Annotated in this window: 101 protein-coding genes and 3 pseudogenes (2 of these 104 cut by a window edge); 68 read left to right on the top strand and 36 right to left on the bottom strand. The window is 72.4% G+C overall.

Features of this window, described 5'->3' with window-relative positions:
- Positions 1–1,101, top strand: the 3' portion of a protein-coding gene (locus ACIPPS_RS10960) for a winged helix DNA-binding domain-containing protein (protein WP_401429465.1). 15 nt of this gene lie to the left of the window's left edge; only the last 1,101 of its 1,116 coding nucleotides appear in the window; its start codon lies beyond the left edge, outside the window; the stop codon is at positions 1,099–1,101.
- A 96-nt stretch (positions 1,102–1,197) separates the two neighbouring features.
- Here ACIPPS_RS10960 and ACIPPS_RS10955 read toward each other — a convergent pair whose 3' ends face one another.
- Entirely contained in the window at positions 1,198–2,013 is an 816-nt protein-coding gene (locus tag ACIPPS_RS10955; RefSeq protein ID WP_401429596.1) for a response regulator transcription factor, read from the bottom strand.
- A 118-nt stretch (positions 2,014–2,131) separates the two neighbouring features.
- Between ACIPPS_RS10955 and ACIPPS_RS10950 the strand changes: the two genes are divergently transcribed.
- Both ACIPPS_RS10950 and ACIPPS_RS10945 read left to right on the top strand, forming a co-directional pair.
- Positions 2,132–3,817 carry an AMP-binding protein gene (locus ACIPPS_RS10950; protein ID WP_401429463.1) on the top strand — a complete coding sequence of 562 codons (1,686 nt, stop codon included), beginning with the start codon at positions 2,132–2,134 and terminating at the stop codon, positions 3,815–3,817.
- Positions 3,814–5,445 carry an AMP-binding protein gene (locus ACIPPS_RS10945; RefSeq protein ID WP_401429461.1) on the top strand — a complete coding sequence of 544 codons (1,632 nt, stop codon included), beginning with the start codon at positions 3,814–3,816 and terminating at the stop codon, positions 5,443–5,445. Before ACIPPS_RS10950 ends, ACIPPS_RS10945 begins: the two co-directional genes overlap by 4 nt.
- Here the strand turns inward: ACIPPS_RS10945 and ACIPPS_RS10940 are convergent, their stop codons facing one another.
- The 4 genes and pseudogenes from ACIPPS_RS10940 to ACIPPS_RS10925 all read right to left on the bottom strand — a co-directional run.
- The gene (locus tag ACIPPS_RS10940; RefSeq protein WP_401429459.1) at positions 5,446–6,003 is read right to left on the bottom strand and encodes a GNAT family N-acetyltransferase; all 558 of its coding nucleotides are present in this window, start codon (positions 6,001–6,003) and stop codon (positions 5,446–5,448) included. It lies immediately after the preceding gene.
- A 198-nt stretch (positions 6,004–6,201) separates the two neighbouring features.
- Complete coding sequence (locus tag ACIPPS_RS10935; protein ID WP_401429457.1) at positions 6,202–6,948, bottom strand: TIGR04222 domain-containing membrane protein; 747 nt, start codon at positions 6,946–6,948, stop codon at positions 6,202–6,204.
- A gap of 103 nt (positions 6,949–7,051) precedes the next feature.
- Positions 7,052–7,642 carry a hypothetical protein gene (locus tag ACIPPS_RS10930; protein ID WP_401429455.1) on the bottom strand — a complete coding sequence of 197 codons (591 nt, stop codon included), beginning with the start codon at positions 7,640–7,642 and terminating at the stop codon, positions 7,052–7,054.
- A 74-nt stretch (positions 7,643–7,716) separates the two neighbouring features.
- Positions 7,717–8,220, bottom strand: a pseudogene (locus ACIPPS_RS10925) (hypothetical protein); the annotation flags it as partial.
- 959 nt (positions 8,221–9,179) lie between these two features.
- Here ACIPPS_RS10925 and gcl point away from each other — a divergent pair.
- On the top strand, positions 9,180–10,967 hold the full coding sequence (gene gcl / locus ACIPPS_RS10920; RefSeq protein WP_401429452.1) for a glyoxylate carboligase: 1,788 nt from the start codon (positions 9,180–9,182) through the stop codon (positions 10,965–10,967).
- Positions 10,968–11,000: 33 nt separating this feature from the next.
- Here the strand turns inward: gcl and ACIPPS_RS10915 are convergent, their stop codons facing one another.
- Complete coding sequence (locus ACIPPS_RS10915; RefSeq protein WP_401429450.1) at positions 11,001–12,029, bottom strand: transcriptional regulator; 1,029 nt, start codon at positions 12,027–12,029, stop codon at positions 11,001–11,003.
- Between the two features lie 58 nt (positions 12,030–12,087).
- On the opposite strand from ACIPPS_RS10915, the gene ACIPPS_RS10910 reads away from it, so the two are divergent.
- Entirely contained in the window at positions 12,088–13,290 is a 1,203-nt protein-coding gene (locus tag ACIPPS_RS10910) for an MFS transporter (protein ID WP_401429448.1), read from the top strand.
- Here the strand turns inward: ACIPPS_RS10910 and ACIPPS_RS10905 are convergent.
- The 4 genes from ACIPPS_RS10905 to ACIPPS_RS10890 form a co-directional block, all read right to left on the bottom strand.
- The gene (locus ACIPPS_RS10905) at positions 13,226–13,891 is read right to left on the bottom strand and encodes a DUF1524 domain-containing protein (RefSeq protein WP_401429446.1); all 666 of its coding nucleotides are present in this window, start codon (positions 13,889–13,891) and stop codon (positions 13,226–13,228) included. The genes ACIPPS_RS10910 and ACIPPS_RS10905 overlap by 65 nt on opposite strands.
- Positions 13,892–14,365: 474 nt before the next feature.
- Positions 14,366–15,823: a catalase gene (locus tag ACIPPS_RS10900; RefSeq protein ID WP_401429444.1), complete on the bottom strand. Its 1,458-nt coding sequence runs from the start codon at positions 15,821–15,823 to the stop codon at positions 14,366–14,368.
- Positions 15,824–16,010: 187 nt separating this feature from the next.
- A complete protein-coding gene (locus tag ACIPPS_RS10895) occupies positions 16,011–16,901 on the bottom strand; it encodes a 2-hydroxy-3-oxopropionate reductase (RefSeq protein WP_401429442.1) in 891 nt (296 codons plus the stop codon).
- Positions 16,902–16,965: 64 nt separating this feature from the next.
- A complete protein-coding gene (locus ACIPPS_RS10890; RefSeq protein WP_401429440.1) occupies positions 16,966–17,799 on the bottom strand; it encodes a TIM barrel protein in 834 nt (277 codons plus the stop codon).
- A gap of 141 nt (positions 17,800–17,940) precedes the next feature.
- Here ACIPPS_RS10890 and ACIPPS_RS10885 point away from each other — a divergent pair, with 141 nt between their 5' ends.
- The 9 genes from ACIPPS_RS10885 (at position 17,941) to ACIPPS_RS10845 (ending at position 26,408) form a co-directional block, all read left to right on the top strand.
- Entirely contained in the window at positions 17,941–18,189 is a 249-nt protein-coding gene (locus ACIPPS_RS10885) for a hypothetical protein (RefSeq protein ID WP_401429594.1), read from the top strand.
- A gap of 44 nt (positions 18,190–18,233) precedes the next feature.
- Positions 18,234–18,572: a helix-turn-helix domain-containing protein gene (locus ACIPPS_RS10880; RefSeq protein WP_401429592.1), complete on the top strand. Its 339-nt coding sequence runs from the start codon at positions 18,234–18,236 to the stop codon at positions 18,570–18,572.
- Between the two features lie 156 nt (positions 18,573–18,728).
- Positions 18,729–19,250 carry a 2-oxo-4-hydroxy-4-carboxy-5-ureidoimidazoline decarboxylase gene (uraD, locus tag ACIPPS_RS10875; RefSeq protein ID WP_401429437.1) on the top strand — a complete coding sequence of 174 codons (522 nt, stop codon included), beginning with the start codon at positions 18,729–18,731 and terminating at the stop codon, positions 19,248–19,250.
- Complete coding sequence (uraH, locus tag ACIPPS_RS10870; protein WP_401429435.1) at positions 19,247–19,636, top strand: hydroxyisourate hydrolase; 390 nt, start codon at positions 19,247–19,249, stop codon at positions 19,634–19,636. The genes uraD and uraH overlap by 4 nt, the downstream gene beginning before the upstream one ends.
- A 5-nt stretch (positions 19,637–19,641) precedes the next feature.
- The gene (gene pucL / locus ACIPPS_RS10865) at positions 19,642–20,565 is read left to right on the top strand and encodes a factor-independent urate hydroxylase (protein WP_401429433.1); all 924 of its coding nucleotides are present in this window, start codon (positions 19,642–19,644) and stop codon (positions 20,563–20,565) included.
- Between the two features lie 69 nt (positions 20,566–20,634).
- Positions 20,635–22,203 (top strand): nucleobase:cation symporter-2 family protein, encoded by a 1,569-nt coding sequence (locus ACIPPS_RS10860; protein ID WP_401429431.1) that lies wholly within the window; start codon positions 20,635–20,637, stop codon positions 22,201–22,203.
- Between the two features lie 48 nt (positions 22,204–22,251).
- Positions 22,252–23,640 (top strand): 8-oxoguanine deaminase, encoded by a 1,389-nt coding sequence (locus ACIPPS_RS10855; RefSeq protein WP_401429428.1) that lies wholly within the window; start codon positions 22,252–22,254, stop codon positions 23,638–23,640.
- A 324-nt stretch (positions 23,641–23,964) separates the two neighbouring features.
- Complete coding sequence (locus ACIPPS_RS10850) at positions 23,965–25,413, top strand: nucleobase:cation symporter-2 family protein (RefSeq protein ID WP_401429426.1); 1,449 nt, start codon at positions 23,965–23,967, stop codon at positions 25,411–25,413.
- 68 nt (positions 25,414–25,481) lie between these two features.
- Positions 25,482–26,408 (top strand): aspartate/glutamate racemase family protein, encoded by a 927-nt coding sequence (locus tag ACIPPS_RS10845; protein WP_401429423.1) that lies wholly within the window; start codon positions 25,482–25,484, stop codon positions 26,406–26,408.
- A gap of 27 nt (positions 26,409–26,435) precedes the next feature.
- Here ACIPPS_RS10845 and ACIPPS_RS10840 read toward each other — a convergent pair whose 3' ends face one another.
- Together ACIPPS_RS10840 and ACIPPS_RS10835 are read right to left on the bottom strand one after the other, a co-directional pair.
- Positions 26,436–27,032, bottom strand: a complete 597-nt coding sequence (locus tag ACIPPS_RS10840; RefSeq protein WP_401429420.1) for a TIGR03086 family metal-binding protein — start codon at positions 27,030–27,032, stop codon at positions 26,436–26,438.
- Between the two features lie 60 nt (positions 27,033–27,092).
- Entirely contained in the window at positions 27,093–27,680 is a 588-nt protein-coding gene (locus ACIPPS_RS10835; protein ID WP_401429417.1) for a hypothetical protein, read from the bottom strand.
- A gap of 133 nt (positions 27,681–27,813) precedes the next feature.
- On the opposite strand from ACIPPS_RS10835, the gene ACIPPS_RS10830 reads away from it, so the two are divergent.
- Both ACIPPS_RS10830 and ACIPPS_RS10825 read left to right on the top strand, forming a co-directional pair.
- On the top strand, positions 27,814–28,767 hold the full coding sequence (locus ACIPPS_RS10830) for a fibronectin type III domain-containing protein (RefSeq protein ID WP_401429414.1): 954 nt from the start codon (positions 27,814–27,816) through the stop codon (positions 28,765–28,767).
- 54 nt (positions 28,768–28,821) lie between these two features.
- Positions 28,822–30,699 (top strand): hypothetical protein, encoded by a 1,878-nt coding sequence (locus tag ACIPPS_RS10825; protein WP_401429411.1) that lies wholly within the window; start codon positions 28,822–28,824, stop codon positions 30,697–30,699.
- A gap of 153 nt (positions 30,700–30,852) precedes the next feature.
- Here the strand turns inward: ACIPPS_RS10825 and aceB are convergent, their stop codons facing one another.
- Together aceB and ACIPPS_RS10815 are read right to left on the bottom strand one after the other, a co-directional pair.
- Positions 30,853–32,475, bottom strand: coding sequence for a malate synthase A (aceB, locus tag ACIPPS_RS10820; RefSeq protein ID WP_401429408.1), 1,623 nt, complete (start codon positions 32,473–32,475; stop codon positions 30,853–30,855).
- 227 nt (positions 32,476–32,702) lie between these two features.
- Complete coding sequence (locus ACIPPS_RS10815; RefSeq protein WP_401429406.1) at positions 32,703–33,335, bottom strand: NTP transferase domain-containing protein; 633 nt, start codon at positions 33,333–33,335, stop codon at positions 32,703–32,705.
- A 166-nt stretch (positions 33,336–33,501) separates the two neighbouring features.
- Here ACIPPS_RS10815 and ACIPPS_RS10810 point away from each other — a divergent pair, with 166 nt between their 5' ends.
- Positions 33,502–33,822 carry a DUF5955 family protein gene (locus ACIPPS_RS10810; protein WP_401429404.1) on the top strand — a complete coding sequence of 107 codons (321 nt, stop codon included), beginning with the start codon at positions 33,502–33,504 and terminating at the stop codon, positions 33,820–33,822.
- A gap of 151 nt (positions 33,823–33,973) precedes the next feature.
- On the opposite strand, the gene ACIPPS_RS10805 is transcribed toward ACIPPS_RS10810, so the two are convergent.
- Together ACIPPS_RS10805 and ACIPPS_RS10800 are read right to left on the bottom strand one after the other, a co-directional pair.
- Positions 33,974–34,606 carry a response regulator gene (locus ACIPPS_RS10805; protein ID WP_401429402.1) on the bottom strand — a complete coding sequence of 211 codons (633 nt, stop codon included), beginning with the start codon at positions 34,604–34,606 and terminating at the stop codon, positions 33,974–33,976.
- Positions 34,603–35,799 (bottom strand): sensor histidine kinase, encoded by a 1,197-nt coding sequence (locus tag ACIPPS_RS10800; RefSeq protein WP_401429400.1) that lies wholly within the window; start codon positions 35,797–35,799, stop codon positions 34,603–34,605. The genes ACIPPS_RS10805 and ACIPPS_RS10800 overlap by 4 nt, the downstream gene beginning before the upstream one ends.
- A gap of 112 nt (positions 35,800–35,911) precedes the next feature.
- On the opposite strand from ACIPPS_RS10800, the gene ACIPPS_RS10795 reads away from it, so the two are divergent.
- A complete protein-coding gene (locus ACIPPS_RS10795) occupies positions 35,912–36,997 on the top strand; it encodes an ABC transporter permease (RefSeq protein WP_401429398.1) in 1,086 nt (361 codons plus the stop codon).
- Positions 36,994–37,674: an ABC transporter ATP-binding protein gene (locus ACIPPS_RS10790; protein ID WP_401429396.1), complete on the top strand. Its 681-nt coding sequence runs from the start codon at positions 36,994–36,996 to the stop codon at positions 37,672–37,674. Before ACIPPS_RS10795 ends, ACIPPS_RS10790 begins: the two co-directional genes overlap by 4 nt.
- A 196-nt stretch (positions 37,675–37,870) precedes the next feature.
- Here the strand turns inward: ACIPPS_RS10790 and ACIPPS_RS10785 are convergent, their stop codons facing one another.
- A complete protein-coding gene (locus ACIPPS_RS10785; RefSeq protein ID WP_401429395.1) occupies positions 37,871–38,680 on the bottom strand; it encodes an IclR family transcriptional regulator in 810 nt (269 codons plus the stop codon).
- Positions 38,681–39,017: 337 nt separating this feature from the next.
- Here ACIPPS_RS10785 and allB point away from each other — a divergent pair, with 337 nt between their 5' ends.
- Together allB and alc are read left to right on the top strand one after the other, a co-directional pair.
- Positions 39,018–40,352 carry an allantoinase AllB gene (gene allB, locus ACIPPS_RS10780; protein ID WP_401429392.1) on the top strand — a complete coding sequence of 445 codons (1,335 nt, stop codon included), beginning with the start codon at positions 39,018–39,020 and terminating at the stop codon, positions 40,350–40,352.
- A gap of 3 nt (positions 40,353–40,355) precedes the next feature.
- On the top strand, positions 40,356–41,471 hold the full coding sequence (gene alc, locus ACIPPS_RS10775; RefSeq protein WP_401429390.1) for an allantoicase: 1,116 nt from the start codon (positions 40,356–40,358) through the stop codon (positions 41,469–41,471).
- A gap of 162 nt (positions 41,472–41,633) precedes the next feature.
- Here alc and ACIPPS_RS10770 read toward each other — a convergent pair.
- Positions 41,634–42,056, bottom strand: a pseudogene (locus tag ACIPPS_RS10770) (SDR family oxidoreductase); the annotation flags it as partial.
- 206 nt (positions 42,057–42,262) lie between these two features.
- Between ACIPPS_RS10770 and ACIPPS_RS10765 the strand changes: the two are divergent.
- The 3 genes from ACIPPS_RS10765 to ACIPPS_RS10755 all read left to right on the top strand — a co-directional run bounded on the left by ACIPPS_RS10765 (position 42,263) and on the right by ACIPPS_RS10755 (position 44,312).
- Complete coding sequence (locus tag ACIPPS_RS10765) at positions 42,263–42,874, top strand: dihydrofolate reductase family protein (protein WP_401429387.1); 612 nt, start codon at positions 42,263–42,265, stop codon at positions 42,872–42,874.
- 134 nt (positions 42,875–43,008) lie between these two features.
- Positions 43,009–43,935, top strand: a complete 927-nt coding sequence (locus ACIPPS_RS10760; RefSeq protein ID WP_401429385.1) for a DMT family transporter — start codon at positions 43,009–43,011, stop codon at positions 43,933–43,935.
- Between the two features lie 11 nt (positions 43,936–43,946).
- Positions 43,947–44,312 (top strand): hypothetical protein, encoded by a 366-nt coding sequence (locus ACIPPS_RS10755; protein ID WP_401429383.1) that lies wholly within the window; start codon positions 43,947–43,949, stop codon positions 44,310–44,312.
- A 73-nt stretch (positions 44,313–44,385) separates the two neighbouring features.
- On the opposite strand, the gene ACIPPS_RS10750 is transcribed toward ACIPPS_RS10755, so the two are convergent.
- Positions 44,386–44,604 carry a hypothetical protein gene (locus ACIPPS_RS10750; protein WP_401429381.1) on the bottom strand — a complete coding sequence of 73 codons (219 nt, stop codon included), beginning with the start codon at positions 44,602–44,604 and terminating at the stop codon, positions 44,386–44,388.
- Between the two features lie 146 nt (positions 44,605–44,750).
- Between ACIPPS_RS10750 and ACIPPS_RS10745 the strand changes: the two genes are divergently transcribed.
- Both ACIPPS_RS10745 and ACIPPS_RS10740 read left to right on the top strand, forming a co-directional pair.
- Positions 44,751–45,968, top strand: a complete 1,218-nt coding sequence (locus ACIPPS_RS10745) for a sensor histidine kinase (protein WP_401429379.1) — start codon at positions 44,751–44,753, stop codon at positions 45,966–45,968.
- Positions 45,965–46,633, top strand: a complete 669-nt coding sequence (locus tag ACIPPS_RS10740; protein WP_401429377.1) for a response regulator — start codon at positions 45,965–45,967, stop codon at positions 46,631–46,633. Before ACIPPS_RS10745 ends, ACIPPS_RS10740 begins: the two co-directional genes overlap by 4 nt.
- Positions 46,634–46,750: 117 nt before the next feature.
- Here the strand turns inward: ACIPPS_RS10740 and ACIPPS_RS10735 are convergent, their stop codons facing one another.
- Positions 46,751–47,755 (bottom strand): Gfo/Idh/MocA family oxidoreductase, encoded by a 1,005-nt coding sequence (locus tag ACIPPS_RS10735; RefSeq protein WP_401429374.1) that lies wholly within the window; start codon positions 47,753–47,755, stop codon positions 46,751–46,753.
- 155 nt (positions 47,756–47,910) lie between these two features.
- On the opposite strand from ACIPPS_RS10735, the gene ACIPPS_RS10730 reads away from it, so the two are divergent.
- From ACIPPS_RS10730 to ACIPPS_RS10690, 9 genes are all read left to right on the top strand, one after another.
- Positions 47,911–48,630 (top strand): GntR family transcriptional regulator, encoded by a 720-nt coding sequence (locus ACIPPS_RS10730; RefSeq protein ID WP_401429590.1) that lies wholly within the window; start codon positions 47,911–47,913, stop codon positions 48,628–48,630.
- Between the two features lie 108 nt (positions 48,631–48,738).
- Positions 48,739–49,755 (top strand): sugar ABC transporter substrate-binding protein, encoded by a 1,017-nt coding sequence (locus ACIPPS_RS10725; RefSeq protein WP_401429372.1) that lies wholly within the window; start codon positions 48,739–48,741, stop codon positions 49,753–49,755.
- Positions 49,752–50,807, top strand: coding sequence for an ABC transporter permease (locus ACIPPS_RS10720; protein WP_401429370.1), 1,056 nt, complete (start codon positions 49,752–49,754; stop codon positions 50,805–50,807). The genes ACIPPS_RS10725 and ACIPPS_RS10720 overlap by 4 nt, the downstream gene beginning before the upstream one ends.
- The gene (locus ACIPPS_RS10715) at positions 50,804–51,619 is read left to right on the top strand and encodes an ATP-binding cassette domain-containing protein (RefSeq protein ID WP_401429368.1); all 816 of its coding nucleotides are present in this window, start codon (positions 50,804–50,806) and stop codon (positions 51,617–51,619) included. Before ACIPPS_RS10720 ends, ACIPPS_RS10715 begins: the two co-directional genes overlap by 4 nt.
- Before the next feature lie 55 nt (positions 51,620–51,674).
- Positions 51,675–52,853, top strand: a complete 1,179-nt coding sequence (locus tag ACIPPS_RS10710) for an ROK family glucokinase (protein ID WP_401429366.1) — start codon at positions 51,675–51,677, stop codon at positions 52,851–52,853.
- Complete coding sequence (locus ACIPPS_RS10705; protein ID WP_401429364.1) at positions 52,850–53,425, top strand: hypothetical protein; 576 nt, start codon at positions 52,850–52,852, stop codon at positions 53,423–53,425. The genes ACIPPS_RS10710 and ACIPPS_RS10705 overlap by 4 nt, the downstream gene beginning before the upstream one ends.
- A gap of 135 nt (positions 53,426–53,560) precedes the next feature.
- On the top strand, positions 53,561–54,829 hold the full coding sequence (locus ACIPPS_RS10700; RefSeq protein ID WP_401429362.1) for an alpha/beta fold hydrolase: 1,269 nt from the start codon (positions 53,561–53,563) through the stop codon (positions 54,827–54,829).
- Between the two features lie 39 nt (positions 54,830–54,868).
- Complete coding sequence (locus ACIPPS_RS10695; RefSeq protein ID WP_401429360.1) at positions 54,869–55,501, top strand: MBL fold metallo-hydrolase; 633 nt, start codon at positions 54,869–54,871, stop codon at positions 55,499–55,501.
- Positions 55,502–55,566: 65 nt separating this feature from the next.
- Complete coding sequence (locus tag ACIPPS_RS10690; protein WP_401429358.1) at positions 55,567–56,346, top strand: exodeoxyribonuclease III; 780 nt, start codon at positions 55,567–55,569, stop codon at positions 56,344–56,346.
- Positions 56,347–56,395: 49 nt separating this feature from the next.
- Here ACIPPS_RS10690 and ACIPPS_RS10685 read toward each other — a convergent pair whose 3' ends face one another.
- On the bottom strand, positions 56,396–58,723 hold the full coding sequence (locus tag ACIPPS_RS10685) for an FG-GAP repeat domain-containing protein (RefSeq protein WP_401429356.1): 2,328 nt from the start codon (positions 58,721–58,723) through the stop codon (positions 56,396–56,398).
- 154 nt (positions 58,724–58,877) lie between these two features.
- Here ACIPPS_RS10685 and ACIPPS_RS10680 point away from each other — a divergent pair, with 154 nt between their 5' ends.
- The 5 genes from ACIPPS_RS10680 to ACIPPS_RS10660 all read left to right on the top strand — a co-directional run bounded on the left by ACIPPS_RS10680 (position 58,878) and on the right by ACIPPS_RS10660 (position 62,685).
- Complete coding sequence (locus tag ACIPPS_RS10680) at positions 58,878–59,315, top strand: DUF6278 family protein (protein WP_401429354.1); 438 nt, start codon at positions 58,878–58,880, stop codon at positions 59,313–59,315.
- Positions 59,316–59,473: 158 nt separating this feature from the next.
- Entirely contained in the window at positions 59,474–60,220 is a 747-nt protein-coding gene (locus tag ACIPPS_RS10675; protein ID WP_401429351.1) for an amino acid ABC transporter ATP-binding protein, read from the top strand.
- A gap of 26 nt (positions 60,221–60,246) precedes the next feature.
- Positions 60,247–61,155: a glutamate ABC transporter substrate-binding protein gene (locus tag ACIPPS_RS10670; protein ID WP_401429349.1), complete on the top strand. Its 909-nt coding sequence runs from the start codon at positions 60,247–60,249 to the stop codon at positions 61,153–61,155.
- A gap of 16 nt (positions 61,156–61,171) precedes the next feature.
- Positions 61,172–61,816: an amino acid ABC transporter permease gene (locus tag ACIPPS_RS10665; protein WP_401429347.1), complete on the top strand. Its 645-nt coding sequence runs from the start codon at positions 61,172–61,174 to the stop codon at positions 61,814–61,816.
- Entirely contained in the window at positions 61,813–62,685 is an 873-nt protein-coding gene (locus tag ACIPPS_RS10660; protein ID WP_401429345.1) for an amino acid ABC transporter permease, read from the top strand. The genes ACIPPS_RS10665 and ACIPPS_RS10660 overlap by 4 nt, the downstream gene beginning before the upstream one ends.
- Positions 62,686–62,737: 52 nt before the next feature.
- Here the strand turns inward: ACIPPS_RS10660 and ACIPPS_RS10655 are convergent, their stop codons facing one another.
- Positions 62,738–64,291 carry a CocE/NonD family hydrolase gene (locus tag ACIPPS_RS10655; RefSeq protein ID WP_401429343.1) on the bottom strand — a complete coding sequence of 518 codons (1,554 nt, stop codon included), beginning with the start codon at positions 64,289–64,291 and terminating at the stop codon, positions 62,738–62,740.
- A gap of 123 nt (positions 64,292–64,414) precedes the next feature.
- On the bottom strand, positions 64,415–65,587 hold the full coding sequence (locus ACIPPS_RS10650; RefSeq protein ID WP_401429341.1) for an Ig-like domain-containing protein: 1,173 nt from the start codon (positions 65,585–65,587) through the stop codon (positions 64,415–64,417).
- A gap of 173 nt (positions 65,588–65,760) precedes the next feature.
- On the opposite strand from ACIPPS_RS10650, the gene ACIPPS_RS10645 reads away from it, so the two are divergent.
- Entirely contained in the window at positions 65,761–67,017 is a 1,257-nt protein-coding gene (locus ACIPPS_RS10645; RefSeq protein ID WP_401429338.1) for a cytochrome P450, read from the top strand.
- Here ACIPPS_RS10645 and ACIPPS_RS10640 read toward each other — a convergent pair.
- Complete coding sequence (locus tag ACIPPS_RS10640) at positions 66,968–67,699, bottom strand: hypothetical protein (RefSeq protein ID WP_401429336.1); 732 nt, start codon at positions 67,697–67,699, stop codon at positions 66,968–66,970. The genes ACIPPS_RS10645 and ACIPPS_RS10640 overlap by 50 nt on opposite strands.
- A gap of 104 nt (positions 67,700–67,803) precedes the next feature.
- Here ACIPPS_RS10640 and ggt point away from each other — a divergent pair, with 104 nt between their 5' ends.
- From ggt to ACIPPS_RS10595, 9 genes are all read left to right on the top strand, one after another.
- The gene (gene ggt, locus ACIPPS_RS10635; protein ID WP_401429333.1) at positions 67,804–69,609 is read left to right on the top strand and encodes a gamma-glutamyltransferase; all 1,806 of its coding nucleotides are present in this window, start codon (positions 67,804–67,806) and stop codon (positions 69,607–69,609) included.
- Positions 69,610–69,695: 86 nt separating this feature from the next.
- Positions 69,696–69,947, top strand: a complete 252-nt coding sequence (locus tag ACIPPS_RS10630) for a helix-turn-helix domain-containing protein (RefSeq protein ID WP_401429330.1) — start codon at positions 69,696–69,698, stop codon at positions 69,945–69,947.
- Between the two features lie 45 nt (positions 69,948–69,992).
- Complete coding sequence (locus ACIPPS_RS10625) at positions 69,993–70,373, top strand: PPOX class F420-dependent oxidoreductase (protein ID WP_401429327.1); 381 nt, start codon at positions 69,993–69,995, stop codon at positions 70,371–70,373.
- A gap of 120 nt (positions 70,374–70,493) precedes the next feature.
- Positions 70,494–71,762 (top strand): UL36 very large tegument protein, encoded by a 1,269-nt coding sequence (locus tag ACIPPS_RS10620; protein ID WP_401429324.1) that lies wholly within the window; start codon positions 70,494–70,496, stop codon positions 71,760–71,762.
- A gap of 220 nt (positions 71,763–71,982) precedes the next feature.
- Entirely contained in the window at positions 71,983–72,825 is an 843-nt protein-coding gene (locus ACIPPS_RS10615; RefSeq protein ID WP_401429322.1) for a nitrilase-related carbon-nitrogen hydrolase, read from the top strand.
- On the top strand, positions 72,822–74,102 hold the full coding sequence (locus tag ACIPPS_RS10610; protein WP_401429319.1) for an aspartate aminotransferase family protein: 1,281 nt from the start codon (positions 72,822–72,824) through the stop codon (positions 74,100–74,102). Before ACIPPS_RS10615 ends, ACIPPS_RS10610 begins: the two co-directional genes overlap by 4 nt.
- A 28-nt stretch (positions 74,103–74,130) precedes the next feature.
- Positions 74,131–75,534, top strand: a complete 1,404-nt coding sequence (gene hydA / locus ACIPPS_RS10605) for a dihydropyrimidinase (protein WP_401429316.1) — start codon at positions 74,131–74,133, stop codon at positions 75,532–75,534.
- 12 nt (positions 75,535–75,546) lie between these two features.
- Positions 75,547–76,557: a TIGR03842 family LLM class F420-dependent oxidoreductase gene (locus tag ACIPPS_RS10600; RefSeq protein ID WP_401429313.1), complete on the top strand. Its 1,011-nt coding sequence runs from the start codon at positions 75,547–75,549 to the stop codon at positions 76,555–76,557.
- Positions 76,558–76,644: 87 nt separating this feature from the next.
- Entirely contained in the window at positions 76,645–78,057 is a 1,413-nt protein-coding gene (locus tag ACIPPS_RS10595) for an amidase (protein ID WP_401429310.1), read from the top strand.
- A gap of 205 nt (positions 78,058–78,262) precedes the next feature.
- On the opposite strand, the gene ACIPPS_RS10590 is transcribed toward ACIPPS_RS10595, so the two are convergent.
- Positions 78,263–79,318, bottom strand: coding sequence for a biotin/lipoate A/B protein ligase family protein (locus ACIPPS_RS10590; protein ID WP_401429307.1), 1,056 nt, complete (start codon positions 79,316–79,318; stop codon positions 78,263–78,265).
- 123 nt (positions 79,319–79,441) lie between these two features.
- On the opposite strand from ACIPPS_RS10590, the gene ACIPPS_RS10585 reads away from it, so the two are divergent.
- The 4 genes from ACIPPS_RS10585 (at position 79,442) to ACIPPS_RS10570 (ending at position 82,655) form a co-directional block, all read left to right on the top strand.
- The gene (locus ACIPPS_RS10585; protein ID WP_401429305.1) at positions 79,442–80,278 is read left to right on the top strand and encodes an inositol monophosphatase family protein; all 837 of its coding nucleotides are present in this window, start codon (positions 79,442–79,444) and stop codon (positions 80,276–80,278) included.
- Between the two features lie 63 nt (positions 80,279–80,341).
- Entirely contained in the window at positions 80,342–81,763 is a 1,422-nt protein-coding gene (locus ACIPPS_RS10580; RefSeq protein WP_401429302.1) for a phytoene desaturase family protein, read from the top strand.
- A gap of 7 nt (positions 81,764–81,770) precedes the next feature.
- Entirely contained in the window at positions 81,771–81,935 is a 165-nt protein-coding gene (locus tag ACIPPS_RS10575; RefSeq protein ID WP_401429299.1) for a hypothetical protein, read from the top strand.
- Between the two features lie 96 nt (positions 81,936–82,031).
- Positions 82,032–82,655, top strand: a complete 624-nt coding sequence (locus ACIPPS_RS10570) for a tellurite resistance TerB family protein (protein WP_401429296.1) — start codon at positions 82,032–82,034, stop codon at positions 82,653–82,655.
- 18 nt (positions 82,656–82,673) lie between these two features.
- On the opposite strand, the gene ACIPPS_RS10565 is transcribed toward ACIPPS_RS10570, so the two are convergent.
- Positions 82,674–83,156, bottom strand: a complete 483-nt coding sequence (locus tag ACIPPS_RS10565) for an Lrp/AsnC family transcriptional regulator (RefSeq protein ID WP_401429293.1) — start codon at positions 83,154–83,156, stop codon at positions 82,674–82,676.
- A 305-nt stretch (positions 83,157–83,461) separates the two neighbouring features.
- Here ACIPPS_RS10565 and ACIPPS_RS10560 point away from each other — a divergent pair, with 305 nt between their 5' ends.
- From ACIPPS_RS10560 to ACIPPS_RS10550, 3 genes are all read left to right on the top strand, one after another.
- Entirely contained in the window at positions 83,462–84,343 is an 882-nt protein-coding gene (locus tag ACIPPS_RS10560; protein WP_401429291.1) for an EamA family transporter, read from the top strand.
- Positions 84,336–85,550: an aromatic amino acid transaminase gene (locus tag ACIPPS_RS10555; RefSeq protein ID WP_401429289.1), complete on the top strand. Its 1,215-nt coding sequence runs from the start codon at positions 84,336–84,338 to the stop codon at positions 85,548–85,550. The genes ACIPPS_RS10560 and ACIPPS_RS10555 overlap by 8 nt, the downstream gene beginning before the upstream one ends.
- Before the next feature lie 103 nt (positions 85,551–85,653).
- Positions 85,654–87,711, top strand: a complete 2,058-nt coding sequence (locus tag ACIPPS_RS10550; RefSeq protein WP_401429286.1) for a SpoIIE family protein phosphatase — start codon at positions 85,654–85,656, stop codon at positions 87,709–87,711.
- 31 nt (positions 87,712–87,742) lie between these two features.
- Here the strand turns inward: ACIPPS_RS10550 and ACIPPS_RS10545 are convergent, their stop codons facing one another.
- Positions 87,743–90,562, bottom strand: a complete 2,820-nt coding sequence (locus ACIPPS_RS10545) for a SpoIIE family protein phosphatase (RefSeq protein WP_401429284.1) — start codon at positions 90,560–90,562, stop codon at positions 87,743–87,745.
- A gap of 312 nt (positions 90,563–90,874) precedes the next feature.
- Between ACIPPS_RS10545 and ACIPPS_RS10540 the strand changes: the two genes are divergently transcribed.
- The 5 genes and pseudogenes from ACIPPS_RS10540 (at position 90,875) to ACIPPS_RS10520 (ending at position 96,668) form a co-directional block, all read left to right on the top strand.
- Positions 90,875–92,425, top strand: a complete 1,551-nt coding sequence (locus ACIPPS_RS10540) for an AlkA N-terminal domain-containing protein (RefSeq protein WP_401429282.1) — start codon at positions 90,875–90,877, stop codon at positions 92,423–92,425.
- A 15-nt stretch (positions 92,426–92,440) separates the two neighbouring features.
- Positions 92,441–92,923 (top strand): annotated as a pseudogene (locus ACIPPS_RS10535) (methylated-DNA--[protein]-cysteine S-methyltransferase); the annotation flags it as partial.
- Between the two features lie 276 nt (positions 92,924–93,199).
- Entirely contained in the window at positions 93,200–94,420 is a 1,221-nt protein-coding gene (locus tag ACIPPS_RS10530) for a saccharopine dehydrogenase family protein (protein WP_401429279.1), read from the top strand.
- A gap of 123 nt (positions 94,421–94,543) precedes the next feature.
- Positions 94,544–96,250, top strand: a complete 1,707-nt coding sequence (locus tag ACIPPS_RS10525) for an APC family permease (protein ID WP_401429277.1) — start codon at positions 94,544–94,546, stop codon at positions 96,248–96,250.
- 1 nt (position 96,251) lies between these two features.
- Positions 96,252–96,668 (top strand): universal stress protein, encoded by a 417-nt coding sequence (locus tag ACIPPS_RS10520; protein WP_401429275.1) that lies wholly within the window; start codon positions 96,252–96,254, stop codon positions 96,666–96,668.
- 7 nt (positions 96,669–96,675) lie between these two features.
- On the opposite strand, the gene ACIPPS_RS10515 is transcribed toward ACIPPS_RS10520, so the two are convergent.
- A complete protein-coding gene (locus tag ACIPPS_RS10515) occupies positions 96,676–97,167 on the bottom strand; it encodes an NUDIX domain-containing protein (protein WP_401429272.1) in 492 nt (163 codons plus the stop codon).
- A gap of 185 nt (positions 97,168–97,352) precedes the next feature.
- On the opposite strand from ACIPPS_RS10515, the gene ACIPPS_RS10510 reads away from it, so the two are divergent.
- The gene (locus ACIPPS_RS10510) at positions 97,353–98,507 is read left to right on the top strand and encodes a glycerate kinase (protein WP_401429269.1); all 1,155 of its coding nucleotides are present in this window, start codon (positions 97,353–97,355) and stop codon (positions 98,505–98,507) included.
- An 891-nt stretch (positions 98,508–99,398) separates the two neighbouring features.
- Here ACIPPS_RS10510 and ACIPPS_RS10505 read toward each other — a convergent pair.
- Positions 99,399–100,604 (bottom strand): PucR family transcriptional regulator, encoded by a 1,206-nt coding sequence (locus ACIPPS_RS10505; protein ID WP_401429267.1) that lies wholly within the window; start codon positions 100,602–100,604, stop codon positions 99,399–99,401.
- Positions 100,605–100,783: 179 nt separating this feature from the next.
- Here ACIPPS_RS10505 and ACIPPS_RS10500 point away from each other — a divergent pair, with 179 nt between their 5' ends.
- The 5 genes from ACIPPS_RS10500 to ACIPPS_RS10480 are packed head-to-tail and all read left to right on the top strand — an operon-like array spanning position 100,784 to position 105,701.
- Positions 100,784–101,605: an ABC transporter ATP-binding protein gene (locus ACIPPS_RS10500; RefSeq protein ID WP_401429264.1), complete on the top strand. Its 822-nt coding sequence runs from the start codon at positions 100,784–100,786 to the stop codon at positions 101,603–101,605.
- The gene (locus ACIPPS_RS10495; RefSeq protein WP_401429262.1) at positions 101,602–102,435 is read left to right on the top strand and encodes an ABC transporter ATP-binding protein; all 834 of its coding nucleotides are present in this window, start codon (positions 101,602–101,604) and stop codon (positions 102,433–102,435) included. Before ACIPPS_RS10500 ends, ACIPPS_RS10495 begins: the two co-directional genes overlap by 4 nt.
- The gene (locus tag ACIPPS_RS10490; RefSeq protein ID WP_401429260.1) at positions 102,432–103,322 is read left to right on the top strand and encodes a branched-chain amino acid ABC transporter permease; all 891 of its coding nucleotides are present in this window, start codon (positions 102,432–102,434) and stop codon (positions 103,320–103,322) included. Before ACIPPS_RS10495 ends, ACIPPS_RS10490 begins: the two co-directional genes overlap by 4 nt.
- Positions 103,315–104,430 carry a branched-chain amino acid ABC transporter permease gene (locus ACIPPS_RS10485; protein ID WP_401429257.1) on the top strand — a complete coding sequence of 372 codons (1,116 nt, stop codon included), beginning with the start codon at positions 103,315–103,317 and terminating at the stop codon, positions 104,428–104,430. Before ACIPPS_RS10490 ends, ACIPPS_RS10485 begins: the two co-directional genes overlap by 8 nt.
- Entirely contained in the window at positions 104,427–105,701 is a 1,275-nt protein-coding gene (locus ACIPPS_RS10480) for an ABC transporter substrate-binding protein (RefSeq protein WP_401429255.1), read from the top strand. The genes ACIPPS_RS10485 and ACIPPS_RS10480 overlap by 4 nt, the downstream gene beginning before the upstream one ends.
- Positions 105,702–106,159: 458 nt before the next feature.
- Here the strand turns inward: ACIPPS_RS10480 and pssA are convergent, their stop codons facing one another.
- The 7 genes from pssA to ccrA all read right to left on the bottom strand — a co-directional run.
- Positions 106,160–107,035 carry a CDP-diacylglycerol--serine O-phosphatidyltransferase gene (gene pssA / locus ACIPPS_RS10475; protein ID WP_401429588.1) on the bottom strand — a complete coding sequence of 292 codons (876 nt, stop codon included), beginning with the start codon at positions 107,033–107,035 and terminating at the stop codon, positions 106,160–106,162.
- Positions 107,028–107,684: a phosphatidylserine decarboxylase gene (locus tag ACIPPS_RS10470; RefSeq protein WP_329114007.1), complete on the bottom strand. Its 657-nt coding sequence runs from the start codon at positions 107,682–107,684 to the stop codon at positions 107,028–107,030. The genes pssA and ACIPPS_RS10470 overlap by 8 nt, the downstream gene beginning before the upstream one ends.
- Before the next feature lie 169 nt (positions 107,685–107,853).
- Positions 107,854–109,059, bottom strand: coding sequence for an acyl-CoA dehydrogenase family protein (locus ACIPPS_RS10465; RefSeq protein ID WP_401429252.1), 1,206 nt, complete (start codon positions 109,057–109,059; stop codon positions 107,854–107,856).
- 2 nt (positions 109,060–109,061) lie between these two features.
- A complete protein-coding gene (locus ACIPPS_RS10460) occupies positions 109,062–109,586 on the bottom strand; it encodes a MaoC family dehydratase (RefSeq protein ID WP_401429249.1) in 525 nt (174 codons plus the stop codon).
- Between the two features lie 5 nt (positions 109,587–109,591).
- Positions 109,592–110,557 (bottom strand): HpcH/HpaI aldolase/citrate lyase family protein, encoded by a 966-nt coding sequence (locus tag ACIPPS_RS10455; RefSeq protein WP_401429247.1) that lies wholly within the window; start codon positions 110,555–110,557, stop codon positions 109,592–109,594.
- Positions 110,554–112,566, bottom strand: a complete 2,013-nt coding sequence (locus tag ACIPPS_RS10450) for a protein meaA (protein WP_401429245.1) — start codon at positions 112,564–112,566, stop codon at positions 110,554–110,556. The genes ACIPPS_RS10455 and ACIPPS_RS10450 overlap by 4 nt, the downstream gene beginning before the upstream one ends.
- A 13-nt stretch (positions 112,567–112,579) precedes the next feature.
- On the bottom strand, positions 112,580–113,537 hold the 3' portion of the coding sequence (ccrA, locus tag ACIPPS_RS10445; protein WP_401429242.1) for a crotonyl-CoA carboxylase/reductase. 380 nt of this gene lie beyond the right edge of the window; the window shows 958 of its 1,338 coding nt (coding positions 381–1,338); the start codon falls outside the window, past its right edge; it ends in the stop codon at positions 112,580–112,582.

The raw sequence follows: 113,537 nt of genomic DNA, 5'->3' as shown, positions 1-113,537 counted from the left end.
ACGAATCCGGTCCTCTCCACCCGCGCCCTGGGCCGCGCCACGCTGGCCCGCCAGCTCCTCCTGGAGCCCGCCGCGATGTCCGCCAAGGACGCCGTCTCCCACCTCATCGGACTCCAGGCGCAGAACACCAAGCCGCCGTACTACGCCCTCGCCGCCCGGCTCGCCGACTTCCGCCCGGAGCACCTCTCCGACCTCATGGAGTCCCGCGAGGTCGCCCGGATCGTCACCCTGCGCTCCACCATCCACACCCACACCGCCGACGACGTCCGCACCGTCCGGCCGCTCGTCCAGGCCGCCCGCGACCGCGAGCTCACGATCTTCCGCGCCGGCCTGGAAGGCGTCGACCTCGACCGCATCGCCGCGCTCTCCCGCACGCTCGTCGAGGAGGAGCCCCGGACCCCCAAGGAGATCCGCGAGGCCCTGCTCGTCCACTGGCCCGACGCCGACCCGCAGTCCCTCTCGGTCGCCGCCCGCTGCCTCCTGCCCCTCGTCCAGGTCACCCCGCGCGGCCTCTGGCGGCGCAGCGGCGCGGTCCGCCTCACCACCGCCGAGGCATGGCTCCGCGCCCCCGCCGAGCCCACGCCCACCCCCGACGCCACCGTCCTGCGCTACCTGGCCGCGTTCGGGCCCGCTTCTGTCAAGGACATGCAGACCTGGAGCGGCCTCACCCGCCTCCGCGAGGCCTTCGAACGCCTCCGGCCCCGTCTCCTCGCCTTCCAGGACGAGCACGGCGTCGAGCTCTTCGACCTTCCCGACGCGCCCCGACCCGACCCCGACACCCCGGCCCCGCCGCGCTTCCTCCCCGAGTTCGACAACCTCCTTCTCTCCCACGCCGACCGCACCCGCTTCGTCTCCGCCGAGACGAAGAACCGCACCTGGAAGGGGAACCAGGCCTTCTCCGTCTTCCTCCTCGACGGCCTCCTCGCCGGCCTCTGGCGCCAGGAGGAGACCAAGGAGCGCACGACGCTCACCATCCAGCCCTTCGGCCGCCCGACCAAGGCCCAGCGCGCCGAGCTGACGGCCGAGGCGGAGCGGCTGCTGCGGGTGATGGGGCCGGAGGGCGTTCCCCACGACGTCGTGTTCGGGGTCGTCGACGCGTAGGCGATGGGGGTCGTCAGGTGGAGGGCGATGGAGGGCCCGGAGGGCGATCGAGGGGCGTCGGCGTGTGAGGGCGGAGGGAGCAGGAAGGCCGCGGTCCTACGGCAGCATCCCCGCCCGTCGTGCCGCCACCACCGCCTCCAGGCGCGTGTGCGCCTCCAGCTTGCGCATCGTCGAGCGCAGATAGCCCTTCACCGTCTCCGGGCGCAGCCCGAGCCGCTCCGCCGCCGACGCGTTCGTCGCCCCCGACGCCACGGCCGCCAGGACGTCCAGCTCGCGCGGCGTCAGCGCCACGCCCCGCGGGCGCGCCGGGCCCGCCGAGGCGTTCTCCAGGCGCCCGCACACCTCCAGGAGCCGTGCCCGCAGCTCCGGATCCTCGACCCGGGGCGCCAGTGCGCGCAGCTCGCCGTGGGCCTGCCGGACCTCCTCCCAGGACCGGCCCGACGGCCCCGGGCCCGCCGCCGGCGCCGACGAGCCGCCGGCCGGCTGCTCCCGCGCCTCGTCCCGTACCGCCAGCGCCTGTTCCACGTCCCTCGCCGCCGCCACCGCCGCGTCGAAGACCCGGTCGCCCAGCGGCAGCGCGTCCCGCAGCGCCCCGTACAGCACCCCCCGTACCTTCCGGCGTACGACGACGGGCACCGCGACCACCGAGCGCAGCCCTTCCGCCGACACCGGACCGTCGTACTCGTGCGTGATGTGCCGCGCCGACGGGTAGTCCGTCACCGCGCAGGGCCGCGACAGGGCCAGGCACCTGCCGCCCAGGCCGCTGCCCGTGGAGATCGCCAGGCCGCGCAGGGCCGGGGTCAGGGCGCCGCTCAGCTCCGCGATCCGCAGTCGGCGGCCGTCGTGCAGCAGGCCGCCGAAGACGACCGCCAGACCGGTGGACCGGCGCAGCCGCAGCAGCGCCGCACGCATCTCCACCGATTCCGTCAGCTCGGGCACGCGACCACTCCTTCACCCCCGAACGGGGGTAGTGAGACCTCGGTCACTGATTACACGATGTCCGTGACCGGTCCCGCAACGAGGAGGACACATGACGGCTACCACGGCGACGGAGAGGTTCCGGGCCGCCCGCGACTTCCTGCTCCAGCATCGCGAGGACTACGAGTCGGCGTACGAGGGGTTCGCCTGGCCCCGCCCCGACCGGTTCAACTGGGCCCTGGAATGGTTCGACGTCATCGCGGCCGGCAACGACAGGACCGCGCTGCACATCGTCGAGGAGGACGGCACCGAGACGCGCCTCACCTTCGCCGAGATGGCCGCCCGCTCCGACCGCGCCGCCAACTGGCTGCGCGCCCAGGGCGTCCGGGCCGGCGACCGGATCATCGTCATGCTGGGCAACCAGGCCGAGTTGTGGGAGACCGCGCTCGCCGCGATGAAGCTGCGCGCCGTCGTCATCCCGGCCACCCCGCTCCTCGGCCCCGCCGACCTGCGCGACCGCGTCGAGCGCGGCCGGGCCCGGCATGTGATCGTGCGCGCCGAGGACACCGCCAAGTTCGGCGACGTGCCGGGGGAGTACACCCGGATCGTCGTCGGGGGAGAGCGCGACGGATGGCTTCCCTACGAGGAGGCCAGGAGCGCCTCCGACACCTTCGAGCCCGACGGCGTCACCCGCGCGGACGACCCGCTGATGCTGTACTTCACCTCCGGCACCACCGCCCGCCCCAAGCTCGTCGAGCACACCCACACCTCGTACCCCGTCGGCCACCTCGCCACCATGTACTGGATCGGCCTCCGCCCCGGCGACGTGCACCTCAACATCTCCTCGCCCGGCTGGGCCAAGCACGCCTGGTCCAATCTGTTCGCCCCCTGGAACGCCGAGGCGACCGTCTTCCTCCACAACTACACGCGCTTCGACCCGGTCCGGCTGATGGCCGAGATGGAGCGCAACGGCGTCACCAGCTTCTGCGCGCCGCCCACCGTCTGGCGCATGCTGATCCAGGCCGACCTCACCCAGCTCGGGCAGCCGCCGCGCGAGGTCGTGGCGGCCGGCGAGCCGCTCAACCCCGAGGTCATCGAGGCCGTGCGGCGCGCGTGGGGTGTCACCGTCCGCGACGGGTTCGGGCAGACCGAGACGGCCGTCCAGGTCTCCAACAGCCCCGGTCAGCCCCTCAAGGAAGGCTCGATGGGCCGGCCGAGCCCCGGCTTCCGGGTCACCCTGGTCGACCCGGTCAGCGGCGCGGCGGATGTGGACGAGGGGGAGATCTGTCTCGACCTCTCCTCCGACCCGGTGGGCCTGATGACCGGCTACCACGGCGACCCGGAGCGTACGGCCGAGGCGATGGCGGGCGGCTACTACCGCACCGGCGACATCGGCTCCCGCGACAGCGAGGGCTACATCACCTACATCGGGCGCGCCGACGACGTCTTCAAGGCCTCCGACTACAAGATCTCGCCGTTCGAGCTGGAGAGCGCGCTCCTGGAGCACGAGGCGGTGGCCGAGGCGGCCGTCGTCCCGGCCCCCGACCCGCTGCGGCTCGCCGTCCCGAAGGCGTACGTCGTCCTCGCGGCGGGCTGGCAGCCGAACGAGGAGACGGCGAAGGCGCTCTTCGCCCACTCGCGCGCCGTCCTCGCCCCGTACAAGCGGCTGCGCCGCATCGAGTTCGCCGAACTCCCCAAGACGGTCTCGGGGAAGATCCGCCGGATCGAGCTCCGCGAGCGGACGGCGAAGGGCGAGGGTACGGAGTACACGGAGTACGCGGAAGGAGACCGCGCATGAGCCTCTCCTACGCACACGGCGCGAGCTCCACCGAGCTGCTCGGCGTCACGATCGGAGCCGACCTCGACCGGGCCGTCGCGGCCTGGCCCGAGCGCGAGGCGCTCGTCGACGTACCGTCCGGGCGCCGCTGGACGTACGCCCAGTTCGGCGCCGACGTCGCGAAGTTGGCCGACTCCCTGCTCGGCAGCGGGGTCGTCAAGGGCGACCGGGTGGGGATCTGGGCGGTCAACTGCGCCGAGTGGGTCCTCGTCCAGTACGCCACCGCCCGCATCGGCGCCGTCATGGTCACCGTCAACCCGGCCTACCGGGCGCACGAGGTGGAGTACGTGCTCCGCCAGGCCGGGATCTCGCTGCTCTTCGCCTCCCGTACGCACAGGACGAGCGACTACCGGGCGATCGTCGAGCACGTGGCGCCGAACTGCCCGGAGTTGCGGGAGGCGGTCTACTTCGACGACCCGACCTGGGACGAACTGCTCGCGCGCACGGCGGGGGACGCGCGCCCCGCCGCGCTCTCCTGCGACGAGCCGGTCAACATCCAGTACACCTCGGGCACCACGGGCTTCCCCAAGGGGGCGACCCTCTCCCACCACAACATCCTCAACAACGGCTACTTCGTGGGCGAGATGGTCGGCTACACCGAGCAGGACCGGATCTGTGTCCCGGTGCCCTTCTACCACTGCTTCGGCATGGTGATGGGCAATCTCGCCGCGACGTCCCACGGCGCCTGCGTGGTCATTCCCGCACCCTCCTTCGACCCCGCGGCCACCCTCCGCGCGGTCCAGGAGGAGCGCTGCACCTCGCTGTACGGCGTCCCGACCATGTTCATCGCCGAGCTGAACCTCCCCGACTTCACCGCGTACGACCTCTCCTCCCTCCGCACCGGCATCATGGCGGGCTCGCCCTGCCCCGCGGAGGTGATGAAGCGGGTCGTCGCCGAGATGAACATGGCCGAGGTGTCGATCTGCTACGGGATGACGGAGACCTCGCCCGTCTCCACCCAGACCCGGCGCGACGACGACCTGGAGCGCCGCACGGGCACGGTCGGCCGGGTCATGCCGCACGTCGAGGTGAAGGTCGTCGACCCGGTCACCGGCCTCACCGTGGAGCGCGGGACCCCGGGCGAGCTGCGCACCCGCGGCTACAGCGTGATGCTCGGCTACTGGGACGAGCCCGGGAAGACCGCCGAGGTCGTCGACGAGGGCCGCTGGATGCACACCGGCGACCTCGCGGTGATGCGCGAGGACGGCTACGTCCAGATCGTCGGGCGGATCAAGGACATGATCATCCGGGGCGGCGAGAACGTGTACCCGCGCGAGATCGAGGAGTTCCTGCACGGGTACGAGAAGATCGCGGACGTCCAGGTCGTGGGCGTCCCCGACCCCCGCTACGGCGAGGAGATCCTCGCCTGCGTGATCCCGCGCGATCCGGCCGACCCGCCGAGCCTCGACGACATCACCGCGTACTGCCGCGACCGTCTCGCGCACTACAAGGTCCCCCGCCGGGTGGAGATCCTCGCCGACTTCCCCATGACGGTGAGCGGGAAGGTCCGCAAGGTGGAGCTGCGCCGACGCTTCGGGGAGGACGGGGGCGCGGAGGGCGGCGGCGCGGAGGGCGGCGCGGAGGCGTGACTACGGCACGGGGCGGACGGCGCGCACGGCGTGCGCCTCCGCCCCCACCAGCTCGCGGCGCATGCACACCCGGGGCCAGGTCGCCAGACCATGGGCGGCCTCGGCCCGCTGGATCGCGCGCAGGCCGAGGGTGAGCTCCGGGTCGGCCTCGGCGAGCGGGCGGAAACCCAACCGCGCGTAGTACGGCGCGTTCCAGGGCACCTCGGCGAAGGTCGTCAGGGTCAGTGCCGTCAGCCCGAGACCGGCCGCCTCGGCGGCGAGGTGCTCGATCAGCGCGCGGCCGATGCCCCGGCGGGCGGCGTCCGGGTGCACCGAGACCTGCTCGATGTGGGCGGCACCGTCGACGGTGTCCATCAGCAGGTACGCGACCGGGCGGTCGGTCTCGTCGGCGGCCACCCAGGCGTGGCCGGCCCGCCGGTAGGCGTCCAGGACGTCCAGCGGAAGGGGCTCGTCGTCGGCGATGACCGCCATGCCGAGAGAGCGGAAGGGTTCGCCCGCCGCCCGTTCGATGTCCTGGAGCAGCGGGAGTTCGGCCGGTGCGGCCGCTCTGATGTGCATACGACGAGTATGGCGCGCCTCCACCCCTGAGCCCGATTCCGGCCGGCGTCTTCCGCACCCCTGAGCCCGAGCCCCGGCCGAGGTCTCCCGCGCCCCCGAGTCCGAGCCCCGGGCGGTGTCTCCCGCACCCCTGAGCCCCATCCCGGCCGGCGTCTCCTCTGCCGCTCGGCCTGGTCCCCGCCGGCGTCGCCGCACCCCTCAGCCCGAGCCCCGGCCCGCTTCTCCCGCGCCTCCGCCCAGCAACCCGCCGTCGCGGGAGAAGCGGGGGAGGAAGAGCGCCAGGGCGGGGTCCCCGTAGAGGGCGACGTACAGCAGGACCAGGTTGCCGTCCGTCACCTCGTGCCGGTGTGTGGGCAGCGGGTGCCGTTGGCGGAGACCGGCCAGCAGCCGGTGGGCGGCCCGCGTCGTCGACGGCAGGGCGAGCAGGGCGAGCGCGGCCGCCGTCGGTACGGCCCCGAGGACGAGCGCGAGGGCGAGCTCCGCCCCGGACGGCCTGAGGATCAGCGGGCCCGCCATCGCCGTCGCCACCGCGCCGGCGAGCAGCCCGCGCGCCACGCGCAGCCTGCCGTACGGGCGGATCAGACCGGCCCGCGCCAGCTCGCCGCCCAGCGCTTCCACCGCGCGCCGTGCCCCGGGCTGCGCGGCGAGCACCCTGAGTCCCAGGGCGCGCCGGAGCGCGCCGTGCACCCCCAGCTGGAGCGGGTCACGCGTCCGGCCGGGCCCGCCGTTGGCCCGAATCGTGCCCTTCCGGCCGGCCGCCACGGCGCCGCGCTGGTGCAGCGCGACCAGGGCCACCACGACGGCGGCCCGAGGCCCGCCCCGGAGCAACGCCAGTGCCGGTGGAGCCAGTTCGGCCTGCTGCGGGCTGGGCGTTCGCAACAGGGCGAGCGCGAGCAGCAGTTGGCCGCAGGACGCACCGATGAACCACCACGTGTCCGCCCCCATGACGTTCCACCCCCCGAAGGTGTTGTGCCCGGGGGAGGGTGATCGTCACGCGTGAATGGCCGAATTCTGAGGTTCTTTTGAGCGACAGACACCTCCCGGCGGCCTAGAGCTTCCCCCACACCCGTACGACGCGATGGCCGCCGAGGGCCTCGGAGAACGTGGCGAGGAAACGCGGGTCGAACTCGGGCCAGTTCCAGAACTCGAAACCGAGATGGGCGAAGGCGTAGGCGTCGTCGGACCAGCCCCAGGAGGGCAGGTCGCCGGGGGTCCCGCAGTGGCGGCACGTGACGGTGGCCGCGCCCGTGGCGTGCCAGGCCGACATCGCCGCGCGGAACGGCATCCAGCCGCGGTCGTCGATCGCCTCACCGTCGTCCTGCGCGCCCCCCGCCGAGAAGCGCGTACGGGTCGCGCAGTGCGGGCACACCGCGTACTCCGCGCCGTCCTGCCCGCTGTGGAACACCGTCCGCCCGACCTCGATCCTCAGCCCCTCGCTCGGCTCCCAGTCCTCGTACGTGACGGCCGACGCCCAGCGCGGGCCCGGCGGATGCCCGAGCGGCGCGCCGACCACGCAGTCGGTGCGCTCGGCGCGCACGATGCCCAGGGCGACGAGCCGGTCGAGCGCGACCACGGCCAGCGTGGGCGCTTCCCCGGGCGTGGCGTCGAGGTCGACGACGGTCTGGTAGGTGGTTCCCATGCCCCCGACGGTAGTGGGCGCCACTGACACCGGGGGCCGGTTCCGCCGGGCCCCAGGTCGAGTCCGGACACTGCCTAGGCCCCGGTGGTGACGAGTTCGTCGGCCGGGGTGTTGACCGGCTGCGGGGTCCCGGTGAGGTCGAGGACGAAGAGGGGGATGCCCAGTTCGTCGGCGCGGGACCGGGCTTCCGGGGTGTAGCCGGCGAGGGAGAAGAAGACGCTCACGGCCGTGCTGCTGAGGCCGTTGAGCCAGAGGCACTCGACGGCCCGCAGGCCGGCCGGGCGGGTGCTCGGGTCGACCTGGGCGACGAGCCCGGGCGCCCGCAGGTCGACCTCGGAGGTGGACCGCTCCTCGGGCTGGACGACGTCCCGGAACCCCAGCCAGCGCAGATACCCGGCGGACGCGGCCACGGCGTCCCGCGCCGTACGGATGGTCACGGGCCGGAACGAGGGCCGCGGCGGCGCCCCGGGGTGCGGGGCCGTGGGTGGCAGCGGTATGTGCGCGGGGTAGCGCTCGGCGAAGGCCCGGTGCCCGCTGTTCCGGGGAGCCGCATGGGCGCGGCTCTCGGCCGGGTCGACGCCGGGGTGCGGCGCGTCCGCGTCCTCCTCGGGGCCGAGGCCGCCGTTCCCGCCGTCCGTGCCGCCCGCGCCGCCCGCGCCGTTCCCGGGTGTGAACCACCCGCGCGGCCCGGCGACAGGACCGTCACCGGGCCCGCCCTCGCCCCGGGCGCCCGAGGACCCCGGGCCCGGAGCGGTGCCGGAACCCGGAGCGGTGCCGGAACCCGGGGCGGTGCCCCGGCCCGGAGTGGACCCCGGGCGGGGGTCGAGGGGGCCGCCGGGGCGTGGGTCGGCCGGGGTGCGCGGGTCCACGACGCGCCAGGGTCCGGCGCCCGACCCGGTGCCCGCACCCCGCCCCGTACCGTCGCCCGCTCCTGCTCCCGTATCCGCTCCCGCCGCCGAACCCGTACCCGCGCCTCCCGCGCCCGTGCCGCCCGCCGTCCCCGAACCCGTCCCCGCGCCTCCCGCAGCCGGTCCCGTGCCCGATCCGGCGCCCGGGGCGCGGACCGGGACGCGCAGGACCGTGCCGCAGGCGCAGCCCAGCTCAGGGTGGGGCCACTCGTCCTCGCGGCCGCAGGCGCCGCAGCGGACCGTGACCCACTCGTCCGTCCAGTTGCGGTGCGTGACCGGCTCGCCCGTGGCCCCGGGGACCACCGGTGGCACGACCGGGGTGCCGCACGCGCACGGGAAGACCGGCGCCGCGTACGGCTGCGTACGGAGGCATTCCGGGCAGCGCACCGGAACCGAGTCACCCACACCGAACCCCACGCCGAACCCCCTGTCTTCCCGGACCCATCGTCCACCAATCCGCCACGCGAGGGGAGGGAGTTCGGCCAACGGCCGGGCCCGCTCCCTTGACGTCTCTCACCACCCCGACCTACATTGCTTCCGTATAGCAGAACATTACTTCCGCAATACGGAAACGGCCCGCCGAGACGGTGGCGGACCCGCTTCCGCCTGGCCGAAGCAGGAGCCCTCCCATGCCCCGTATGACCGCCGCCGCAGCGGCCGTTGAGATCCTCAAGCGCGAAGGCGTCACCAACGCGTTCGGCGTGCCCGGCGCGGCGATCAACCCCTTCTACCGCGAGCTCAAGAACGTGGGCGGCGTCGCCCACACCCTCGCCCGCCACGTCGAGGGCGCGTCCCACATGGCCGAGGGCTACACCCGGGCCAAGGCCGGCAACATCGGTGTCTGCATCGGTACCTCCGGCCCCGCCGGAACCGACATGATCACCGGCCTGTACTCCGCGATCGCGGACTCGATCCCGATCCTGTGCATCACCGGTCAGGCCCCGGTCTCGAAGCTCCACAAGGAGGACTTCCAGGCCGTCGACATCGCCTCGATCGCCAAGCCCGTCACCAAGGCCGCCACCACGGTCCTGGAGGCCGCGCAGGTCCCCGGCGTCTTCCAGCAGGCCTTCCACCTGATGCGCTCCGGCCGTCCCGGCCCGGTCCTCATCGACCTGCCGATCGACGTCCAGCTCACCGAGATCGAGTTCGACCCGGAGACGTACGAGCCGCTGCCGGTCTACAAGCCGCAGGCGACCCGCGCCCAGGCCGAGAAGGCGCTGACGTTCCTGCTGGAGTCCGAGCGCCCGCTGATCGTCGCCGGTGGCGGCATCATCAACGCCGACGCCACCGACCTGCTGGTCGAGTTCGCCGAGCTGACGAACATCCCGGTCATCTCCACCCTGATGGGCTGGGGCACCATCCCGGACGACCACGAGCTGGCCGCCGGCATGGTCGGCGTCCAGACCGCGCACCGCTACGGCAACGCGACCTTCCTGGAGTCGGACTTCGTCCTGGGCATCGGCAACCGCTGGGCCAACCGCCACACCGGTTACAACATGGAGGCCTACACCAAGGGCCGGAAGTTCGTCCACGTCGACGTCGAGCCCACCCAGATCGGCAAGATCTTCGCCCCGGACTACGGCATCGCCTCCGACGCCAAGGCCGCCCTGGAGCTCTTCGTCGCGATCGCCAAGGAGTGGAAGGCCGCGGGCAAGCTCCCCGACTTCTCCGCCTGGGCCGCCTCCGCGCAGGAGCGCAAGGCCACCCTCCAGCGCCGCACGCACTTCGACAACGTCCCGATCAAGCCGCAGCGCGTCTACGAGGAGATGAACAAGGCCTTCGGCCCGGAGACGCGCTACGTCACCACCATCGGCCTCTCCCAGATCGCGGCCGCGCAGTTCCTGCACGTCTACAAGCCGCGCCACTGGATCAACTGCGGCCAGGCCGGCCCGCTCGGCTGGACCATCCCGGCCGCCATCGGTGCCGCCACCGCGGACCCGGAGACCCCGGTCGTCGCGCTCTCCGGCGACTACGACTTCCAGTTCATGATCGAGGAGCTGGCGGTCGCCGCCCAGCACAAGGTCCCCTACGTCCACGTCCTCGTGAACAACGCCTACCTGGGCCTGATCCGTCAGGCGCAGGGCGGTCTGGGGATCAACTTCGAGGTCAACCTCGAGTTCGAGAACATCAACACCCCGGAGATCGGCGTCTACGGCGTCGACCACGTCAAGGTCGCCGAGGGCCTGGGCGTCAAGGCGATCCGCGTCACCGACCCGGAGAAGCTGGGTGAGGCGCTGGAGCAGGCCAAGAAGCTGGCCGTCGAGTTCCAGGTCCCGGTCGTCGTCGAGGCGATCCTGGAGCGGATCACCAACATCGCGATGAGCAAGACGGTCGACATGAGCGACGTCACCGAGTTCGAGGAGCTCGCGACCGAGGCCGGCCACGCGCCGACCGCGATCAAGGCCCTCAAGGTCTGACGTCCCGCAGGGCCGAAGGGCCCTCAGGGCCGATCATTCCGTAGAGGTACGGGCCCCCGCTCCGAGAGCACCGGAGCGGGGGCCCTTCCGCGCGCCCTGGGCCCCCACCAGCGCCGCGCCCGCCTCCGTCCAGTCGTACAGCACCGACCGGCCCGCTCGCCTGCGCCGGACGAGCCGGGCGTCGAGCAACACCTTCAGGTGCCGCCCCACCGAGCCGAGTCCCTGCCCCGTCAGCGCCACCAACTGGCTGGTGGAGAGCGGTGATTCGAGCCGTACGAGCACCCCGGCCCGGGCGCTCCCCAGCAGCGCGGCCAGGGCCGACGGGACGGCCGGGCCCGTCACGTCGGCCAGCGCCCCCGCGCACGGGTAGACGATCGCGTACCGCTCCGTCCCCTCCCACGACACCCACCCCCGGCTCGGCGTCACCGGCACGAAGAACAGGTGACCGCCCGCCACCGAACGCGGCGGGTATGCGCGGGTGTTGACCTGGAGCCTGCCGTCACCGAGCCAGCGCGTCCGGCCCGGATTCAGCTCGTCCAGGGCGGCCGCCCACCCTCCCAGGGCCACCATCGCCGTGCGCGCCAGGACGTCGGCCTCCAGGATCCGGCGGCGCCGCGACCAGGTCGGCAGGACGGCCTCCCGCCACACCCAGGTGAGCAACTCGGCCGTGCGGCGCGGAAGATCGGGTGCCGAGGCCAGCGCCTCGGGCACCGGACCGCCCAGCGACACCGCCAGATCCGCCACCGCCGCGGCCGTCGGGGTCGCGCGGACCCGTGCCAGCTCCTCCTCGAAGCCGCGCTCGCCCTCGCCCAGCGGGGTGGGGGTCACGAAGTCGGCGTTCCACCTGGTTCCGAGCGCGCTGCGCACCAGCAGGGCGTCGACCGGGTCGGCGGCCAACCGGGCCCGGTAGGCGGGCAGATGACGGTCCAGCCAGGCCCGCTCGCCCGGGTGGGCGGACGTGTCCAGGTGCAGCGTCTGGAGCGCGGCGGTGACCTCGGCCAGCGGCGAGAGCACGAACCGGCTCCCCGCGAGCGCGTCCGCGTCCATCTGCCACCAGCCCATGTTTCGCCTCCCCGCGAAACAGTACCGGCGGCCCCGGGGCCCACGGAGACTCCGCCGCATGCGCAGCTACCGCGAGCTCTTCCGTACGCCCGAGTTCACCCCGCTCTTCCTCACCTCCTCCGCCCAGGTCGCCGCCCAGACGGTGGCCGGCCTCGGCCTCGCCACGCTCGTCTTCCGGCAGACCGGTTCCCCGCTCCTCTCCTCCCTCGCGCTCTTCGGGCCCTCGCTCGCCCAGCTCCTCGGCGCCGCCACGCTCCTCTCGGCCGCCGACCGGCTCCCGCCGCGCGCCGCGCTCGCCGGTATGGCGCTGTCCTTCGCCGGGTGCAGCGCCGCGACCGCCGTGCCCGGCCTGCCGATCGGGGCGGTCTTCGCGATCCTGCTCGTCCACGGGCTCATCGGCTCGGTCGGCGGCGGGGTGCGCTACGGGCTGCTCGGGGAGATCCTGCCCCGCGACGGCTACCTACTGGGCCGCTCGGTGCTGAACATGGCCGTCGGGGCCTGTCAGATCGCCGGATTCGCGGTCGGTGGCCTGCTCGTCGCGCTGCTCTCGCCCCGCGGCACGCTGCTGACCGGCGCCGCCCTCCACCTCCTGGCGGCCCTGGTGGCCCGCCTCGGCCTCTCCCCGCGCACCCCGCGCGCCACCGACCGGGCCTCGGCGGCCGAGACCTGGCGGACGAACCGGCGCCTGTGGTCCTCCCGGGCCCGCCGCCGGGTGTACGTGGCGCTGTGGGTGCCCAACGGCCTGATCGTGGGCTGCGAGTCGCTCTTCGTGCCGTACGACCCCGAGCGCGCCGGGCTGCTCTTCGCCTGCGGCGCGCTCGGGATGCTGGCGGGGGACACGCTCGTGGGCCGGTTCCTGCCGCACGCTCTCCGCGGCCGGCTCGCCGCCTCCCTGCAGGCCCTGCTGGCAGCCCCGTTCCTGCTCTTCGCGGGAGACCCGGGGCTGCCCCTCGCCCTCGTCGCCGTGACCGTCTCCGCGGTCGGCTACGGCGCGAGCCTGCTGTACCAGGAGCGGCTGATGGCCCTCGTACCGGACGAGCTGAGCGGTCACGCCCTCGGGCTGCACACCTCCGGCATGCTCGCCCTGCAGGGGCTGAGCGCGGCGCTCGCGGGCGCCGTCGCCCAGGCCACCTCACCGCGCGCGGCGATGGTGCTGCTCGCCCTCGGCTCGCTCGCCGTCACGGTGACGCTCGCCCTCACTGCGGGGCCTTCGAGCGGACCACGACGGTCTCCTCGCACGGACCGTCGGCGAACAGCTTGAGCGCCTCCACCTCGTCCTTGTCGGCGCTCAGACCCCAGCGCAGCTTGGTGCCCACCCACTCGGCGACGTAGCGGCAGTACTGGGTGGAGGACGACGGCACCCAGTCGGCGGGGTCGCGGCCGGCCTTGTCCTTCTGGCTGCGGGCGGTGACGGCGACGAGCGTGCCGGCCGAGCCCTGGTCGTTGGCGTACTTCTCGCGCCGTGCCGCCGTCCAGCCGGAGGCACCCGACTCCCAGGCCTCGTTGAGGGAGACGACGTGGTCGACACGGAGCGCCGCCGGGTCGGTGACGGTCTGGCCGTCGTAGTAGGAGGTCCACCTGCCGCCCGTCAGGGCGCAGCCGGGGCCGGTCTTCGGGGCGTCGACGGCCTCCTCCAGGAGGACCTCGGAACGGGTGTCGCAGCCGTCGGTGGCATCGAGGCCGGCGTTCCAGTGCGTGAAGGCCGTGACCTGGTAGCCGGTCGGATCCTCGGTCGCCTCGGTGAGGTCGGCGAGGGCGTCGGGGAAGAGGACGACGTTCGCCGACATGGCCGGGGAGGGCACGGCGAGCGGGGACAGGATGAGGGCCAGCGGGGTCAGGCCCCGCAGCAGGTTCTTGATCACGTAGGAGTGGATAGCCGTGCGGGAGGGGCGCATACGCGGTGAATCGCGGTGCGCTCGCCCGTGCGGGTGTGGATCTTCACCGCAGAAACGATGCGCTGGGCGCGTCGCCGGCGCGGGCGCGTCCAGGGAACGCGAAAGAGCGCGGAACCAGGGACCGTAAACCTGGTTCCGCGCTCTCGTTGTGCCCGCCCGACGGTGCGAGGCTGGCGCGACAGGACGTTCGCGCCGCCGGGCGGAGTCTTGGGGGAGGTGGGGCGTTGGGACCGCGGCGGCGCCGACGGGTGGGCCCGGGATCCCTTCTTTCAGGTCAAGAAGGGGCCTGGTCCGCCCTTACCACCGCACTGGCTCGCGCGTCGCCGCGGTCCTCACGCTGTCCGTCCCGCCGGCCACCCCTCATCCGGGCCGTCGGTCCGGACGGCGTACGACATCTGACCTCCCGTCATATGCCGTACGCGGTCTGGATACCGCCGTGGATCAGTCCTCGCGCAGGGCGCGGACCGCCTCGGCCACGCGCTTGCCGTAGTCCGCGTCGGCGGCGGCGAAGTGCGCGATGTTCTTCTCGATGACGTCCTCGCGGGACACCTGGGACAGGCCACCGGCGATGTTGGCGACCAGACGACCCTTCTCGTCCTCGGACATCAGGCGGAAGAGCTCACCGGCCTGGAAGAAGTGGTCGTCCTTGGCGTGCTCGGGCGCCGCGTGGGTGCCGGTCCAGCCGTGGATCGCCAGCGGCGCGGCGAGCACCTCGTCGGTCTGCGCGGGCCCGGAGTACGAGTTGGGCTCGTAGTTCTTGTCGTGGCGCGAGCCCTGGCGGGTGGCCATGAGGCCGTCGCGGCCGTAGTTGTCGGCGAGGGTCGCCTTCGGGGCGTTCACCGGCAGCTGGGTGTGGTTGACACCGAGGCGGTAGCGGTGGGCGTCCGCGTAGGCGAAGAGACGGCCCTGGAGCATCTTGTCCGGCGAGGGACCGATGCCCGGGACGAAGTTGTTCGGGGAGAACGCGGCCTGCTCGACCTCGGCGAAGACGTTGTCCGGGTTCCGGTCGAGGACCAGCCGGCCGACGCGCTGCAGCGGGTAGTCGGCGTGCGGCCACACCTTGGTGAGGTCGAACGGGTTGAAGCGGTACTCCGCGGCTTCGGCGGCCGGCATGACCTGGACGTACAGGGTCCAGGAGGGGTTCACGCCGCGCTCGATGGCCTGGAGCAGGTCGGTCTGGTGCGAGTTCGCGTCCTTGCCGACGAGCTCGGCGGCCTGGTCGGCGGAGAGGGAGCGGACGCCCTGGTTCGTCTTGAAGTGGTACTTGACGAAGAAGGCCTCACCCTTCTCGTTCGTCCACTGGTACGTGTGGGAGCCGTAGCCGTTCATGTGACGGTACGAGGCCGGGATGCCGCGGTCGCCCATGAGCCAGGTGACCTGGTGCGTCGCCTCGGGGGAGTGCGCCCAGAAGTCCCAGACGTTGTCCGGCTCCTGCTTGCCCGTGAAGGGGTCGCGCTTCTGGGAGTGGATGAAGTCGGGGAACTTGATCGGGTCCTTGATGAAGAACACCGGGGTGTTGTTGCCGACGAGGTCGTAGTTGCCCTCTTCGGTGTAGAACTTCAGCGCGAAGCCGCGCGGGTCACGGACCGCGTCCGCGCCACCGAGCGAGTCGGCGACGGTGGAGAAGCGGATGAACGTCTCGGTCCGCTTGCCGACCTCCGAGAGGAAGTCGGCCTTGGTGAAGCCGGTGACGTCGTCGGTCACCTCGAAGTAGCCGTACGCGCCGGAGCCGCGGGCGTGGACCACGCGCTCCGGGATCCGCTCACGGTTGAAGCGCGCGAGCTTCTCCAGGAGGTGCTGGTCCTGGAGCAGGATGGGGCCACCGACGCCGGCGGTGGCGGAGTTCTGGTTGTCGGCGACGGGGGCGCCGGACTCGGTCGTAAGCACGCGCTTCGACATGGTGACCTTCCGTACGGGAGCTGCACTGCTGACTGTGCGGTGCTCAGGAGCGTAAATTCGCTTCGAACTCAGCGTCAACAGTTTGTTGAAAGTGAAGTGTGGTGTTCCGGGCGGCGGCGGCGCCTGGGCGCGACAGGACAGGTTGTCAGCGCCGCCGCCGACCGGAAGTCATGGGGCGGGACCCGCGTCAGACCTGCTGGCCGGAGAGGCGCTCGACGGCACGCAGCAGGGCCGAGTGGTCCAGGCCGCCGTCGCCCTGCGCACGCAGGGAGGCGACCAGCTGGGCGACGACGGCACCGACCGGGAGGGCCGCGCCGACGTTGCGGGCGGCGTCGGTGACGATGCCCATGTCCTTGTGGTGCAGGTCGATCCGGAAGCCGGGCTTGAAGTCCCGGTTGAGGAAGTTGTCCTTCTTGCGGGTCAGGACCGTGGAGCCGGCCAGACCGCCGTTGAGGACGTCCAGGGCGGCCTGGAGGTTCACGCCGGACTTCTCGAGGAAGACCACGGCCTCGGCGCACGCCTGGATGTTCACGGCGACGATGAGCTGGTTGGCGGCCTTGACCGTCTGGCCGGAGCCGTGCGGGCCGCAGAGGACGATGGTCTTGCCGAGGGCCTCCAGGATCGGCAGGGCCTCGTCGAAGTCGGCCTGCTCGCCACCCACCATGATCGACAGGACGGCCTCGATGGCGCCGGCCTCGCCGCCGGAGACGGGCGCGTCGATGACGCGGATGCCCTTCTCCTTGGCGTTCTTCGCCAGGTCGACCGAGGTCTGCGGGGTGATCGACGACATGTCGATGATCAGCGCGCCGGACTTCGCGTTCTCCAGGATGCCCTCGGGGCCGTAGGAGATCGCCTCGACCTGCGGGGAGGCGGGCACCATCGTGATGACGACGTCGGCGTCCTTGACGGCCTCGGCGATCGAGCCGGCGACGGTGCCGCCGGCCGCGGCGAGGCGGTCCAGCTTGTCCTGCTCCAGCGTGAAGCCGGTGACGGAGTAGCCCGCCTTGATGAGGTTCTCGGACATGGGCGAGCCCATGATGCCGAGACCGATCCACGCGATCTTGGGGAGATTGCTCATGGTGAGGGTGCCTCTCGAAAACTGGTGGTACGGGGAGGAAGCCGGCGGATCGCCGGGTCGCCGGTCAGCGGGCCGCGCGGGCCTCGGCCGGGAGCCACTCGAAGGACGCGGCTGCGTCGGCGGCCTTGTACTCCAGGCCGACCCAACCGTCGTAACCGGCCTTCTTGAGCTCGTCCAGCAGCTGCTCCAGCGGGAGCTCGCCGGTGCCCGGCGCGCCACGGCCCGGGTTGTCCGCGATCTGCACGTGGCCGGTCTTGTCCGCGTACGCGGCGATGACCTGGCTGACGTCCTCGCCGTTCATCGACAGGTGGTAGATGTCGAGGAGGAACTTGGCGTTGCCGAGTCCGGTGGCGGCGTTGACCTTGTCGACGACCTCGATCGCCGAGGGGGCGCTCACCAGCGGGTAGAGCGGCGACTCCGGCTTGTTCAGGGTCTCGACCAGCAGGATCGCGCCGATCCGGTCGGCCGCGCGGGCCGCCAGGACCAGGTTCTCCAGGGCGAGGGTGTCCTGGACCTGCGGGTCGACGCCGTCGACGCGGTTGCCGTAGAGCGCGTTGAGCGCCTTGCAGCCGACCGAGGCGGCGAAGTCGGCCGCCACCTCGATGTTGGCGCGGAAGCGGTCCGACTCCTCACCGGGCACGGAGAGCGCGCCGCGGTCGGGGCCCGGCAGCTGCCCGGCGTAGAAGTTCAGGCCCACCAGCTGGGTGCCGGCGTCGTCCAGAGCCTTCTTGAGAGCGTCGAGCTCACTCTGGGCGGGGGTGGCGGTGTCGATCCAGGGCCACCACAGCTCGACCGCCGTGAAGCCCGCCGCGGCGGCGGCCGCGGGGCGCTCCAGGAGCGGGAGTTCCGTGAAGAGGATCGACAGGTTCACATCGAAGCGCTGGTCCGTGTATCCCATGAGGGGCGGCGCTCCTTCCGTATTGCGGAAGTAAGTTTCTGTCTGACGGAATGTTGCAAGGGGAGTCGCGCACTTGTCAAGGGGGCCTGCCGGCTCAGGGGCTGCCGTCGGTGGTCTCTCGGCCAGTAGCGTGGGCCCATGGTGCGTTTGAGAGTGGAGTTCACGACCGAGCCCTTCGACCTGGACGAGGCGCCGGAGCACGCGGTCGTGGCCCGTGAGGTCATCCAGTCGGCCGAACTGGACGCGGTGGACGTCGGCCCCTTCGGCAATACGGCGGAAGGCGGCGCGGACGAGGTGCTGACGGCCGTGGACGCGCTGCTGCGCAGGTCGCTCGCGGCCGGCGCGACCCGTGTCTCCCTCCAGGTCAACGTGCTCGGGGAGGAGTCGTGACCGAACACCCGCTGGTCACCGCCGTGAAGCCGCTGGTCGACGCGATGGGCGCCGAGATACTGGGCCCCGAGCAGGCCAGGGCCGACGACGTGGTGCTCGCCTGGGAGGGTGAGGACGTGCTCGCCGTACGGCTGCCGCAGCTCTCGGACTCGCTGGATCACATTCTGGCCGCGATGGAGCGACGGCACGGGATGCCGCTCTCCCAGCTCGACCGCAAGGCCAAGCAGGAGGCGGTCCGGATGCTGGAGGCGCGCGGAGCCTTCTCCGTACGACACGGAGTGGAGACGGTGGCCGGGGCACTGGGTGTCAGCCGCTTCACCGTGTACAACTACCTGAACCGTGAGACCGCCCTGAGCAGGGAAAAGGCCGCCGAGAACGGCTAGTTGATCATGTGTGGCCAGGAGCCGTCGTCCGGATGTCGGGGCGACGGCTTTTGTGTCCCCGAGTTTTCAACAAAGTGTTGACGTGGTGTCGGCAAAGGGCGTTAGCTATCCGCAGCCCGTCCGACGCACAGCGAAAAACAGCCACGGAGGCTTCCCGTGACTTCAGGTACGACACCGGGCCTCACCCGGTTCAACACCTCCGCGGACAGCGACGCCGTCGCCGCCCTCCACGAGGTGTGCTCCAGTTCGGCGTGGGGGAGCAAGATCCTCGCCCAGCGCCCGTTCACCACCGTCGAAGCCCTCTTCCTCGCCAGCGACGCCGCCATGGCCGAGCTGACCGCGGAGGATCTGGCCGAGGCGATGGCGGGCCACCCGCCGATCGGTCGTCCGAAGGCAGGGGACCCGACCTCCTCCCGCGAGCAGAGCGGGATGGCCGGTGCCTCCGAGGAGCTCAAGGCCGAGATGCTCGAACTGAACCTGGCCTACCAGGACACGTTCGGTCATGTCTTTCTGATCTGCGCCACCGGCAAGACCGGTGAGCAGATGCGTGACGCGGTCCGCGAGCGGATCGAGAACGCGCCCGACAAGGAGCGGGAGATCGTCCGCACCGAGCTGGGCAAGATCAACCGCATCCGTCTGACCCGTCTCGTAGAGAGTGCTGAGGAAGAGAGCGCATGAGCACCGACACCACCGCTTCGGTGTCCACCCACATCCTGGACACCAGCATCGGCCGCCCCGCCGAGGGCGTGGCCATCACGCTCGCGGCCCGCAGCGGCTCCGACGCGCAGTGGGTCGCGCTCGGTGGCTCCGCCACCGACGCGGACGGGCGCTGCAAGGACCTGCCGGCCCTGCCGGAGGGCACCACCCACGTACGTCTCGACTTCGAGACCGAGACGTACTTCTCCAAGAAGCAAGCCGAGGCGCAGCAGGACGCCCCCCGCGTAAGGGACAGCGGTGCGTTCTTCCCGGAGGTGGCGATCACGTTCGCCGTCAAGCCGGGCGAGCACTATCACGTACCGCTGCTGCTCAACCCGTTCGGCTACTCCGTTTACCGAGGGAGCTAGCAGACATGCCCACGATTCTCGGCCAGAACCAGTACGGCAAAGCAGAGAACCGCGTCGTCAAGATCACGCGGGACGGCGACACCCACCACATCAAGGACCTGAACGTCTCCGTCGCCCTCTCCGGCGACCTCGACGACGTCCACCTCTCGGGCTCCAACGCCCACTGCCTGCCCACCGACACGACCAAGAACACCGTCTTCGCCTTCGCGAAGGAGTACGGGATCGAGTCGGCCGAGCAGTTCGGCATCCACCTCGCGCGTCACTTCGTGACGAGCCAGGAGCCGATCCACCGGGCCCGGATCCGGATCGAGGAGTACTCCTGGGAGCGCATCGCGACCTCGGACGCCAGCTCCAAGTTCATCGGCTCCGACGAGGTGAACCACTCCTTCGCCCGCAAGGGCCAGGAGACCCGCGTCACCCAGATCACGTACGACGGTGAGAAGTGGGAGGTCATCTCCGGCCTCAAGGACCTCGTCGTGATGAACTCCACCAACTCGGAGTTCTGGGGCTACATCAAGGACAAGTACACGACGCTCCAGGAGGCGTACGACCGCATCCTGGCCACGCAGGTCTCCGGTCGCTGGCGCTTCAACTGGACCGACGACGACCAGCGGATGCCCAACTGGGAGCGGTCGTACGCCGAGACGAAGAAGCACATGCTGCAGGCCTTCGCCGAGACGTACTCCCTCTCGCTGCAGCAGACGCTGTACCAGATGGCCTCGCGCATCATCAACCACCGTTCGGAGATCGACGAGGTCCGCTTCTCGCTCCCGAACAAGCACCACTTCCTGGTGGACCTCGAGCCCTTCGGGCTGAAGAACGACAACGAGGTCTACTACGCCGCCGACCGCATGTACGGCCTCATCGAGGCCACCGTGCTGCGTGACGGAGCCACGGCGCAGATCCCGGTCGACATGACCAACCTCTAGCGGCACCACGTGGCCGCCCCCGCCCGCCCGCAGTCGGGCGGGGGCCGCCACCACCGGAGGGACACACCCATGGCACAGCCCGCAACGGGGCCGGCATCCGCAGAAGGCCCGTGTTCCACCCCGCCGGTCACCTCGCACGAGGCCTCCTCGACCGAGGCCACCCCCGGGGTCGTCACCTCCCACGAGGTCGCCTCGGTGGAGACCACCTCGGTGAAGGTCGGCGCGACGGAGTCCGCCTCGGTGGAGATCTCCGCGCAGACGATCGTCTCCCAGGTCACCACGGTCGAGGTCCACCCGGCGGCCGTCCACCCCGTGGACGAGAAGCTCCCCGCCTCGCGGCTCGTTCCCGCCGCGCTCCAGCACATCGCCGCGATGTACGCGGGTGTCGTCACCCCTCCGCTGATCATCGGCCAGGCGGTCGGCCTGGACGCCGCCGGAATGACCCGGCTCATCGCCGCCGGCCTGCTCATCGCCGGCTGTGCCACCATCCTCCAGACGATCGGTGCCGGCCGCTTCGCCGGAAACCGGCTCCCGTTCGTCAACGCCGCCTCGTCCGCCGGCATCGCCCCGATGCTCGCGATCGCCGAGACCAGCGCCCCTGGCCACCAACTCCCCGCCATCTACGGCGCGGTGATGGTCGCCGGAGTCTTCTGCCTCGCCGTCGGCCCCTTCTTCGGCCGACTGCTCCGCTTCTTCCCGCCGCTCGTCACCGGTGTCGTGATCACGCTGATCGGCGTCACCCTGATGCCGGTGCCGGTGAGCTGGGCCCAGGGCGGGAACAAGGAAGCCGCCGACTTCGGCGCGATGAAGTACCTCGCGCTCGCCGCCTTCACGCTCGTCGTGATCCTGCTCTTCCAGCGCTTCGCCAAGGGCTTCGTCAAGCAGATCGCCCTGCTCCTCGGTCTGTTCATCGGAACGCTCGCCGCGATCCCGTTCGGGATGGCCGACTTCGGCGCGTTGCGGGAGGCCCCCGTCGCCGCGCTGCCCGCGCCCTTCGCCTTCGGCGCCCCCGAGTTCCAGCCCGCCGCGATCCTCTCCCTGTGCATCGTGATGCTGGTCCTGATGACCGAGTCCAGCGCCGGCATGCTCGCCCTCGGCGAGATCTGCGAACGCCGCAGCGACGGCCGTACGATCACCCGCGGGCTGCGCACCGACGGCATCGCCACCCTGATCGGCCCCGTCTTCGGCGGCTTCCCCACCTCCGCGTTCGCCCAGAACGTCGGCGTGGTCTCGCTGACCCGGGTCCGCTCCCGCTACGTCGTCGCCGTCGCCGGTGGCGCCCTGCTGGTCCTCGGCGTCTTCCCGGTCCTCGGCGCGGTCGTCTCGATGGTCCCGATGCCCGTCCTCGGCGGCGCCGGCATCGTGCTCTTCGGCTCGATCGCCGTCTCCGGCATCCGTACGCTCTCCGAAGCCGGACTCGACGACAGCTCCAACATCATCCTGGTCGCCGTCGCGCTCGGCGCGGGCATCATCCCGCTCGCCGCGCCCACCTTCTACGCGGGCTTCCCCGCCTGGGCGCAGACCGTGCTCGGCTCGGGCATCAGCGCCGGCGCGCTCGTCGCGGTGACGCTCAACCTGTTCTTCCACCATCTCGGCACCCGGAGCCGTCACACGGCTCCGGCACTCAAATCCTCCTAGGGTCCTGCCGTGCCCACACCACCCAAGAGGAATGAAGGAACCACCGCCATGGCAGCACCTTCGGCAGCCCAGCGCATTGTCATCGAGAACTGTGCGATCGCGACCGTGGACGCCAACGACACCGAGTACGCCACCGGTTACCTCGTCGTCGCCGACAACAAGATCGAGTCCATCGGCGCCGGCAAGGCGCCCGAGGGCCTGGAGAACGTGGTCCGCCGGATCGACGCCACCGGTCATCTGGTGACGCCCGGTCTGGTCAACACCCATCACCACTTCTACCAGTGGATCACCCGGGGCCTGGCCACCGACCACAACCTCTTCAACTGGCTGGTCGCGCTCTACCCGACCTGGTCGCGCATCGACGAGTCGATGGTCCGCGTCGCGGCCCAGGGCTCGCTCGCGATGATGGCCCGCGGTGGTGTGACCACCGCGATGGACCACCACTACGTCTACCCGCAGGGCTCCGGCGACCTGTCCGGCGCCATCATCGGCGCCGCCCGCGACATGGGCGTCCGTTTCACCCTCGCCCGCGGCTCGATGGACCGCAGCGAGAAGGACGGCGGCCTGCCGCCGGACTTCGCCGTCGAGACGACCGAGGGTGCGCTCCTCGCGACCGAGGAGACCGTCAGGAAGTACCACGACGCCTCCTTCGACGCGATGACCCAGGTCGCCGTCGCCCCCTGCTCGCCCTTCTCCATCTCCACCGACCTGCTGCGCGAGGGCGCCGCGCTCGGCCGCCGCCTCGGTGTGCGCATGCACACCCACGGCTCGGAGACCGTGGAGGAGGAGAAGTTCTGCCACGAGCTCTTCGGCATGGGCCCGACCGACTACTTCGAGTCGACCGGCTTCCTCGGCGAGGACGTGTGGATGGCGCACTGCGTCCACATGAACGACTCCGACATCGAGGCCTTCGCCCGGACCAAGACCGGCGTCGCCCACTGCCCGTCCTCCAACGCGCGGCTCGCCGCCGGCATCGCCCGTGTCCCGGACATGCTGCGCGCCGGCGTCCCCGTGGGCCTGGGCGTCGACGGCACCGCCTCCAACGAGTCGGGCGAGCTCCACACCGAGCTGCGCAACGCGCTCCTCATCAACCGCCTCGGTGCCCACCGCGAATCCGCGCTCAACGCCCGCCAGGCCCTGCGCCTCGGTACGTACGGTGGCGCCCAGGTCCTCGGCCGCGCCGACAGCATCGGTTCTCTGGAGGCCGGCAAGCTCGCCGACTTCGTCCTCTGGAAGATCGACGGCCTCGGCCACTCCTCGATCGCCGACCCGGTCACCGCGATCGTGTTCGGCGCTGCAGCCCCGGTGACGGCCTCGTTCGTCAACGGCAAGCAGATCGTGGAGAACAACCGCCTGCTGTTCGCGGACGAAGAGGCGATCGCCCGCGACGCGCGCGCGGAGGCGCAGCGCCTGGCCCGGATCACGGCCCAGGGCTGACCTCCCCAAGGAGTCCGACCGAGGGGGACGGCCCTTGGTCGGTCGCCGCGGACCCGAGCGGGGTCCGTGGCCGGCTGGACGGGGGGTGACCGTACGACAAGAGGTACGGCACCCCCCGGACGGTCGATGCGCGCCCTCCTCCCTGGGCGCGCGACGAGCGGTGTCCCCCACGCCGCCCGATGTCTTCGCAGTACCCGAAGTCCCCCGTGGCGACCGCCACTTCCTCATGAGCCGCACACCGTGAGGCGCACGATCCGCACCCCCTTGCACCACCTCCCTGACATCCGCGTCACCGCCGACGTGTAACCGACCGGAGGAACCGCCGTGGCCGCAAAGCCCAGGTTTCGCAATGATGCACACGATTCCAGCGCCGATACCGGAGACGAGAGGCATCCGGTCGACGAGACGCTGCCGCCCCTGAGAATGTTCACCAGCGGTCTCCAGCACGTGGCCGCGATGTACGCGGGCGTGGTGGCCCCGCCCCTGATCGTCGGCGCGGCCGTCGGACTCTCCGGCACCGAACTGACCTTCCTCACCGGAGCAAGCCTCTTCACCGCGGGGCTCGCCACCTTCCTCCAGACGCTCGGTGTCTGGAAGATCGGCGCCCGCCTGCCGTTCGTCAACGGCGTCACCTTCGCCGGCGTCGCGCCGATGCTCGCGATCATCGACACCACGGACGACAAGGCCGACGCGCTGCCGATCATCTTCGGCGCGATCATCGTCGCCGGAGTGCTCGGCTTCATAGCCGCCCCGTACTTCTCCAAGCTCGTCCGCTTCTTCCCGCCCGTCGTCACCGGCACGGTGATCACCCTCATCGGCATCTCGCTCCTGCCGGTCGCCTTCGGCTGGGCCCAAGGGCCCAATCCGGCGGCCGACGACTACGGTTCGACCACCTACCTCACCCTCGCCGCGATCACGCTCGTCGTGGTGCTGGTCCTGCGCCGCTTCACCCGCGGCTTCCTGAAGCAGATCGCGGTCCTGGTCGGCCTCGTCATCGGCACGCTCATCGCGATCCCGTTCGGGGTCACCGACTTCAGCCCGGTGACGGAGGCGGACATCGTCGGCTTCCCGACGCCGTTCCACTTCGGAGCCCCGCAGTTCGCCGTCGCCGCGATCATCTCGATGTGCGTCGTCATGCTGGTGTCGATGACCGAGTCGACCGCCGACATGCTGGCGCTCGGCGAGATCGTCGACCGGCCGGCCGACGAGAAGACCATCGCCGCCGGTCTGCGCGCCGACACCCTCGGCTCCGCCCTGAGCCCGTTCTTCAACGGCTTCATGTGCAGCGCCTTCGCCCAGAACATCGGTCTGGTCGCGATGACGAAGATCCGCAGCCGGTTCGTGGTCGCCTGCGGCGGCGGCTTCCTGGTCCTGATGGGCCTCTCACCGGTCGCCGCGTCGCTGATCTCGGTCGTTCCGCGACCGGTGCTGGGCGGAGCGGGCGTGGTCCTCTTCGGCTCGGTCGCGGCGAGCGGCATCCAGACGCTGGTCAAGGCCGGTCTGGAGAAGGACAACAACGTCCTGATCGTGGCGGTCTCGCTGGCCGTCGGCATCATCCCGATCACGGCCCCGGAGTTCTACCACGCCTTCCCGGAGACCGCGAAGATCATCCTGGACTCGGGCATCTCGACCGGCTGCGTCGCGGCGGTCCTGCTGAACCTGGTCTTCAACCACCTGGGCAAGCGCGGGGACGAGGACACGGTCACCGCGCCGATGGAACCGGGCGAGGAGATCTCCGAGACCCGCGGGGCCAAGGCGGCGCACGTCCACTGAGCGCCCTTCCGCCCTCCGCCGAGCCGGTCCCCGCGTACGCCGCGGGGGCCGGCCGCGGGCGTTCGGTGATGCTGATCAATCCGAACACCTCCGCCGCCACCACGGCCATGATGACGGCGATCGCCCGGCGGACCCTGGGGCCCGCCGTCACCGTCCGGGGTGTCACCGTGGCGCGTGGCCCCCGCATGCTCACCGACCCGGCGGCGCTGCGCGCGGCAGCCCCGGAGGTCCTCGCGGCCGGCCGCCACGCCTTGACCGAGGGCACCTGCCACGCGCTCCTGGTAGCCGCCTTCGGCGACCCGGGCGTGCCGGACCTGCGAGCACTCGCCTCGGCCCGAACCCAGGCAGATGCGAACGCCGCAGCCGGTGCCGGTGTCGTGGCCGGTGCCGTGGCCGGAGTCGGAGTCGGAGACGGTGCCGGTGCCGGAGCCGGGGTCGGTGTCGTGGCCGGTGCCGGAGCCGTGGCCGCAGCCGGTCTCGTGGCCGGTGTCGGAGGCGGAGCCCATGCCCCGGCGCCTGCCGAGCCTCGTGTCCGCGTGCGGACCGAGCCCCACGACCGGGCCCCGGACCCGCTGCCGGTCCCCGTCGTCGGTATCGGTGAGGCGGCGATCCTGGAGGCAGCCGCGCTCGGCCGGCGGTTCGGCATCGCGACGACCACGCCCGAGTTGGCGGGGCACATCACCGAACGCGTCGCCGCACTCGGCCTCTCCGGCCTCTTCACCGGCCTGCGGCTGACCGGGGGAGACCCCGAAGCCCTCTCCGCCCGGCCCGACGCGCTCCGCGAGAGCCTGGCGCGGGCGGTCCGTGCCTGTGTGGTCCGGGACGGCGCCCAGGCCGTCGTCATCGGCGGAGGCCCGCTCGGCGAGGCGGCCGCGTCACTGCACGCCCGCTTCGAGACCCCCGTGATCTCCCCGATCGCGGCCGCCTGCCGTAGGATCACGTCGCTCCTGGGCGAGGCCCCCGGCAGCCCTCCCTTCGACCGCGCGGCTCCATGAGCCGGTCAACGGGAGCGCACGGCGCCGTCAGGACGCCGCGGGGCGCCAGTCCGGGCGTCGGCCGCTCAACCCGATCACACGGTCGAGCGCGGGCCCGTCGGCCGGGACGGTGACGATCGGGCCGAAGAAACCCTCGTCGCCCGGGGCGTCCTCCTCGGGCGTCAAGAGCTCCTCCGAGGACGCGAGGTCCGCCGCGTCCACCTCGTAGCTCTGGTGCGTGGCCCGCGCCAGGTCCCAGCCGTGGATCACGAGCTCGTTGAGCGCGACCCTGCCCATGACGGCGGCCGGCATCTCCACCCCGCCGGCCTGGGTGTCCCCTTCCCAGGCTCCCGGTTCGCGCCAGGCCGCCGCGAGCGCGTCCAGGGCCTTCGGCAGCTCCGTACGCCACTCGTCCCCGAGGACCGGCCGTTCCGCGCCGGGCGGGGTGCCGGTCGTCGGCCCGAAGTCCTTGCGGGCGGCGTCGCGGAAGGCCACGCTCAGTTCGGCGACGTGCGCGAGCAGGTCTCCCACCGTGTACTCCGGACAGGGAGTGGGGTCCCCGAGCCGCTCGTCGCCGATGCCCGCCGCGACACGCGCCATCCGCGCGGTGGCCGCACCCAGATCGTTGCCCTGTGTCTTCTCCATGCAGGGCAGACCGCGGGGCCGCCCCGAACTCATCGCTCGACATCGGCCGCTTCCGGCCGCTCACCCCGCCGCCTCCCCCCGCCGCCGGCACTCAGCGGCCAGATGGGGGTAGGCCGCGCCGATCGCCTCGTACAGCCGCGCGCTCAGCAGCCGCTCCGCCTCCGCCCGTCCCGTCGACGCGAACAGGCCGTCGAGCAGGGTCTCGTACCGCGACAGGACGTACCGCAGATAGCTGACCTGCCAGCGCACCAGCGCCCCTGCCGCCACCCCGCCCGACCCTCCCGGCCCGCGTGCCCCGAGCAGCTGGCGGTGTCGTACCGCGCGCCGTTCCAGCTCGGCCGCCGGGAGGCGGGGCACCTGGATCGGCTCCGCCAGGATCGCGGCGAGCACCGCGCTCCGCCGCCGCTCCGCCCCCGCCTCGACGGCCGCGGAGCGGCGCCCGCAGGCGGCCGCGCACCGGACGAATTCGGGAGTCCGCTCCACCGCCTCCACCCGCGCGAGCCGGTACAGCCGCACGGGCGCGAGCGACCAGCGCCTCGGATCCCGCCCCTGGATGTCGGGCGCGCCCAGCAGCTCGCGCACCATCGGATCGCTCCAGCCGCGCTCGCGCAGTCCGGCAAGCGTCAGAAAAGTCGTACGGTCCGTCACGACAGCCCCCTCGGTCGATCACAGTGAGTGACGAATTCAGTGAAGCGCACGCCACTGACACCCGCCCCCTTGCCGAGATCACCGCACCCGTGCCATACAGGTCTGGACCAAGTCGACGGACGGAGGCATTCCTGTGCAACGCCCGCTCGCCGCATGTGTGTTGACGGCCGTCGCGCTCACCCTCGCGGCCTGCTCCCAGGGCCCCGCCAAGGACACCAGCGGCCCCACCGCGCCCACCGGCGTCACCGCCGCCTCCGGCAGCTCCCAGACCGTCCACGTGATGTGGAACGCGGCCACCGACGACCGCGCGGTCACCGGCTACGAGGTCTACCAGCAGGGCCGCAAGGTCAAGGACCTCCCCGCCACGACGCTCATGGTCGACATCGTGGACCTCACGCCCGCGACCCCGTACGCCTTCACCGTCCGCGCCCGTGACGCCGCCGGAAACCGTTCCCCGCACAGCCCGACCGTCCCCGCCACCACCCTCGCGGCGACGGCCCAGGACCGCACCCCGCCCACGGCCCCACGCGCTCTGCGCGTCACCGCCGAGGGGAGCCACGCGGCCACCCTGACCTGGCAGGCGGCCCGCGACGACACCAAGGTCACCGCGTACGACGTCTACCAGGCCGACGCCCGGATCCACACCGTCCCCGGCACGGCCACCACCGCCCGCCTCACCGGCCTGCGCGCCGGCACGGTCTACTCCTTCACGGTGCGCGCCCGCGACGCCGCCGAGAACTCCTCACCGGACAGCGCCCCCGCCGACCTCACCACCACCCCGGCCCCCGGCGCCGCCCCCCTCACGGCCCCCACCGACCTGACGGCCAAGGTCACCAAGGGCGGCGAGGTCACCCTCACCTGGACCCCGCCGCGCACCGGATCCCCGGTGACGGAACACCAGCTCTTCCTCAACGGCGCGTTCACCACCACCGTCATCTGGGGCGCCCAGCCCCCGCCCGGCGAGGCGACCTACACCTTCACGGTCCCCACCACCGAACCCACCCGCTACAGCGTCAAGCTCCGTGCCCGCCTCCCCGACGGCACCTGGGGTGACTTCTCGGCCCAGCGCACCGTTGTCGTCCCATGACGGTGCCGCCCCGGGCCTCGTCGTCCGGCCCACGCCGGAACTACCCTGGGAAAGGTGGCAGGGACCGTGCTCACCAACACCGGGCTCGACGTGTTCCTCGACGGAACTCCGGAGCTCCGCCGTGACCCCTCGTCCGTACGGGCCGCGGACGCCGTGCTCGCGCTGCTCTCGCTGCGCGGGGCGGACCGCCGGAGCGGTCTGCCCGAGCCGAGCGTGGAGCTGGTGCGACGGCTGCTCGTCGAGGACGCGCCGGCGTTCGTGTACGCGACCGCGGCGGAGCTGCCGGCCTATCCCGCCGTGCTCGTGGCGCTGACCGCACGCGTGCGGGAGGCGGGACGGCTGAACGCCAAGCGGCAGGCGCGGATCGTGGCGGCGGTCGAGGACATCGTGCCCGACTTCGAACGGGCCATGGGCGACCCCGCCAACTACACCTGGCAGCGCTGGTACGCCTCCCTGCTGCGCGCCGACGGGACCGACCCGGCCGACGCGGGCGCCGTACGGGCCTGGCTCGCCGGTCATGACGGGGTGCGGCCGCCCGACGGGCTCCACCGGGCCGACCTGATGAACCGCAGCGACGTCGCCGACGCCCTCCTCGCCGACGCCCTCGCCGGCGCGTACGTCCACGAGGCCGAGCGTCCCTCGCCCGCCGGGCCGCTGCTGGCCGCCGTGGACGTCTCGCACGGAGTGGGGAAGATCGGGGGCCTGCTGGTCGACCGGTGGACCGCCGAAGGGCTCTCCGCCGCGCTCGCCGGGCCGTACGCCCATCTCGCCCCCGGCTCCGAGGCCTTCCCGCACCTCGCCCTCGCGGACACGCTCCTCGACGAGCACCTCAACTACTACGGGGACTCCTGGATCCCGCTGCCGCCCCCGCCCATGGAGGCCCACGAGCCCCAGCGCTCCGTCGAGGCGGGCGCCGACCTGCTCGCCGAGGCCGTCGAGGAGATGAAGGACGAGACCGGCGGCCTGTACGACGGCGAGGCCGCGCACCTGCTGTACGCGCTCTACCAGCGGGGCGCCTGCGCCGAGTCGGTCGCGCGCCGGGCCGCCGAGTTCGAGGACTGGCCGGTCGACCCCCGCCTGGAGGACGCCCCCGTCCTCGTCCCGGCGAACGCGCCCGAGACCTACGCGCTCCCGGACCTCGACGAGCTGTCCCGGCTGACCGGGACCGTGGCCACGGAGGACGCGCGGACCGCGCTGGAACCGGGCGCCCTGGCCATGGCCGCCACCGTCGACCGGCTGGCCCGTACCGGCATGGTCTTCCGCACCGGCGACGCCTTCGGCCTCACCCCCTGGGGCGTCGAGGTCCTGCACTACCTGCTGCGGGTGCGCTGGGTCGCGGCGCCGGACGCCAAGGAGGTCGCCGGCTGGGACGCGCCCACCGTCATCGCCGCCGCCGAGGGCTGGTCCGCCTCCGCCGCGACCCGCGTCCTCGCCGAATGGCTGCACGCCCACGGCGACTCGGCGGAGGCCTGGTCCGCGCTGCTCGGCGCCCTCGGCACGGTCCACGCCGGAACCTTCGAGGCCGCCGGAACGCGCGCGCTCTTCGGCTTCCTCGACCCCGCCGCCGTCCCCGTCGAGGCGCTCCGCGGCGCCCTCGACGACCCGGTGATGGGCGCGTACGCCTACGGGGTGCTGCGGGCCAGGGGCGAGCCCGCCGACGAGACGCTGGTGCCGACGTCCGCCCGCGCCGTCCTGATCCTCGACCGGCTCTCCCGCCACGGCGACGACGGCCGGACGGTCCTCGACGCCTCGGCGGCGGGCTGGCCGGGCGGCGTCGACGCCCTGGTCCGGGAGATGGCGGCGGTCGATCCGTACCGTGCCGAGCGGACCCTGGGAGCGCTGCGCATCCCGATGCCGGACGTGCGGTCGTCGCACGGGCGGGTCTCCGCCGGTCGGCCGAAGAGGCGTGCGGCGCGCCGCCGCGCCCGCTGACCCCGGCGCGTGAAAAGGGCTCCGCCCCCGGTGCTGTGCGTTCACCGGGGGCGGAGCCGTTCTCCGCGGGGTCACCGCGCTCGCGAAGTCACCGCGCTCACGGGTTCACCGCGGGTTGTTCGGCCGCTGTGCGGGTCAGCCGAAGCAGGGGGCTCAGCCGACGAGCTGGTCGTACGCGGGGAGGGTCAGGAAGTCCGCGTAGTCGGCGTCGAGCGAGACGTGCAGCAGCAGGTCGTGCGCCTGCTGCCACCGGCCCGCCGCGAAGGCCTCCTCGCCGATCTCCGCGCGGATCGCGGCGAGCTCCTCGGCCGCGACCTCGCGGGCCAGCTCCGGGGTGGCCTTCTCGCCGTTCTCGAAGACGACGCCCGCGTTGATCCACTGCCAGATCTGCGAGCGCGAGATCTCGGCGGTGGCCGCGTCCTCCATCAGGTTGAAGATGGCGACCGCGCCGAGGCCGCGGAGCCAGGCCTCGATGTAGCGGGTGCCGACCTGGACGGCGTTGCGCAGGCCGTCGTACGTGGGCTTCGCGTCGAGCGAGTCGATGGCGATCAGGTCGCCGGGCGCCACCGAGACGTCCTCGCGCAGCCGGTCCTTCTGGTTCGGCCGGTCGCCGAGGACCGCGTCGAAGGAGGCCATCGCGATCGGGACCAGGTCCGGGTGGGCGACCCAGGAGCCGTCGAAGCCGTCGCCGGCCTCGCGGTCCTTGTCCGCCTTGACCTTCTCGAAGGCGACCTTGTTGACCTCTGCGTCCTTGCGGGACGGGATGAAGGCCGCCATGCCGCCGATCGCGTGCGCGCCACGCTTGTGGCAGGTGCGGACGAGGAGTTCGGTGTACGCGCGCATGAACGGCGCCGTCATCGTGACCGCGTTGCGGTCCGGCAGGACGAACTTGGCGCCGCCGTCACGGAAGTTCTTGACGATGGAGAAGAGGTAGTCCCAGCGGCCGGCGTTGAGGCCCGCGGCGTGGTCGCGGAGCTCGTAGAGGATCTCCTCCATCTCGTACGCGGCCGTGATCGTCTCGATGAGGACGGTGGCGCGGACGGTGCCCTGCGGGATGCCGACGTACTCCTGAGCGAAGACGAAGATGTCGTTCCAGAGGCGGGCCTCCAGGTGCGACTCCGTCTTCGGGAGGTAGAAGTAGGGGCCCTTGCCGAGCTCGATCAGCCGCTTGGCGTTGTGGAAGAAGTACAGCCCGAAGTCGACGAGCGCGCCGGGGACCGGGCGGCCGTCGAAGGTCAGGTGACGCTCCTCCAGGTGCCAGCCGCGCGGCCGCATGACGACCGTGGCCAGCTCGTCCGCCGGCTTCAGCGCGTAGGACTTGCCCGACCGCGGGTCCGTGAAGTCGATGTTCCGGGCGTACGCGTCGATCAGGTTGACCTGACCGAGGACCACGTTCTCCCAGGTCGGGGCCGAGGCGTCCTCGAAGTCCGCGAGCCAGACCCGGGCGCCCGAGTTCAGGGCGTTGATGGTCATCTTCCGGTCGGTCGGGCCCGTGATCTCGACGCGGCGGTCGTTCAGGGCCGCCGGGGCCGGCGCGACCCGCCAGGAGTCGTCCGCGCGCACGGCGGCGGTCTCCGGCAGGAAGTCCAGGGTCGAGGTACGGGCGATCTCGGCGCGTCGCTCCGCCCGGCGGGCGAGGAGCTCGTCCCGGCGCGGGGTGAACCGCCGGTGCAGCTCCGCCACGAAGGCGAGGGCCGCGTCGGTCAGCACCTCCTCCTGCCTCGGCAGGGGCTCGGCTTCGACGACGGCCAGGGGGGACGGCGCTGGTGCGGACATGAACTGTCACTTCCTTCAGCGGACTTCGCGTGCGGTGCGTTGCGGCCGCCGGGCGTCACGGGTTCGGCACGGAGTGCCGCAGGCGCCGAGATACGGCCGCGGAGCGCCGTCAGGGGATCAGGCGCTTCTGAACAGTGGATACTAGTTTCCTCATGGTGGAAGTTCAATCGTTTGTTGATATCGAGATTCTCTGGATCGACAGAACATGGCGCTCAGTGCCACGCCCTTCACTCAAGGTGGACCAGATCCGCCTCCGTGTCGATGTCGTAGGGCTCGGCCACATCCGAACAGTCCACCAGCGTGATCGCATCCCGGTGATCCTTCAGATAGTCCCGCGCGCCCTGGTCGCCCACCGCCCCCGCCGCGATCCCCGCCCAGCGGTCCGCGCCGAACAGCACGGGATGGCCGCGCTTCCCCTCGTACGAGGCGGCCGCGAGCGAGTCCCGCGCGCGGTACGCCGACCGGACCCGCGCCACCGCCTCCGCCCCGATCCCCGGCTGGTCCACCAGCGACACGAGCGCCGCGTCCACCGGCAGAGCCTCGGCGGCCAGCGAGGCGAGCCCCACCCGCAGCGAGGAGCCCATGCCCTGCGCCCACTCCGGGTTGTCGACCAGGACGCACCCCGGCAGCTCCGCCCGCTCCCGTACGAGCTCGGCCGAGGCGCCCAGGACGACATGGACCACCTCGCAGCCCCCCTCGCGCAGCACGCGCACCGCGTGCTCGACGAGGGGCCGGCCGCGGTGGGTCAGGAGCGCCTTGGGGCGGCCGCCGAGCCGCCGCCCGCCGCCCGCGGCGAGCAGGAGACCGGCCACCAGGGGCGAAGCGGGCGGGACCGCCGCCGTATCCGTCGTATTCGTCATACCGACTGCATACCGCATGACACGGACGCCTGAATTGTGTCCACGATGTGGCGCGCCGGGCGCGCGATGGCGTTAACTTGCTCGCGACTCCGGGCGCCCGACCGTCGTTCGCCGGCCGGATCGTGGTGGGGAGTTCGGCGCACAGTGTCGTGCGAGGGGGAGAACTTTGTTGCGAAGCGTTGGGCAGAGGCGTGTGACAACCGACGGCGGCGAGGACCCGAGGGTGGCGGAGCTGCGTGCCGCCGTCTCCCGGCTCCGCCGTGAACTCGCGGGCCACCGGGCCGAGTTCACCGACCGGGGCATCGCCGAGGACGAGCTCGCCGCGCTGGACGCGATGGTCGTCAGCGGCATCCCCGAGGTACGCCGGCTGCGCCGCTCCCTGCTCCTGATCGCCGGGTCGATCGGCTCGGTCAGCGCCCTCGCGAACGGCCTTGCGAACGTCCGCCAGGCGGTCGAACTCTTCGGAGAACCACCGCGCCAACTCTGACGCGCGGTCAGGGCGGGCGTTCGGTCGGTTCGGGCGTCCGATCCAGTCGGTCGGTTCGGACGTGTGATCAAGCCGGGCGTCCGATCAACCTGGGCGGCCGGTCAGGTCGTGCGTCCGAACAAGCCGGGCGTTCGGCCAGGTCGTGCATCGATCAAGCCGGGCGTCTGATCAGGCGTCTGGAGGTCGCCGTGGCCACCGCCGCCGTGCGGGAGTCCACACCGAGCTTGGCGAAGATGTGCACCAGGTGCGACTTCACCGTCGCCTGGCTCAGGAACAGCACCTTGCTGATCTGCTGGTTCGACAGCCCCTCGCCCACCAGCTGGAGCACCTCCAGCTCCCGCTTCGTCAGCGCCTCCGCCGGGGTCCGCATCCGGTCCATCAGCCGGTGCGCCACCGCCGGCGCCAGGGCCGACTGGCCCGCCGCCGCCGTGCGGACCGCGGCCGCCAGCTCCTCCGGCGGGGCGTCCTTCAGCAGATAGCCCGAGGCGCCCGCCTCGACCGCCGCCAGGATGTCCGCGTCCGTGTCGTACGTGGTCAGGACCAGCACCCTCGGGCCACCCGGACCGGCCGTGATCGCCGCCGTCGCCTCCGAGCCGTGCATCCCCGCGCCGAACTGGAGGTCCATCAGGACCACGTCCACCCCTCCCGCTCCGGCCAGCTCCACCGCCCGCTCGGCCGTGGCGGCCTCGCCGACCACGGCGAAGTCCGGTTCGGTGTCCAGGACCGCGCGCAGCCCGGCCCGTACCACCGGGTGGTCGTCGGCGAGAAGGAGACGGATCGTCATGTCGACACTCCAGCGGGGCCTGCGGGCAGGGGAGGGGAGAGGGGCAGAGGGAGGGAGACGGCGACCGCCGCGCCCTGGCCGGGCGCGGACTCCACCGTGAACGTGCCGCCCAGCGACTCCGCCCGCGCGCGCATCGCCGGCAGCCCGAAGCCGCCGTCGTCCGACGACGGCGCGAGCAGCCCCGGGTCGAAGCCCGTGCCGTCGTCGACCACGTCCAGCGTCACCGACGCGCCCATGAACGACAGCGTGATCTCCGCGCGCGACGCCGAGGCGTGCCGCACCGTGTTCGCGAACGCCGACTGCGCGATCCGCAGCAGCGCCACCTCGTACGGCGTCGGCAGCTCCACCGGCGTCCCGCTCACCGTGAGGCGCGCCCGCGGGGCGGCCTCGGGGCCCGGCTCGCACAGCCGCTCCAGGGCCGCCGCGAGCGAGCCGTGCTCCAGGTCGGGCGGGGAGAGCGCCCGTACGAACCGCCGCGCCTCGGCCAGGTTGTCCTGCGCCGCGCGGCGCGCCCCCTCGATGTGCCCGGCGGCCGGCGAGCCCGCCGGCAGCACCCGCTCGGCGGCCCGCAGCAGCAGCTGGATCGAGGAGAGTCCCTGCGCGAGCGTGTCGTGGATCTCCCGCGCCAGCCGCTCGCGCTCCGCGAGCGTGCCCGCGTGCCGCTCGGCCGCCGCCAGCTCCGCCCGCGTCGCGATCAGCTCCTCCACCATCCGCCGGCGCCGCTCGCTCTCCCTGTACAGCGCCTGGTAGCCGAGGACCGTCGCGACCGCGACCGCGCCACCGAGCAGCGGTCCGATGAAGACCCCGGGATTGAGCGGCGCGCCGTGGCGGACGTACGACAGGATCGCCGCGCACGCCGTCAGGGCCACCGACGGCAGCGCCCAGCGGACCGGCAGCAGGTGCAGCTGGAGGAAGTACAGCGGGAACGCCACCCACAGCCCGTCGGGGGTGGCCGCGAGCAGCGCCAGCCAGGACGCGCACAGCGCGGCCAGCCAGAGCGCGGCGGCCCGCTGCGAGTCCCGTACGGAGGGCAGCGCCGAGCCGGCCGCGTAGACCCCGGCCGTCACCGCCGCGAGCGCGATCCCGGCGGCGGAGTCCGCCCGGAGCGCCGCGAGCGCCAGCAGCCCCGCCATCAGCAGGTGCAGACAGAGACGCAGCGCGCGCAGGGCGGGGGTGAGGGAACGCGGATCCATGGTCCGTCCAGCGTAGGCGGGGGCAGACAATCCGGACTCAACCGAAAGTTTGATCGCGGAGCCATCCGTGGCGCGATGCCGGGGGCCGCCGGGGCCGGGAAAGCTGGTCGACATGTTCGTGGCATGGAGAGACCTGCGCTTCGCCAAAGGGCGATTCACGCTGATGGGAGCGGTGATCGTGCTGATCACCCTGCTCGTGGGACTGCTGTCCGGGCTGACCGCCGGACTCGCCCGCGAGAACATCTCGGCGATCACCGGACTGCCGGCGGACCGGCTGGCCTTCGCCACCCCGCCGTCCGGCCGGTCGGTCTCCTTCACCAACTCGACGGTGACCGAGAGCCAGTGGCGGCGGTGGGCCGAGCGGCCCGGTGTGACGAGCGCGCAGCCGCTGGCCATCCGTACGCTCAACGGCGTCGCCGGGGACCGCACGGTCGCCGTCTCCGCCTTCGGTACGGAGCCGTCGGCGGCCCTCGCGCCCGCGAGCGGGAAGCTGGGGCCGGGGCGGGTCGTCCTCTCCGAGTCGGCGGCCGAGGAGCTGGGTCTCGGCGTGGGCGGGGCCGTACGCCTCGGTCCGCTGGAGGCCCGCGTCGCGGCCGTCGCGGGCGACGCCTCGTACAGCCACACGCCCGTGGTCTGGACCTCCCTCGACGACTGGCAGCGGCTCGGGCACAACGGCACGACGCCCGAGGAGCAGGCGACGGTCGTCGCCCTGCGCGTCGTCGGCGACGCGGACCTGGGCGCCGGGGACGCGGCTCTGGGAACGGAGTCGCGGACGATCGAAGAGGCGCTCACCGCCCTGGGGTCCTACCAGGCCGAGAACGGCTCGCTGCAGCTGATGCGGGGCTTCCTCTTCGCGATCTCCGCGCTGGTCATAGGGGCCTTCTTCACGGTGTGGACGATCCAGCGGAGCGGTGACGTGGCGGTGCTGAAGGCGCTGGGCGCGTCGACTCCCTACCTGCTGAAGGACGCGCTCGGGCAGGCGGTGCTGATGCTCGGGGCCGGGACGCTGTCCGGCACGGCGCTCGCGGTCGGTGCCGGGGCGCTGATCAGCGGGGGCGACGTGCCGTTCGTCCTGGAGCCGTTGACCGTGCTCGGCCCGGCCGCCGTGATGATCGTCCTCGGTGTCCTCGGCGCCGCCCTGTCCATCCGGCGGATCACCGCCGTCGACCCCCTGACCGCGCTCGGGAGCGCCCGATGACTCTGCTGCTGGACGACGTGACCCTGACGTATCCCGACGGTGACGGGCGTCTGACCGCGCTCGACGCCGTCTCCCTGGAGGTGCCGGCCGGTCATCTGACGGCGGTCGTGGGGCCTTCGGGCTCCGGCAAGTCCAGCCTGCTGGCGGTGGCGGCGACGCTGGTGACGCCGGACCGGGGGCGGGTGGTCGTGGCCGGTACGGAGACCGGCCCGCTGGACCGGGCGGGGCGGGCGGCGCTGCGGCGGGAGCGGATCGGGATCGTGTTCCAGCAGCCGAACCTGCTGGCCTCGCTGACGGCGGTGGAGCAGCTGCAGGTGATGGCGCACCTGTCCGGCGGGAAGCCGAAGGCGGTACGGGGGAGGGCGCTGGCCCTGCTCGACGCGGTCGGTCTCGCGGACCAGGCGGCGCGCCGCCCGCACCAGCTGTCGGGCGGCCAGCGCCAGCGGGTCACCCTCGCGCGGGCCCTGATGAACGAGCCGTCCGTCCTCCTGGTCGACGAGCCCACGAGCGCGCTCGACCACGAGCGGGGGGCGGCGATCGTGGAGCTCCTGACGACCCTGACGCGGGAGCGCGGCACGGCGACGGTCCTGGTCACCCACGACCGCGCCCACGCGTCGCGCGCGGACACGCTGATCGAGGTGGAGGACGGCCGGGTGAGGTCGGGGACGCGGGCCTGAGGGGCCCGCAGGGCGAGGCGCGGCCGGCGGGGCGGGGCGCGGCCGGCAGGGCGGGCGCGGGCTCTGCCCGCGAGGTGGGGCGCGGACCTGAACGCGGCCGGCGGGGCGGGGCGCAGGTGCTGCCCGCACAACGGGGCGCGGGGCCGAACGGGCCCGCAGGGCGGGCGCGCCCGGGGGCGCGCCCCGTCCGGTTCCGCTAGCTCTGGCCGTTGGCGGCGGTGTTGGCCAGGGCCGTGGAGAGTTCCTGGGCCACTTCCTGGAGGATCGGGACGATCTTCTCCGTGGCCGACTCGGTGACGCGGCCCGCCGGACCGGAGATCGAGATCGCCGCCGCCGTCGGGGAGTTGGGGACCGAGACCGCGAGGCAGCGGACTCCTATCTCCTGCTCGTTGTCGTCGACCGCGTACCCGGCGTTCCGCACGGCCACCAGCGCTTCCAGGAAGCCGTCCGGCGTCGTGATGGTCTTCTCCGTCGCCGCCGGCATGCCCGTCCGGGCGAGCAGCGCGCGCACCTCGTCGGCCGGGGTGTAGGCGAGCAGCGCCTTGCCCACGCCCGTGGAGTGCGGCAGCACCCGCCGGCCGACCTCGGTGAACATGCGCATCGAGTGCTTGGACGGCACCTGCGCGACGTACACGATCTCGTCGCCGTCCAGCAGCGCCATGTTCGCGGTCTCGCCGGTCTCCTCGACGAGCCGCGCCAGGTACGGCCGCGCCCACGTGCCGAGCAGCCGGGAGGCGGACTCGCCGAGCCGGATCAGGCGGGGGCCGAGCGCGTACCGGCGGTTGGGCTGCTGGCGTACGTAGCCGCAGGCCACCAGCGTGCGCATCAGGCGGTGGATGGTGGGCAGCGGCAGCCCGCTGCTGGCGGAGAGCTCACTCAGCCCGACCTCGCCCCCGGCGTCGGCCATCCGCTCCAGAAGGTCGAAGGCACGCTCGAGGGACTGGACGCCACCGCTCGCGGCGGCGGGCTTGGCGGCGTCGGTGGTGCTGGCGCTGGACGTCGGCACGTCAAGGTCCTTTCGGGGCAGGCGGGCAAGGCAGCAGCCTACCGGGCGGTCCGGTCGGACACACGGCCGAGGCCCTGGCGTACGGGCCGGTCAGGGGGGTGTTTGTCCGGTGTCGGCAGCCGCCCGGCGGCGTCCGTCTCCGCCCCGCATGTGCGGAGCTACGTTCTACTGTACGAAATTTCCATTCCACTTCATGGAAACATCCAAGTCGCCGCCGGAGGGCGGCGCCCGACGGGGTCATGCCGAGGTCGCGCGGAAAGTGCACCCTTGACGACATGTCGTCCTGAGTGAAGACTCCTTCAACAGTTCGTTGAAATTCTTGCTGGAAGGGGTACGGGTGGACGTCAACCTGGTACTGCGCTCGACTCGCGTCATCACCCCCGAGGGGACGCGGGCCGCGTCGATCGCCGTCTCCGGCGGGACCATCGCCGCTGTGCTGCCCTACGACGCCGAGGTACCGGCCGGTGCCCGGCTGGAGGACGTCGGCGACGACGTCGTGCTCCCCGGGCTCGTCGACACCCACGTCCACGTGAACGATCCCGGCCGCACGGAGTGGGAGGGCTTCTGGACCGCCACCCGCGCCGCCGCCGCCGGCGGCATCACCACGCTGCTCGACATGCCGCTGAACTCGCTCCCGCCCACCACGACGGTCGAGCACCTGCGGATCAAGCAGGACGTCGCCCGCGCCAAGGCGCACATCGACGTCGGCTTCTGGGGCGGCGCGCTGCCGGACAACGTCAAGGACCTGCGTCCGCTCTTCGACGCCGGTGTCTACGGCTTCAAGTGCTTCCTGTCGCCGTCCGGCGTGGACGAGTTCCCCCAGCTCGACCAGGAGCAGCTGGCCGCCTCCCTCGCCGAGATCGCCGGCTTCGACGGCCTGATGATCGTGCACGCCGAGGACCCGCACCACCTGGCCGCCGCCCCGCAGAAGGCGGGCGGGAAGTACGCCGACTTCCTCGCCTCCCGGCCGCGCGACGCCGAGAACACGGCGATCGAGAACCTGATCAACCAGGCCCGTCGCCTCAACGCCCGCGTCCACGTGCTGCACCTCTCCTCCTCCGACGCGCTCCCCCTGATCCGCGCCGCCAAGGCCGAGGGCGTCAAGATCACCGTCGAGTCCTGCCCGCACTTCCTCACCCTCACGGCCGAAGAGGTCCCGGACGGCGCGACCGAGTTCAAGTGCTGCCCGCCGATCCGTGAGGCCTCGAACCAGGACGCGCTGTGGGAGGGGCTCGCCGACGGGACGATCGACTGCGTCGTCTCCGACCACTCGCCCTCCACCGCCGACCTGAAGACCCCGGACTTCGCCTCCGCCTGGGGCGGCATCTCCTCCCTCCAGCTCGGCCTCCCGGCCATCTGGACCGAGGCCCGCCGCCGCGGCTACGACCTGACGGACGTCGTCCGTTGGATGTCCGCCGCCCCCGCCCGCCTCGCCGGCCTGGACAGCAAGGGCGCGATCGAGGCCGGCCGCGACGCCGACTTCGCCGTGATCGACCCGGAGGCGACCTTCACCGTCGATCCCGCCGAGCTGGAGCACCGCAACCGCGTCACCGCCTACGCCGGCAAGACGCTGCACGGCGTCGTGACCTCCACCTGGCTGCGCGGAGAGCGCATCGCCGACCGCGGCACCCTGGCCGAGCCCTCCGGCCGCCTCCTCGAAAGGACCCACTGACCCGTGACCGGCATACCCTCCTTCACCGGCGACGCCAGCCCCTTCGGCGGCGGTGACCCGTACGCCGACTACCGCACGGCGGACTTCCCCTTCACGCAGTACGCGGACCTGGCCGACCGGCGCCTCGGCGCGGGCGTGATCGCCGCCAACGACGAGTTCTTCGCCGAGCGCGAGAACATGCTGAAGCCCGCGGCCGCCGAGTTCGACCCCGAGCACTTCGGCCACAAGGGCAAGATCATGGACGGCTGGGAGACCCGCCGCCGCCGTGGTGTCTCCGCCCAGCAGCCGCACCCGACCGACGACGACCACGACTGGGCGCTCGTCCGCCTCGGCGCCCCCGGCGTCGTACGCGGCATCGTCGTCGACACCGCGCACTTCCGCGGCAACTACCCGCAGGCCGTCTCCGTGCAGGCCACCTCCGTCGCCGGCTCCCCCTCGCCCGAGGAGCTCCTCGCGGACGACGTGAAGTGGACGACGCTCGTCCCGCGCACCGCGATCGGCGGCCACGCGGCCAACGGCTTCGCCGTCGATGTCGAGCAGCGCTTCACGCACCTGCGCGTCAACCAGCACCCCGACGGCGGCATCGCCCGCCTGCGCGTCTACGGCGAGGTCGCCCCGGACCCGCGCTGGCTGGCCGTCCTCGGCACCTTCGACCTCGCGGCCCTGGAGAACGGCGGCCAGGTCGAGGACGCCTCCGACCGCTTCTACTCCCCGGCGACCAACACCATCCAGCCGGGCCGCTCCCACAAGATGGACGACGGCTGGGAGACGCGGCGCCGCCGCGACAAGGGCAACGACTGGATCCGCTACAGCCTGGCCGCCGAGTCCGAGATCCGCGCCGTCGAGATCGACACCGCGTACCTCAAGGGCAACAGCGCGGGCTGGGCGGCGCTCTCCGTGGCCGCCGAGGGCTCCGAGGACTGGACCGAGATCCTGCCCCGGACCCGCCTCCAGCCGGACACCAACCACCGCTTCGTGCTCGACACCCCGGCGGTCGGCTCCCGCGTCCGGATCGACATCTACCCCGACGGCGGCATCTCCCGCCTCCGCCTCTTCGGCTCGCTCACCGAGGAGGGCGCGGCGCGCCTGACCGCGCGCCACCAGGAACTGGGCGGGTAACGACACCCCGCCCGGCCCGCGAGGGCGCACCGGCCGACAGCACCGGTGCGCTCTCGCGCCTTTTCCGCGTCCCGCCGCGTCCCGCCGCGTCACGCGTCCCGCCGCGTCCCGCCGCGTCACGCGTCCCGATGCCTCACGCGGCGTGGCCGCCGTTCCTCCCTGTCACGCGGCGTGGCCGCCGTCGACCGAGAACTCCGCGCCCGTCACGTACGCCGCGCCCGGTCCGGCCAGGAACGCCACCAGTGCGGCGACCTCCTCCGCCGTGCCGAAGCGGCCCAGCGCCGTCATCTCCGCCTGACCCCGCGCGTACGGGCCGTCCGCCGGGTTCATCTCGGTGTCGATCGGGCCGGGGTGGACGATGTTCGCGGTGATGCCGCGACCGCCCAGCTCCCGCGCGAGGGACCTGGTGAGGCCGATCAGCGCCGACTTGCTCGTCGCGTAGAGCGTGCCGCCGGGGCCCGGGACCCGGGCCGTCATGCACGAGCCGACGGTGATGATCCGCCCGCCCCGGTCCATCCGCCCGGCCGCCGCCTGGGCGGCGAGGAAGGCCCCCCGGACGTTCACCGCGAGGACCCGGTCCACATCCCGAAACCTCCGCAAGAAGTACCGATGGGTCGTTGCGGGTTCAATGAAAGTCGGCCGGGGCGCCGGACACCGGCGGCAATCGGACACCGTGACCAGCGGTCGCTCCGGCGGCCGATGACTTTCGCCGAGGGGTGCGGTCAGAGCTTGTGAGACACGATGGACCGGGGGGCGGCGCACCCGGCACCCACCAAGGAAGGGGCACCACCATGGGCAAGCTCTCCCTCACCCAGTTCGTGACGCTCGACGGCGTCTACCAGGCGCCCGGCGGGCCCGACGAGGACCGCAGGGGCGGATTCGAACACGGCGGCTGGTCCGTCCCGTACGGGGACGACGACTTCGGCGCCTTCATGAACGAGGTCTTCACCCGGCCCGCCGCCTTCCTGCTCGGCCGCCGGACGTACGAGATCTTCTCCGGGTACTGGCCGAAGCAGACCGACCCCGACGACCCGGTGGCCTCGAAGCTCAACGCCCTCCCCAAGTACGTCGTCTCGACCACCCTCGACTCGGCCGACTGGGCCGGCACCACGATCCTCGGCGGCGGCGCCGTCATGGAGGTCGCCGCCCTGAAGGACCGCGTCGACGGCGAGATCCAGATGCACGGCAGCGGAAAGCTCGCGCAGTCCCTGATGGCGGCCGACCTCGTCGACACCCTCCACCTGCTGGTCTTCCCCGTCGTCCTCGGCACCGGCTTCCGGCTCTTCGCCGACGCCGTCCAGCCCACCGCTTTCCGCACCACCGGGTCCAGGACCACGAGCACGGGCGTCTCCATCGCGACGTACGAGCTGGCGGGCCGCCCCGAGTACGGCACCTACGAGTAGCCGTACGGGCCCGAGCGCGCCCCTGCCGGCGGGGGAAAGATGTAGCCACCACCGGCACCTCCCGGTACGGTGATCGTTCCGCGTGCGAGCCGCCGAAGTCTCCACCTCGTCCCACGTGTTGGAGCAGGCCCACGATGTCCACGATCGCCGCCTCCGTCCCCGTGCGCGCCCCGCGTCGCGCCTGGCTCACCGACCTTCCGGTGCTCCTCGTCGCCGTCGTCTGGGGCGCCAGCTATCTCGCCGCCAAGGGCATCACCACCACCCACACCGTCGTCGCGGTCCTGGTCCTGCGGTTCGCCGTCGTCCTGCCCGCGCTCGCCGTCGCCGGATGGCGCGGGCTGCGCGCGCTGACGGCGGCCCAGTGGCGCGGCGCCGGCGTCCTCGGCCTGATCCTGAGCGGGATCTTCCTCCTGGAGACGTACGGCGTCGTCCACACCTCCGCGACCAACGCGGGCCTGATCATCAGCCTCACCATGGTCCTCACCCCGCTCGCCGAGGCGACCGTCACCGGCACCAGGCCACCCCGTGCCTTCCTCGCCGCCGCCGGGCTCTCGGTGGCGGGCGTGGTGCTGCTGACCCAGGGCGGCGGTTTCTCCACCCCGTCCCTCGGCGACCTGCTCATGCTGCTCGCCGCCCTCGCCCGTACCGTCCACGTCCTGGCCATGGCCCGGATCAAGGCGGTGCGGGACGCCGACGCCCTCTCCCTCACGACCGTCCAACTCGGCTCGGCCGTCGCCGTCTTCGCCGTGCTGGCCACGGTCCCCGGCACCGGCGCGTCGCCCTGGTCGGTGGCGCTCGACTTCGGCCCGCGCGAATGGGCCGGACTGCTCTTCCTCTCCGTCTTCTGCACGCTCTTCGCCTTCTTCGTGCAGATGTGGGCCGTCCGCCGCACCTCGCCGTCCCGGGTCAGCCTGCTGCTCGGCACGGAACCGCTGTGGGCCGCCGCGGCCGGCATCGCCCTGGCCGGCGACCGACCCGGAGCGCTCGGCGTCGCGGGCGCGATCCTGGTGCTCGCGGGCACGAGTTGGGGGCGCCGCGCCGCCGACGCGAGCGCCCGATAGGTTCTTGCCCCATGCGTTCACTGCCGTACGACATAGCTTTCCGCGCCCGCGCGCGACGTACCCAGGCCTGGGGACTCGGACTGCTCACCGTCGCCGGGCTGTTGTGGATCTGGTGCGCGGTGGGGATCTTCCTCCCGTACACGGTCGCCGACGGCCGCGACGACGACGAGTGCGAGGCCCGCTTCGGCTCCGAGTACCTCCACAACGACCGCAGCGACTGCGTCGCCGAACGCGACTGGCCCGAGATGGTCGCCCTGCTCGGCGGCTCGATCCCCTTCGCGGTGGTCGGCGGCGTCCTCTACACCAGCGGCTCCGTCTCCCACCGGATGGCCGAGCACCTCGCCGAGGTCACCCGCCTCGACGGCGCGCGGCCCTGACCGGCGGCGCCCTCGCCAGGTGCGCGGCGACCGGCGGCGCCGCGTCAGGTGCGCGGCGACCGGCGGCGCCGCGTCAGGTGCGCCGGCTGGTGTCCGCGATCATCAGGATCACGAACCCGAGCACCGCGACCACGATGTTCGCGAACAGCACCCGGTCCTCCAGGAACCAGACGTTCTCCGTGAGGGCCCGGGTGAACCCCATGAAGGGGAACCAGCCGGTCAACTCGCGCACCACCCCGGCGAGGCCGCCGATCAACACCACACCGCCCACGAACTCCAGCACCTTCTTCATGGGGCGATCATGACGCCCCGGCCCGCGCGCCCGCGTCGGTCATGAGGCCACACCCGGTGCTACCGAAGTCGCCACCCGCGCGACTTTGGTAGCTTCCGGAGCCGCCGACCCGGCTCCGGGACCCTGACCTGCGTACGTTGGTGGGTATGACACGTACGGACCCCTACGCCTGGCTGCTGCCCTCGGCCATGGCCGACCCCGCGGCCGGCGGCGAGCCCGGCCGCGGTCCGCGGCGGACCGTACGGGACTGGGTCGTCGACACCGCGCTCTTCCTCTGCGCGGTCTTCGTCGGTCTCCTCGCCGCCGAGGCGAGCGACCAGTACAACAGCGAGCTCGTCTCCTTCGTCGACCAGCTCGTCGGAGCCGCCGCCTGCTGCGCCCTCTGGCTCCGCCGCCGTTGGCCCGTCGGCCTCGCCGTCGCGCTCTCCCTCGTCAGCGTCGTCGCGCCGGTCGCCGGGGGCGCCTTCCTGGTGAGCCTGTTCAGCGTCGCCGTCCGGCGGCCCTTCCACGAGATCGCCTGGATCGGGGCGCTGTCCGCCGCCTGCTCCGTCGCCCAGGTCTTCGTCCGCCCCGACCCCGCCACCGGAGCGCCCCTCGGGATCGCCATCGGCCTGATCCTGATCCTGCTCATGACCGCCTGGGGCATGCTCGTCCGCTCCCGGCGCCAGCTCGTGGAGGCCCTGCGGGAACGGGCCCGGCGCGCCGAGGCGGAGGCCGAACTCCGCGCCGCGCAGGCCCAGCGGCTGGCCCGGGAGGCGATCGCCCGCGAGATGCACGACGTCCTCGCCCACCGCCTCACCCTGCTCAGCGTGCACGCCGGAGCCCTGGAGTTCCGCCCCGACGCCCCGCCCGAGCAGGTCGCCCGCGCCGCCGGCGTCATCCGCGACAGCGCCCACGAGGCGCTCCAGGACCTCCGCGAGATCATCGGAGTCCTGCGCGCGCCCGGCGAGGGCGGCGAGGGCGACCGCCCCCAGCCCACCCTGGCCACCCTCGACGAGCTGGTCGCCGAGTCCCGCGCCGCCGGCGCGAAGGTCGTCCTGGACACCACCGTCGACGACCCGGCCGCCGTCCCCGCCGCCACCGGCCGCACCGTCTACCGGATCGCGCAGGAGGGCCTCACCAACGCCCGCAAGCACGCCCCCGGCACCGACGTCACCGTCACCGTGCGCGGCAGACCCGGCGACGGGCTGACCGTCGACATCCACAACCCCGCCCCCACCGGCCCGGTCCCGCCCGTCCCCGGCTCCGGCCAGGGCCTCATCGGGCTCACCGAGCGCGCCACCCTCGCCGGTGGGCGCCTCGACCACGGAACGGCCCCCGACGGCGGCTTCACCGTCCACGCCTGGCTACCGTGGCCCTCATGACCATCCGGCTGCTCATCGTCGACGACGACCCCCTGGTCCGCGCGGGACTCACCCTGATGCTCGGCGGCGCCGACGACATCGACATCGTCGGCGAGGGCACCGACGGCCGGGACGTCCCCGACCTCGTCGCCCGGCTCGCCCCCGACGTGATCCTCATGGACATCCGGATGCCGTACGTCGACGGCCTCACCGCCACCGAACGGCTGCGCGCCCGCCCCGACGCGCCCCAGGTCGTCGTGCTCACCACCTTCCACGCCGACGAACAGGTCCTGCGGGCCCTGCGCGCCGGGGCCGCCGGTTTCGTCCTCAAGGACACCCCGCCGGCCGAGATCGTCGCCTCCGTGCGCCGGGTCGCGTCCGGCGACCCCGTCCTCTCCCCGGCCGTCACCCGTCAGCTGATGACCCACGTCGTCGGCCGGCAGGAGCAGCCGCGGCGCACCACCGCCACCGGCCGCCTCGCCGAACTCGCCGAGCGGGAACGCGCGGTGGCGGTCGCCATCGGCCGCGGGCAGTCCAACGCGGAGATCGCCGCCGCCCTGTATCTGAGCGTGCCGACGGTCAAGACCCACGTCTCACGGATCCTGGCCAAACTCGGCCTCAACAACCGCGTCCAGATCGCGCTCCTGGTCCACGACGCCGGCCTCCTGGACGAGGACGGCTCATGACCGTGACCCGGACCCGGTGACCGGGACCCGGTGACCGTGACCCGGCCCCGGTGACCCGGTGACCGCGCCCCGGCCGTCCACGTCGGGGCGCGGCGCCGCAGACCGCCGGCGCGGGGGCTACCGGGGAATCTCGTCCAGCCGGACCGGGCGGCCCTCGCGGCGCGAGAGCTCGCACGCCTCGGCGATCCGGAGTGCCTCCAGGGCCTCCCGGCCGTCGCAGGGGTTCGGCGCCTCACCCCGTACCAGCCGTACGAACGCGTCGAGTTCGGCCTCGTACGCCGGAGCGAACCGCTCCAGGAACCCGGTCCACGGCTTGACCGGGGCCGCGGGACCCGACGGCTCCACCGAGGTGAGCGGGGTCCGGTCGTCCAGGCCGACGGCGATCTGGTCCCGGTCGCCCGCCAGCTCCATCCGTACGTCGTAGCCGGCCCCGTTGCACCGGGTCGCCGTCGCCGTCGCCAGCGTGCCGTCGTCCAGGGTGAGCACCGCCGCCGCCGTGTCCACGTCGCCCGCGGCGCGGAACATCGCCGGACCGGCGTCCGAACCCGTCGCGTACACCGAGACGACCTCGCGCCCCGTCACCCAGCGCAGTATGTCGACGTCGTGCACCAGGCAGTCCCGGAAGAGCCCGCCGGAGAGCGGCAGGTACGCGGCGGGCGGCGGGGCCGGGTCCGAGGTCACCGCCCGTACGGTGTGCAGCCGGCCGAGCCGCCCCGACCGCACCGCCTCGCGGGCCGCCACGTACCCGGCGTCGAAGCGGCGCATGAACCCGAGTTGGAGCTCCGTGCCCGCGGCCTCGACCGCCCGCAGCGCGCCGAGCGTGCCCGGCACGTCCAGGGCGATGGGCTTCTCGCAGAAGGCGGGGAGCCCGGCGCCCGCCGCCCGGGCGATCAGGTCGGCGTGGGCGGCGGTGGCGGAGGCGATGACGACGGCGTCGAGCGCGTGATGGTCCAGGAGGGCGTCGACGGTCGGCGCCACGTCCGCGCCGAGCGCCCCGCCGACCCGCGCCGCCCGGTCGGCGTCCGCGTCCGCCACGACCAGCGACGCGACCTCCGGGTGGCGGGCGAGCGCGCCCGCGTGGAAGGCGCCGATACGGCCCGTTCCGATCAGTCCGATACGCATGGCCCCAAGGTGGTGCCGGACCGGGACCCTGTCAAGGATTTGTCAGGACAATCGGACTTCACCACTTCCTGTCATCATCTCCTCGGGCTACGCTCCCGTCCGTGTCCAAGCAGCCGTCCGCGCAGCCGTCGCCCGCCCAGCCGCTGCCGCTCACCGTGGACCGCACCAGCCCGGTCCCGCTCTACTACCAGCTCGCCCGGCAGCTGGAAGCGGCCATCGAGAACGGGGCCCTGGCCCCCGGCAGCCTGCTCGGCAACGAGATCGACCTCGCCACCCGTCTGGGCCTGTCCCGGCCCACCGTCCGGCAGGCCATCCAGTCCCTGGTCGACAAGGGCCTCCTGGTCCGCAGGCGGGGCGTCGGCACCCAGGTCGTGCACAGCCAGGTCCGGCGCCCGCTGGAGCTCAGCAGCCTCTACGACGACCTGGAGGCGGCCGGTCAGCGCCCCGCCACCCGGATCCTGGTCGACCGGGTCGAGCCCGCCGCCGCCCCGGTCGCCGCCGCCCTCGGCATACCGGAGGGCAGCGACGTGCGGTACGTGGAGCGGCTGCGCACGGCGCACGACGAGCCCATGGCGTACCTGCGCAACCACCTCCCGACCGGCCTGCTCGACCTGGACCCGGGCCGGCTGGCGACGACCGGCCTCTACCGGTTGATGCGCGGCGCCGGTATCACTCTGCACAGCGCCCGGCAGACCGTCGGCGCCCGGGCGGCGACGGCGGCGGAGGCCGAGCTGCTCGCCGAGAGCGAGGGGGCGCCGCTGCTCACGATGGAGCGCACGACCTTCGACGACACGGGCCGGGCCGTCGAGTTCGGCTCCCACCTCTACCGGGCCTCGCGGTACGCGTTCGACTTCCAGTTGCTGGTCCGCCCGTGACCTGCCGACAACCTCCGGATGACCCACACACGACCCACTGACGTCCGCGCGACCCCCATGACCGATACTGCAATGCACGCAGAAGGACATAAAGGAGGGCACGGCCTCGTGACCAGGCTTCGGACAGGAGGGGTACGCGCCGCGATCGGCGCCGTGCTCGCGGTGGCGCTCACCGCCGCACTCGCGGGGTGCAGCAGCACCGGCGGGAAGCGCGCGGAGGACGCCCGCAAGGCGGCGGCCCAGGGGAGAGCGGCTGTGGACACCCCCCGGTGGACCTTCGCCATGGTGACCCACTCGGGCGACGGCGACACCTTCTGGGACATCGTCCAGAACGGCGCCGAGCAGGCCGCCGTCAAGGACAACATCAACTTCCTCTACGCCCACAGCGACGAGGCGCAGCAGCAGGCCCAGCTCATCGACTCGTACATCGCGAAGGGCGTCGACGGCCTCATCGTCACGCTCGCCAAGCCCGACGCGATGAAGGCGGCCGTGGCCAAGGCGGTCAAGGCCGGCATCCCGGTGATCACCGTGAACTCCGGGGCCGAGCAGTCCAAGGCCTTCGGGGCGCTCACCCACATCGGCCAGGACGAGACGGTCGCGGGCGAGGCGGTCGGCGACGAGCTGGACGGGCGCGGCAGGAAGAAGGCCCTGTGCGTCCTGCACGAGCAGGGCAACGTCGGTCACGAGCAGCGCTGCGCCGGCGCGAAGAAGACCTTCGACGGCGAGATGACGAACCTGTACGTCGACGGCACCAACATGCCCGACGTCCAGGCGTCCATCGAGGCCAAGCTCCAGTCGGACCCGGCCATCGACGCCGTCGTCACCCTCGGCGCGCCCTTCGCGGACGCCGCCGTCCAGGCGAAGAGGACGGCGGGCTCCCGGGCCGAGGTCGACACCTTCGACCTCAACGCCAAGGTCGCCTCCGCGCTCTCCGCCGGCACCCTCGGCTTCGCCGTGGACCAGCAGCCCTACCTCCAGGGCTACGAGGCCGTCGACCTGCTCTGGCTGTACAGGTACAACGCCGACGTCCTCGGCGGCGGCAAGCCGGTCCTCACCGGCCCCCAGATCATCACCAGGGACGACGCCGCCGCGCTCGAGGACTACACGGAGCGGGGCACTCGATGAGCGCGTCCGCCCCGACGGGGGACGGCCTCGACCACGTCGACGAGCGGCTGCTGCGCACCTCCCCGCTGAAGAAGCTGCTGGCCCGGCCGGAGCTCGGCTCGGTCGTCGGCGCGGCCGCCGTCTTCGTCTTCTTCGCGATCGTCGCCGACAGCTTCCTGAACCCCTCCAGCCTGGGCACCGTCCTCTACGCGGCCTCCACGCTCGGCATCATGGCCGTGCCCGTCGCGCTGCTGATGATCGGCGGCGAGTTCGACCTGTCGGCGGGCGTCCTGGTCACCAGCTCGGCGCTGATCTCCTCGATGTTCAGCTACCAGATGACGGCGAACGTCTGGGTCGGCGTCGGCGTCTCGCTGCTCGTCACCCTCGCCATCGGCGTCTTCAACGGCGTCATGCTGACCCGTACCAAGCTGCCGAGCTTCATCATCACCCTCGGCACGTTCCTGATGCTGACCGGTCTGAACCTCGGCTTCACCAAGCTGATCAGCGGCACCGTCTCCACGAAGTCGATCGCCGACATGGAGGGCTTCTCCTCGGCGAGGAAGCTCTTCGCCTCGCAGCTGACGATCGGCGGCGTCGACCTCAAGGTCACCATCCTGTGGTGGATCGGCCTGGTCGCGCTCGCCACCTGGATCCTGCTGCGCACCCGCTTCGGCAACTGGATCTTCGCCGTCGGCGGCGGCGCCGACGCGGCCCGCGCGGTCGGCGTCCCGGTCGTCCGGACCAAGATCGGCCTCTACATGGGCGTCGCCTTCTGCGCCTGGATCGCCGGCCAGCACCTGCTCTTCTCGTTCGACGTCGTCCAGTCCGGAGAAGGCGTCGGCAACGAGCTGATCTACATCATCGCGGCAGTCATCGGCGGCTGTCTGATCACCGGCGGCTACGGCTCCGCCATCGGCTCGGCCGTCGGCGCGTTCATCTTCGGCATGACCAGCAAGGGCATCGTGTACGCGGAGTGGAACCCGGACTGGTTCAAGTTCTTCCTGGGAGCGATGCTCCTGCTGGCGACCCTGCTGAACGCCTGGATCCGCAGGCGCGTGGAGGCAACCAAGTGACCCCCCAGACCCCGACCCCGGCGCCGGGCGCCCCGCCGCTCGTCGAGCTGGACGACGTCAGCAAGTTCTACGGCAACATCCGCGCCCTCGAAGGGGTCTCCCTGGAGGTCCACGCGGGCGAGATCACCTGCGTCCTCGGCGACAACGGCGCCGGCAAGTCCACCCTCATCAAGATCGTCGCGGGGCTCCACCGGCACGACGCCGGCACCTTCCGCATCGAGGGCGAGGACGTCTCCCTGGCCAACCCGCGCGAGGCGCTGGACCGCGGCATCGCCACCGTCTACCAGGACCTCGCCGTCGTCCCCCTGATGCCGGTCTGGCGGAACTTCTTCCTCGGGTCCGAGCCCACCAAGGGCGCCGGACCCTTCAAGCGCCTCGACGTCGAGCGGATGCGCGCGACCACCCGTACCGAGCTGCTGCGCATGGGCATCGACCTGCGCGACGTCGACCAGCCCATCGGCACCCTCTCCGGCGGCGAGCGCCAGTGCGTGGCCATCGCCCGCGCGGTCCACTTCGGAGCCAAGGTCCTGGTCCTGGACGAGCCGACGGCGGCGCTCGGCGTCAAGCAGTCCGGGGTGGTCCTGAAGTATGTGGCCGCGGCCCGTGACCAGGGCCTCGGGGTGGTCCTCATCACCCACAACCCGCACCACGCGTATCTCGTCGGTGACCGTTTCGTGCTGCTCAAGCGCGGGGTCATGGCGGGCAGCCACACCAAGAGTTCGGTCACCCTGGACGAGTTGACCCGGCAGATGGCCGGCGGCAGCGAGCTGGAGGACCTGCGGCACGAGCTGGAACGCCCGAATCCTTCGTAGCCGCTCCCGGCGTTCGTCACGGCCCTCCGACACCGCACCTGGCAGAATCGAGCCGATGAGTACCTACCGCGACCTCTCCCACCGGGGCGCCGCCCGTGCCACGGTGCTGCGGACCGTCGGCACCCGCGAACGGCGCTCGCACCTGACCGCGCCCCGGGTGCCGACCGTCGGCATCGACATCGGCGGTACGAAGGTCATGGCCGGGGTCGTCGACGCGGACGGCACGATCCTGGAGAAGGTCCGGACCGAGACGCCGGACAAGTCCAAGAGCGCCAAGGTCGTCGAGGACACCATCGTCGAGCTGGTCCTCGACCTCTCCGACCGGCACGACGTGCACGCCGTCGGCATCGGCGCGGCGGGCTGGGTCGACGCCGACCGCGCCACCGTCCTCTTCGCCCCGCACCTCGCCTGGCGCAACGAGCCGCTGCGTGACTCGCTCCAGTCCCGGCTGGCCGTGCCCGTCATGGTCGACAACGACGCCAACACGGCAGCCTGGGCCGAGTGGCGCTTCGGCGCCGGGCGCGGCGAGGACCACCTCGTCATGATCACGCTCGGCACCGGCATCGGCGGCGCGATCCTGGAGGACGGGCAGGTCAAGCGGGGCAAGTACGGGGTGGCCGGCGAGTTCGGCCACATGCAGGTCGTCCCCGGTGGCCACCGCTGCCCCTGCGGCAACCGGGGCTGCTGGGAGCAGTACAGCTCCGGCAACGCCCTGGTCCGCGAGGCCAAGGAGCTGGCGGCCGCCGACTCCCCGGTCGCGTACAACATCATCGAGCGGGTCAAGGGCAACATCCCGGAGATCACCGGCCCGCTCATCACCGAGCTGGCGCGCGAGGGCGACGCGATGTGCGTCGAGCTCCTCCAGGACATCGGTCAGTGGCTGGGCGTCGGCATCGCCAACCTGGCCGCCGCGCTGGACCCCTCGTGCTTCGTGATCGGCGGGGGCGTGAGCGCGGCCGACGACCTGCTCATCGGCCCGGCCCGGGACGCCTTCCGGCGCCACCTCACGGGGCGGGGGTACCGCCCCGAGGCGAGGATCGCCAAGGCGGAGCTGGGCCCCGAGGCGGGCATGGTCGGCGCCGCCGACCTCGCGCGGCTGGTCGCCCGCCGCTTCCGCCGCGCCAACCGCCGCCGGCTCGAGCGCTACGAACGGTACGAGCGGTACGCGCAGGTCCTGCGCTCCGCCACCGACCCACGCACCTCCTCCCGCACCACCCAGGACCCGCCCTCATGACCCTCCCCGCCCCGACCACCTCTCCCGAACAGGACGCGAAGCTGCCCGAGGACCGGCGCCACATGATCCGCCGCCGCTGGCTGACGGCGATCATCATCGTCCTGCTCGTCGGCATCCCCGCCGGGTACCTGATGATCTCCGCCGGGCAGAGCCGCGACAGCGGCCGCGACAAGGAGCGCGAGTCCTCGGCCACGGGCCTGAGCGACAACTGGCCCTCGCTGATGAAGCGCCGCGTCTTCGAGGTCCCGATCCCCTCGGGCAGCCAGGACGTCGCCTACTACGAGACCAGCAACTGGAAGACCAGCCGGCTGTACGTCCAGTTCACGACGACCGCCGGCCGACTCGACGCGTTCCTGGACGCCGTCGGCTCCAGCCGTTCCGCGCTGACCCCCGGCACCATCACGGTGAGCGAGCGGGACGCGGACATCGTCGGCTGGGACTTCCCCCAGGACCGCACCTGGTCCTCCACCACGGTCACCCGCCCCCGCCCCCGCCCCACGGAAGACATCACGATCGACCTCACCGACCCGGCATCCCCCCGCGTGTACGTCGTCTCGGCGACGACACCCTGACGAGGCGACGACGTCGCTCTCGGCTCGTGGCCGCGGCGGTCGGGTTGACCTGCGGGTGGCGTGGAGAAGTGCTGAGAGTGTCCGCTCCGTGACCCGCGCATCTGGGGGATCGGGGGGTGTGAGAGCGTGCAGGGCGTGAGTGAGACACCGACGAACACCCTGCAATACCGCCTCGACGGGAGAGAAGACGCCCCCGTCCTGGTCCTGGGCCCTTCGCTGGGCACCACCATGCACATGTGGGACCGGCAGATACCCGACCTCACCCGGCAGTGGCGGGTCGTCCGGTTCGACCTGCCCGGGCACGGTGGGGCGCCCGCGCGGCCCTTCACCTCCGTCGCCGAGCTCGGCGACCGGCTGCTCGCCACCCTCGACGAGCTGGGCGTCCAGCGCTTCGGCTACGCCGGCTGCTCCATCGGCGGCGCGGTCGGCCTGGACCTCGCGCTGCGGGCACCCCACCGGGTCGCCTCGCTCGCCCTGGTGGCCACCTCGCCCCGGTTCGGCAGCGCCGACGAGTTCCGCCAGCGCGGGGTGATCGTCCGCGCCAACGGCCTCGACCCCATGGCCCGTACCGCCCCCGAGCAGTGGTTCACCCCCGCCTTCTGCGGCGCCCAGCCCGCCATCGTCGAGTGGGCCGTACAGATGGTCCGCACCACCGACCCCGGCTGCTACATCGGCGCCTGCGAGGCCCTCGCCCTCTTCGACGTCCGCGAGGCCCTCGGCCGGATCGGCGTCCCCGCACTCGTCCTCGTCGGCTCCGACGACCAGGTCACCGGCCCCGCCGAGGCCCGCACCCTCGTCGCCGGGATCAACGACGCCCGGCTCGCGGTCGTCCCCGGCGCCTCCCACCTCGCCCCCGTCGAGCAGCCGGCCGCCGTCACCGAGCTGCTCACGGACCACTTCGCCGGGATCGTCCACGACACCCAGGCCACGCTGCCCGCACCGCCCATGCCGCCCGTCTCCGCCTCCGTCGTGCCCGTCGCCGAGATCGCCCCCGTCGAGCCGGCCGCCGAGCCCGCCGGGGCCCCGCGCCCCGACCCGTACGAGCAGGGCGACAAGCTCCGCCGCGAGATCCTCGGCGACGCCCACGTGGAGCAGGCCAGGGCCGACGCGTTCGGCGCCGACCTCCAGGACCTCGTCACCCGCTACGCCTGGGGCGAGGTCTGGAGCCGCGACGGCCTGGACCGCCGTACCCGCAGCTGCGTCACCCTCACGGCCCTGATCGCCGGCGGCCACCTGGACGCCCTCGCCGACCACACCCGGGCCGCCCTGCGCAACGGGCTGACCCCCGACGAGCTGCGCGAGGTCGTGCTCCAGACCGCCGTCTACTGCGGACTGCCGGCCGCCGAGAGCGCCCTGCGTGTCGTCGGCAGGGCGATCAAGGAGGAGACCACGCCCCAGGCGTAGGCTGGCCGCACCCGTACGGCCCGTCGTGAGGTTGGTCCTGTGAAGCTGACGAAGAAGTCGCACGCCTGCGTCCGCCTGGAGAAGGACGGGCGCACACTCGTCATCGACCCCGGGACCTTCAGCGAGGAGGACGCCGCCGTCGGCGCCGACGTCCTCCTCGTCACCCACGAGCACGCCGACCACTTCAACGAGGATCGGCTCAGGGCCGGCCTTGAGGCCAATCCGGCGGCCGAGATCTGGACCCTGCGCAGCGTCGCGGAGAAGCTCTCGGCCGCCTTCCCGGGCCGCGTCCACACCGTCGGCCACGGCGACACCTTCGCCGCCGCCGGTTTCGACGTCCAGGTCCACGGCGAGCTGCACGCGGTGATCCACCCGGACATCCCCCGGATCACCAACATCGGTTTCCTGGTCGACGGCACCGTCTTCCACCCGGGTGACGCCCTGACCGTCCCCGAGCAGCCGGTGGACACGCTGATGCTGCCGGTGATGGCTCCGTGGAACAAGATCTCGGAAGTCATCGAGTACGTACGCGAGGTCAAGCCGCGTCGCGCCATCGACATCCACGACGCCCTGCTCACCGACCTCGCCCGGCCGATCTACGACAGCCAGATCGGCGCGCTGGGCGGGACGGACCACGGCCGGCTGACCCCGGGGGACTCCACCGAGCTGTGATCCACCGGCGGCGTGGCAAGCCGCGGGAACGGTGACTGTCGTACCCCGCCGTTAGGCTTTCCCTCATGCGCATCGCGACCTGGAACGTCAATTCGATCACCGCCCGCCTGCCCCGACTCCTGGCCTGGCTGGAGAGCACCGGCACGGACGTGCTGTGCGTCCAGGAGACCAAGTGCACCGCCGAGCAGTTCCCCACCGACGAGCTGCGCGAGCTGGGGTACGAGTCCGTGGTCAACGCCACCGGCCGGTGGAACGGCGTGGCCCTGCTCTCCAAGGTCGGCCTGCAGGACGTCGTCATGGGCCTGCCCGGCGGGCCCGCCTACGAGGAGCTGGACGAGCCCCGGGCCATCTCGGCGACCTGCGGACCGGTCCGCGTCTGGTCGGTGTACGTGCCGAACGGCCGCGAGGTCGTCCACGAGCACTACGCGTACAAGCTCCGCTGGCTGGAGGCGCTCCAGGCCGCCGTCGCCGAGGACGCGGCCGCCGCGCGCCCCTTCGCCGTGCTCGGCGACTACAACATCGCTCCGACCGACGACGACGTCTGGGACCGGGCCGCCTTCGAGGGCCTCACGCACGTCACGGAGCCGGAGCGGGCCGCGCTCGCCGGGCTGCGTGAGACGGGGCTCGTGGACGTGGTCCCGCGCCCGCTCAAGTACGACCACCCCTTCACGTACTGGGACTACCGCCAGCTCTGCTTCCCGAAGAACCGGGGCATGCGGATCGACCTGGTGTACGGCAACAAGCCGTTCGCCGACGCGGTCAAGGACAGCTACGTCGACCGCGAGGAGCGCAAGGGCAAGGGCGCGTCCGACCACGCCCCGGTCGTCGTCGACCTGGACGTCTAGACGGTGTGGCGCGCCGCCGACCCGGGTTCGCGAGGCGGCGGCGCGCTCGTCAGAGCACCTGGTGGTAGGTCGTGCCCGCGGGAGGGAGACCGGCGGTCGTGGCGGCCCGGGGCGCGAAGGGGGCCCGCCAGCTGCCCGTGCCGGCGTAGAAGTACGCCTTGCCCGCCGCGCTCCGCGCGTACAGATCGGGACGGCCGTCCTTGTTCGCGTCCCCGATCCCCACGACGTCCCGGTACTCGTTCCAGCCGGCGCCGACCTTGACGCGGGGGGCGTACGTGCCGTCCCCCTTGCCCAGGTACAGCCACAGCACACCGGCCCCGTCCCGGGCCACGAGATCACCGGCCGTAGCTCCGGCCACATCGCCGACGGCGACCAGCTCGTTGTAGATCCCCCACCCGAACCCGATCTTCTTCCGGGGCTTGTACGGCGCGGACGCGTAGCCGGTGCCCTCGTACAGGTACAGGTCACCGGCCTTGTCCACGGCGGCCAGATCGGCCCGTCCGTCGCCCGTCAGCTCACTGCCCCCGGCGAGGAGGTGGTAGGCGTCCCACCCGCCGCCGATCTTCCGGACGGGCTGCTCGATGAAGCCCTGCTTGTTTCCCAGGTGCAGCCACAGCACGCCGTTCCTGTCGCGGCTGATGACGTCGGGCGCCGTCGAGCCCGCCATGTCGCCGGCGGACTCGATGCGGTCGTACGCGCTCCACTTCACGGTGGACACCGTGCTCGCCCAACCGGGGGAGGCCGGGACGAGTCGCTTGGAGTCGTCGTCCCAGAGGGTGTCGACCCGGTCGAGGTAGCCGTCCGCCGGAAGCACGAGCAGGTCGGGCGAACCGTTGTCGGTGTAGTCGTGCGCCTGGGGCGTGCGAACCACCGTGAAGGTTCCTGAAGAGGTGACCCGGGGCATGCCGTTCCAGGGCGTGGCCGTCACCTTCCACTCGTACGCGCCGGGGAGGGCGCCCTCCTCGATCGCCCCCGGGTGCTGCCCGAGGACCCCCGCCCAGTCGATGCCCAGCGACCCGTCCGGGAAGACCCCGGTGCCCGTCGCGCCGGGGCGCACGGTCTGCGTGAAGCGCCGCGACGACTCCTGGTGGACGAGTTCGACGGTGAGGTCCGCCTTGGTGCTGGAGAACTTCCACGCCAGGCGGGTCCTGGCGACGCCGTCGAGGTTGAGGACGGCCGGGACACCATGCCCGACGTAGGTGAGGGGGGTGGTGTCCCCCTCGGCCTCTCCGGTGGAGGCGATCAGCTCGGCGGCCGGTCTCCCGTCGGCTCCGAGCGCGATCTGGTAGACGCCCTCGCCCTGCTCGGCGGTGGTGCCGAGGGCGAGCAGGGTGTCGCCGGGTCCCTTCGTCACACTCTGCGCGTGGGCGAGGAGCGGAACGGTGGTCCCGTCCGTCAGCGACCGGGCGGTGAACGTCCGCTGCGGCGTCCCGGGGACGGTCGCGGCGGAGTCGGCGGCCACGAACCAGTCGCCGAGCAGGCCTCCGGCGAGCCTCGCCTGGCCGTCGTAGGCGAGCGGGACGCGCGTGACCTCGGCCGAGCCGCGCTTCGCCGAGGCGAGGACGACCTTCTCGCCCGCGCTCTCCGTCCACGCGACATGGCTCGACGACAGAAGCATGAGGTCCCACCAGGTCCCCCCGGAGGAGACCGGGTACGTCTCGACGACGCGGCCGGTCGCCAGGTCGACGACTGCTCTGTCCTCCCTTCCTCCCGTGGTGGGGTGGTAGGAGGAGTGGCTGCCGAAAGCGAGGCCGGGCAGGCTGTCGCCGAGTGTGAACCAGCTGTACGTGCCGTCGTACGTGTCCGCCACCTCGCGGACGCTGCCCTTTTCTCCGTCCCTGCTGACGATCTTCGGGTGCTGATCGGCCTCGTTCATGACGAGGGCCGATCCCACCACCCCTTCGACCTGCCCGGCGGCTTCTCCGAACAGGTCGAAGGTGACGGGCGCGGTGCCGGCGGCCATGTCGTACAGCTTGACCTGCGCGTCGGTGGGCCGGTGGTACTCGTTCGTGACGACCGCCATGATGTCCGAGGCGGAGCCGGTGGCGTGATCGAGGGGACCCCTCTCGACCACGGTCGAGACGCCGTCCGCGTACCGGGTCCAGCGGCTGGTGCCCTCGGCGTCGTAGGACAGGAATCCCGTGGCTCCCGCTCCCACCAGTCGGCCGCCCGCGGCCAGGAACGGCACCGGAACAGGCGCGGTGGCCGCCGGAGCCGCCGGAGCCGCCGGGGCGGCCGGGGCCGTCGGGACCGCCGGGGCCAGGGCGGCGGACGACGGCGCGGCGACGGCGGCCGGTGACACGAACGGCGTGGCGGCGATCGTTCCCAGAACGACCCCCACCGACATCAGGACGCGACGCGACAGAACGGTATGCACAGCGTGTTCCTTCCTCATCCTCTTGGACACGGCCCTATGACCTACCGTCTCTTCGGAAGGTTGTACGACCGCTCTCGCCCGGCGTGGCCTCGCGGCGTGGATGATCTCCGCGCGCCGGGTGGTCCACGGGAGGGTGAAATGCGACGCTGTTCGGATGAACATCCCGTTCCTGGACAACTGGCGCAAGCGGCACGACGTCGATCCCTCGCCTCTGGGTGCGGCCTTCGACCGCGACCCCGAGGGAGTGGGGGAGCTGCTCGCCGAGTGCGAGCTGCTGCGCGCCAGGGTCCAGGACGCCGGGGTGACCCTCGACGACACCCCGGGCTCGCTCTCCGCCCTCGACCAGCTACCGCCGAGCTGGCGCGACGACCCGGAGGAGCTGCCCTGGATCGGCAACGACGCCGGCCTCTACCTGGGCACCGTCATCGTGCGGAACGTGCCGAGCGCGAGCTGGCAGGTGTGGCCCGGCGGCCAGCCCGTGGTGCGGCTCGCCTCGGGCCGTGAGATCAACGTCGTGGAGGCCGGACTCGACTGGGCCGTGACCGGATCGCCGGAGCTCTCCCAGGTCTACGGGGAGGCCGCCGAGTTCTGAGGTCCGGGCCACCGCACCCCGCCCGTACCCCCTCCCGGACACCCTTGTGCAGTAAATACGGCTTATGCCGCCCTTATGCGTGTCGAGCGTGAAGTCCCTTTTCGGGGCGGATAGTTTGCGCTGACCTCGACAGAGCCGAGAAGGGGGCAGGGGAGCGTATGGCGGTTGCCGATCCGTTGATCGAGCTGCGTGACGTCAACAAGCACTACGGCACGTTGCACGTCCTTCAGTCCATCAGTCTCACCGTCGGGCGCGGAGAGGTGGTCGTCGTCATCGGGCCCTCCGGCTCGGGCAAGTCGACGCTCTGCCGGGCCATGAACCGGCTGGAGGCCGTCGAGTCGGGCGAGATCGTCATCGACGGACAGCCCGTCCCGGCGGAGGGTAAGGCGCTCGCCAAGCTGCGGGCCGAGGTCGGGATGGTCTTCCAGTCCTTCAACCTCTTCGCGCACAAGACCGTCCTCGCCAACGTGTCGCTGGCGCAGATCAAGGTCCGCAAGCGCAAGAAGGAGGAGGCCGACCGGCGCTCCCGGGAACTCCTCGACCGGGTCGGCCTCGCCGCCCACGCCGACAAGTTCCCCGCCCAGCTCTCCGGCGGCCAGCAGCAGCGCGTGGCGATCGCCCGCGCCCTCGCCATGGACCCCAAGGCGCTGCTCTTCGACGAGCCGACCTCCGCCCTCGACCCCGAGATGATCAACGAGGTCCTGGAGGTGATGCAGCAACTCGCCCGCGAGGGCATGACCATGGTCGTCGTCACCCACGAGATGGGCTTCGCCCGCTCCGCCGCCAACCGGGTGGTCTTCATGGCCGACGGCCGGATCGTCGAGGACCGCACACCGGAGGAGTTCTTCACCAGCCCACGGAGCGAACGCGCCAAGGACTTCCTGTCCAAGATCCTCAAGCACTGAGCGGGGGCCGGACACACATGCACCGTATGCGACGCCTGCTGGCCGCCCTCGCGCTGCTCCTCGTCTCGTCGATCGCGCTGGTTGCCTGCGGCAAGGAGGGCAGCCCGCCCGTCAAGGGGCCGCAGCCCGACGAACTCCCCGTCTACCAGGTGCAGTCGGCGTTCCGACTGCCGGACTCGCCGACCTGGGAGCGGGCCAGGAAACGCGGTTACCTCGTCGTCGGAGTCAAGGAGGACCAGCCCTACATGGGGGAGAAGGACCCGGCCACCGGCCGGTACTCCGGCTTCGACATCGAGATCGCCAAGATGCTCGCCGCCTCCCTCGGCTTCGACCCGGCCTCGATCCGCTTCCGGACCATCGCCTCGGCCAACCGCGAAACCGCCCTGCAGAACGGCCAGATCGACTACTACGTCGGCACCTACACCATCAACGACAACCGCAAGAAGCTCGTCGGCTTCGCCGGCCCGTACTACCTGGCAGGCCAGTCGCTGCTCGTGCGCGCCGACGAGAACGACATCCACGGACCGCAGGACCTCGACGGCAAGCGGGTCTGCTCGGCCGCCGGATCCACCCCGTACCAGCGGATCGAGAGGGACTACCCGAAGGCCGAACTGGTCGCCTACGACACGTACTCCGTCTGCGTCGACAACCTGCTGACCTACCAGGTCGACGCGGTCACCACCGACGACACCATCCTCCTGGGCTACGCGGCGAAGGTCCCCGACGAACTCAAGGTCGTCGGCGAGCCGTTCTCCGAGGAGCCGTACGGCGTCGGCGTCCCCCGGAGCGACAACGCCCTGCGCTTCGCCCTCGACGACGCCCTCGCCTTCCACGAGAGGAACGGCGACTGGAAGAAGGCCTACGACGTGACCCTCGGCCTCTCCGGGGCGCCCGCCCCGCAGCCGCCGCCCATCGACCGCTATCCGGCGAGCTGAGGAGGGAGCGCCCGACATGGACGTCCTGACAGACAACTTCGCGCTCTACGGCGAAGGCTTACTCGGCACCGTCGAACTCACCGTCTACGCCTCGGCCCTGGCCCTGGTCCTGGGTTTCGTGATGGCCGCCTTCCGGGTCGCGCCGGTGGGCTCCTTCCGGATCTTCGGCACGGTCTGGGTCACCATCCTGCGCAACACCCCGCTCACCCTGCTCTTCTTCGCCGTGATGCTGGGGCTGCCGCGCTTCGGACTCGTGCTCCCCTTCGAGCTCTTCGCGGTCCTCGCGCTCGGCTGCTACACCTCGGCCTTCATCTGCGAGGTGCTGCGGTCCGGCATCAACACCGTGCCGCGCGGCCAGGGCGAGGCCTCCCGGAGCCTAGGGATGACGTTCAGTCAGACGCTCAACGCGGTCGTGCTGCCCCAGGCGTTCCGCTCGGTCATCCCGCCCATCGGCTCCACCCTGATCGCGCTCGCCAAGAACTCCGCCATCGCCGGAGCTTTCAGCGTCACCGAACTCCTCGGCACCTACAAGACGTTGAGCGAGCTGGGCTACAACATCATCTGGACCTTCGTCTGGATCGCCGTCGGATATCTCCTCATCACCCTCACCATCAGCGCCCTCTTCAACGTCCTGGAGAAGCGCTGGGGGGTCGCCCGATGACCGATTCCACCGCCCTCTACGACATCCCGGGTCCACACACCCGTAGGCGTCATCTGCTCTACGGCGTCCTCTCGACCGTCGCGATCCTGGCGCTGGCCGGCTGGATCCTCTATCTCCTGTTCGACACGGACCAGTTCACCGCCACCAAGTGGTCCCCCTTCGAGTACGTCGGCATCCAGGAGCTGCTGCTCCGGGGCCTCGGCAACACCCTCAAGGCGTTCGCGTACGCCTCGGTGCTCTCGCTCGCCTTCGGCGCCGTCCTCGCGGTCGGACGGCTCTCGGAGCGGGCGGTGTTCCGCTGGGTCGCCACCCTGCTCGTCGAGTTCTTCCGCGCCATGCCCGTGCTGGTGATGATCTTCTTCATCTTCGTGGCGCTGAAGGTCCAGCCGCTGCCCGCCCTGGTCGCCGGACTGACCCTGTACAACGGCTCGGTGCTCGCCGAGGTGTTCCGTACGGGCGTCAACTCGGTCGACCGCGGCCAGGGGGAGGCGGCGTACGCCCTCGGGATGCGCAAGACCCAGGTGATGACCTACGTCCTGGCACCGCAGGCGCTGCGCGCGATGCTGCCCGCCATCATCAGCCAGTTGGTGGTCGCGCTGAAGGACACCTCGCTCGGATTCCTCATCACCTACGAGGAGTTCCTGCACGCGGGCAAGCTGATCGCGTCCAACCTCGACTACGATCTGCCGTTCATCCCCGTCGTCATGGTCATCTCGCCGATCTACATCGGGATGTGCATGCTCCTCTCCTGGTTCGCCACCTGGGTGGCCAGGAGGGAGCGGCGCAGTCCCAAGACACAGGCCGTGGACGTCGACCCGGCCGAACCAGGGACGCTGCTGCCGGGTGGGGGTCCCCCCACGGGGCCGTAACGGCCTCGCAGTAGCTCGCAGGGAGCCAAGCCCGCCCGGCAGCAGCCGGTGATCACTCCGCCCGCAGTGGGACCGACACGTACGAGGGGTCGGCCGCAGGGGAGGAGAAGGTCAGCTGTGCGCCGGTCGGGTTGTGCTCGATGTAGAGCGGGTCGACGGTGTCGACGACCACGGCGAGCCGGTGGCCCTCGGGCACGTCGTAGGCCGTGGAGAAGAGCTCCAGGTCGACGGTGAACGGGGCGCCGGGAGTCTTCCCGTGGAAGGTGTACGGGGCATTGCTGACCAGCTTGCCGAGGCCGAGCGGGCCCACGTCGTAGAGGTACGCGACGAGGGTGCCGCTCTCCTTGGTGGAGGTGACCGTGGTGTGCAGCTTCGCCGTGCCGCGCACCCGCTGGGGCGTGTCGTACCGCTCGGACTGCCACACGCCCGCGAAGGAGCGGGGCAGCAGCGGGATCGAGGCGACGGGCGGGGCCTGGACCAGCTGGTCCAGCAGGTTGGAGAGCAGCACGATGCCGCCGTTGGCGCCGGAGTCGATGTTCGCCCGGATGCGCTGCGAACCGCCGAGGGCGATCTTGCGCTCGTTCGCGCCGACCGACTTCCAGTCCGGATAGCCCTCGTACGGACCGGTGGAACGGGACTTGAGCTGGACCGGCTGCTCCCGGTCGACGCCGTTGTCGACGCCCTTGAGGTGGTGGTCGAACCAGCGGTGGGCACTGGTCCAGGTGTCGTTGGGCAGCCCGAACAGGCCGGTCGCCTCGGCGGTGGCGTGGTCGCCGGGGCGGAACTCCAGGCGCTTGGGGCCCTGGAGCTTCTCGTAGAAGGAGGCGTACTGGTTGGGCGGGAAGATGGTGTCGCCCCAGGCGTTGCCGAGCATGATCGCGGCGCCGTTGGCGTTGATCCGGTCCAGGTAGGTGGCCGGGGACCGCTTCGCGCCCCAGGCGATCATCTCGCTCTCCTTGGCGAGGTTCGAGGAGAGGAAGTCGCCGAGGATGCCCTGGAGTTCGGGGCCGGGTCGGCCGGTGAGGTAGCCCGCGCCGCCGAGCAGGGCCGCGGCCTGGAGGTGCTGGGTGCGGCCGCTGTAGATGGACTCGATGAGGTCGGCCCAGCCGCTCAGGGCCGCGACGGCCTTGACGCGCTTGTCGTGCGCGGCGGCGAGGAGGCTGATCCCGGCGCCGTAACTCACGCCCGCCATACCGACCTTGGCCGGGTCGGCGGGGGTGTGGGCGAGCGCCCAGTCGATGACCTTGGACGCGTCGGCGACGTCCTTCGGACCCGCGGTCTCGATCTCGCCGCCGGACTGCCAGAAGCCGCGGGAGTTGTAACTGACCACGACGTAACCGGAGTCGGCGAGCTTCTGGGCCTGGACCAGGTACTCGATCTGGGGCATGGCCCAGCTGGTGGGGAGGACGATGACGGGGTAGCGGGCCGAGGCGCCGGCACCGGCCGGGGTGACGACATTGGCCTTGAGGACGGTGCCGCCGTCGCCGGCGATGTCGACGAAGCGGACGGACGGGCCGGTCGGCGCGGCGTGGGCGGCGGGGGCGAGCCCGAGGGCCGCCCCGGCCACCAGGGCGGCCGAGACGGCGAGGGCGAGAGGTGCACGCACGGGTCACTCCTTGCTCGTGTCACTGGTGGGGACAGTGCAAAGTGACCCGACGGTAACCGGGTGGGCTTACCCGAGGTAACTGGTCGGTAAGTTACGCGACGGTAACGATTGTCGAACGCGGGATCAGCGCAGGGCGCTCTTCGCCTGCCAGTCGGCCCAGGAGACGTTCCACGCGCCGTAGCCGTTGTTCACCGCCTGCGTCCCCTTGGCGTCCGAGCCGGTGACCTCGAACGGGTCGCCGACCTGCACCTGGTCGTACACACCGCGCGCGTCGGCGTCGCTCATCCCGATGCATCCGGAGCTCTTGTTGGCGCTGCCGAAGTACGCCGCGTTCCACGGCGCCGCGTGCGCGTACATGCCCGACCAGGTCAGCCGCATCGAGTAGTCGACCATCTTGTCGTAGGCGTCGCCGAGGCCGACCGTCTCCGAGCGCATGTTGATGGTCCCCTCCTTCGACATCAGGACGGTCCTCCCGCGCCAGGACGCCTTCTCGCCGCCCGGCGTGCCGGCCGACATGGGCACGTCCTTGACCGTCTCTCCGTCGCGCAGCAGCGTCAGACGGTGGTGGTCGAGATCCACCTTGACCAGCTGGTTCTTCCCGATGCGGAAGCTGGTGGTGTAGTCGCGCACGAACCAGCCGCCCGCGGAGCCGGAGTCGATGCCGCTCAGCGATGCGTCCAGGGTGACCTTCGTGCCGGACCTCCAGTACGTCTTCGGCCGCCAGTCCACCCGGTCCTTGCCCGACCAGTCCCGCATCCAGCCCCAGGAGCCCTCGGTGCTGTTCGAGGTGCTGACCTTGAGGTGCTTCTCGACCTCGGCCCTGTTCTTCACCGGGTGGTCGAAGACGATCGACAGCGGCTGGCCGATGCCGACCGTGGTGTTCCTGCCCGGGGCCAGCGTCAGCTTGTTGACCTTCTCCGCGGCGGCCGTGGTGAACGCGGCCCGCGCGCTGCCCCCGGCGGCGTCCCGCGCCTCGACGGCGTACGCGGTCCCGGGCGTCGCCTTCCGCGCCGACGTCCACCGCTTCCCGTCCCCGGAGACCCTGCCGTCCAGGCGGGCGCCCTTGGAGTCGGTCACCGTCACCTCGCGCAGGGTCCCCTCGGCCAGCCTCACGGTGACCGGCTCACCGGCCTTCGCCCGGTCACCGGTGAGGTTCACGGATATCCGCGTCGGGGGCACCTCCTTGCCGCCTTCGCCCCCGGCGGCCGCCGCGCCCCCGGTGCACGAGGTGAGCGCGGTGACGGCGAGGACCCCGGCGGTGGCGGTGAGCAGGGCGCGCGGGCGGGTGCGGTTCACGGGACAACCTCCGTAGTGATCTCTCTTGCCGAGGGAAGAGGGCACCAGGACGGCGGAGGTTGCGATAATCCGATCTATATCGGTGATGTCGGATGTGAGATAGGCGATACCGGGGGGTGCCGTGCGGGCGACGCCTTCTGGTGTTCCGTCGGCGGGAGGACCAGGCTGGGGTCGTGGAGAGCGACAGCGACGTCCCCGACGTCTTCGATCCGAGGATCTACGCCGACGGCATCCCGCACGAGGCCTACCGCGCCCTGCGCGACCACTGGCCCGTCGCCCGGCAGGAGGAACGCGCCCTCCTCGGCTGGCCCGCCGGGCCCGGGTTCTGGGCCGTCTCGCGCCACGCCGACGTCGTACGCGTCCTCAAGGAGCCCACCGCCTACTCCTCGTACCTGGGCGCCACCCAGATCCGTGACCCCGACCCCGCCGACCTGCCGTTCATCCGGCGGATGATGCTCAATCAGGACCCCCCGCACCACCACCGCCTGCGGCGGCTCGTCAGCCGTGGATTCACACCGGGGCGGATCGAACGGTTCGCGGAGACCGCCCGGACCCGGGCCCGTGAGCTGCTGACGGCCGCCCTGGACGCCGGACCCGAGGTCGACCTCGTCCAAGCCGTCACCGACGACTACGCGCTGCTCAACCTGACCGACCTGCTCGGTGTGGACCCGAGCGACCGGGGGCTGCTGCTCGCCTGGACCGAGCGGGTCATCGCCTACCAGGACCCCGACGAGCCGCCCGTCCTCGACGACCGGGGGCGGCCCGTGAACCCCCGGTCGCCCGCGATGCTCGCCGAGATGTTCGCCTACGCCCAGGAACTCGCCGCGTACAAGCGGAAGAACCCCGGCGACGACCTCATGACCGTGCTGGCGGGCTCCGAACTCCGGCCCGCCGAACTGGAGATGTTCTTCTTCCTGCTCACCGTCGCGGGCAACGACACCGTCCGCAGCGCCGCCCCCGGCGGACTGCTCGCCCTCGCCCGGCACCCGGACGAACGGCGCCGGCTCTGGAGCGGCGCGGTCGCCGTGGACCGCGCCGTCGAGGAACTCCTGCGCGTCCACCCGCCCGTGCTCTCGTTCCGGCGCACCGCGACCCGCGAGACCGAACTCGCCGGCCGGCGCATCGCCGCCGGTGACAAGGTCGTCGTCCTCCACGCCTCCGCCAACCACGACGAACGCGTCTTCGCCGACCCGCACCGCCTCGACCTGGACCGCGCCGCCAACCCGCACGTCTCCTTCGGGGAGGGCCCGCACGTCTGCCTCGGCGCGCACTTCGCCCGGCTCCAGCTCCGCGTCCTGCACGAGGAGGCGCGTCACGCGTTCCAGGATCTGGAGCTCGCGGCCCCGCCCCGGCGGCTCGTCTCCAACTTCGTCAACGGGCTCAGGTCGCTGCCGGTTCGGGTGCGGGCGCGGTCCGCGCCGCCGACGTGACATCGGCGACCAGTTCCACCACGTCGGGGCCGTACGCGTCCGAGTTCACGACCTTCAGCAGGAGGACGAAGGGGCCGGAGCCGTAGGTACGGGCCAGCTTCTCGTGGTGCCGGGCCAGATAGCGGCTCGCGGACTGGTTGGCGATCGCGGCCTGGCCGCAGAGGAGGAAGACCGGCCGCCCGCCCTCCCCGCCGGTGAGACGGGCGAGGACCACGTACTCGGTGGACCCGTTCACGCACCGGTACACCTCGCCGCCGACCGTGAACATGCTCCGGTCCGCGATCGGCTCCGGCTCCACGCTCATCGTCAGGCCGGGCAGCAGGGACGACAGATGCGCGGCCATCCGCCGATTGGAGTACGGCCCGCCGACGCAGAACTCCGTCACGTCGCCGAGACCCTGCCGGGCCTCGTCGTGCTGGACTATCTCGGGCCGCGCCCCGCAGTCCTTGATCAGGGCGGAGAGTTCGAGCAGCGCGGACACGTCCACGTTGTGCACCGCCCGCTCGCTGCCCGCCTTGCGGTTCACCACCAGCAGGCACTCGGAGCCGTCGCGGAGCCCGAAGAACGCCTGCCTGCGCCGGAGCGCGCGGCGCCACAGATACGTCCGGGCCAGCCAGCCCAGCGAACCACTGACCCCGGTCGCGAGGACCCCCAGGACGACATTGCGCAGGTCTTCGTTCATGGGCGCGCATGCTAGCGCTCCGACGCACCGGTGTTCGAGGCGGTCCTGACGAGAGGGCGGGACGGAAGTTACGCTGCCCGGACGGTCGTTGACTGGAGGTACAGGTGCGACGCTCCACCGCTCGGAAGGTCTCTCTGCTCGCCGTCGCCGTGACGGTGCTCTCGGTGGGCGCGGCGGCGCCACCGACCGCCGGCGGCCCGAGGCCGCCGGTGAAGGAACCCGTCGCCGTCGGCCACGGCGGCGCCGTCACCAGTGTCGACGCCGACGCCTCCGCCGCGGGCATCGAGGTGCTCCGCAAGGGCGGCAACGCCGTCGACGCGGCGGTCGCCGTGGCCGCCGCCCTCGGCGTCACCGAGCCGTACTCGGCCGGCATCGGCGGAGGCGGCTACTTCGTCCACTACGACGCCAGGACCCGCACCGTCCGGACCATCGACGGCCGCGAGACCGCGCCCGCCTCGGCGGACGCCGGCCTCTTCGTGGAGAACGGCGCGCCCATCCCGTTCGAGGAGGGCATGACCAGCGGCCGCGGCGTCGGCACCCCCGGCACCCCGGCGACCTGGAAGGCCGCGCTCGACAGCTGGGGCAGCAAGCCGCTGCGCACGCTCCTCGAACCGGCCGAGCGGCTCGCCCGCGACGGGTTCACCGTCGACGCCACCTTCCGCGCCCAGACGGCCTCCAACGAAGGCCGCTTCCGGGACTTCCCGGCCTCCACCGAGCTGTTCCTGCCGGGCGGTCGACTCCCCGTCGTGGGCTCGACGTTCAAGAACCCCGACCTGGCGCGTACGTACGAGAAGCTGGGCCGCGAGGGTGTCGGGGCGCTCTACCGGGGCCCGTTGGCCCGGGACATCGTGAACACCGTGCGCCAGCCCCCGGTACGGGAGGGCGCCACCCGGGTCGTCCGTCCCGGCGACCTGACCGAGCGTGACCTCGCCGGGTACGAGACCGAGCGGCGCCGGCCCACGAAGGTCTCCTACCGGGGCCTCGACGTCTACGGCATGGCGCCCTCCTCCTCCGGCGGTACGACCGTCGGCGAGGCCCTCAACATCCTGGAGCGCACCGACCTCTCCACCGCCTCGCGCGCCGCCTATCTGCACCGCTTCATCGAGGCCGGCAGGATCGCGTTCGCCGACCGGGGCCGCTGGGTCGGCGACCCGGCCTTCGAGGACGTGCCGACGAAGGAGCTGCTCTCGCAGCGGTTCGCCGACTCCCGTGCGTGCCTGATCCGCGACGACGCCGTGCTGACCAGCCCGCTCGCGCCGGGCGACCCGCGCGACCCGGCGGCCTGCGCGAGCGGCGGTACGGCCGCGCCGACCACGTACGAGGGCGAGAACACCACGCACCTCACCGTCGCCGACCGGTGGGGCAACGTGGTCGCGTACACGCTGACCATCGAGTCGACGGGCGGCAGCGGCATCACCGTCCCGGGCCGCGGCTTCCTGCTGAACAACGAGCTGACCGACTTCTCCTTCGCCCCGGCGAACCCGGCCGTCCACGACCCGAACCTCCCCGGCCCGGGGAAGCGGCCGCGCTCCTCGATGTCCCCGACGATCGTGCTCGACCGGCACGACCGCCCGGTCCTCGCGCTCGGCTCGCCGGGCGGGGCGACCATCATCACCACCGTGCTCCAGACCCTGACCGGGGTCGTCGACCTCGGCCTGCCCCTCGTCGACGCCATCGCGGCGCCCCGGGCGAGCCAGCGCAACCAGACGACGACGGAGCTCGAACCGGGCCTGTGGAACAGCCCGTTGCGGGCGGAGCTGGAGGCCATCGGTCACGGCTTCCGGCAGAACCCGGAGATCGGCGCGGCGACCGGCGTCCAGCGACTGCCGGACGGCCGCTGGGTCGCCGCCGCCGAGACCGTACGACGCGGTGGCGGTTCGGCGATGGTCGTACGACCGGCAGGGCGCTGAAGCTCCCGCGGGGCGCCGACGCGCCCCGGCACCCCGCGGGAGCTCGTCACCATTCCCTATTTCTATACCGGTACTAGAATGGTGGCATGGTGCGCACACCCCTGACCCCCGAAGAGCGCGAGCGAGGCGAGCGGCTCGGTCGGCTGCTCCGCGAGGCGCGCGGCGACCGCTCGATGGTCGAGATCGCCGCGACGGCCGGCCTCTCCGCCGAGACCCTCCGCAAGATCGAGACCGGGCGGGCCCCGACGCCGGCCTTCTTCACCGTCGCGGCGCTCGCGGGCGTCCTCGGCCTGTCCATGGACGAGATCGTCGTCCAGTGCGCGCTGGTGCCCGTCTGACGGGAGCCGTGCGGGTCCGGCCCGCACCCTGCGTAGGCTCGACGCATGATTCCCGAGGAGCTGCGGCGCGGCCGCTACGTCAGCCTGACCACCTTCCGCCGGAACGGCACCGCCGTCGCGACCCCCGTCTGGTACGCCGTGGAGGGCGACGAGCTGTACGCCTGGACCCGCAGCGACTCCTGGAAGGTCAAGCGGCTGCGGAACGACCCGCGCACGGTGGTCGCGGTCTGCGACCTGCGCGGCAACGTGGCGGAGGGCGCCCAGCGGCTGGAGGGCGCCGGCCGGCTCCTGGAGGGCGAGGAGCTGAAGCGCGTACGGAAGCTGCTCGGGCGCAAGTACACCTGGCAGTTCTGGCTCGTCGACTGGCCCGCCACGATCGCCCGGCTGGGCAAGCGGCCGCACACGGGGATCGTGGTCAGCTTCTGACCCGTTCGCCGCGAGACCGGCGCCGGGTGAAAACAGCCTGTAGCCGTCCCGTAACACGACTGCGGTCCAATGCCGGTGGACCGGCAGGTCCCAGTCGAGTGCGCGGGCGGTGCGGACGATATGACGGTGTATCAACTCCCGGCGGAGGTAGGCGCGTTCGCGCGCTACCTGGGCGAGGTCGCGGCGCGCCTGGTGCCGGGCCGGGGCTGGTACGGGGTCTTCGCCGACCGCGACCCGGAGGGCCTGCGGGCCTGCTTCGACGGTACGGAGATCCTGCCCTGGGACGTCGTCGAGTCGCTGCTCCAGGACCTCGGCGAGTCACCCGCCGGGCCCGAGGCGACCCGGGCCAGGGCCCTGCACCGCGCGGCGGCGGCCGCCCACGACCGGCGGCCGGGCGGGGCGGAGGCGCTGCGCGAGCGGCTGGCGGCGATGGAGCACGAGCGCCGGTACGCCGAGGCCCGCACCCGCGAACTCGCCGCCCGCCTCGGGGAGGTCCCGGGCGCCCCGGACGACCGGACCGCCGACGAACTGGCCTGGGCCCGCGACGACCACGCCCGCGCGACGTCCCGCGTCACCGACCTCACCGCCCGCCTCGCGGCCCTCGCGCCCGACCCGGGCAGGGTGCCCTCCGCCGTCGCCGCCACGCCCCGGCGCAAGCCGCGCGGCGCCCGTTACGCCTGGCTCGACGACGTCGAGGAGGCGCCGGCCCCCGGCCCCGCGGTCGAGCTGCCCGTGGCCGGGGCGGCGCCCCGAGGGGCCCGGTACGGCGGCGGCGAGGCGGCGTCCGGCCTCACGGCGCGTACCGCCCGTACCGCCCGTACGGCTCCCGCCGTCACGCCGGAGGTCGAGGAGACCGCGCAGGACGCCGGCCGTGCCGCCGCCAACGCCGTGTACGCGCTCCGGCGCCTGCGCGCCCAGGGGCGCAGCGGCGAGGCGCACGCCCTGCTCTGCGAGGCCGTCGCCGGACCGACCGGCCGGCTTCCGGCGCTCGCGGCGGAGCTGCACCGCGTCGGCCTCGGCGCCGACTGGGCCACCCTCCTGTGGGAGGCGGCCTCGCTGCCGCCCGGACGCCTCGCCGCCGTCGCCGGGGTGCTCGCCGACGCGGGCCGGACCGCGGACTGCGAGCACCTGCTGCGGCAGGGCGTCGCCCGCCCGGTCGGCGATCTGGCCGGCGCGTGCGCCGCGCTGCGCGCCGAGGGGCATCACCGTGAGGCCCAGGCCCTGCTCACTGCCTTCCTCCGGGTCCGTACCCCCGAGGACGCCGCCCAACTCGCCGCGGCCGACCCGGACGGCCTGCCCCAACTCCGTGCGGCCGCCCGTGCGGTGTCCCCGGCCCGGGAGCGCGACCTGCTGCACGCCCTGCGCGTCGCGGGCCTGGCCGGAACCTGACCCCGGCCGCCTGCGCTCGCCCGGGCGCGCTGTGCACGCATGGCCTCACCGAACGTGTCGGTGCGTGTCCGACATGGACCACTCGGGTATGAAACATGATCGACTCCGGCGGTTCACGGCGGTGGTCTTGCTCCGGGGTGTGACGGGGCTTACGTTCTCCTCCTACGCACCGCGTCTACGTGCGTAGAGGCTCTCTGACGCCGCGCCGAAGGAGCAGCTCATGACCGACGTCGTACGCGCCGCACTCGTCCAGGCGACCTGGACCGGCGACACCGAATCCATGATCGCCAAGCACGAGGAGCACGCCCGCGAGGCGGCCCGGCAGGGCGCCAAGGTCATCGGGTTCCAGGAGGTCTTCAACGCCCCCTACTTCTGCCAGGTGCAGGATCCCGAGCACTACCGCTGGGCCGAACCCGTCCCGGACGGGCCTACCGTCACCCGCATGCGAGAGCTGGCCCGCGAGACCGGCATGGTGATCGTCGTCCCCGTCTTCGAGGTCGAGGGCCCGGGCTTCTACTACAACACCGCCGCCGTCATCGACGCCGACGGCAGCTACCTCGGCAAGTACCGCAAGCACCACATCCCCCAGGTCAAGGGGTTCTGGGAGAAGTTCTACTTCCGCCCCGGCAACGTCGGCTGGCCGGTCTTCGAGACCGCCGTCGGGCGGGTCGGCGTGTACATCTGCTACGACCGGCACTTCCCCGAGGGCTGGCGCCAACTCGGACTCAACGGAGCCCAGTTGGTCTACAACCCGTCGGCCACCCACCGGGGTCTCTCGTCCTACCTCTGGCAGCTGGAACAGCCCGCGGCCGCCGTCGCCAACGAGTACTTCGTCGCCGCCATCAACCGCGTCGGCATCGAGGAGTACGGCGACAACGACTTCTACGGCACCAGCTACTTCGTCGACCCGCGCGGCCAGTTCGTCGGCGAGGTCGGCTCCGACAAGGAGGAGGAACTCGTCGTCCGCGACCTCGACTTCCGCCTCATCGACGAGGTGCGGCAGCAGTGGGCCTTCTACCGCGACCGGCGCCCCGACGCCTACGACGGGCTGGTGCAGCCGTGAACGACCTCTACGCACGCCACCGCGCCGTCATCCCCGACTGGGTCGCCCTCTACTACCAGGACCCGATCGAGATCACCCACGGCGAGGGCCGCCACGTCTGGGACGCCGACGGCAGGAAGTACCTCGACTTCTTCGGCGGCATCCTCACCACCATGACGGCCCACGCCCTCCCCGAGGTCACCAAGGCCGTGGCCGAGCAGGCCGGCCGGATCATCCACTCCTCCACGCTCTACCTCAACCGCCCCATGGTGGAGCTGGCCGAGCGGATCGCCACCCTCTCCGGCATCCCCGACGCCCGCGTCTTCTTCACCACCTCCGGGACCGAGGCCAACGACACGGCCCTGCTGCTCGCCACCGCGTACCGCCGCTCCCACCAGATCCTCGCGATGCGCAACAGCTACCACGGCCGGTCCTTCTCCACCGTCGGCATCACCGGCAACCGCTCCTGGACCCCGACGGGCCTCTCCCCGCTCCAGACCCTCTACGTGCACGGCGGCGTCCGCACCCGCGGCCCGTACGCGCAGTACACCGACGAGCGCTTCGTCGACGCCTGCGTCGCCGACCTGGAGGACCTGCTCGGCCACACCCGGGACGTCGCGGCGCTCATCGCCGAACCCGTCCAGGGCGTCGGCGGCTTCACCTCCCCGCCCGACGGGCTCTACGCCGCCTTCCGCCGCGTCCTCGACCGGCACGGCATCCTGTGGATCTCCGACGAGGTGCAGACCGGTTGGGGCCGCACCGGCGACCACTTCTGGGGCTGGCAGGCGCACGACCAGGCCGGCCCGCCCGACATGCTCACCTTCGCCAAGGGCATCGGCAACGGCATGTCGATCGGCGGGGTCGTCGCCCGCGCCGAGATCATGAACTGCCTCGACGCCAACTCCATCTCCACCTTCGGCGGTTCGCCGGTCACCATGGCCGCCGGCCTCGCCAACCTCTCGTACCTCCTCGAACACGACCTCCAGGGCAACGCCCGGCGCGTCGGAGGCCTGCTGATGGAGCGGCTGCGGGCCGCGGCCGCCGGCGTCGACGCCGTACGGGAGGTGCGCGGCCGGGGTCTGATGGCCGGCATCGAGCTCACCCGGCCCGGCACCGACGAGGCGGACCCGGCGGCGGCCGCGGCCGTCCTGGAGGCCGCCCGCGAGAACGGCCTGCTCATCGGCAAGGGAGGCGGCCACAACACCAGTTCCCTGCGGATCGCGCCGCCGCTCTCGCTCACCGTCTCCGAGGCCGAGGAGGGCGCCGCCGTCCTCGAACAGGCCCTTCGTTCGCTGTAGTTCACCGCCTTCTGCCAGGGGGACCCCCGTGAGCACCCGCACCCTGATCCGCGGCGGCCTCGTCGTCACCGCCGCCGACGAGATCCACGCCGACGTCCTGATCGAGGACGGCCGGATCGCCGCGCTGGCGGCGCACGGCTCCGACGCGGCGGCCGGCTGGACCGCCGACCGCACCCTCGACGCCACCGACCGCTACGTCATCCCCGGCGGCGTCGACGCGCACACCCACATGGAGCTGCCCTTCGGCGGCACGGCCGCCTCGGACACCTTCGAGACCGGCACCCGGGCGGCCGCCTGGGGCGGCACCACCACCATCGTCGACTTCGCGGTCCAGAGCGTCGGCCACTCTCTGCGCGAGGGGCTCGACACCTGGTACGCCAAGGCCGACGGCAACTGCGCCATCGACTACGGCTTCCACATGATCATGTCGGACGTCAACGAGTCGACGCTCAAGGAGATGGACCGGCTCGTCCAGGAGGGCGTGAGCTCGTTCAAGCTCTTCATGGCCTATCCGGGGGTCTTCTACTCGGACGACGGGCAGATCCTGCGCGCGATGCAGCGCGCCGCCGACGACGGCGGGCTGATCATGATGCACGCCGAGAACGGCATCGCGATCGACGTCCTGGTGGAGCAGGCCCTGGCCCGGGGCGAGACCGATCCCCGCTATCACGGCGAGGTCCGCAAGGTCCTCCTGGAGGCCGAGGCCACCCACCGCGCGATCCAGCTCGCCCGGGTCGCGGGCGCCCCGCTCTACGTGGTCCACGTCTCCGCGGAGGAGGCCGTCGCCGAGCTGGCGGCGGCGCGTGACAAGGGACTGCCGGTCTTCGGCGAGACCTGCCCCCAGTACCTGTTCCTGTCGACGGACAACCTGGCCGAGCCGGGGTTCGAGGGCGCCAAGTACGTGTGCAGCACGCCCCTGCGGCCCAGGGAGCACCAGGCGGCGCTCTGGCGCGGCCTGCGGACCGACGACCTCCAGGTCGTCTCCACCGACCACTGCCCCTTCTGTTTCACCGGGCAGAAGGACCTGGGGCGCGGCGACTTCTCCAAGATCCCCAACGGGCTGCCGGGGGTGGAGAACCGGATGGACCTGCTCCACCAGGCCGTCGTGGACGGCCACATCTCCCGCCGCCGCTGGATCGAGATCGCCTGCGCGTCCCCGGCGCGGATGTTCGGGTTGTACCCCCAGAAGGGCACGATCGCGCCGGGTGCGGACGCCGACGTCGTGATCTACGACCCGCACGCCGTCCAGACCCTGTCGGCGCAGACCCACCACATGAACGTCGACTACTCCGCGTACGAGGGGAAGACCGTCACCGGCCAGGTCGAGACCGTTCTCTCGCGCGGCGAACTCGTGCTCGACCAGCGGAAGTTCACCGGGCGCGCGGGGCACGGCGTCTTCACCCCGCGATCCACCTGCCAGTACCTGAACTAGGAGAACGACGACGTGGACTTCGGACTCGTCCTGCAGACCGACCCGCCCGCCTCCGAGGTCGTCGGCCTGATGCGCCGCGCGGAGCGCAACGGCTTCCGCTACGGCTGGACCTTCGACTCCGCCGTGCTCTGGCAGGAGCCGTTCGTCATCTACAGCCGCATCCTGGAACACACCACCAAGCTCCACGTCGGCCCGATGGTGACCAATCCCGGGACGCGGACCTGGGAGGTGACGGCCTCCACCTTCGCCACCCTCAACGAGATGTACGGCAACCGGACCGTCTGCGGCATCGGCCGCGGCGACTCCGCCATGCGGGTCGCCGGCCGCAAGCCCAACACGCTGGCCCGGCTCGGCGAGGCCATCGACGTCATCCGGGACCTCGCCGAGGGCCGCGAGGCGATCGTCGACGGGAGCCCGATCCGCATCCCCTGGGTGGCCGGCGGCAGGCTGCCCGTCTGGATGGCCGCGTACGGCCCGAAGGCGCTCGCGCTGGCCGGGCAGAAGGCCGACGGCTTCATCCTCCAGCTCGCCGACCCGTTCCTGACCGAGTGGATGGTCAAGGCGGTCCGCAAGGCGGCGCGGGACGCGGGCCGCGACCCCGACGCGCTCACCATCTGCGTCGCCGCGCCCGCCTACGTCGGCGACGACCTGGCCCACGCCCGCGAGCAGTGCCGCTGGTTCGGCGGGATGGTCGGCAACCACGTGGCGGACCTGGTGTCCAGGTACGGCGACCACTCCGACCTGGTGCCCGAGGCCCTCACCGCGTACATCAAGGACCGGCACGGCTACGACTACAGCCACCACGGCCGCTCCGGGAACCCGTCCACCGACTTCGTCCCCGACGAGATCATCGACCGCTTCTGCCTCCTCGGCCCGGCCGAGGCGCACATCGAGAAGCTGCGCCGGCTGCGGGAGCTGGGCGTCGACCAGTTCGCCGTGTACGCGATGCACGACGCCCGGGAGGTCACCATCGACGCGTACGGATCCACGGTCATCCCCGCGCTCGCGGCCCCGGACGCCTGACCGGCCATGCCTGACGCGAAAGCGCCTGCTGACAACGAGGTTACGCTCCAGTAGGGTTCCGGCATCCGTCGAGACGTGGGGGCTGTCGTGAGCGCGGTCGAGTACAGCGGACTGGCCGAACAGGCGCGGCGGTTGGCCGAGGGCACGGTCACCTCGACCGCCCTCGTCCAGGCGGCGCTCGACCGGATCGAGGCCACGCAGCCCACCCTCAACGCCTTCCGTGCCACCCGGCCGGAAGCCGCCCTCGCCGAGGCGGCGGAGGCCGACCGCAGGCTCGCGGCGGGGGAGTCGCTGCCCCTGCTCGGCGTGCCGACGGCCGTCAAGGACGACACCGACCTGGCAGGACTGCCCACCCGCTTCGGCTGCGCCGGCCAGATCCCCGACGCGGCCGAGGACGGGGAGGCCGTACGGCGGCTGCGGGCCGCCGGAGCCGTGATCGTCGGCAAGACGAACTCCTGCGAACTGGGCCAGTGGCCGTTCACCGAGGGACCCGCCTTCGGCGCCACCCGCAACCCGTGGCACACCGGGCACACCCCCGGCGGATCGTCCGGCGGATCGGCCGCCGCCGTCGCCGCCGGGATCGTCCCCGCCGCGCTCGGCTCCGACGGCGCGGGCTCGATCCGGATACCCGCCGCCTGGACCCATCTCGTCGGCATCAAACCGCAGCGCGGCCGGGTCTCCGTCCACCCCTACGACGACTGCTTCCAGGGCCTCACCGTCAACGGCCCGCTCGCCCGGACCGTCGCCGACGCCGCGCTGCTCCTCGACGCGGTCGCCGGACCGCACCCCGGCGACCGCTTCCAGCCGACCGTCGTCGACGCCTCGGCGGCGGCCCGCCGGGAGCCCGGCCGACTGCGGATCGCGCTCGCCTGGCGGGCGCCGTTCACCGCCACGTACAACCCGCTCGACCGGGCGATACGCCGGGCCGTCGCCGACCTCGCCGACGCGCTCGGCGGGCTCGGCCACACGGTGGAGGAGGCGCGGCCCCGCTACGGCCTCATCGGGCTGAGCTTCCTGCCGCGCGCGGCCGCCGGCATCGCCGAGTACGCCGACCGGCACCCCGAGCCCGCCCTGCTCGACCCGCGCACCCACAGCGCCGCCCGCAGCGGCCGCCGGCTCGCCGGCCGGGTCCTGCGCGCCGCCCGTGCCCGCGAGGTCCACCAACACCGCAGGATCGGCGCGCTCTTCGACACGTACGACGTGCTGCTCGCCCCGACGACGGCCGCGCCGCCGCCCCCGATCGGCACTTTCGACGCGATGCCGGCCTGGCGCACGGACCTGACGATGGCCTCCGCCTGCCCCTACGCCTGGCCGTGGAACGTCCTCGGCTGGCCCGGCGTGAACGTCCCCGCCGGCTTCACCCCCGAGGGCCTGCCGATCGGCGCCCAACTCCTCGGCCCGGCGGGCAGCGAACCCCTCCTGATCTCCCTCGCGGCCCAACTGGAGTCCGACCGGAAGTGGTTCGCCCACCGGCCGCCGGAGCCGACCGGGGCGCTGTAGGCGGCCGGGGCGCTCCAGCCGGCCGGGGTGCTCCAGCCGGCCGGGGCGCGCCAGCCAGCCGGGGCGGTCCAGCCGACCAGGGCGCGCCAGCTGACCAGGGCGCTCCAGCCGGCCGGGGCGCGCCAGCTGACCAGGGCGCTCCAGGCGGCCGGGGCGCTCCAGGCGGTGTCCGTAAGGTCCGGTCCGGCGCGCGACGGCGACGGTGTCACGGCACCCGGGCCGTCCACTCCCGCGTCGAGAACTTCGTCGCCGCGAGGTCCTTCGCCCGCGCCGACTCCTCCTCCGTGACCCGGCCCTCCGACAGGCCGTAGCGGTCGCGGAAGGAGGCGATCATCCGCTCGATGACCGCCTCGCGCGGCAGGCCCGTCTGGCGGCGCAGCGGGTCCACCCGCTTCTTCGCGCTCGTCGTGCCCTTGTCGGAGAGCTTCTCGCGGCCGATCCGCAGGACCTCCGTCATCTTGTCGGCGTCGATGTCGTACGCCATCGTCACGTGGTGCAGGACCGCGCCCGCGCCCGTCGCGACGCGCTTCTGGGCGGCGCCCGCGATCTTCCCGGCCTCCGTGGCGATGTCGTTCAGCGGCTGGTACCAGGCCGTGACGCCCATGGCGCCGAGCGCGCCGACGACCCAGTCGTCGAGGTAGGCGTAGCTGTCCACGAACGACAGCCCCTGGACCAGGGCGCCGGGGACGGAGAGCGAGTACGTGATGGTGTTGCCCGGCTCGATGAACATGGCGCCGCCGCCGCTGATCCGCCGCACCACCTGGATGCCGTGGCGCTCGGCCGCCTCCGGGTCCACCTCGTTGCGCAGGGACTGGAAGCTGCCGATCACGACGGCCGGCGCGCCCCACTCCCAGACCCGCAGGGTCGGCGGGCGGCGGCCCGCCGCCACCTCGGCGGTGAGGACCTCGTCCAGCGCCATGTGCAGGGCGGGGGACCGCGGCGGCTCGTGGATCAGCTGCCAGTCGTAGTCGGTCCAGTCGGTGGCGTGCGCCACGGCCCGGCGGACCGCCACGCCGATGCCCTCCGTGGTGAGCCCGAACAGCTCCGTGCCCGGCGGCAGCGCCGCGTCGATCCGGGCCGCGAGACCCGAGGCGTCCAGGTCGACGGGGGCGCCCTCCAGGGCGCGGTCGATGGCGAGGATCGCCTCGTCGGGCTCCAGGAAGAAGTCGCCGGCCACCCGCACGTCCGCCAGGGCGCCGTCGCGCACCTCCAGGTCGACGACCACCAGCTTCCCGCCCGGAACCTTGTACGCGCCGTGCACGGACCCTCCCTCTCGCCCCGCCCCCCTGTAAGGGGTGAACCGGTCCAAAGCGTACTCCGCGGGGAAACGGAGGGTGACGGGACCGTCTCCCTGGATGTCAGACCGCCGTGCTTAGCTGGACGCATGATCGAAGAGTTCCTTGACCACATCCTCGCCGGGGGTACGACCGAGGTGGAGGAGGCGGTCCGCAAGGCGGCCGCGGCCGAGATCACCCCCCGCTTCCGGCAGCTCGCCACGCACGAGATCGTCGAGAAGAACGGCCCGCACGATCTGGTGACCATCGCGGACCAGGCCGCCGAGGCCCACCTCACCGCGTCCCTGACGGCGTTGCTGCCCGGCTCCGTCGTCGTCGGCGAGGAGGCCGTCCACGCCGACCCCGCGGTCTACGACGCGCTCCAGGGCGACGCCCCGGTCTGGATCGTCGACCCCGTCGACGGCACCCGCCAGTTCGTGCGCGGCGAGTCCGGTTTCTGCACCCTCGTCGCCCTCGCCCGACGCGGCGAACTGCTCGCCTCCTGGACGTACGCCCCCGTGCTCGACGAGATGGCCGTCGCCGTGCGCGGCCGCGGCGCCACGCTCAACGGCCTGCCGATACGGGCCGGCGCGCCGGAGACCGGGGCGGTCCTGGACGTCGCCACCTCCCACCCCGACTACACGACGGAGGACCAGAAGCGCGCCCTCCTCGGTCTCGACGTCGACGGCGTACGGCCCCGCCCGTGCGGCTCCGCCGGCCTGGAGTACCTGGCCGTGGCCCGGGGCGCCCTCGACGCCACCGCCTTCTCCTGGGAGTACGCCTGGGACCACGCCGCCGGGCTGCTCCTGGTGGTCGAGGCGGGCGGCGCGCACACGACACTCGCGGGCGAGCCGTTCCGGATCACCGGAGGCAACGCGCTGCCGTTCACGGCCGCACGCGACGCCGCCACCGCCGAGCGGATCCGGACACTGTTGCGGGGGCGGTGAAGGCGGCCGGCGCACCGGAATATCCTGAGATCCTTGGCCATCGGCTGACGAAGGAGTCCCAAGGTGCCGTCGATGCTCGATGCCGTCGTCGTGGGGGCGGGGCCCAATGGACTGACCGCCGCGGTGGAGCTGGCCCGACGGGGCCTCTCCGTCGCCGTGTTCGAGGCGAAGCCGACCGTCGGCGGGGGCGCCAGGACCGAGGAGCTGACCCTCCCCGGCTTCCGCCACGACCCCTGCTCCGCCGTGCACCCGCTCGGCATCGGCTCGCCCGTCTTCAAGACGATGCCGCTGGACCGGTACGGCCTGGAGTGGCTGCACCCGCGCCTGCCCATGGCCCACCCGTGGGACGACGGCACCGCCGCCGTGCTCTCCCGGTCCGTCGCCGAGACCGCCGCCTCCTTCGGGCCGCGCGACGCCGGGACGTACCGCCGACTGATCGCGCCGTACCTCGGCAAGTGGGACACCCTGGCACGGGACTTCATGTCCCTGCCGCTCACCGCGCTGCCCCGGGACCCGTTCACCCTCGCCCGCTTCGGCTTCGACGGGCTGCGGCCCTCGACCTGGCTCACCCGCCGCTTCCAGGACGGGAAGGCGCGCGCCCTCTTCGCGGGACTCGTCGGCCATGTCATCGCCCCGCTGGACGGGTTCGCCACCTCGGCGGTCGGCATCGTCTTCGCGCTCGCCGCGCACGAGGGCGGCTGGCCGATGCCCCGCGGCGGCTCCCAGTCCATCTCGGACGCCCTCACCGCGTACCTGAAGGCGCTGGGCGGCGCGGTCCACACCGACTACGAGGTCAAGCGCCTCGACGACCTGCCGCCGGCCCGCGCGTACGTCTTCGACACCTCGCCCACCGCCCTCGCCCGGATCGCGGGCCTCGGCGGCGCCTACGACCACTACCGCTACGGGGCCGGCGTCTTCAAGGTCGACTACGCGCTGGACGGCCCCGTGCCGTGGACGGCGCAGGCCCCGCGCGAGGCCGGGACCGTCCAGATCGGGGCCACCAGCGAGGAGATCGGCACCGCCCTGCGCGAGGCCTCCTCCGGAACGGCCCCCCGGACGCCGTTCCTCATCACGGCGCAGCCCAGCCTCGTCGACCCGAGCCGCGCGCCCGAGGGCAAGCACGTCTTCTGGGCGTACGGCCATGTGCCGAACGGCTGGGAGGGCGACCTCACGGACGCCATCGAGCGTCAGATCGAGCGCTTCGCCCCCGGCTTCCGAGACCGGATCCTGGCCCGCGCCACGGCCGGTCCGCCGCAGCTCGCCGCGCGCAACGCCAACTACGTGGGCGGCGACATCGCCTGCGGCGCGGCCCGCGGCCTGCAGCTGCTGCTGCGCCCGAAGCTCTCCCTCTTCCCGTACTCGACCCCGCACCCCGCCGTCTTCCTCTGCTCCTCCGCCACCCCACCGGGGCCGGGCGTGCACGGCATGTCCGGGCACAACGCGGCGAAGGCGGTCTGGCGCAGGCTCCGAGCGACGGGCCGATGAGGGCCCGATGACCACGCGCCCCGCCCGCCGTGCGCTGCCGACCGAGGTCACCACGGCAAGGGCCTACGGACCGGCCAAGCGGAGCGCCCGGACCGCCGTCGAGGAGGTCAGGTTCGTTCTCTTCGACGAGCGGGCGTACCGGGCCTTCGCCCAGCAGGTCCGCGCCGGGTAGTGCGGCGGCGGGGAACTCCGAGGGGGCCGGGAGGCGTTCCCAGGAGGACGCGTGGAACACACGCGGCGAGCGAACGGTGAGCCGAGGGTGGCACGGATGGCGATGTGGGACCGGATCAAGGACCAGGCCAAGGGGCTGCAGCAGCAGGCGCAGGGGGCGCGGAGCTCCGGCGGTCACGGACAGCCGGGTGCGGCGGGCCCGGGTGCGGGGCACGGTGCCGGGCCGGGGGCGGGAGGCGGGTCCGGGCACGGCGGCGGGCACGGCGGCGGGGCCGGGGGTTCGAAGGCGCAGCTCGTGGGCGTGCTCAAGTCCCAGCTCTCCTCCCTCAAGGCGGAGCTCAAGAGCGGCGCCTACCGTGACGCCAGCATGGCCATGTGCGCGCTCGTCGCCGCCGCCGACGGCTCGGTCGACCCGGCCGAGCGGCAGCACGTGGAGTCGCTGATCGTGCAGAACGACGTCCTGAGCAACTTCCCGCCGGAGCAGCTGCGGCAGCGGTTCAACAAGCACGTCGACCAGCTCACGGCCAACTTCCCGCAGGGGAAGGCCGAGGCGCTGCAGGAGATCGCCAAGGCGGCTAAGAAGCCCACGGAGGCCAAGGCCGTCGTGCAGACCGGCTTCGTCGTCGCCGGCGCGGACGGGTACATCGCCCCGGCCGAGGAGCAGATCCTGCGGGAGGCCTGCGGGGTGCTCAACCTCTCCCCGCAGCTCTTCAACCTCTGACGGGAGGCCTGGCCGCCCTCAGCCGACCTCCCCGCGCGCCGTCGGCCGCGGGTAGACCTTGGACTGCTTCACGCTGCCGTAGGCGAAGCTGGACTCGATCGAGGCGATGCCGGGGATCGCGTGGATCCGGTGGCGTACGAGCGACTCGTACGCCTCCAGGCTCTCGATGACCACCCGGAGCAGGTAGTCGCTGCTGCCCGCCATCAGATAGCAGTCCTGAATGTGCTCGATGCGGCCGACGTGCTCCTCGAAGACGGCCACGATCTCGCTGGTGTGCCGCTCCAGCCGGATCCGTACGAAGACGGTGATCGGCAGGCCGAAGGCGACCTGGTCCACCATGGCCGTGTAGCCGCGGATCAGGCCCGCCTCCTCCAGGCGGCGCACCCGGCGCAGACACGGCGAGGGGGAGAGCCGGATCCGGTCCGCGAGGTCCTGGTTGGACAGCCGTCCGTCCGCCTGCAACTCGTGGATGATCTGGAAGTCCACCGCGTCCACCGTCACTCCTGACCATTCCTTGGCAGATTCTGCCCCCACGCTAGGTCTGGAGGGCAGAACTGGCAATCGGCTGCTCAGCCGAAAGTCCTACCGTTGCTCGAACAGACGATGCGAGCGGGAGGCGCCGGGTGGGCGGGACACGGACGGTGGCGACACCGGCTCCGACGGGGGCGGCGACGGATCCGACGGCGGCGGCACCGGCTCCGACGGGGGCGGCGACGGATCCGACGGCGGCGGCACCGGCTCCGACCGGGGCGGTCGCGGCTTCGACCGGGGCGTTGCCTCGGCGCGGGTGGCTCTCGCCGCAGGCCATGGGACTCGCGGCCCTCCTGGTCACCGTGGCGATCTGGGCCGCCTTCGCGCTGAGCGCCCGCGCCCTCGGCGCCTCCACGCTCCTGCCCGCCGACGCGGCCCTGCTGCGGTTCGGCGTGCCGCTGGTGGTCCTGGCGCCCGCGCTGTGGCGGCGCAGGCGCCGGCTGCTCGCGGTGCGGCCCGGGCCCGCCGCCAAGATCGTCTGCGGCGCGGGCGTCCCCTTCTTCCTCGCCGCCATGTACGGCGGCTCGCTCACCTCGGCCGCCTTCGTCGGCGCGATCGTCCCCGGCATGGTCCCGCTCTTCGTCTCCGCCCTCGTGGTCGCGGGCGGCAGGAGCGTCCCGCGCGGGACGCAGGCCGCCGGCCTCGCCCTCATCGTCGCCGGGGTCGCCGCGCTGGTCTGGCGCTACACGGCGGCCCTGGACGCGGACGTCCTGCTCGGCGCCGGAACGCTGCTGCTCGCCAGCGGACTCTGGGCCCTGTACACGGTGGGCCTGCGCGAGGTGGAGCTCGACCCCGTCGGCTCCATCGGCCTGCTCTGCCTGCCCTCCTTCGCCGTCGTCGCCCTCCTCGCCCTGACCGGAGTCCTGCCCACCGGACTCGCCCACGCCGCCGCCGGGGACATCGCGCTGTTCCTCGTCGTCCAGGGCCTGGGCGTCGGCCTGTGCGCCGGACTGCTGTACGCGTTCGCCATCCGCCGCCTCGGCCCCGAGCGCAGCTCGGTCGTCGGCAGCCTCAGCCCCGTCGCCGTCGTCCTGCTCGCCGTACCCCTTCTCGACGAGTCGCCGACCGTGCCCGTGCTCGTCGGTGTCCCCCTCATCACCCTCGGCGTCGCGCTCGCCAACCGGCGCCCCCGAACCAAGGTCTCCGCCCATGCTTGAGCTGCTCGCCGCCCCGCCCGTGGACCCGCTGTGGGACCTGTCCGCCGCGTTCGCCGCCGACCCGCGCCCCGAGCGCCTCGACCTCGTCCTCGGCGTCTACCGCGACCACACCGGAGCCACCCCGGTGATGGCCGCCGTCAAGGAGGCCGAGATACGCCTGGCCGAGCGCGCCGGCTCCAAGGAGTACCGCGGCCTGTCCGGCAACACCGCCTTCAACCGGGCCATGCTCTCCATGGTCCTCGGCACCGAGGCCAGGACCGCCCGCGCGACGGCCGTCCAGACCGTGGCGGGCACCGGCGCCCTGCGCCTGCTCGCCGACCTCGTACGCCAGACCCGGCCCGGCACCACGGTGTGGATCAGCGACCCCGCGTACGTCAACCACCGCCCGATACTGGAGGGCGCCGGGCTCACGGTCCGGACCTACGGGTACGTCGACCGCATGATGGACGACCTGCGCGCCGCCCGCCGCGGCGACGTGGTCCTGCTCCAGGGCTGCTGCCACAACCCCACGGGCTCCGACCCCTCCCGCGCGACCTGGGAGGAGCTGGCCGACCTCGCCGAGACGAACGGCTGGGTCCCCTTCGTCGACCTCGCGTACCACGGGCTCGGCGACGGCCTCGACGCCGACCTGTGGGCCACCCGGATGCTGGCCGACCGGCTGCCCGAGGTGCTGATCGCCGTCAGCTGCTCCAAGAACTTCGGCCTCTACAGCGACCGCACCGGCTGCGCCGTCGTCCTCGGCCCGTCACGGCTGACGCTGCGCCGCGTCGAGACCGCCCTGCAGAACTCCGCGCGCGTCATGTACTCGATGCCGCCCGACCACGGCGCCGCCGTCGTCGCCACCGTCCTGGAGGACACCGGGCTCCGGGCCACCTGGCGGGCCGAACTCGACGCCATGCGCGACCGGATCGCCGCCAACCGGGCCGATCTCGTCGCCCACCTGACCAGCCTCGGCCGCCCGGACGTGGCGGCCTCGCTCCAGCGCCAGAAGGGCATGTTCTCCATGCTGCCCCTGACGCCGGAGCAGATGCGCCGGATGCGCGGCCGGTCCGGCGTCTACGGCACGGACGCCGGCCGCGTCAACATCGCCGGGGTCTGCGCGCACCGCATCCCCTTCCTGGCGCAGTCCATCGCCACCGCACTGGACCGGCCGGCCGCGTCCTCGGGCGACGCACCCGCCGGCAGCGCCCTCGCGCCCGCGCCGTAACCGCGCCACCCCGCGCGTGCGGAGCCGTACCGCAGGGCCGCGCGCCGGGGGCTCGGTTAGGGTGATCGGGTAGGAAGGCACCCCCCGGGGTTAGGTCGAAGCGTTGGACACTACTCAGTCGCCGAGCGAGACGCCGGAGCGGCCGCCGGCGGCCATCGGGTACGCCGGGGTCCTGCGTGAACTCCTCCCGATCGCCCTGTGGCGGGAGGACGCGGACGGCCGGGTCGTCGAGTGGTCGCTGGCCGCCCAGGACCTGCTGGGATACCGCCCCGACGATGTCATCGGACGGCCCGCTTCACCCATTCTGGTGCCCGACGCCAACCAGGAACTCGCCGAGCAGCTGACCCGGCGCGTCCAGTCGGGCGAGACCGTCGTCGGCACCCTGCCGGTACGGCACCGGGACGGTCACGAAGTGACCATGGAGATGTGGATCGTCCCCGAGATCGACCCCCAGGGGCGCCCCGGAGCCATGCTCATCGCGGTGGAGACCACCGAGGTCCTGCGCATGCGGGACTCGCTCGCCGCCCTGCAGAGCCTCTTCACGCAGTCGCCGATCGGCCTCGCCACCCTCGGCCCCGACCTGCGGTTCATCCGTGTCAACGACGCGCTGGCGCGGATGAACGGCGTCCCGCCCGCCGACCACGCCGGCAAGCTGCTCACCGAGGTGGTGCCCGGGGTCAACGCCGTCGCCCTCGAAGCCACCATGCGCACGGTCCTGGAGACCGGCGAGGCCGTCGTCGACGTACGCCGCACCGGCCGGACCCCGGCCGACCCCGACCGCGACCGCACCTGGTCCTGCTCCTACGCCCCGCTGGTCGACGGCTCCGGCCGCCGGCTCGGCGTGATCGCCTCCCTCATCGACATCACCGAGGGCCAGCGGGCGCTCGTCGAGGCCGAGCGCGCCAACCGCCGGTTCGCCCTGCTCGCCGAGGCGGGCACCCGCATCGGCACCACCCTCGACCTGCAACAGACCGCCGAGGAGATCGTCCAGGTCCTGGTCCCGCAGCTCGCCGACTCGGCCGACGTCCAGCTGCTGGAATCCGTGCTGGAACCCGACGAGGCGGGCGCCTCCACCCAGGGTCTGCTGCGCCGCCTCGCCGCCGTCTTCCCCGACCCGACCGCCCCCACCGCGATGCTCGCCCCGGGCCAGACCTTCCAGATCCCGCTCGGCACGACGTACGAGCAGGTCATCACCGACGCCCGGCCGATGAACCTCTACCACTCCGACCTGCCCGCGCTCTTCCCCGATCCGCGCACCCAACCCCTGCGCGCCTACTTCCAGGCCCACATCGGCTCGGCGCGCATCGTCCCGCTCGTCGCCCGCGGCAAGGTGCTCGGCGCCGTCTCCGTGACCCGGCTCGTCGAGCGCGAGCCCTTCGACGCGCGGGACTGCGTCCTCATCGACGAACTGGTCGCCCGCGCCGCCCTCAACATCGACAACGCCCGCCTGTACACCACCCAGCGCGAGGCCGCCCTCACCCTCCAGCGCAGCCTGACCAGCAACGCCCTGCCGAAGGCGGAGGGCCTTGAGCTCACCGGGCGCTACCTTCCCGCCAGCGCCCACGACGTCGGCGGCGACTGGTTCGACGTCATCGCCCTGCCCGAGGGCAGGACCGGGCTCGTCATCGGCGACGTCATGGGTCACGGCATCCACGCGGCGGCCGTCATGGGCCAGCTCCGTACGGCGGTGCGGACCCTGGCCCGGCACGGCGTGCCGCCCGCGGAGCTGCTCCGCTCCCTCGACGCCGCCGTCGCCGACCTCGGCGAGGACGAGATGGCCACCTGCGTCTACGCCGTCCACGACGCGGCCACCGGCAGCGTCGTGCTCGCCCGCGCCGGACACCCCCCGCCCGCCGTGGCCACCGCCGACGGGGCGATCACCTTCCTGGAGGGGCCGCCCGGCACGCCCCTCGGCACCGGCGTGCAGGACTTCGCCACGGAGGAGATCCTGCTCCCGCCGGGCACCCTGCTCGTGCTGTACACCGACGGCCTCATCGAGGCCCGGGACGGCGACCTCGACGAGGGCATGGACCGGCTCGCCCAGGCGCTGCTCCACCTGGAAAGGCCGCTCAGCCAGTTGTGCGACGAGATCCTCGACCAGTTGCTGCCGTGCGCGCCGCAGGACGACGTGGCCGTCCTGCTGGCCCGTACGTCGCTGTGACGGCGCGGGGGGGCGTGACGCTCCGGCCCGGTCACCAGGCAAGGTCCTCCAGCGCGTCCAGATCCGGCACCGGCAGCGGCGGCAGCTCCGACTCGGCCGTGGTCAGGGGCAGTTCGGCCCAGATGACCTTGCCCCGGTCGGTGTAGCGGGTGCCCCACCGCTCGGCGAACTGGGCCACCAGGAAGAGTCCGCGACCGCCCTCGTCGGTCGTCGCCGCGTACCGCAGGTGCGGAGCGGTACTGCTGCCGTCGGAGATCTCGCAGATCAGCCGCCGGTCGCGCAGCAGCCGGACCCGGATGGGCTCGGCGCCGTACCGGATGGCGTTGGTGATCAGCTCGCTGAGGATGAGCTCGGCCGTGAACGCGATGTCCTCCAGACCCCAGGCCGCGAGTTGCGCGGCGCCCGCGTTGCGGACCCGGGAGACGTCCGCCGGATCGCTCGGCACGTCCCACTCCGCGATCCGCTCCGCCTCCAGCCGGCGGGTGTCGGCGACGAGCAGCGCGATGTCGTCGTCGGGCGAGGGCACCAGCGTGGCCGTCAGGACGTCCGCGCAGGCCTGCTCCGGACTGCGGCCGGTGGTGGCCAGGGCGTCGCGCAGCAGCGCGAGACCGGTGTCGAAGTCACGGTCGCGGTCCTCCAGGAGGCCGTCGGTGAAGAGCACAAGACGGCTCCCCTCCGGCAGGTACAGCTCGGTGGTCTCGAACGGCATCCCGCCCACGCCCAGCGGCAGCCCGGCGGGCAGGTCCGGGTACTCGACCCGGCCGTCCGGATGGACGAGGGCCGGTCCGGGATGCCCGGCACGGGCCATCGTGCAGCGGCCGTCGGCGGGGTCGTAGATGACGTACAGGCAGGTGGCGCCGGTGATCCGCTCCTGCCCCCGGTCGCCGCCGGCCGCGCCGGACTCCGTACGGCCCTCCTCCGGCAGGCCTCCGCCGCCGGAGCCGCCGTGCCCCGCGGATCCACCCCCGGATCCGTTCTCCGGCCCGCCCCGGTCGATCCGGTCGATGCGGTCGATCAGCTCGTCGAGGTGGCCCAGCAGCTCGTCCGGCGGCAGGTCCAGGGTGGAGAAGTTGAGGACCGCCGTGCGCAGCCGGCCCATGGTCGCCGCCGCGTGCAGCCCGTGCCCGACCACGTCGCCGACGACCAGCGCCACCCGCGCCCCCGGCAGCGGGATCACGTCGAACCAGTCCCCGCCGACCCCCGCCTTGGCGGGCAGATAGCGGTACGCCACATCGACGGCCGACAGGTCCGGCAGGATCCGGGGGAGCAGGCTGCGCTGGAGCGTCACCGCCATCTCGTGCTCGCGGGTGAAGCGGCGGGCGTTGTCGATGGAGACCGCGGCGCGCGCGGTCAGCTCCTCGGCGAAGTTCAGGTCCTCCTCGTCGAAGGGCTCCTCGGTCCCGGACCGCCAGAAGTTCGCCATGCCGAGGACCACGCCCCGGGCGAGCACCGGCACCGCGACGAGGGAGTGCAGCCCGTACGAGAGGGCCGCCGCGGCCCCCACGGGGTCCTGGACCCGCCAGCCCTCGGCGGTGGTCAGATCGGCCACCAGGACCGCGTGAGCGCGGTCGAGCGCCTGCGCCATCGGGGTGGTCGGCACGACGCAGCGGATCCGTTCGCCGACCGGCTGGAGCGGATGCTCCGCGCTGACGCCCGTCAGCGCCGTCCGCAGCATCTCGGTGAACGCGCCCGACGGCTCCTCGCCCCGCAGCACCGGTTCGAGCAGCTCCACCGTGACGAAGTCGGCGAAGCGCGGGACGGCCACCTCCGACAGCTCCTCGGCGGTCCGCACGACGTCCAGGGTGGTGCCGATCCGCACCCCCGCCTCGTACAGCAGCTGCAGCCGCCCCCTGGCCACCTCCGCGCGGCCGGAGACCGTGGCCAGCTCGGTCGAGTCCCGCAGCGTCATCACGGTGCCGGTGGGGCGCCCCCGGTACGGCTTCGTCGGCCGCACGTTGACCGCGAGCAGCCGGTCGCCCGCCAGGTGCACCTCGTCGTTGACGATCCGGTCCGCGGAGAGCAGCGCGGCGGTACGGGGATCGAGACCCAGCTCCGTGACGTGCCGTTGCTCGGCCTCCGGGCCCAGGTCCAGCAGCCGCCGCGCCTCGTCGTTGGCGAGCAGCAGCCGGCGGTCCGCGTCGATGATGAGGACCCCCTCGCGCACGGCGTGCAGGACCGCCTCGTGGTGCTCGTTGATCCGGGTCATCTCCTCCGGCCCGAGCCCGTGGGTCTGCCGCCGCAGCCGCCGGCTCACCAGCGCCGCGCCGCCCACGGAGAGCAGCAGGGCCCCTCCGGCCGTGCCGAGCAGCAGCGGCAGCTGACCCTCGACCGCGTTGCCGACGTTCTCGACCTCGATGCCGGTGCTGACCAGGCCGACGACGGCGCCGTCGTCCGCACGGACCGGGACCACCGCCCGGACCGCGTCCGTCGGCTCCCCGTGGAAGATCTCGGTGAACGACTCGCCCGCCCGGGCGCGGGCGATGTCACCGGTGGCGCGCTGTCCGATCAGCTCGGGCGACGGGTCGGTGTAGCGGATCCCGTCGGGGGTCATGACGGCGAGGAAGTCCAGCCCCGAGGCGACGCGGACCGCCTCCGCCCGCGTCTGGAGCACGCTGGTCGGGTCGGGGGTCCGCAGGGCTTCCACGAGGCCGGGGGCGTGCGCGAAGGCCTCTGCGGCGGCGAGGGAGCGGTTGCGGGCGTCGGTCTCGGTGGCGTAGCGGGCCTGGAAGATCAGGGCGAGGGCACACACGGTGACGAGCACCACGACGATGACCGCCTGGAGGGCGAACACCTGCCCGGCGACGCTGCGCAGCCCCAGGCCCTTGGGCCGGCGGCTCAGCCGTCCGCTCATGAGGTGCTTCTTCTCGAAGACTCGGCTGTCGTCAGGGATACCTCACTCACCCGTCCACTTCCTCGGTTCCTCGGCCCGCCGGCGGCATCGGGGATCCGCTCCTTCCATGCTGCTCCCGTGACGGCCGGATATCGAGGCGGAGCGGGCCGGAGGCGTGTCGGGGCCGGCGCGGAAAACCGACGGGAGGGCCGGGCGGGCGCCGGCGGGACGGCCGCGCCGGCGTCGGCGGGGCGGACAGGCGTGCCTGGTCCGGGAAGGTCCATGTCGTTTTCTCGCCAGCGCACGGCCCCTCCGGTCCCGGATCATGGAGCCATGTACACCGACACCGAGCGCTGCGTCAGAGCCGTCCGATCGAAGGACGCCCGCTTCGACGGGGTGTTCTTCACCGCCGTGCTCACGACCCGGATCTACTGCCGCCCCAGCTGCCCGGTCGTCCCGCCCAAGGCCGAGAACATGGTCTTCCACCCGAGCGCCGCGTCCTGCCAGCGCGCCGGGTTCCGGGCGTGCAAGCGGTGCCGCCCCGACACGAGCCCCGGCTCCCCCGAGTGGAACGTCCGCGCCGACGCCGTCGCCCGCGCCATGCGGCTGATCCAGGACGGCATCGTGGACCGCGAGGGCGTGCCCGGGCTCGCCGCCCGGCTCGGATACTCCACCCGCCAGATCGAGCGCCAGCTCCTCGCCGAGCTCGGCGCCGGACCGCTCGCCCTGGCTCGCGCCCAGCGCGCCCAGACCGCGCGCCTGCTCATCGAGACGACGCCGATGCCGATGGCCGAGGTCGCCTTCGCGGCCGGCTTCTCCTCGATCCGTACCTTCAACGACACCGTCCGCGAGGTCTTCGCGCTGGCCCCCGGCGAACTGCGCGCCCGGGCGACACGGTCCGCCGCCGCGAGGCACTCCACCACCAGGGCCGCCGCCGCCACTCCCGCCGACGCGGTGGGCACCCCGGGCGTCATCACGCTCCGGCTGCCGTACCGCGCCCCCCTCAACCCCTCCAACCTCTTCGGCCACCTCGCCGCCACCGCCGTCCCCGGTGTCGAGGAGTGGCTCCCCCACTTCCCCGGCGGCGAGGCCGGTACGCCCACCGGCGCCTACCGGCGGACCCTGACACTGCCCCACGGGCACGGCATCGTCGCCCTCGCCCCCCGGACCGACCACATCGCCTGCCGGCTCTCGCTCACCGACCCCCGTGACCTGACCCACGCCATCAGCCGCTGCCGCTGGATGCTCGACCTCGACGCCGATCCGGTCGCCGTCGACGAACAGCTCCGTACGGACCCGTCGCTCGCCCCGCTGGTCGACCGGGCGCCCGGTCGCCGGGTGCCGAGGACCGTCGACGCCGCCGAGTTCGCCGTACGCGCCGTGCTCGGCCAGCAGGTCTCCACCGCCGCCGCCCGCACCCACGCCGCCCGCCTCGTCACCGCGCACGGGGTCCCGATCGACGATCCCGAGGGCGGCCTCACCCACCTCTTCCCGACCCCCGAGGCGCTCGCCGGTCTCGACCCGGAGAGCCTGGCGCTGCCCCGCAGCCGCCGCGCGACCCTGCTGAGCCTCGTCCGGGCCCTCGCCGACGGCTCGCTGAGCCTCGGCCCCGCCACCGACTGGGACGAGGCGCGCGCCCGGCTCCTCGCCCTGCCCGGCTTCGGCCCCTGGACCACCGAGGTCATCGCGATGCGGGCGCTCGGCGACCCCGACGCCTTCCTCCCCGGCGACCTCGGAGTCCGCCGCGCCGCCGCGGGCCTCGGCCTGCCGTCCACGCCCGCCGCGCTCACCGCCCGCGCCGCGCGGTGGCGGCCCTGGCGCGCGTACGCCGTCCAGTACCTCTGGGCCACCGACAGCCACCCGATCAACCACCTCCCCACCTGAGGAAGTCACCCCGCCATGCCCGACGTCCGGCACACCGTCATCGACAGCCCCTACGACGCGCTGACCCTGGTCGCCGTCGACGGCGTCCTGAGCCGCATCCACATGACCGACCAGCGCCACCGTCCCGCCGAGGAGACCTTCGGCGCGCCGGACCCGCGCCCGTTCGGCGAGACGATCCGCCAGCTCGACGCGTACTTCTCCGGCGAACTCACCTCGTTCACTCTGCCGTTGCACCTGATCGGCACCCCGTTCCAGCTGCGCGTCTGGGAACTCCTGCGGCACATCCCGTACGGCGAGACCCGCACCTACGGCGCGTTGGCGCAGGAGCTCGGCAACCCCGGGGCCTCCCGGGCCGTCGGCCTCGCCAACGGCAAGAACCCGGTCGGCATCGTCGTACCGTGCCACCGCGTCGTCGGCGCGAGCGGCTCCCTGACCGGTTACGGCGGCGGCCTCGACCGCAAACGGCGCCTGCTGGCCTTCGAGTCGGGCACGGAAGCGGCCCCCGCGCCGGCCGGTCGCCACGCCTCCCGCGGTCGAGCGGCCGGGTGCCAGGTCGTGTCCGAGGCGAACATCCAGCGCGCCGCCGGACGCGCAGTGGAAGACACCCCACGACCCGCCCACGGGACATCCCCCGCCGCCTGCCGCGTCGCGCCGCCCGCGTCGCCGAGTCGTCCGGCCGGGCCGTCGGGCCCCCGCGCCGAACCGGCGGCGAGGCGGCATCATCGGGACTGAGGCGACCCGCCTCCCTCCCGGCGGACGAAGGAGTGCTGCACGATGCGTGTCCTCATGGTCGGGGCGGGAGGCGTGGGTACGGCGATCACCCGGATCGCGGCCCGCCGTTCGTTCTTCGAGCACATCGTCGTCGCCGACTACGACCGCGCGCGGGCGGAGGCCGCCGTCGCAGCCCTCGGAGCGGACGAACGGCGCTTCACCGCGGTCCGGCTCGACGCCTCCGACACGGCCGGAGTGCGGGCGGCCCTCGCCGAACACCGCTGCGACGTCCTCCTCAACGCCACCGACCCCCGGTTCGTCCCGCCGCTCTTCGAGGCCGCGCTCGCCGAGCGCGTCCACTACCTCGACATGGCCATGTCCCTCTCCCGGCCGCACCCCTCCCGTCCGTACGAGGAGTGCGGCGTGAAACTGGGGGACGCGCAGTTCGACCGGGCCGACGCGTGGGAGGCGGCGGACCGCCTGGCCCTGGTGGGCATGGGTGTGGAGCCGGGCCTCTCGGACGTCTTCGCCCGGTACGCCGCCGACACGCTCTTCGACGAGATCGAGGAGATCGGCGTCCGTGACGGCGCGAACCTGGTCGTCGACGGCTACGACTTCGCGCCCTCCTTCAGCATCTGGACGACCATCGAGGAGTGCCTGAACCCGCCCGTCGTCTACGAGGAGGGGCGGGGCTGGTTCACCACCGAGCCGTTCAGCGAGCCGGAGGTCTTCGACTTCCCGGCGGGCATCGGTCCGGTGGAGTGCGTGAACGTCGAACACGAGGAGGTGCTCCTCGTCCCCCGCTGGCTGAAGGCCCGCCGCGTCACCTTCAAGTACGGTCTCGGCGACGAGTTCATCGGCGTCCTGCGCACCCTGCACAAGCTGGGCCTCGACCGTACGGACCCCGTCACCGTGGCCGGCGCCGGGGGCCCGGTGGCGGTCTCGCCGCGGGACGTCGTCGCCGCCTGCCTGCCCGACCCCGCGACCCTCGGCGAGCGGATGCACGGCAAGACCTGCGCGGGCACCTGGGTCAAGGGAACCAAGGACGGCCGGTCCCGGGAGGTGTACCTCTACCACGTGGTCGACAACCAGTGGTCGACGCGTGAGTACGACTGCCAGGCCGTCGTCTGGCAGACCGCGATCAACCCGGTGGCCGCCCTCGAACTGCTCGCCTCGGGCGTCTGGCACGGCCGCGGCGTCCTCGGCCCCGAGGCGCTGCCCCCGACCCCCTTCCTCGATCTGCTCGGGGAGTACGGCGCGCCCTGGGGCCTGCGCGAGCAGTGACGGCTCCCGTCGCCGCCCCTCGCCACCACCGGCCGCTCCCGCCATGCGGGGCGCACCGGGTCTCCTTACGATGAAGGCGTACTACTCCCTGTTATGTCTGGGTTCGACCTGGGGCGAGGGACCATGGCCGCCGAAGATGCCGCCGACGACAGAGCCGGACCCGCCGGGCGACCCGCGGGTCTGAAGCCGAACGCGATCGGGTTCGTCGACGCTCTCGTCATCGGGCTCAACTCCACCTCTCCCGCGTACTCGCTCGCGGCCGTGATCGGCCCGGTCGTCGCGCTGGTCGGGATCTACGCGCCCGGCGTGATGTTCGCGTCCTTCGTGCCGATGCTGCTGATCGCGAGCGCGTTCTACTACCTGAACAAGGTCGACCAGGACTGCGGCACGACGTTCTCCTGGGTCACCCGCGCCATGGGCCCCTGGGCCGGCTGGCTCGGCGGCTGGGCCATCGCCATGACCGGCGTCCTGGTCGTCGGCTCGCTCGCCGACGTGGCCGTGAGCTTCACCCTGCTCGCCGTCGGCCTCGACGGCTGGGTGGACAACGCCTTCGTACGCCAGCTGCTCACCGTCCTGCTCATCCTCGTGATGACGGCCGTCTGCGTCATCGGCACCGAGCTGTCGGCCAAGGTGCAGAACGTCCTCATCCTGGCCCAGGTCGCCTGTCTGCTGATCTTCGTGGGCGTGGCGCTCTACGCCGTCTACGGCGGCACCAGCGCGTACGACGCCGTCGAGCCGTCCCTCAGCTGGCTCAACCCCTTCGGCGCCGGCGGCGCGGCGCTGACCGGCGGCCTCCTGCTGGGCGTCTTCATCTACTGGGGCTGGGAATCGGCCGTCAACCTCACCGAGGAGGTCAGGGACTCCGCGACCGCCCCCGGCAAGGCAGGACTGTGGTCGACCGTCATCCTGCTCGTGACCTACGTGTCCGTCGGCTTCGCGGTCGTCGCCTACGCGGGCCCGGCGTTCCTCGCGGACAACGCCGACGAGGAGGAGTTCATCTTCGCGCAGCTGGCCACGGACGTCATGGGCGGCTGGGACTGGATCCTGCTGCTCGCCGTAGCCACCTCGGCGATCGCCTCCACCCAGACCACCATCATCCCGGCCTCGCGCACCGCGCTGTCCATGGCCCGCCGCCGGGCGCTGCCCGAGCACTACGGCCACGTCAGTTCCCGCTTCCGTACCCCCGACGTCAGTACGTGGTGGGTCGCCGGCATCGCCATCGCCTGGTACCTCGTGGTGAACCAGATCAGCAGCAACGCCCTCTTCGACTCGCTCACCGCGCTCTCGCTGCTGATCTCCTTCTACTACGCGCTCACCGGTGTCGCCTGCGCCGTCTACTACCGCCGCCATCTCCTGGAGAGCGTCCACAACTTCCTGCTGATCGGCCTCGGTCCGCTGGTCGGCGCCGGGCTGCTGGCGTGGCTGCTCGTGAGGTCGGTCTCCGACATGTCCGACCCGGCGAACTCGTACAGCGGCACCTCGTGGTTCGGCCTCGGGCCGCCGCTGGTCATCGGCATCGGCATCGCCGCCACCGGCGTCGTCCTGATGCTCGTGCGGCGGGTGTGGGCACCGGCGTTCTGGCGCGAGCGCCCGGGCGTGGCCGATCCCGCCCTGGTCCACGGCCACGGCCACGGCGGCGGCACGGGCCCGACCGGTGCCGGTCCCGGCCCGGGTCCTGGTTCCGGCCCGAGTCCCGGTCCTGGTTCCGGTCCAGGCCCCGGTTCCGGCCCAGGTCCCGGTACGGGTACGGGTCCTGGTCCCCGTACGGGTACGGGTCCCGGTCATGGCCGGGGTTCCGGGCGCGGGCCCGGTCACGACGAGGAGGGCTGAGATGACGGTCGTTCTCGGTTACGACGAATCACCCGGAGCCGCCCGTGCGTTGCGCATCGCCGTCGAGGTGGCCGCCGCTTTCGACGAGACGCTCGTCCTGGTCTACGGGGCCGCCGCCCCCGGCCCGACGGGCGAGGAGTACCGGTCCCACATCGCGGCGATCCGCGAGGCCGGCCGCAACGGACTGCGGCACGCGGTCACCGAGGCCGACCGGGCGGGCGTGCCGACCGTCGTCGAGGTGATCGACGAGAAGCCGGCCCAGGCCCTGATCGACGCGGCGGAGCGGCACGGCGCACGCGTCATCGTGGTCGGCAGCTGGGGCGAGAGCCCGATGCGCGGCGCGCTGCTCGGCTCGACGCCTCACAAGCTCCTGCACATGTCGCGTGTCCCCGTGCTCTGCGTACCCCCCGAGGAGTGAGGGACGCTCAGCGGACCGGGCGGCCGTTCTCCAGCTCCACCGGCCCCGCGCCCCGTACGAGCGCGTCGAGGGCCGCGACCACCCGCAGGCCCAGCGAGCCGAGCAGATGGGCGGTCACCTCGGCGGGGTCGATCAGCTTCCACGAGAGCAACTCCTCCTCCTGGAGCCGGATCGCGGCGAACTCCTCGTCCGGCAGGACCCCGCCGTCGTAGACGTACGCCACGATCGGCGGCCTGGCCGGGCCGTGCGACCAGTCGACCGCGAGCAGCGCCCCCAGCTCCACGTCCAGGCCGACCTCCTCCGCGGTCTCGCGGCGCGCGGCCTGACGGGGCGTCTCTCCCGTGTCCGACTCGACCGTGCCGCCGGGCAGCGCCCAGCCCTCACGGTAGTTCGGCTCGACGACGAGCACGCGGCCCTCGGCGTCCCGGAAGAGCGCGGCCGCGGCGGCGAGGACACGGGGCAGGCCGGCGATGTACAGGGCGTAGTCGGTCGTCGTCATACGGTCAGCGTAGCCAGCCCACGACCGTGAGGTCGGGGGCGTTCTGATCGACCGGGTCCGGTTCCGTGCTCATATGGACCCCCTATGGTGCGGAATATCGCCTTATCAGGGGGTGGCACGCCGTCTGGGGGTGCGGATAAGGTCGGCCACGGCGCGACTGCACGTTCGAAAGCAAGGGATGCAAGGTGACGGACGGAGCAGTAACTGAGGTCGCACGCGTACTCGTCGCGGCCGACAAGTTCAAGGGCTCGCTCACGGCCGTACAGGTCGCGGAGCGGGTCACAGCAGGTCTGCGACGGGTCGTCCCGGAGCTCGAAGTGGAGACCCTGCCGGTGGCGGACGGCGGCGACGGTACGGTCGCGGCCGCGGTGGCGGCCGGTTTCGAACGCCGTGAGGTACGGGTCACGGGGCCCGTCGGCGACCCGGTGACGGCGGCGTTCGCGCTGCGCGACGGGACGGCGGTCGTGGAGATGGCGGAGGCCTCGGGCCTCCAGCTGCTGCCGTCGGGTGTCTTCGCGCCGCTCACCTCGACGACGTACGGCTCGGGCGAGCTGCTGCGGGCGGCGCTGGACGCGGGCGCGACGACGATCGTCTTCGGCGTCGGCGGCAGCGCGACCACGGACGGCGGGGCCGGGATGCTGGCCGCGCTGGGCGCGGTCTTCCTGGACGCGGACGGCGAGCCGGTGGGCCCGGGCGGAGCGGCGCTGTCGTCGCTGGCGACGGCGGACCTGTCGGGCCTGGACCCGCGGTTCGCCTCGGTCGAGCTGATCCTCGCGAGCGACGTCGACAACCCGCTGACCGGCCCGAAGGGCGCGCCGGCGGTCTACGGACCGCAGAAGGGCGCGTCCCCGGAGGACGTGGCGACGCTGGACGCGGCGCTGGCGCACTTCGTGACGGTCCTGGAGAAGGCGATCGGCCCCAAGGCGGCCGAGTGCGCGGTCGCGCCGGGCGCGGGTGGCGCGGGCGGCATCGGGTACGGGGCGCTCGTCGGCCTCGACGCGAGCTTCCGCCCCGGGATCGAGCTGATGCTCGACGTCCTGGGCTTCGCCCCGGCCCTCGACCGCGCGACGCTCGTCATCACCGGCGAGGGCTCGCTCGACGAGCAGACGCTGCACGGCAAGGCCCCCGCGGGCGTCGCGGCGGCGGCCCGGGCGGCGGGCAAGAAGGTCGTCGCGGTCTGCGGCCGCCTGGCCCTCCAGCCGGAGGCCCTCACCACGGCGGGAATCTCCCGCGCCTACCCCCTCTCGGCCCTGGAACCGGACCCGGCCAAGTCCATCCCGAACGCGGGCCCGCTCCTGGAAGAGGTCGCCGCGACAATCGCCCACGACTGGCTGGCGTAGCCAACCTGGGCGCCTCCTGGAGGAGCGCGCGCGTGGCACCCGCGAGAGCGGGCTTCGCGTGGGAGCCGGGCCGCACGCCCGCGAGGCGGGCGGCCCTCGCAGAGGCGCCGCCGCCCGGGGCGGGCCCACGGGGCTGACGCCCCGCCGGGGCGGGCGCCCGACGGGGCTGACGCCCCGCCGGGGCGCCGTCCCGCTGCCCGTCGCCCACCGAGGAGCCGGGTGGCGCGCAAAGCTCCGGCCCTCGGGGGGAGCCGGACCCATGAAGCGGACGCGCCCGCTGGGGCGGCGTCCCGCTGTGCCCACCCGCCTCTCCCCCCAGGGCTTTGCCCTGGGGGGAGAGGCGGCCGCCCTCCCGGGCGTCGCCCGAGCCGCCGTGATCGTCCGCGACGGAGCCGCCCAAGCGGGACGATTGCCCACGCGGGGTGAGTGGCCGCGGGCGGCGCGAAGCTGCCGCTTCCGAGTGCCTGGCCCGTCGGAGCCCCTACGGCGGCGCGGAGCTGCCGCGTTCGGGGTGTCGGCGGCGCCCGGCCGGGCGCCGGTCCACGGCCCCCGCCCCCAGCCCCCGGCAGGGTTTCGGGAAGGGGCGGGGTGGGGGAGTCGCTCTGAGCCGCACCCAGGCGCGGCGGGTTCACCGGACGTGCCGGGCGCCCGTCTCGCCCCGGCGCCGCAGTCGGGCGCGGCGGGTTCACCGGACGTGCCGGGCGCCCGTCTCGCCCCGGCGCCGCAGTCGGGCGCGGCGGGTTCACCGGACGTGCCGGGCGCCCGCGCTCGCCCCAGCGCCGCACCCGGGCGCGGCGGGTTCACCGGACGTGCCGGCCCCCCGCCTCACCCGCCTCACCCCGCCGCCGCACCCGAGCGTGCCGAGCCCAGCCCACGTGCCAGCCCCCCGCCTCACCCCGCCGCCGCCCCCGTCAGGCGGAACGCGTCCAGGGCCAGGGTCATCTCCGTCAGGTCCCTCGGGCGGGACAGCGACCGCGACGTCAGCTGCTCCAAGCGGCGCAGGCGGTTGAAGACCGTGTTCCGGTGGCAGTACAGCCGCGACGCGGCCCGCCCCGCCGACCCCTCGCAGTCCAGCCACACGTCCAGCGTCTCCAACAGGATCGCCCGGTCCGCCGGGTCCAGCTCCAGCAACGCCCCCAGCACGTCCGTCACCAGCAGACCCGCGAGCTCCGGCTGGCCGACCACCAGCGCCCCCGCCATCCGCCGGTCGAGCCGGACGACCTGCCGCGACTCCGGCGGACTCGTCCGCAGCGCCAGCTCCGCGAGCCGCCGCGCCCGGCCCAGCTCCGCGAGCCCCGTCACCACCGGGCTGATCCCGCCAGGACCCGGGCACCGCCCCTCCAGCAGCTCCGACAGCGCGTCCAGACCCGTGCCCTCCGCCAGCGACACCACCCCGAACTCGCAGTCCGCGCCCATCCGCCACAGGAACCGCACCCCGGCCCCCTGAAGCCGCCGGTGGAACGGCTCCGGCACCTCCCGGCGGTCGTGCCGCAGTACCACCACCGCGTACCGCCCGTGCTCCGGCAGGTCCAGGCCCGCCGCCGCCCGTGACGTGACCTCCGGCGACCGCTGCCCGTGGAGCAGCGCGTCCAGGAGCGCCTGGAGTTGCTCGTCCGTACGCCGCCGCAGCTCCAGCTCCGTCGCCCGGTACGCCTCCGTCGCCGTGTCCGCCTGCGCGTTCACCGCCGACCACATGACCGTCGCCGACTGCGTCAGCGCGGCGAGCCGGGACGGGAACCCCGACGCGTCCTCGATCAGCGCGTCCCACACCAACTGTCCGGCCTGCCGGTACGCGTGCACGAGCAGCTCCAGCGGCATGCCCTGCTCCGCCCTCCGCCGCCCCAGCTCGTCCGCGTGCTGCAGGTCCCGCCGCGGCGAGTCACGCGGCGCCGAGATCATCTCGATCCCGATCCGCATCGCCTCCTGCGCCTCACGCCAGTGCTGGTCGTACGGCACGATCCGGCCGTACGCCGGCTCGTACTCGTGCAGTTCCCTCAGATGCTCGTCCACCAGCTCCGGAAGCCGTTCCAGAAGCGCCGTGCACGCCTCGGCCAACAGCTTCCAGTCGTCGCCGGTCCGCGGTCTGCGCCGTCCCATGCCCGGAGGATGCCACCCCGGACCCCTTCCCGACAGGCCCCTGACACGCGGTGTTGTGCGCGTGCACAACCCACCGCCGCGCCCGCTGGTCACCGGCAGCGTTTCGGCCGCCGCACGTGGACGGACGGGCGGCACGGTGCTGGGGTGAGCGCCACTGAACGGGCCACGGAAGGGGAACCATGGGAGGGACCGCACTCGCCCTCGAGGTCGCGGACCTGTCGGCGGGGTACGGACCGGTACGTGCGCTGAGGCAGGTGTCGCTCACCGTGCCGGAGAGCGGGGTCGTCACCGTCCTCGGCGGCAACGGAGCGGGCAAGTCCACGCTGCTGCGAGCCGTCTCGCGCACACTGTCGTTCCACGGCGGAGCCGTCACCTCCGGCACCGTGACCTTCGGCGGGCGCCCCATCGGCGGGCTCGCCCCCGACCGGGTCGTCGCCGCGGGGGTCTCCCAGGTGCCGGAAGGGCGGCAGGTCTTCGCGCGGATGACCGTCGAGGACAACCTGCGCGCCGGGGCGCTCGGCGCGCAGGGCGACCGGGCGGGGAAGGCCGCCGCCCTCAGGCGGGTCCACGAACTCTTCCCCGTCCTCGCCGAACGCGCCCACCAGCGCGCCGGGCTCCTCTCCGGCGGCGAACAGCAGATGCTCGCCGTCGGCCGGGCCCTGATGGCCTCGCCGAAGCTGCTGCTCCTGGACGAGCCCTCGCTGGGCCTCGCCCCGCTGATGGCCGCCCGGATCGCCGACACGATCCGCGAGATCAACGCCCAGGGCACGGCCGTCCTCCTCGTCGAGCAGAACGCGGCGCTCGCGCTGCGGCTCGCGACGCGGGCGTACGTCCTGGAGGTCGGCGAGGTCGCCCTCTCCGGTCCGGCCGCCGAGCTGGCCGCCTCCGACGAGGTCCGCCGCCGCTATCTGGGCGTCGTGGACGAGGACGCCGCCGCCGACGCGGCGACCGCCGCCACCGTCCACCCCGTGCTCTCCCGCTGGCAGGAGGCCACCCGATGACCCCGGCCCCCGCCGAGACCCCCGACACGTCCCCCGCCGCCCTGGGAACACGCCCCACCGTCCCCACCCTGGACGTCCGCGACGTCACCGTCCGCTTCGCCGGGCTCACCGCACTCGACGCTGTCTCCTTCACCGTCCGTCCCGGCACCGTCCACGCCGTCATCGGACCCAACGGCGCCGGCAAGTCGACCTGCTTCAACGTGCTCTCCGGGGTGTACAGGGCCACCTCCGGCAGCGTCCGCTTCGGCGACCACGAGCTCACCGCCCTGCCCCCGCACAAGATCGCCGACCTCGGCGTCGCCCGCATCTTCCAGAACCTCGCGCTGCCGCCCCGCGCCACCGTCGAGGACAGCCTGATGCTCGGCCGCCACCGGCTCACCCGGACCGGCTTCCTCGCCGCCGGGCTCCGGCTGCCCTCGGCCGCCCGCGAGGACGCCCGCCATCGCGCCCGCGTCCGCGAGATAGCCGCCTTCGTCGGCCTGGAGAAGCAGCTCGCACAGCCCGCGGGCTCGCTCCCGTACGGGCAGCAGAAGCTGGCGGAACTCGCCCGCGCGCTCTGCATGGAACCCCGACTCCTCCTCCTCGACGAGCCCGTGGCCGGCATGACGGCCGACGAGCGCCGCCGCACCGCCGCCGTCATCGCCGGCGTGCGCGACAGCCTCGGGATCTCCATCGTCCTCGTCGAGCACGACATGGGAGTGGTGATGCGGCTCGCCGACGCCGTCACCGTCCTCGACTTCGGCCGCCGCATCGCGGACGGCGCCCCCGGCGACGTACAGAACGACCCGGCGGTCGTCCGCGCCTATCTCGGAGAGGAGACCGCCGAGTGACCACCTTCGCCGAACTCCTGCTCAACGGCGTCTCGTTGGGATCCATCTACGCCCTCATCGCCCTCGGATTCGTGGTGATCTTCCGCGCCACCGAGGTCGTCAACTTCGCCCACGCCTCGCTGCTCCTGGCCGGTGGCTACTTCACCGCCGTCCTCCACGACGACATCGGCTTCTGGCCCGCGCTGCTCGTCGGCATCGGCGGTGCGGCGCTGGTCGGCGCGGCCGTGGAGTTCCTCGTCATGCGCCGCTACCGAGGTTCCGACCACAGCGTCCTCGCCATCGTCACCATCGGCGTCGACATCCTGCTCGCCACCGAGCTGACCCGCCGCATCGGCACGGACATCCTGTCGCTCGGCGACCCGTGGGGCGACTCCCTCGTCACCTTCGGTCCGGTCACCGTCGCGCAGACCCGCATCGCGGCCTTCCTGCTGGCGGCGGTCCTCATCACCGCGTTCCTGCTGGCCTTCCGGTACACCTCGTGGGGCGTCGCCATGCGCGCCGCCGCCGAGAACCAGGAGACCGCCGCCCTCATGGGCATCCGGCTCGGCCGGGTCTCGCTCGGCGCCTGGGCGGTGGCGGGCGGCCTCGCCGCCGTCGCCGCGCTCTTCCTCACCGTCTTCCCCACCCCCGGCCTGGAGCGCTCCACCTCCTTCGCCGCGATGAAGGCCTTCCCCGCCGCCATCCTCGGCGGCCTCGACTCCACCACCGGCGCCCTCGTCGGCGGACTCCTGGTCGGCGTCACCGAGTCGCTCGCCACCGGCTACCAGGGCGATCTGACCTTCCTCGGCCGGGGCATCGGCGACGTCGCCCCGTACCTGGTGATGGTCGCGGTGCTGCTGATCCGCCCGGCCGGACTCTTCGGCACGAAGGAGCTGGCCCGTGTCTGAGACCCTCGCGCCCCGGGCCGTCACCGCGCTCGCCCGGCCCCGCGTCTACGGCTGGGCCGCGGCCGGCCTCGTCCTCGCCGCGTTCCCCTTCTACCTGGACCGCTTCTGGCTCCAGGCCGGGCTCTTCGCCATGGCCGCCGCGATCGGCGCCATCGGGATCAACCTGCTGACCGGCGCCACCGGCCAGCTCTCCATGGGCCACGCCTTCTTCCTCGCCGTCGGCGCCTACGGCTACTGCGCCTTCGCCGGCGACGGCTCCGACGGCCTCACCGGTCTCGGCCTGCCCGGCTGGCTCGCCGCCGTTCTCGCGGTCGTCCTCGCGGGCCTGGCGGGCGGGGTGTTCAGCCCCATCGCGGGCCGGCTGCGCGGCGCGTACCTGGGCATCGCCACCCTCGCGCTGATCTTCATCGGCCAGCACGTCCTCTTCAACGCCCACGACCTCACCGGCGGCTTCAACGGCCGCGCCGTGCCCCCGCTGAGCCTCTTCGGCCTCACCTTCGACGAGAGCGAGCTCCTGGTCGCCCAGGTGCCGTTCGGCTCCGCCGAGAAGCTCTGGTACCTCGGTCTCGTCCTCCTCCTCGCGGGCGCCCTCTTCGCCCGCGGGGTCCTGCGCGGCCGCCCCGGCCGCGCCATGAACGCCATCCGGGACCACCGGATCGCCGCGGGCGTCATGGGCATCCCCGTGGCCCGCTACCGCGCCGCCGTCTTCGTCCTGTCGTCCATGTACGCGGGTCTGGCGGGCGTCCTCCTCGCGCTGGTCTTCCAGCGCACCGTGCCGGAGTACTTCGGCATGCTGCTCTCCCTCGAATACCTGGCCATGATCGTCATCGGCGGTCTCGGCTCGGTCGCGGGCGCGGTGATCGGGGGAGTCTTCGTCTCCCTCCTGCCGCAGCTCCTCAACCGGTACAGCGACGCGCTGCCCCTGGTCTCCGCCCCCGGGACGGGCGGGATCGCACCGGGGGAGGCCGCCCGCTACCTCTATGGCGCCGCCGTCGTCGTGGTGGTGCTCTTCCTGCCCGGAGGCCTGGTCCGGCCGGCCTTCCGGAAACCCGCCCGGAACACCGAGCGAACCGCCCAACCCTCGCACTCCTCTGGGGAGGAACGATGATCCACCGACGACAGGCGACCAGAACCACGGCCGTCGCGCTCGCCACCCTCGTCGCCCTGACCGCCGCCGGCTGCAGCTCCAAGGCCAAGACCGGCGACGACAAGGACACCGGCGCCGGTGGGGTGAAGTCCGGCCCGGGCGTCACCGACACGGCCATCACGCTCGGCGCGCTCACCGACATGACCGGCGTGTACGCCACCCTCGGCAAGAGCGTCACCCAGGCACAGCAGCTGTACGTGAAGCAGGTCAACGCATCCGGCGGGATCTGCGGCCGGCAGCTGGAGCTGACGGTCCGCGACCACGGCTACGACCCGCAGAAGGCGCTCTCCGCGTACACCGAGCTGGAGCCGAAGGTGGTCGGCTACGCCCAGTTCATCGGTTCCCCGTTCGTCGCCGCGGTCAAGCAGCGCGTCGACGGCCAGGACAAGGGCCTCGTGCTGCCCCAGGCCTGGTCCGCCTCGCTGCTCGGCTCCCCGTACATCCGCGTCCTGGGCTCCACGTACGACATCGAGACGATCAACGCCGTCGACTTCCTGGTGAAGGAGAAGGGCCTGAAGGCGGGCGACAAGCTCGGCCACGTCTACTTCGAGGGCGACTACGGCGAGAACGCGCTCGCGGGCTCGAAGTTCGCGGCCGAGAAGGCGGGGCTCACGGTCGTCGAGCAGAAGATCAAGCCCACCGACAACGACATGTCGGCGCAGGTCGCCGCGCTCAAGCAGGCGGGCGTCAAGGCCGTCGTGATCAGCGCGGGCCCGCGCCAGGCCGCCTCCCTGGTCGGCGTCGCGGCGGCGACGAAGCTCCAGGTGCCGGTCATCGGCAACAACTCGGCCTTCGCCCCGCAGCTGCTCGGCACCCAGGCCGGTCCGGCGCTGGAGAAGATGTACTGGTTCGCCTCGCCGAGCCTGCCGATCGGCGCGGAGACCGAGGCGGCGAAGAAGCTCGTCGCCGACTACAAGGCCGCGTACCCGAGCGACAGCCTCGACAACGGCATCGTGGCCGGCTGGACCGCCGCGAGCGTCTTCGGGGAGGCGCTGAAGAAGGCCTGCGCCGACAAGGACCTCACCCGGGAGGGCATCGACAAGGCGCTGCTGACCCTGAAGGACGTCGACCTCGGCTTCGGCATGAAGCACGACTTCAGCGACCCGAAGGCCCCCTCGTCCCGCGAGTCGGTCATCGTCCAGCCCGACAAGACCCTCCCCGGCGGTATGCGCACGGTCCGCGAGCCCTTCGTCTCCGACGCGGCGAAGGAGTTCACCCCCAAGGCCGGCTGAGCTCCACCGGTACGGAACGCCCCGCCGCGCACGCATCCCGCGCGGCGGGGCCTCCGTGTGTCATGTCCCGGAAACAGGGCGGTGTGACGCTCGCGCCCATGAACGCACACGCCCTCGCGACCACCGTCGACCGCCTCGACCCCGCCCGGATCCGTACCCACGCCCCCGACGGCCTCGCCGCCCTCCTCGTCGACGCCGTCGACGGCGGAGCCTCCCTCGGCTTCCTGGCGCCCCTGGAGCGGGCCGAGGCGACCCGGTGGTGGCATGAGTCGCCGACGAGGCGGAGCGGGGCGTACGGGACGTCTGGGCGGCCTCCCGGACTACGCCGCCGACCCCACGGGCGCCCTCCGCCCCACCACGCTGTACTACAAGCGCCTGTCCTGAGCGCGGTACGACGAAGGGCCCGGGTGCTTTCCCGCACCCGGGCCCTTCGTCGTACACGTGCACACACCCGCCGCCTACGGCACCTGCGCGGCCTCCGCCTGGCGGGCCTCGCGGCTCTCGCGGCGGTTGCCGCGGAAGGTGTTGACTCGCCGGGCCGTCGCGAAGAGGGGGATCACGGCGCCCAGCACCACCTGCAGCGCGCAGCCGGTCTGGAGCAGCAGCTGCCCGCCCGGGGCGTCGAACGCCCAGGCCGCCAGCATGCCCATCGCGCCCACGATCCAGCTGAGCATCGCCACCGCGAGGATGCCCCGCGGCTTCGGGTACTCGACCCGGCTCACCATCAGCCAGGCGACCCCGATGATCGCGAGCAGCGTCGGGATGAACGGCAGCTCGAGGAGCACGATCGAGACGACCGTCAGCGCGCCGAAGGGGCTCGGCATGCCCTGGAACATGCCGTCCTTCAGCGTCACGCACGAGAATCTCGCGAGCCTCAGCACCACCGCGAGGAGCACCACGATCGCGGCCACCGCCGAGACCTTCTGCTGCGCGCCGGGCGTGACCATGCCGTACACGAGTACGAAGTAGGCCGGGGCCAGACCGAAGCTGATCAGGTCCGAGAGGTTGTCGAGCTCGGCGCCCATCGGGGACGAGCGCAGCTTGCGCGCCACGATGCCGTCGAAGAGGTCGAAGATCGCCGCGGCCAGCATGAGGATCACGGCGGTGGCGGCGCTGTTGCGCGCCATGCCGGTCTCCGTGCTGCCGGTGAGGTGCGGGATGAGGATGCCGGTGGTGGTGAAGTACACCGCCATGAATCCACACGTGGCGTTACCGAGCGTGAGGGCGTCCGCTATGGACAGCCTCAGCGACAGCGGCATCTCCTCGGCCTCTTCGGCATCCTCCGCGTCGGCGTCGGCGACCCAGTCGGCCGCCCGGGTGTCGGGATCAATCACGGTCAATGCGAGTCACCCCCGCAGTCGTGGTCTGACCGACCTCGACAGCGACGTCGACACCTTCCGGAAGGTAGATGTCAACGCGCGACCCGAAGCGGATCAGACCGATGCGCTCGCCCTGCTCGACCTTCGTCCCCTGGGGGATGTAGGGCACGATGCGGCGGGCCACGGCCCCCGCGATCTGCACCATCTCGATGTCACCGAGCTCGGTGTCGAAGTGCCAGACAACGCGCTCGTTGTTCTCGCTCTCCTTGTTGAACGCCGGCACGAACCCGCCGGGCACGTGCTCCACGGACGTCACCGTGCCGGCCAGCGGCGCGCGGTTGACGTGGACGTTCAGCGGGCTCATGAAGATGGCGACCCGGGTGCGTCCGTCCTTCCACGGCATGATGCTCTGCACCACACCGTCGGCGGGGGAGATGACCCGGCCCTGCGCGATCTCGCGCTCGGGGTCGCGGAAGAACCACAGCATGCCCGCCGCGAGAGCGGTGGTGGGCACGGCGATGGCCGCGGCACGCCGAGACCTGCGCGCACGCACGAGGCTCAGCGCCGCGGTGGCGACGGTCGGCAGAAGCCACGGCGATGCTCCGCGTGCGATGCGTACGCCGGCGAGGCTGTCGCGAGGTGCAGAGGTTTGGCTGTGGGGCATGGATGACCTTCGTAGCGGATGATGCCGCACTGGCAACGGGGGACGGCGGCTTTCAAACGATGTTATCGGTTGCGGGCCGCAACTGGGTAAGCCAGAAGCCGAGTCGGCGGCCGGAAGACGAACACGGGGTGTGATCTTCTTCGCGGCCGAACCGACTCAAAGGCGACAATCAACCCTGGAACCGGTACTCCTCGAGCAGCCGACGACCGATGATCATTTTCTGGATCTCGGCGGTACCTTCACCGATGAGCAGCATCGGCGCCTCACGGTAGAGACGCTCGATCTCGTACTCCTTCGAGAACCCGTATCCGCCATGGATACGGAAGGCGTCCTCGACGACTTCCTTGCAGTATTCGGAGGCGAGGTACTTCGCCATCCCCGCTTCGAGGTCGTTTCGTTCCCCGGAGTCCTTTTTGCGTGCTGCGTTCACCATCATCGCATGCGCGGCCTCGACCTTGGTAGCCATCTCGGCCAGCTTGAACTGGATCGCCTGGTGCTGGGCGATCGGCTTGCCGAAAGTGTGACGCTGCTGGGCATACGAGACACCCAGTTCGAAAGCACGCTGAGCGACACCGCAGCCACGTGCCGCGACGTTCACGCGGCCGACCTCGACGCCGTCCATCATTTGGTAAAACCCTCGGCCGGTGGTCCCACCGAGGACCCGATTGGCCGGAATGCGTAGTCCGTCCATGATGAGTTCGGTCGTGTCGACGCCCTTGTAACCCATCTTGTCGATCTTTCCGGGGATCGTGAGGCCGGGTCGGACCTCTCCGAAACCGGGCTCCTTCTCGACGAGGAAGGTCGTCATCGACTTGTGCGGCGCCGTGCCCTCGGGGTGTCCTTCGTCACTTCGGACGAGAACGGCGACGAGAGAGGACGTTCCGCCGTTCGTCAGCCACATCTTCTGGCCGTTCAGGACGTACTCCTCGCCGTCCTTCACCGCCTTGGACGTGATGGCCGACACATCCGAGCCGAGCGCCGGCTCCGACATCGAGAACGCGCCGCGCGTCTCGCCGGCGGCCATGCGGGGCAGGAAGTACTCCTTCTGCTCCTCCGTGCCGTGCTGCTTCAGCATGTACGCCACGATGAAGTGCGTGTTGATGATGCCGGAGACCGACATCCAGCCACGGGCGATCTCCTCCACGCACAGCGCGTAGGTGAGCAGCGACTCACCCAGACCCCCGTACTCCTCGGGGATCATCAGACCGAAGAGGCCGAGTTCCTTCAGCCCGTCGACGATCTGCTGCGGGTACTCGTCGCGGTGCTCCAGCTCGGTGGCGACCGGGATGATCTCCTTGTCGACGAACTCCCGGACGGTCTTGAGGATCTCCTGCTGGACGTCCGTGAGCCCGGCGGTCTGGGCGAGTCGGGCCATGGCTACTTCTCCGTCTTCTTGGCGGGCTCGATCAGCGTGGGGCGGCCGGGCTGCTCGCCGCCGCGCTCCTTGACGTACGTCTCGGTCGGGACCATCACCTTGCGGCGGAAGACACAGACGAGGGTGCCGTCCTGCTTGTAGCCCTTGGTCTCGACGTACACGATCCCGCGGTCGTTCTTCGACTTCGACGGGGTCTTGTCGAGGACCGTGGTCTCGCCGTAGAGGGTGTCGCCGTGGAAGGTCGGCGCCACGTGGCGCAGCGACTCGATCTCCAGGTTGGCGATCGCCTTGCCCGAGACGTCCGGCACGGACATGCCGAGCAGCAGCGAGTAGATGTAGTTGCCGACGACGACGTTCTTGCCGAAGTCCGTCGTGTTCTCGGCGTAGTTCACATCCATGTGGAGCGGATGGTGGTTCATCGTCAGCAGACAGAAGAGGTGGTCGTCGTACTCGGTGACCGTCTTTCCGGGCCAGTGCTTGTAGACGGCGCCGACTTCGAACTCTTCGTAGGTACGGCCGAACTGCATGGGACTCAGGCCTCCGGGATCTCGAAGGAGGTGGTGCGCTTCATGCCGGCGGCGCGGCCCTTGCCGGAGATGACCAGGGCCATCTTGCGGGAGGCCTCGTCGATCATCTCGTCGCCGAGCATCGCCGAACCCTTCTTCCCGCCGGCCTCGGACGTGTAGTAGTCGTACGCGTCCAGGATCAGCTCGGCGTGGTCGTAGTCCTCCTGCGAGGGCGAGAAGATCTCGTTCGCGGCGGCGACCTGGTCCGGGTGCAGCACCCACTTGCCGTCGAAGCCGAGGGCGGCGGCGCGCCGGGCGACCGCCTTGTAGCCCTCCTGGTTGCGGATCTGGAGGTACGGGCCGTCGATCGCCTGGAGGTTGTTGGCGCGGGCGGCCATCAGGATGCTCATCAGGATGTGGTGGTAGGCGTCCGCCGGGTAGCCGGGCGGCTGCTCCCCGACGACCAGCGACTTCATGTTGATGGAGGCCATGAAGTCGGCCGGGCCGAAGATGATGGTCTCCACGCGCGGGGAGGCCTGCGCGATGGCGTTGACGTTGTTCAGGCCCTGGGCGTTCTCGATCTGCGCCTCGATGCCGATCTTGCCGACCTCGAAGCCCATGGTCTTCTCGATCTGCGTCAGCAGCAAGTCGAGCGCCACGACCTGCTGGGCGTCCTGGACCTTCGGCAGCATGATGCAGTCGAGGTTCTGGCCGGCGCCCTCGACGACGGTGACGACGTCGCGGTAGGTCCAGTGGGTCGTCCAGTCGTTGACCCGCACGACGCGCGTCTTGCCGGTCCAGTCGCCCTCGTTGAGGAACTTCACGATGGTGTGCCGGGCGTCCGGCTTGGCGAGCGGCGCGCAGGCGTCCTCCAGGTCCAGGAAGACCTGGTCGGCGGGGAGCCCCTGGGCCTTCTCCAGGAAGCGCGGGTTGGAGCCGGGGACCGCCAGGCACGAACGACGCGGGCGGAGACGGTTCACGGGGCTGGTCATGCGGGGACCTCCAGGGGGTCGAGCTTGTTCGCTTTCCGGATCTCGTCGACGATACGGCCGATGATCTCCGTGATGCCGAAGTCCTTCGGGGTGAAGACGGCGGCCACACCCGCGCGCTTCAGTTCTGCTCCGTCGGCGTTCGGGATGATCCCGCCGACGATGACGGGGATGTCCTGCGCGCCGGCCTCCCGGAGGCGGTCCAGGACGTCCGGCACCAGCTCGGCGTGCGAGCCGGAGAGGATCGACAGGCCGACGCAGTGCACGTCCTCCGCGAGGGCCGCGTCGACGATCTGCTCGGGCGTCAGCCGGATCCCCTGGTAGACCACCTCGAAACCGGCGTCACGCGCGCGTACCGCGATCTGCTCGGCCCCGTTGGAGTGCCCGTCCAGGCCCGGCTTGCCGACCAGGAGACGCAGCCGCCCGGAACCCAGCTCCGACGCCGTCCGCGCCACCTTCTCCCGTACGAGAGCCAGCGGCGTGCCCGCCTCGGCCGTCACCGCGACCGGCGCCGAGGAGACGCCCGTGGGGGCGCGGAACTCGCCGAAGACGTCCCGCAGCGCCCAGGACCACTCGCCGGTCGTGACACCGGCCCGCGCGCACTCCAGGGTCGCGGCGAAGAGGTTCCCCTCGCCCGCCGCCGTCGACTTGAGAGCCGCGAGCGACTCCTGGGCGCGGTTCTCGTCACGGTTGTCGCGCCACTCGTGGAGCTTGGCGACGACCTTGGCCTCGTTGGCCGGGTCGACCGTCATGATCGCCGTGTCGAGGTCCGCGGTGAGCGGGTTCTCCTCGGTCGACTGGTAGATGTTGACGCCGACGATCTTCTCGTCGCCGGCCTCGATCCGGGCCCGCCGCTCGGCGTGCGAGGAGACCAGCTGCGACTTCAGGTAGCCGGACTCGACGGCGGCCATCGCGCCGCCCATCGCCTGGATCCGCTCGATCTCGGCCAGACACTCCGTCACGAGGGCGTCGACCTTGGCCTCGATGACGTGCGAGCCCGCGAAGATGTCCTCGTACTCCAGCAGGTCGGACTCGTGGGCGAGCACCTGCTGGATGCGGAGCGACCACTGCTGGTCCCAGGGGCGGGGCAGGCCCAGCGCCTCGTTCCAGGCGGGCAGCTGGACGGCACGCGCGCGTGCGTCCTTGGAGAGGGTGACGGCCAACATCTCCAGGACGATCCGCTGGACGTTGTTCTCCGGCTGCGCCTCGGTCAGACCGAGCGAGTTGACCTGGACGCCGTAGCGGAACCGGCGCTGCTTGTCGTTCTCGATGCCGTACCGCTCGCGGGTGACCTGGTCCCAGATGCGGCCGAAGGCGCGCATCTTGCACATCTCCTCGACGAAGCGGACGCCCGCGTTCACGAAGAACGAGATACGGGCGACGACGTCACCGAAGCGCTCCGCGGGGACCTGGCCGGAGTCCCGGACCGCGTCGAGCACCGCGATGGCGGTGGACATCGCGTACGAGATCTCCTGGACCGGAGTGGCCCCCGCCTCCTGCAGGTGGTAGCTGCAGATGTTGATCGGGTTCCACTTCGGGATGTGGTTGACCGTGTACGTGATCATGTCCGTCGTGAGGCGGAGCGAGGGGCCGGGCGGGAAGACGTGCGTCCCGCGCGACAGGTACTCCTTCACGATGTCGTTCTGGGTGGTGCCCTGGAGCCTGGTGACGTCCGCGCCCTGCTCCTCGGCGACCACCTGGTAGAGCGCCAGGAGCCACATCGCCGTGGCGTTGATGGTCATCGAGGTGTTCATCTGCTCCAGGGGGATGTCCTGGAACAGCCGGCGCATGTCACCGAGGTGCGAGACCGGGACCCCGACCCGGCCGACCTCGCCGCGGGCGAGGATGTGGTCGGGGTCGTAGCCGGTCTGCGTGGGCAGGTCGAACGCGACCGACAGGCCGGTCTGCCCCTTGGCGAGGTTGCGCCGGTACAGCTCGTTGGACGCCTCGGCGGTCGAGTGACCGGCGTACGTCCGCATGAGCCACGGCCGGTCCTTCTGGCGCTCTGTCATGTCCGTCCCGGTCTCAGATGTTGCGGAAGCGGTTGATGGCGTCGATGTGCTTCGCGCGCATCTCCGGGTCGCGGACGCCGAGGCCCTCCTCGGGGGCGAGCGCGAGGACGCCGACCTTGCCCTGGTGGAGGTTGCGGTGGACGTCGTAGGCGGCCTGGCCGGTGTCCTCCAGGGAGTAGACCTTGGAGAGCGTCGGGTGGATCTTGCCCTTGGCGATCAGGCGGTTGGCCTCCCACGCCTCGCGGTAGTTGGCGAAGTGCGAGCCGATGATGCGCTTCAGCGACATCCACAGGTAGCGGTTGTCGTACTCGTGCATGTAGCCCGAGGTGGAGGCACAGGTGGTGATCGTGCCGCCCTTGCGGGTGACGTAGACGCTGGCGCCGAAGGTCTCGCGGCCGGGGTGCTCGAAGACGATGTCGATGTCCTCGCCGCCGGTGAGTTCACGGATGCGCTTGCCGAAGCGCTTCCACTCCTTGGGGTCCTGGGTGTGCTCGTCCTTCCAGAACCGGTACCCCTCGGCGTTGCGGTCGATGACCGCGTCGGCGCCCATCGCGCGGCAGATGTCCGCCTTCTCGGGGCTGGAGACGACACAGATCGGGTTGGCGCCGCCGGCGAGCGCGAACTGCGTGGCGTACGAGCCGAGTCCGCCGCTCGCGCCCCAGATCAGGACGTTGTCGCCCTGCTTCATCCCGGCGCCGTTGCGGGAGACCAGCTGACGGTAGGCGGTGGAGTTGACGAGGCCCGGGGCCGCCGCCTCCTCCCAGCTCAGGTGGTCCGGCTTCGGCATCAGCTGGTTGGACTTGACGAGCGCGATCTCCGCCAGGCCGCCGAAGTTGGTCTCGAAGCCCCAGATGCGCTGCTCGGGGTCGAGCATCGTGTCGTTGTGGCCGTCCGAGGACTCCAGCTCGACCGAGAGGCAGTGCGCCACGACCTCGTCGCCGGGCTTCCAGGAGTTGACGCCCGGCCCGGTG

The organism is Streptomyces sp. NPDC090127, from assembly GCF_044746945.1.
Lineage (GTDB): Bacteria > Actinomycetota > Actinomycetes > Streptomycetales > Streptomycetaceae > Streptomyces.
The sequence above is the reverse complement of the archived record's forward strand: the minus strand, read 5'-3'. Positions and strand labels throughout refer to the sequence as shown.

What these genes read in the sequence shown, in the direction of transcription:
- ACIPPS_RS10955 (WP_401429596.1), bottom strand. Translation starts at nt 2,013, where the DNA reads ATGCGTGCGGCGCTGCTGCGGCTGCGCCGGTCCACCGGTCTGGCGGTC.
- ACIPPS_RS10950 (WP_401429463.1), top strand. Translation starts at nt 2,132, where the DNA reads ATGACGGCTACCACGGCGACGGAGAGGTTCCGGGCCGCCCGCGACTTC.
- ACIPPS_RS10945 (WP_401429461.1), top strand. Translation starts at nt 3,814, where the DNA reads ATGAGCCTCTCCTACGCACACGGCGCGAGCTCCACCGAGCTGCTCGGC.
- ACIPPS_RS10940 (WP_401429459.1), bottom strand. Translation starts at nt 6,003, where the DNA reads ATGCACATCAGAGCGGCCGCACCGGCCGAACTCCCGCTGCTCCAGGAC.
- ACIPPS_RS10935 (WP_401429457.1), bottom strand. Translation starts at nt 6,948, where the DNA reads ATGGGGGCGGACACGTGGTGGTTCATCGGTGCGTCCTGCGGCCAACTG.
- ACIPPS_RS10930 (WP_401429455.1), bottom strand. Translation starts at nt 7,642, where the DNA reads ATGGGAACCACCTACCAGACCGTCGTCGACCTCGACGCCACGCCCGGG.
- gcl (WP_401429452.1), top strand. Translation starts at nt 9,180, where the DNA reads ATGCCCCGTATGACCGCCGCCGCAGCGGCCGTTGAGATCCTCAAGCGC.
- ACIPPS_RS10915 (WP_401429450.1), bottom strand. Translation starts at nt 12,029, where the DNA reads ATGGGCTGGTGGCAGATGGACGCGGACGCGCTCGCGGGGAGCCGGTTC.
- ACIPPS_RS10910 (WP_401429448.1), top strand. Translation starts at nt 12,088, where the DNA reads ATGCGCAGCTACCGCGAGCTCTTCCGTACGCCCGAGTTCACCCCGCTC.
- ACIPPS_RS10900 (WP_401429444.1), bottom strand. Translation starts at nt 15,823, where the DNA reads ATGTCGAAGCGCGTGCTTACGACCGAGTCCGGCGCCCCCGTCGCCGAC.
- ACIPPS_RS10895 (WP_401429442.1), bottom strand. Translation starts at nt 16,901, where the DNA reads ATGAGCAATCTCCCCAAGATCGCGTGGATCGGTCTCGGCATCATGGGC.
- ACIPPS_RS10890 (WP_401429440.1), bottom strand. Translation starts at nt 17,799, where the DNA reads ATGGGATACACGGACCAGCGCTTCGATGTGAACCTGTCGATCCTCTTC.
- ACIPPS_RS10880 (WP_401429592.1), top strand. Translation starts at nt 18,234, where the DNA reads ATGGGCGCCGAGATACTGGGCCCCGAGCAGGCCAGGGCCGACGACGTG.
- uraH (WP_401429435.1), top strand. Translation starts at nt 19,247, where the DNA reads ATGAGCACCGACACCACCGCTTCGGTGTCCACCCACATCCTGGACACC.
- pucL (WP_401429433.1), top strand. Translation starts at nt 19,642, where the DNA reads ATGCCCACGATTCTCGGCCAGAACCAGTACGGCAAAGCAGAGAACCGC.
- ACIPPS_RS10860 (WP_401429431.1), top strand. Translation starts at nt 20,635, where the DNA reads ATGGCACAGCCCGCAACGGGGCCGGCATCCGCAGAAGGCCCGTGTTCC.
- ACIPPS_RS10855 (WP_401429428.1), top strand. Translation starts at nt 22,252, where the DNA reads ATGGCAGCACCTTCGGCAGCCCAGCGCATTGTCATCGAGAACTGTGCG.
- ACIPPS_RS10845 (WP_401429423.1), top strand. Translation starts at nt 25,482, where the DNA reads ATGCTGATCAATCCGAACACCTCCGCCGCCACCACGGCCATGATGACG.
- ACIPPS_RS10840 (WP_401429420.1), bottom strand. Translation starts at nt 27,032, where the DNA reads ATGGAGAAGACACAGGGCAACGATCTGGGTGCGGCCACCGCGCGGATG.
- aceB (WP_401429408.1), bottom strand. Translation starts at nt 32,475, where the DNA reads ATGTCCGCACCAGCGCCGTCCCCCCTGGCCGTCGTCGAAGCCGAGCCC.
- ACIPPS_RS10815 (WP_401429406.1), bottom strand. Translation starts at nt 33,335, where the DNA reads ATGACGAATACGACGGATACGGCGGCGGTCCCGCCCGCTTCGCCCCTG.
- ACIPPS_RS10805 (WP_401429402.1), bottom strand. Translation starts at nt 34,606, where the DNA reads ATGACGATCCGTCTCCTTCTCGCCGACGACCACCCGGTGGTACGGGCC.
- ACIPPS_RS10800 (WP_401429400.1), bottom strand. Translation starts at nt 35,799, where the DNA reads ATGGATCCGCGTTCCCTCACCCCCGCCCTGCGCGCGCTGCGTCTCTGT.
- ACIPPS_RS10795 (WP_401429398.1), top strand. Translation starts at nt 35,912, where the DNA reads ATGTTCGTGGCATGGAGAGACCTGCGCTTCGCCAAAGGGCGATTCACG.
- ACIPPS_RS10790 (WP_401429396.1), top strand. Translation starts at nt 36,994, where the DNA reads ATGACTCTGCTGCTGGACGACGTGACCCTGACGTATCCCGACGGTGAC.
- ACIPPS_RS10765 (WP_401429387.1), top strand. Translation starts at nt 42,263, where the DNA reads ATGGGCAAGCTCTCCCTCACCCAGTTCGTGACGCTCGACGGCGTCTAC.
- ACIPPS_RS10760 (WP_401429385.1), top strand. Translation starts at nt 43,009, where the DNA reads ATGTCCACGATCGCCGCCTCCGTCCCCGTGCGCGCCCCGCGTCGCGCC.
- ACIPPS_RS10755 (WP_401429383.1), top strand. Translation starts at nt 43,947, where the DNA reads ATGCGTTCACTGCCGTACGACATAGCTTTCCGCGCCCGCGCGCGACGT.
- ACIPPS_RS10750 (WP_401429381.1), bottom strand. Translation starts at nt 44,604, where the DNA reads ATGAAGAAGGTGCTGGAGTTCGTGGGCGGTGTGGTGTTGATCGGCGGC.
- ACIPPS_RS10745 (WP_401429379.1), top strand. Translation starts at nt 44,751, where the DNA reads ATGACACGTACGGACCCCTACGCCTGGCTGCTGCCCTCGGCCATGGCC.
- ACIPPS_RS10740 (WP_401429377.1), top strand. Translation starts at nt 45,965, where the DNA reads ATGACCATCCGGCTGCTCATCGTCGACGACGACCCCCTGGTCCGCGCG.
- ACIPPS_RS10735 (WP_401429374.1), bottom strand. Translation starts at nt 47,755, where the DNA reads ATGCGTATCGGACTGATCGGAACGGGCCGTATCGGCGCCTTCCACGCG.
- ACIPPS_RS10720 (WP_401429370.1), top strand. Translation starts at nt 49,752, where the DNA reads ATGAGCGCGTCCGCCCCGACGGGGGACGGCCTCGACCACGTCGACGAG.
- ACIPPS_RS10710 (WP_401429366.1), top strand. Translation starts at nt 51,675, where the DNA reads ATGAGTACCTACCGCGACCTCTCCCACCGGGGCGCCGCCCGTGCCACG.
- ACIPPS_RS10705 (WP_401429364.1), top strand. Translation starts at nt 52,850, where the DNA reads ATGACCCTCCCCGCCCCGACCACCTCTCCCGAACAGGACGCGAAGCTG.
- ACIPPS_RS10690 (WP_401429358.1), top strand. Translation starts at nt 55,567, where the DNA reads ATGCGCATCGCGACCTGGAACGTCAATTCGATCACCGCCCGCCTGCCC.
- ACIPPS_RS10680 (WP_401429354.1), top strand. Translation starts at nt 58,878, where the DNA reads ATGAACATCCCGTTCCTGGACAACTGGCGCAAGCGGCACGACGTCGAT.
- ACIPPS_RS10675 (WP_401429351.1), top strand. Translation starts at nt 59,474, where the DNA reads ATGGCGGTTGCCGATCCGTTGATCGAGCTGCGTGACGTCAACAAGCAC.
- ACIPPS_RS10670 (WP_401429349.1), top strand. Translation starts at nt 60,247, where the DNA reads ATGCGACGCCTGCTGGCCGCCCTCGCGCTGCTCCTCGTCTCGTCGATC.
- ACIPPS_RS10665 (WP_401429347.1), top strand. Translation starts at nt 61,172, where the DNA reads ATGGACGTCCTGACAGACAACTTCGCGCTCTACGGCGAAGGCTTACTC.
- ACIPPS_RS10660 (WP_401429345.1), top strand. Translation starts at nt 61,813, where the DNA reads ATGACCGATTCCACCGCCCTCTACGACATCCCGGGTCCACACACCCGT.
- ACIPPS_RS10640 (WP_401429336.1), bottom strand. Translation starts at nt 67,699, where the DNA reads ATGAACGAAGACCTGCGCAATGTCGTCCTGGGGGTCCTCGCGACCGGG.
- ACIPPS_RS10630 (WP_401429330.1), top strand. Translation starts at nt 69,696, where the DNA reads ATGGTGCGCACACCCCTGACCCCCGAAGAGCGCGAGCGAGGCGAGCGG.
- ACIPPS_RS10625 (WP_401429327.1), top strand. Translation starts at nt 69,993, where the DNA reads ATGATTCCCGAGGAGCTGCGGCGCGGCCGCTACGTCAGCCTGACCACC.
- ACIPPS_RS10620 (WP_401429324.1), top strand. Translation starts at nt 70,494, where the DNA reads ATGACGGTGTATCAACTCCCGGCGGAGGTAGGCGCGTTCGCGCGCTAC.
- ACIPPS_RS10615 (WP_401429322.1), top strand. Translation starts at nt 71,983, where the DNA reads ATGACCGACGTCGTACGCGCCGCACTCGTCCAGGCGACCTGGACCGGC.
- ACIPPS_RS10585 (WP_401429305.1), top strand. Translation starts at nt 79,442, where the DNA reads ATGATCGAAGAGTTCCTTGACCACATCCTCGCCGGGGGTACGACCGAG.
- ACIPPS_RS10575 (WP_401429299.1), top strand. Translation starts at nt 81,771, where the DNA reads ATGACCACGCGCCCCGCCCGCCGTGCGCTGCCGACCGAGGTCACCACG.
- ACIPPS_RS10570 (WP_401429296.1), top strand. Translation starts at nt 82,032, where the DNA reads ATGGCGATGTGGGACCGGATCAAGGACCAGGCCAAGGGGCTGCAGCAG.
- ACIPPS_RS10560 (WP_401429291.1), top strand. Translation starts at nt 83,462, where the DNA reads ATGGGACTCGCGGCCCTCCTGGTCACCGTGGCGATCTGGGCCGCCTTC.
- ACIPPS_RS10555 (WP_401429289.1), top strand. Translation starts at nt 84,336, where the DNA reads ATGCTTGAGCTGCTCGCCGCCCCGCCCGTGGACCCGCTGTGGGACCTG.
- ACIPPS_RS10545 (WP_401429284.1), bottom strand. Translation starts at nt 90,562, where the DNA reads ATGAGCGGACGGCTGAGCCGCCGGCCCAAGGGCCTGGGGCTGCGCAGC.
- ACIPPS_RS10540 (WP_401429282.1), top strand. Translation starts at nt 90,875, where the DNA reads ATGTACACCGACACCGAGCGCTGCGTCAGAGCCGTCCGATCGAAGGAC.
- ACIPPS_RS10530 (WP_401429279.1), top strand. Translation starts at nt 93,200, where the DNA reads ATGCGTGTCCTCATGGTCGGGGCGGGAGGCGTGGGTACGGCGATCACC.
- ACIPPS_RS10525 (WP_401429277.1), top strand. Translation starts at nt 94,544, where the DNA reads ATGGCCGCCGAAGATGCCGCCGACGACAGAGCCGGACCCGCCGGGCGA.
- ACIPPS_RS10520 (WP_401429275.1), top strand. Translation starts at nt 96,252, where the DNA reads ATGACGGTCGTTCTCGGTTACGACGAATCACCCGGAGCCGCCCGTGCG.
- ACIPPS_RS10515 (WP_401429272.1), bottom strand. Translation starts at nt 97,167, where the DNA reads ATGACGACGACCGACTACGCCCTGTACATCGCCGGCCTGCCCCGTGTC.
- ACIPPS_RS10505 (WP_401429267.1), bottom strand. Translation starts at nt 100,604, where the DNA reads ATGGGACGGCGCAGACCGCGGACCGGCGACGACTGGAAGCTGTTGGCC.
- ACIPPS_RS10500 (WP_401429264.1), top strand. Translation starts at nt 100,784, where the DNA reads ATGGGAGGGACCGCACTCGCCCTCGAGGTCGCGGACCTGTCGGCGGGG.
- ACIPPS_RS10495 (WP_401429262.1), top strand. Translation starts at nt 101,602, where the DNA reads ATGACCCCGGCCCCCGCCGAGACCCCCGACACGTCCCCCGCCGCCCTG.
- ACIPPS_RS10480 (WP_401429255.1), top strand. Translation starts at nt 104,427, where the DNA reads ATGATCCACCGACGACAGGCGACCAGAACCACGGCCGTCGCGCTCGCC.
- ACIPPS_RS10470 (WP_329114007.1), bottom strand. Translation starts at nt 107,684, where the DNA reads ATGCCCCACAGCCAAACCTCTGCACCTCGCGACAGCCTCGCCGGCGTA.
- ACIPPS_RS10465 (WP_401429252.1), bottom strand. Translation starts at nt 109,059, where the DNA reads ATGGCCCGACTCGCCCAGACCGCCGGGCTCACGGACGTCCAGCAGGAG.
- ACIPPS_RS10460 (WP_401429249.1), bottom strand. Translation starts at nt 109,586, where the DNA reads ATGCAGTTCGGCCGTACCTACGAAGAGTTCGAAGTCGGCGCCGTCTAC.
- ACIPPS_RS10455 (WP_401429247.1), bottom strand. Translation starts at nt 110,557, where the DNA reads ATGACCAGCCCCGTGAACCGTCTCCGCCCGCGTCGTTCGTGCCTGGCG.
- ACIPPS_RS10450 (WP_401429245.1), bottom strand. Translation starts at nt 112,566, where the DNA reads ATGACAGAGCGCCAGAAGGACCGGCCGTGGCTCATGCGGACGTACGCC.